Annotated in this window: 113 protein-coding genes, 2 tRNA genes and 1 CRISPR repeat array; of the genes, 74 read left to right on the forward strand and 41 right to left on the reverse strand. The window is 44.5% G+C overall.

Going from position 1 to position 115078, the window contains the following annotated elements; translation table 11 throughout:
- The first annotated feature begins 364 nt into the window (after positions 1–364).
- From AC5JL3_RS33035 to AC5JL3_RS33050, 4 genes are all read left to right on the forward strand, one after another.
- Positions 365–631 carry a UPF0367 protein family gene (locus tag AC5JL3_RS33035; protein ID WP_496078488.1) on the forward strand — a complete coding sequence of 89 codons (267 nt, stop codon included), beginning with the start codon at positions 365–367 and terminating at the stop codon, positions 629–631.
- Complete coding sequence (locus AC5JL3_RS33040) at positions 628–1329, forward strand: energy-coupling factor ABC transporter ATP-binding protein (RefSeq protein WP_496078489.1); 702 nt, start codon at positions 628–630, stop codon at positions 1327–1329. Before AC5JL3_RS33035 ends, AC5JL3_RS33040 begins: the two co-directional genes overlap by 4 nt.
- A gap of 305 nt (positions 1330–1634) precedes the next feature.
- Positions 1635–2183, forward strand: a complete 549-nt coding sequence (locus AC5JL3_RS33045; protein ID WP_192218154.1) for an NYN domain-containing protein — start codon at positions 1635–1637, stop codon at positions 2181–2183.
- Between the two features lie 89 nt (positions 2184–2272).
- Positions 2273–2345: transfer RNA gene (locus tag AC5JL3_RS33050), tRNA-Glu, on the forward strand.
- A gap of 75 nt (positions 2346–2420) precedes the next feature.
- Positions 2421–3394: direct repeats of the CRISPR family, unit length 37 nt; unit sequence GTTTCAATCCCTGATAGGGATTCAAGGTAATTGAGAG.
- Between the two features lie 313 nt (positions 3395–3707).
- Here the strand turns inward: AC5JL3_RS33050 and obgE are convergent.
- Both obgE and AC5JL3_RS33060 read right to left on the reverse strand, forming a co-directional pair.
- The gene (gene obgE / locus AC5JL3_RS33055; protein ID WP_496078490.1) at positions 3708–4733 is read right to left on the reverse strand and encodes a GTPase ObgE; all 1026 of its coding nucleotides are present in this window, start codon (positions 4731–4733) and stop codon (positions 3708–3710) included.
- 60 nt (positions 4734–4793) lie between these two features.
- The gene (locus tag AC5JL3_RS33060) at positions 4794–5495 is read right to left on the reverse strand and encodes a DUF533 domain-containing protein (RefSeq protein ID WP_496078491.1); all 702 of its coding nucleotides are present in this window, start codon (positions 5493–5495) and stop codon (positions 4794–4796) included.
- A gap of 429 nt (positions 5496–5924) precedes the next feature.
- On the opposite strand from AC5JL3_RS33060, the gene AC5JL3_RS33065 reads away from it, so the two are divergent.
- A complete protein-coding gene (locus AC5JL3_RS33065) occupies positions 5925–6752 on the forward strand; it encodes an MOSC domain-containing protein (protein ID WP_496078492.1) in 828 nt (275 codons plus the stop codon).
- A gap of 167 nt (positions 6753–6919) precedes the next feature.
- Positions 6920–7831: a branched-chain amino acid transaminase gene (locus tag AC5JL3_RS33070; RefSeq protein ID WP_496078493.1), complete on the forward strand. Its 912-nt coding sequence runs from the start codon at positions 6920–6922 to the stop codon at positions 7829–7831.
- 278 nt (positions 7832–8109) lie between these two features.
- Here AC5JL3_RS33070 and AC5JL3_RS33075 read toward each other — a convergent pair whose 3' ends face one another.
- The 3 genes from AC5JL3_RS33075 to AC5JL3_RS33085 form a co-directional block, all read right to left on the reverse strand.
- Positions 8110–8418, reverse strand: coding sequence for a PPC domain-containing DNA-binding protein (locus AC5JL3_RS33075; RefSeq protein WP_496078494.1), 309 nt, complete (start codon positions 8416–8418; stop codon positions 8110–8112).
- A gap of 55 nt (positions 8419–8473) precedes the next feature.
- A complete protein-coding gene (locus tag AC5JL3_RS33080; RefSeq protein ID WP_496078495.1) occupies positions 8474–8827 on the reverse strand; it encodes a hypothetical protein in 354 nt (117 codons plus the stop codon).
- Between the two features lie 446 nt (positions 8828–9273).
- Positions 9274–11103, reverse strand: coding sequence for a serine/threonine protein kinase (locus tag AC5JL3_RS33085; RefSeq protein ID WP_496078496.1), 1830 nt, complete (start codon positions 11101–11103; stop codon positions 9274–9276).
- Positions 11104–11121: 18 nt separating this feature from the next.
- Here AC5JL3_RS33085 and AC5JL3_RS33090 point away from each other — a divergent pair, with 18 nt between their 5' ends.
- Positions 11122–11304, forward strand: a complete 183-nt coding sequence (locus AC5JL3_RS33090) for a hypothetical protein (protein ID WP_496078497.1) — start codon at positions 11122–11124, stop codon at positions 11302–11304.
- A 99-nt stretch (positions 11305–11403) separates the two neighbouring features.
- Here AC5JL3_RS33090 and AC5JL3_RS33095 read toward each other — a convergent pair whose 3' ends face one another.
- A complete protein-coding gene (locus AC5JL3_RS33095) occupies positions 11404–12744 on the reverse strand; it encodes an NAD(P)/FAD-dependent oxidoreductase (RefSeq protein WP_496078498.1) in 1341 nt (446 codons plus the stop codon).
- 336 nt (positions 12745–13080) lie between these two features.
- Between AC5JL3_RS33095 and AC5JL3_RS33100 the strand changes: the two genes are divergently transcribed.
- Both AC5JL3_RS33100 and ureG read left to right on the forward strand, forming a co-directional pair.
- Positions 13081–13779, forward strand: a complete 699-nt coding sequence (locus tag AC5JL3_RS33100; RefSeq protein WP_496078499.1) for an urease accessory protein UreF — start codon at positions 13081–13083, stop codon at positions 13777–13779.
- A gap of 289 nt (positions 13780–14068) precedes the next feature.
- The gene (gene ureG, locus AC5JL3_RS33105) at positions 14069–14704 is read left to right on the forward strand and encodes an urease accessory protein UreG (RefSeq protein WP_496078500.1); all 636 of its coding nucleotides are present in this window, start codon (positions 14069–14071) and stop codon (positions 14702–14704) included.
- On the opposite strand, the gene AC5JL3_RS33110 is transcribed toward ureG, so the two are convergent.
- The gene (locus AC5JL3_RS33110) at positions 14624–16576 is read right to left on the reverse strand and encodes a sensor histidine kinase (RefSeq protein ID WP_496078501.1); all 1953 of its coding nucleotides are present in this window, start codon (positions 16574–16576) and stop codon (positions 14624–14626) included. The genes ureG and AC5JL3_RS33110 overlap by 81 nt on opposite strands.
- A gap of 346 nt (positions 16577–16922) precedes the next feature.
- Between AC5JL3_RS33110 and urtA the strand changes: the two genes are divergently transcribed.
- The 10 genes from urtA to AC5JL3_RS33160 all read left to right on the forward strand — a co-directional run bounded on the left by urtA (position 16923) and on the right by AC5JL3_RS33160 (position 26926).
- On the forward strand, positions 16923–18239 hold the full coding sequence (gene urtA, locus AC5JL3_RS33115; RefSeq protein ID WP_496078502.1) for an urea ABC transporter substrate-binding protein: 1317 nt from the start codon (positions 16923–16925) through the stop codon (positions 18237–18239).
- 130 nt (positions 18240–18369) lie between these two features.
- Positions 18370–19530 carry an urea ABC transporter permease subunit UrtB gene (gene urtB / locus AC5JL3_RS33120; protein ID WP_496078503.1) on the forward strand — a complete coding sequence of 387 codons (1161 nt, stop codon included), beginning with the start codon at positions 18370–18372 and terminating at the stop codon, positions 19528–19530.
- A gap of 74 nt (positions 19531–19604) precedes the next feature.
- Positions 19605–20786, forward strand: coding sequence for an urea ABC transporter permease subunit UrtC (gene urtC / locus AC5JL3_RS33125; RefSeq protein ID WP_496078504.1), 1182 nt, complete (start codon positions 19605–19607; stop codon positions 20784–20786).
- 86 nt (positions 20787–20872) lie between these two features.
- Entirely contained in the window at positions 20873–21631 is a 759-nt protein-coding gene (gene urtD / locus AC5JL3_RS33130; RefSeq protein WP_496078505.1) for an urea ABC transporter ATP-binding protein UrtD, read from the forward strand.
- Between the two features lie 82 nt (positions 21632–21713).
- The gene (gene urtE / locus AC5JL3_RS33135; RefSeq protein WP_496078626.1) at positions 21714–22415 is read left to right on the forward strand and encodes an urea ABC transporter ATP-binding subunit UrtE; all 702 of its coding nucleotides are present in this window, start codon (positions 21714–21716) and stop codon (positions 22413–22415) included.
- A gap of 188 nt (positions 22416–22603) precedes the next feature.
- On the forward strand, positions 22604–24298 hold the full coding sequence (locus AC5JL3_RS33140) for a sensor histidine kinase (protein WP_496078506.1): 1695 nt from the start codon (positions 22604–22606) through the stop codon (positions 24296–24298).
- A gap of 36 nt (positions 24299–24334) precedes the next feature.
- Positions 24335–25237 (forward strand): CPBP family glutamic-type intramembrane protease, encoded by a 903-nt coding sequence (locus AC5JL3_RS33145; RefSeq protein ID WP_496078507.1) that lies wholly within the window; start codon positions 24335–24337, stop codon positions 25235–25237.
- Positions 25238–25347: 110 nt separating this feature from the next.
- Entirely contained in the window at positions 25348–25488 is a 141-nt protein-coding gene (locus tag AC5JL3_RS33150; RefSeq protein ID WP_496078508.1) for a hypothetical protein, read from the forward strand.
- A 462-nt stretch (positions 25489–25950) separates the two neighbouring features.
- Entirely contained in the window at positions 25951–26223 is a 273-nt protein-coding gene (locus AC5JL3_RS33155; RefSeq protein WP_496078509.1) for a hypothetical protein, read from the forward strand.
- 166 nt (positions 26224–26389) lie between these two features.
- Positions 26390–26926 carry a hypothetical protein gene (locus tag AC5JL3_RS33160; protein WP_192218176.1) on the forward strand — a complete coding sequence of 179 codons (537 nt, stop codon included), beginning with the start codon at positions 26390–26392 and terminating at the stop codon, positions 26924–26926.
- A 115-nt stretch (positions 26927–27041) separates the two neighbouring features.
- Here AC5JL3_RS33160 and AC5JL3_RS33165 read toward each other — a convergent pair whose 3' ends face one another.
- The gene (locus AC5JL3_RS33165) at positions 27042–27254 is read right to left on the reverse strand and encodes a hypothetical protein (RefSeq protein WP_496078510.1); all 213 of its coding nucleotides are present in this window, start codon (positions 27252–27254) and stop codon (positions 27042–27044) included.
- Between the two features lie 278 nt (positions 27255–27532).
- Between AC5JL3_RS33165 and AC5JL3_RS33170 the strand changes: the two genes are divergently transcribed.
- Positions 27533–28561, forward strand: coding sequence for a 1-acyl-sn-glycerol-3-phosphate acyltransferase (locus AC5JL3_RS33170; RefSeq protein ID WP_496078511.1), 1029 nt, complete (start codon positions 27533–27535; stop codon positions 28559–28561).
- A 582-nt stretch (positions 28562–29143) separates the two neighbouring features.
- Positions 29144–29737: an L-threonylcarbamoyladenylate synthase gene (locus tag AC5JL3_RS33175; protein ID WP_496078512.1), complete on the forward strand. Its 594-nt coding sequence runs from the start codon at positions 29144–29146 to the stop codon at positions 29735–29737.
- Positions 29738–29848: 111 nt separating this feature from the next.
- Here the strand turns inward: AC5JL3_RS33175 and AC5JL3_RS33180 are convergent, their stop codons facing one another.
- Entirely contained in the window at positions 29849–30988 is a 1140-nt protein-coding gene (locus AC5JL3_RS33180; RefSeq protein ID WP_496078513.1) for a WD40 repeat domain-containing protein, read from the reverse strand.
- Positions 30989–31208: 220 nt separating this feature from the next.
- Between AC5JL3_RS33180 and AC5JL3_RS33185 the strand changes: the two genes are divergently transcribed.
- Positions 31209–32249, forward strand: a complete 1041-nt coding sequence (locus AC5JL3_RS33185) for a sensor histidine kinase (protein ID WP_496078514.1) — start codon at positions 31209–31211, stop codon at positions 32247–32249.
- On the opposite strand, the gene AC5JL3_RS33190 is transcribed toward AC5JL3_RS33185, so the two are convergent.
- Positions 32203–32673 (reverse strand): GNAT family N-acetyltransferase, encoded by a 471-nt coding sequence (locus tag AC5JL3_RS33190; RefSeq protein ID WP_496078515.1) that lies wholly within the window; start codon positions 32671–32673, stop codon positions 32203–32205. The genes AC5JL3_RS33185 and AC5JL3_RS33190 overlap by 47 nt on opposite strands.
- Before the next feature lie 374 nt (positions 32674–33047).
- Here AC5JL3_RS33190 and AC5JL3_RS33195 point away from each other — a divergent pair, with 374 nt between their 5' ends.
- Complete coding sequence (locus tag AC5JL3_RS33195; protein WP_496078516.1) at positions 33048–33485, forward strand: DoxX family protein; 438 nt, start codon at positions 33048–33050, stop codon at positions 33483–33485.
- 76 nt (positions 33486–33561) lie between these two features.
- Here AC5JL3_RS33195 and AC5JL3_RS33200 read toward each other — a convergent pair whose 3' ends face one another.
- Genes AC5JL3_RS33200 through AC5JL3_RS33210 form a run of 3 tightly spaced genes read right to left on the reverse strand, consistent with a single transcriptional unit; the run spans position 33562 to position 36371 of the window.
- Complete coding sequence (locus AC5JL3_RS33200) at positions 33562–33981, reverse strand: response regulator (protein ID WP_496078517.1); 420 nt, start codon at positions 33979–33981, stop codon at positions 33562–33564.
- A 15-nt stretch (positions 33982–33996) separates the two neighbouring features.
- Positions 33997–34446 (reverse strand): response regulator, encoded by a 450-nt coding sequence (locus tag AC5JL3_RS33205; protein WP_496078518.1) that lies wholly within the window; start codon positions 34444–34446, stop codon positions 33997–33999.
- A complete protein-coding gene (locus tag AC5JL3_RS33210; protein ID WP_496078519.1) occupies positions 34443–36371 on the reverse strand; it encodes a CHASE3 domain-containing protein in 1929 nt (642 codons plus the stop codon). Before AC5JL3_RS33210 ends, AC5JL3_RS33205 begins: the two co-directional genes overlap by 4 nt.
- A gap of 172 nt (positions 36372–36543) precedes the next feature.
- On the opposite strand from AC5JL3_RS33210, the gene AC5JL3_RS33215 reads away from it, so the two are divergent.
- A complete protein-coding gene (locus AC5JL3_RS33215; protein ID WP_496078520.1) occupies positions 36544–36681 on the forward strand; it encodes a hypothetical protein in 138 nt (45 codons plus the stop codon).
- A gap of 17 nt (positions 36682–36698) precedes the next feature.
- Here AC5JL3_RS33215 and AC5JL3_RS33220 read toward each other — a convergent pair whose 3' ends face one another.
- The 8 genes from AC5JL3_RS33220 to AC5JL3_RS33255 all read right to left on the reverse strand — a co-directional run bounded on the left by AC5JL3_RS33220 (position 36699) and on the right by AC5JL3_RS33255 (position 45990).
- Positions 36699–39356, reverse strand: coding sequence for a DEAD/DEAH box helicase (locus AC5JL3_RS33220; protein ID WP_496078521.1), 2658 nt, complete (start codon positions 39354–39356; stop codon positions 36699–36701).
- A gap of 5 nt (positions 39357–39361) precedes the next feature.
- A complete protein-coding gene (locus tag AC5JL3_RS33225) occupies positions 39362–39907 on the reverse strand; it encodes a hypothetical protein (RefSeq protein ID WP_496078522.1) in 546 nt (181 codons plus the stop codon).
- A gap of 472 nt (positions 39908–40379) precedes the next feature.
- Positions 40380–41384, reverse strand: coding sequence for a porphobilinogen synthase (gene hemB, locus AC5JL3_RS33230; protein ID WP_496078523.1), 1005 nt, complete (start codon positions 41382–41384; stop codon positions 40380–40382).
- Positions 41385–41768: 384 nt separating this feature from the next.
- Complete coding sequence (gene rpmA / locus AC5JL3_RS33235) at positions 41769–42068, reverse strand: 50S ribosomal protein L27 (protein ID WP_192216864.1); 300 nt, start codon at positions 42066–42068, stop codon at positions 41769–41771.
- Between the two features lie 29 nt (positions 42069–42097).
- Positions 42098–42520, reverse strand: coding sequence for a 50S ribosomal protein L21 (rplU, locus tag AC5JL3_RS33240; protein WP_496078524.1), 423 nt, complete (start codon positions 42518–42520; stop codon positions 42098–42100).
- 179 nt (positions 42521–42699) lie between these two features.
- The gene (locus tag AC5JL3_RS33245; protein WP_496078525.1) at positions 42700–43293 is read right to left on the reverse strand and encodes a MarC family protein; all 594 of its coding nucleotides are present in this window, start codon (positions 43291–43293) and stop codon (positions 42700–42702) included.
- Between the two features lie 142 nt (positions 43294–43435).
- Positions 43436–43675, reverse strand: a complete 240-nt coding sequence (locus tag AC5JL3_RS33250; RefSeq protein ID WP_192216867.1) for a hypothetical protein — start codon at positions 43673–43675, stop codon at positions 43436–43438.
- A 695-nt stretch (positions 43676–44370) separates the two neighbouring features.
- On the reverse strand, positions 44371–45990 hold the full coding sequence (locus AC5JL3_RS33255) for an Hsp70 family protein (RefSeq protein WP_496078526.1): 1620 nt from the start codon (positions 45988–45990) through the stop codon (positions 44371–44373).
- 302 nt (positions 45991–46292) lie between these two features.
- Here AC5JL3_RS33255 and AC5JL3_RS33260 point away from each other — a divergent pair, with 302 nt between their 5' ends.
- The gene (locus tag AC5JL3_RS33260) at positions 46293–46865 is read left to right on the forward strand and encodes a Uma2 family endonuclease (RefSeq protein ID WP_496078527.1); all 573 of its coding nucleotides are present in this window, start codon (positions 46293–46295) and stop codon (positions 46863–46865) included.
- A gap of 189 nt (positions 46866–47054) precedes the next feature.
- On the opposite strand, the gene AC5JL3_RS33265 is transcribed toward AC5JL3_RS33260, so the two are convergent.
- On the reverse strand, positions 47055–48116 hold the full coding sequence (locus tag AC5JL3_RS33265; protein ID WP_496078528.1) for a S1C family serine protease: 1062 nt from the start codon (positions 48114–48116) through the stop codon (positions 47055–47057).
- Positions 48117–48152: 36 nt separating this feature from the next.
- Between AC5JL3_RS33265 and AC5JL3_RS33270 the strand changes: the two genes are divergently transcribed.
- On the forward strand, positions 48153–48614 hold the full coding sequence (locus tag AC5JL3_RS33270; protein ID WP_496078529.1) for a winged helix-turn-helix transcriptional regulator: 462 nt from the start codon (positions 48153–48155) through the stop codon (positions 48612–48614).
- A gap of 52 nt (positions 48615–48666) precedes the next feature.
- On the forward strand, positions 48667–49317 hold the full coding sequence (locus AC5JL3_RS33275; RefSeq protein ID WP_496078530.1) for a Uma2 family endonuclease: 651 nt from the start codon (positions 48667–48669) through the stop codon (positions 49315–49317).
- Between the two features lie 100 nt (positions 49318–49417).
- Here AC5JL3_RS33275 and AC5JL3_RS33280 read toward each other — a convergent pair whose 3' ends face one another.
- The 3 genes from AC5JL3_RS33280 to AC5JL3_RS33290 all read right to left on the reverse strand — a co-directional run bounded on the left by AC5JL3_RS33280 (position 49418) and on the right by AC5JL3_RS33290 (position 50685).
- Positions 49418–49624, reverse strand: coding sequence for a hypothetical protein (locus AC5JL3_RS33280; protein WP_496078531.1), 207 nt, complete (start codon positions 49622–49624; stop codon positions 49418–49420).
- Between the two features lie 65 nt (positions 49625–49689).
- On the reverse strand, positions 49690–49914 hold the full coding sequence (locus AC5JL3_RS33285; protein WP_496078532.1) for a hypothetical protein: 225 nt from the start codon (positions 49912–49914) through the stop codon (positions 49690–49692).
- Positions 49915–50070: 156 nt separating this feature from the next.
- Positions 50071–50685, reverse strand: coding sequence for a superoxide dismutase (locus AC5JL3_RS33290; RefSeq protein WP_496078533.1), 615 nt, complete (start codon positions 50683–50685; stop codon positions 50071–50073).
- Between the two features lie 315 nt (positions 50686–51000).
- Between AC5JL3_RS33290 and AC5JL3_RS33295 the strand changes: the two genes are divergently transcribed.
- The 3 genes from AC5JL3_RS33295 (at position 51001) to AC5JL3_RS33305 (ending at position 53394) form a co-directional block, all read left to right on the forward strand.
- Positions 51001–51249 carry a hypothetical protein gene (locus AC5JL3_RS33295; RefSeq protein WP_496078534.1) on the forward strand — a complete coding sequence of 83 codons (249 nt, stop codon included), beginning with the start codon at positions 51001–51003 and terminating at the stop codon, positions 51247–51249.
- A gap of 307 nt (positions 51250–51556) precedes the next feature.
- Positions 51557–52435, forward strand: coding sequence for an SGNH/GDSL hydrolase family protein (locus AC5JL3_RS33300; RefSeq protein WP_496078535.1), 879 nt, complete (start codon positions 51557–51559; stop codon positions 52433–52435).
- Positions 52436–52680: 245 nt separating this feature from the next.
- Positions 52681–53394, forward strand: coding sequence for a Crp/Fnr family transcriptional regulator (locus tag AC5JL3_RS33305; RefSeq protein ID WP_496078536.1), 714 nt, complete (start codon positions 52681–52683; stop codon positions 53392–53394).
- Positions 53395–53430: 36 nt separating this feature from the next.
- Here the strand turns inward: AC5JL3_RS33305 and hpsU are convergent, their stop codons facing one another.
- From hpsU to AC5JL3_RS33325, 4 genes are all read right to left on the reverse strand, one after another.
- Positions 53431–54066, reverse strand: coding sequence for a hormogonium polysaccharide biosynthesis acetyltransferase HpsU (gene hpsU, locus AC5JL3_RS33310; protein WP_496078537.1), 636 nt, complete (start codon positions 54064–54066; stop codon positions 53431–53433).
- 48 nt (positions 54067–54114) lie between these two features.
- Positions 54115–55056 carry a glycosyltransferase family 2 protein gene (locus AC5JL3_RS33315; protein WP_496078538.1) on the reverse strand — a complete coding sequence of 314 codons (942 nt, stop codon included), beginning with the start codon at positions 55054–55056 and terminating at the stop codon, positions 54115–54117.
- Between the two features lie 95 nt (positions 55057–55151).
- Positions 55152–56111 (reverse strand): glycosyltransferase family 2 protein, encoded by a 960-nt coding sequence (locus tag AC5JL3_RS33320; RefSeq protein ID WP_496078539.1) that lies wholly within the window; start codon positions 56109–56111, stop codon positions 55152–55154.
- A gap of 434 nt (positions 56112–56545) precedes the next feature.
- On the reverse strand, positions 56546–57274 hold the full coding sequence (locus AC5JL3_RS33325) for a hypothetical protein (protein WP_496078540.1): 729 nt from the start codon (positions 57272–57274) through the stop codon (positions 56546–56548).
- A gap of 287 nt (positions 57275–57561) precedes the next feature.
- Here AC5JL3_RS33325 and cobU point away from each other — a divergent pair, with 287 nt between their 5' ends.
- The 6 genes from cobU to AC5JL3_RS33355 all read left to right on the forward strand — a co-directional run bounded on the left by cobU (position 57562) and on the right by AC5JL3_RS33355 (position 64014).
- Positions 57562–58128: a bifunctional adenosylcobinamide kinase/adenosylcobinamide-phosphate guanylyltransferase gene (gene cobU / locus AC5JL3_RS33330; RefSeq protein WP_496078541.1), complete on the forward strand. Its 567-nt coding sequence runs from the start codon at positions 57562–57564 to the stop codon at positions 58126–58128.
- A gap of 93 nt (positions 58129–58221) precedes the next feature.
- Positions 58222–58644 carry a hypothetical protein gene (locus tag AC5JL3_RS33335; RefSeq protein ID WP_496078627.1) on the forward strand — a complete coding sequence of 141 codons (423 nt, stop codon included), beginning with the start codon at positions 58222–58224 and terminating at the stop codon, positions 58642–58644.
- A 262-nt stretch (positions 58645–58906) separates the two neighbouring features.
- Complete coding sequence (locus AC5JL3_RS33340; protein WP_496078542.1) at positions 58907–59581, forward strand: response regulator transcription factor; 675 nt, start codon at positions 58907–58909, stop codon at positions 59579–59581.
- Positions 59582–59781: 200 nt separating this feature from the next.
- Complete coding sequence (locus AC5JL3_RS33345) at positions 59782–61029, forward strand: sensor histidine kinase (RefSeq protein ID WP_496078543.1); 1248 nt, start codon at positions 59782–59784, stop codon at positions 61027–61029.
- Positions 61030–61253: 224 nt separating this feature from the next.
- Positions 61254–62225: a M48 family metallopeptidase gene (locus AC5JL3_RS33350; protein WP_496078544.1), complete on the forward strand. Its 972-nt coding sequence runs from the start codon at positions 61254–61256 to the stop codon at positions 62223–62225.
- 391 nt (positions 62226–62616) lie between these two features.
- On the forward strand, positions 62617–64014 hold the full coding sequence (locus AC5JL3_RS33355; protein ID WP_496078545.1) for a Sll1247 family protein: 1398 nt from the start codon (positions 62617–62619) through the stop codon (positions 64012–64014).
- Between the two features lie 24 nt (positions 64015–64038).
- Here the strand turns inward: AC5JL3_RS33355 and AC5JL3_RS33360 are convergent, their stop codons facing one another.
- A complete protein-coding gene (locus tag AC5JL3_RS33360) occupies positions 64039–64968 on the reverse strand; it encodes a lysylphosphatidylglycerol synthase domain-containing protein (RefSeq protein WP_496078546.1) in 930 nt (309 codons plus the stop codon).
- A 685-nt stretch (positions 64969–65653) separates the two neighbouring features.
- On the opposite strand from AC5JL3_RS33360, the gene AC5JL3_RS33365 reads away from it, so the two are divergent.
- The 3 genes from AC5JL3_RS33365 (at position 65654) to AC5JL3_RS33375 (ending at position 67551) form a co-directional block, all read left to right on the forward strand.
- Entirely contained in the window at positions 65654–66199 is a 546-nt protein-coding gene (locus tag AC5JL3_RS33365; RefSeq protein ID WP_496078547.1) for a DUF6658 family protein, read from the forward strand.
- Positions 66200–66348: 149 nt separating this feature from the next.
- Positions 66349–66747 (forward strand): DUF6658 family protein, encoded by a 399-nt coding sequence (locus AC5JL3_RS33370; protein WP_496078548.1) that lies wholly within the window; start codon positions 66349–66351, stop codon positions 66745–66747.
- Between the two features lie 159 nt (positions 66748–66906).
- Entirely contained in the window at positions 66907–67551 is a 645-nt protein-coding gene (locus AC5JL3_RS33375) for a DUF6658 family protein (RefSeq protein WP_496078549.1), read from the forward strand.
- A gap of 203 nt (positions 67552–67754) precedes the next feature.
- On the opposite strand, the gene larC is transcribed toward AC5JL3_RS33375, so the two are convergent.
- Positions 67755–69131 (reverse strand): nickel pincer cofactor biosynthesis protein LarC, encoded by a 1377-nt coding sequence (larC, locus tag AC5JL3_RS33380; protein ID WP_496078550.1) that lies wholly within the window; start codon positions 69129–69131, stop codon positions 67755–67757.
- 74 nt (positions 69132–69205) lie between these two features.
- Between larC and AC5JL3_RS33385 the strand changes: the two genes are divergently transcribed.
- The 3 genes from AC5JL3_RS33385 (at position 69206) to AC5JL3_RS33395 (ending at position 72694) form a co-directional block, all read left to right on the forward strand.
- Complete coding sequence (locus tag AC5JL3_RS33385) at positions 69206–69871, forward strand: L-threonylcarbamoyladenylate synthase (RefSeq protein ID WP_496078551.1); 666 nt, start codon at positions 69206–69208, stop codon at positions 69869–69871.
- Between the two features lie 420 nt (positions 69872–70291).
- Positions 70292–71512, forward strand: a complete 1221-nt coding sequence (locus tag AC5JL3_RS33390; RefSeq protein WP_496078552.1) for a HetZ-related protein — start codon at positions 70292–70294, stop codon at positions 71510–71512.
- Positions 71513–71983: 471 nt separating this feature from the next.
- Positions 71984–72694 (forward strand): PHP domain-containing protein, encoded by a 711-nt coding sequence (locus AC5JL3_RS33395; protein WP_496078553.1) that lies wholly within the window; start codon positions 71984–71986, stop codon positions 72692–72694.
- 71 nt (positions 72695–72765) lie between these two features.
- Here AC5JL3_RS33395 and murG read toward each other — a convergent pair whose 3' ends face one another.
- Positions 72766–73854, reverse strand: coding sequence for an undecaprenyldiphospho-muramoylpentapeptide beta-N-acetylglucosaminyltransferase (gene murG / locus AC5JL3_RS33400; protein WP_496078554.1), 1089 nt, complete (start codon positions 73852–73854; stop codon positions 72766–72768).
- Positions 73855–74190: 336 nt separating this feature from the next.
- On the opposite strand from murG, the gene AC5JL3_RS33405 reads away from it, so the two are divergent.
- The 3 genes from AC5JL3_RS33405 (at position 74191) to lepB (ending at position 77089) form a co-directional block, all read left to right on the forward strand.
- Positions 74191–75051 carry a DUF8623 domain-containing protein gene (locus AC5JL3_RS33405; RefSeq protein WP_496078555.1) on the forward strand — a complete coding sequence of 287 codons (861 nt, stop codon included), beginning with the start codon at positions 74191–74193 and terminating at the stop codon, positions 75049–75051.
- Between the two features lie 106 nt (positions 75052–75157).
- On the forward strand, positions 75158–75931 hold the full coding sequence (locus tag AC5JL3_RS33410) for an SDR family oxidoreductase (RefSeq protein WP_496078556.1): 774 nt from the start codon (positions 75158–75160) through the stop codon (positions 75929–75931).
- An 81-nt stretch (positions 75932–76012) separates the two neighbouring features.
- A complete protein-coding gene (lepB, locus tag AC5JL3_RS33415) occupies positions 76013–77089 on the forward strand; it encodes a signal peptidase I (RefSeq protein ID WP_496078557.1) in 1077 nt (358 codons plus the stop codon).
- Positions 77090–77116: 27 nt separating this feature from the next.
- Here the strand turns inward: lepB and AC5JL3_RS33420 are convergent, their stop codons facing one another.
- Complete coding sequence (locus AC5JL3_RS33420) at positions 77117–77899, reverse strand: DUF1206 domain-containing protein (RefSeq protein ID WP_496078558.1); 783 nt, start codon at positions 77897–77899, stop codon at positions 77117–77119.
- A gap of 290 nt (positions 77900–78189) precedes the next feature.
- On the opposite strand from AC5JL3_RS33420, the gene AC5JL3_RS33425 reads away from it, so the two are divergent.
- Positions 78190–78324 carry a hypothetical protein gene (locus AC5JL3_RS33425; RefSeq protein ID WP_277927485.1) on the forward strand — a complete coding sequence of 45 codons (135 nt, stop codon included), beginning with the start codon at positions 78190–78192 and terminating at the stop codon, positions 78322–78324.
- Between the two features lie 311 nt (positions 78325–78635).
- Here AC5JL3_RS33425 and AC5JL3_RS33430 read toward each other — a convergent pair whose 3' ends face one another.
- Complete coding sequence (locus AC5JL3_RS33430) at positions 78636–78782, reverse strand: hypothetical protein (protein ID WP_496078559.1); 147 nt, start codon at positions 78780–78782, stop codon at positions 78636–78638.
- 11 nt (positions 78783–78793) lie between these two features.
- On the opposite strand from AC5JL3_RS33430, the gene AC5JL3_RS33435 reads away from it, so the two are divergent.
- From AC5JL3_RS33435 to AC5JL3_RS33515, 17 genes are all read left to right on the forward strand, one after another.
- Entirely contained in the window at positions 78794–79717 is a 924-nt protein-coding gene (locus AC5JL3_RS33435; protein WP_496078560.1) for a glycosyltransferase family 2 protein, read from the forward strand.
- The gene (locus tag AC5JL3_RS33440) at positions 79714–80283 is read left to right on the forward strand and encodes an acyltransferase (protein WP_496078561.1); all 570 of its coding nucleotides are present in this window, start codon (positions 79714–79716) and stop codon (positions 80281–80283) included. The genes AC5JL3_RS33435 and AC5JL3_RS33440 overlap by 4 nt, the downstream gene beginning before the upstream one ends.
- 44 nt (positions 80284–80327) lie before the next feature.
- Positions 80328–81425, forward strand: coding sequence for a hypothetical protein (locus AC5JL3_RS33445; RefSeq protein WP_496078562.1), 1098 nt, complete (start codon positions 80328–80330; stop codon positions 81423–81425).
- 218 nt (positions 81426–81643) lie between these two features.
- Positions 81644–82735: an FG-GAP repeat domain-containing protein gene (locus AC5JL3_RS33450; RefSeq protein ID WP_496078563.1), complete on the forward strand. Its 1092-nt coding sequence runs from the start codon at positions 81644–81646 to the stop codon at positions 82733–82735.
- Positions 82736–82843: 108 nt separating this feature from the next.
- The gene (locus AC5JL3_RS33455) at positions 82844–83533 is read left to right on the forward strand and encodes a class I SAM-dependent methyltransferase (protein ID WP_496078564.1); all 690 of its coding nucleotides are present in this window, start codon (positions 82844–82846) and stop codon (positions 83531–83533) included.
- 65 nt (positions 83534–83598) lie between these two features.
- Positions 83599–84528, forward strand: a complete 930-nt coding sequence (locus tag AC5JL3_RS33460; protein WP_496078565.1) for an FkbM family methyltransferase — start codon at positions 83599–83601, stop codon at positions 84526–84528.
- Between the two features lie 48 nt (positions 84529–84576).
- Positions 84577–85587: a glycosyltransferase family 4 protein gene (locus AC5JL3_RS33465; protein WP_496078566.1), complete on the forward strand. Its 1011-nt coding sequence runs from the start codon at positions 84577–84579 to the stop codon at positions 85585–85587.
- The gene (locus AC5JL3_RS33470; protein WP_496078567.1) at positions 85584–86987 is read left to right on the forward strand and encodes a hypothetical protein; all 1404 of its coding nucleotides are present in this window, start codon (positions 85584–85586) and stop codon (positions 86985–86987) included. The genes AC5JL3_RS33465 and AC5JL3_RS33470 overlap by 4 nt, the downstream gene beginning before the upstream one ends.
- Positions 86947–88203 (forward strand): glycosyltransferase family 4 protein, encoded by a 1257-nt coding sequence (locus AC5JL3_RS33475; protein ID WP_496078568.1) that lies wholly within the window; start codon positions 86947–86949, stop codon positions 88201–88203. The genes AC5JL3_RS33470 and AC5JL3_RS33475 overlap by 41 nt, the downstream gene beginning before the upstream one ends.
- A gap of 350 nt (positions 88204–88553) precedes the next feature.
- Entirely contained in the window at positions 88554–89405 is an 852-nt protein-coding gene (locus AC5JL3_RS33480; protein WP_496078569.1) for an FkbM family methyltransferase, read from the forward strand.
- Entirely contained in the window at positions 89395–90555 is a 1161-nt protein-coding gene (locus AC5JL3_RS33485; RefSeq protein WP_496078570.1) for a glycosyltransferase, read from the forward strand. The genes AC5JL3_RS33480 and AC5JL3_RS33485 overlap by 11 nt, the downstream gene beginning before the upstream one ends.
- Positions 90556–90631: 76 nt before the next feature.
- Entirely contained in the window at positions 90632–91837 is a 1206-nt protein-coding gene (locus tag AC5JL3_RS33490; RefSeq protein ID WP_496078571.1) for a glycosyltransferase, read from the forward strand.
- A 215-nt stretch (positions 91838–92052) separates the two neighbouring features.
- The gene (locus AC5JL3_RS33495; protein ID WP_496078572.1) at positions 92053–92751 is read left to right on the forward strand and encodes a class I SAM-dependent methyltransferase; all 699 of its coding nucleotides are present in this window, start codon (positions 92053–92055) and stop codon (positions 92749–92751) included.
- Between the two features lie 184 nt (positions 92752–92935).
- Positions 92936–93661 (forward strand): class I SAM-dependent methyltransferase, encoded by a 726-nt coding sequence (locus AC5JL3_RS33500; protein ID WP_496078573.1) that lies wholly within the window; start codon positions 92936–92938, stop codon positions 93659–93661.
- A gap of 42 nt (positions 93662–93703) precedes the next feature.
- Positions 93704–94867, forward strand: a complete 1164-nt coding sequence (locus tag AC5JL3_RS33505) for a glycosyltransferase (RefSeq protein ID WP_496078574.1) — start codon at positions 93704–93706, stop codon at positions 94865–94867.
- Positions 94868–94962: 95 nt separating this feature from the next.
- Positions 94963–95922, forward strand: coding sequence for a class I SAM-dependent methyltransferase (locus AC5JL3_RS33510; protein WP_496078575.1), 960 nt, complete (start codon positions 94963–94965; stop codon positions 95920–95922).
- Complete coding sequence (locus AC5JL3_RS33515) at positions 95922–96878, forward strand: glycosyltransferase family 2 protein (RefSeq protein WP_496078576.1); 957 nt, start codon at positions 95922–95924, stop codon at positions 96876–96878. The genes AC5JL3_RS33510 and AC5JL3_RS33515 overlap by 1 nt, the downstream gene beginning before the upstream one ends.
- A gap of 184 nt (positions 96879–97062) precedes the next feature.
- Here the strand turns inward: AC5JL3_RS33515 and AC5JL3_RS33520 are convergent, their stop codons facing one another.
- Complete coding sequence (locus AC5JL3_RS33520) at positions 97063–97470, reverse strand: hypothetical protein (protein ID WP_496078577.1); 408 nt, start codon at positions 97468–97470, stop codon at positions 97063–97065.
- A 612-nt stretch (positions 97471–98082) separates the two neighbouring features.
- Between AC5JL3_RS33520 and AC5JL3_RS33525 the strand changes: the two genes are divergently transcribed.
- Both AC5JL3_RS33525 and AC5JL3_RS33530 read left to right on the forward strand, forming a co-directional pair.
- Positions 98083–98358 (forward strand): hypothetical protein, encoded by a 276-nt coding sequence (locus tag AC5JL3_RS33525; RefSeq protein WP_496078578.1) that lies wholly within the window; start codon positions 98083–98085, stop codon positions 98356–98358.
- Positions 98359–98446: 88 nt separating this feature from the next.
- Entirely contained in the window at positions 98447–99640 is a 1194-nt protein-coding gene (locus AC5JL3_RS33530) for a murein hydrolase activator EnvC family protein (RefSeq protein WP_496078579.1), read from the forward strand.
- Positions 99641–99805: 165 nt separating this feature from the next.
- Here AC5JL3_RS33530 and AC5JL3_RS33535 read toward each other — a convergent pair whose 3' ends face one another.
- Positions 99806–100549, reverse strand: a complete 744-nt coding sequence (locus AC5JL3_RS33535) for a hypothetical protein (RefSeq protein WP_496078580.1) — start codon at positions 100547–100549, stop codon at positions 99806–99808.
- 461 nt (positions 100550–101010) lie between these two features.
- On the opposite strand from AC5JL3_RS33535, the gene AC5JL3_RS33540 reads away from it, so the two are divergent.
- Positions 101011–101083: transfer RNA gene (locus AC5JL3_RS33540), tRNA-Arg, on the forward strand.
- A gap of 97 nt (positions 101084–101180) precedes the next feature.
- Here AC5JL3_RS33540 and AC5JL3_RS33545 read toward each other — a convergent pair.
- Complete coding sequence (locus tag AC5JL3_RS33545; RefSeq protein ID WP_496078581.1) at positions 101181–101426, reverse strand: hypothetical protein; 246 nt, start codon at positions 101424–101426, stop codon at positions 101181–101183.
- A 465-nt stretch (positions 101427–101891) separates the two neighbouring features.
- Between AC5JL3_RS33545 and AC5JL3_RS33550 the strand changes: the two genes are divergently transcribed.
- Complete coding sequence (locus tag AC5JL3_RS33550; protein WP_496078582.1) at positions 101892–102137, forward strand: hypothetical protein; 246 nt, start codon at positions 101892–101894, stop codon at positions 102135–102137.
- 225 nt (positions 102138–102362) lie between these two features.
- Here AC5JL3_RS33550 and AC5JL3_RS33555 read toward each other — a convergent pair whose 3' ends face one another.
- Entirely contained in the window at positions 102363–103265 is a 903-nt protein-coding gene (locus AC5JL3_RS33555; protein WP_496078583.1) for an isoaspartyl peptidase/L-asparaginase family protein, read from the reverse strand.
- A gap of 375 nt (positions 103266–103640) precedes the next feature.
- Here AC5JL3_RS33555 and AC5JL3_RS33560 point away from each other — a divergent pair, with 375 nt between their 5' ends.
- From AC5JL3_RS33560 to AC5JL3_RS33570, 3 genes are all read left to right on the forward strand, one after another.
- On the forward strand, positions 103641–105032 hold the full coding sequence (locus AC5JL3_RS33560; protein WP_496078584.1) for a sensor histidine kinase: 1392 nt from the start codon (positions 103641–103643) through the stop codon (positions 105030–105032).
- Between the two features lie 272 nt (positions 105033–105304).
- Positions 105305–106159: a DUF2267 domain-containing protein gene (locus AC5JL3_RS33565; protein WP_496078585.1), complete on the forward strand. Its 855-nt coding sequence runs from the start codon at positions 105305–105307 to the stop codon at positions 106157–106159.
- A 137-nt stretch (positions 106160–106296) separates the two neighbouring features.
- Positions 106297–106857, forward strand: a complete 561-nt coding sequence (locus tag AC5JL3_RS33570) for a hypothetical protein (protein WP_496078586.1) — start codon at positions 106297–106299, stop codon at positions 106855–106857.
- A gap of 3 nt (positions 106858–106860) precedes the next feature.
- On the opposite strand, the gene AC5JL3_RS33575 is transcribed toward AC5JL3_RS33570, so the two are convergent.
- Positions 106861–109812: a diguanylate cyclase domain-containing protein gene (locus AC5JL3_RS33575; RefSeq protein WP_496078587.1), complete on the reverse strand. Its 2952-nt coding sequence runs from the start codon at positions 109810–109812 to the stop codon at positions 106861–106863.
- A 701-nt stretch (positions 109813–110513) separates the two neighbouring features.
- On the opposite strand from AC5JL3_RS33575, the gene AC5JL3_RS33580 reads away from it, so the two are divergent.
- Complete coding sequence (locus AC5JL3_RS33580) at positions 110514–111968, forward strand: ATP-binding protein (protein ID WP_496078588.1); 1455 nt, start codon at positions 110514–110516, stop codon at positions 111966–111968.
- A gap of 76 nt (positions 111969–112044) precedes the next feature.
- Here AC5JL3_RS33580 and AC5JL3_RS33585 read toward each other — a convergent pair whose 3' ends face one another.
- Positions 112045–112521, reverse strand: a complete 477-nt coding sequence (locus AC5JL3_RS33585) for a CRR6 family NdhI maturation factor (protein ID WP_496078628.1) — start codon at positions 112519–112521, stop codon at positions 112045–112047.
- A 296-nt stretch (positions 112522–112817) separates the two neighbouring features.
- Here AC5JL3_RS33585 and AC5JL3_RS33590 point away from each other — a divergent pair, with 296 nt between their 5' ends.
- From AC5JL3_RS33590 to AC5JL3_RS33600, 3 genes are read left to right on the forward strand one after another with little or no spacing between them, the layout of a single operon-like run.
- On the forward strand, positions 112818–112964 hold the full coding sequence (locus AC5JL3_RS33590) for a hypothetical protein (RefSeq protein WP_496078589.1): 147 nt from the start codon (positions 112818–112820) through the stop codon (positions 112962–112964).
- A 23-nt stretch (positions 112965–112987) separates the two neighbouring features.
- Complete coding sequence (locus tag AC5JL3_RS33595; protein WP_496078590.1) at positions 112988–113506, forward strand: SRPBCC family protein; 519 nt, start codon at positions 112988–112990, stop codon at positions 113504–113506.
- A gap of 33 nt (positions 113507–113539) precedes the next feature.
- Positions 113540–114799 carry a glycosyltransferase gene (locus tag AC5JL3_RS33600; protein WP_496078591.1) on the forward strand — a complete coding sequence of 420 codons (1260 nt, stop codon included), beginning with the start codon at positions 113540–113542 and terminating at the stop codon, positions 114797–114799.
- Positions 114800–114825: 26 nt separating this feature from the next.
- On the opposite strand, the gene AC5JL3_RS33605 is transcribed toward AC5JL3_RS33600, so the two are convergent.
- Complete coding sequence (locus AC5JL3_RS33605; protein ID WP_496078592.1) at positions 114826–115017, reverse strand: DUF2949 domain-containing protein; 192 nt, start codon at positions 115015–115017, stop codon at positions 114826–114828.
- Positions 115018–115078 lie beyond the last annotated feature (61 nt).

A 115078-nucleotide genomic window follows, 5' to 3' on the forward strand; every position in this document is an offset into this window, starting at 1 on the left:
GACGACGTCAAACCATCCTCGACTACTTGGCGCACGTCCGACTGCGATTGTCATAACGAAGATCTCCAAGAATTTATGAGTACCAAAGAAAAGCTCTTAACCTACATATAACGCTGCTTTGATTAAGCAGATTATGGCTCGGTTATGAGTAAAATTTACTTTTCTTTACTGTACTCAATATCTTATGTGAAAGTCTCTAAGATTTCCACTCTATTTAGATGAGCTATGTTAAAAAGCCTACCTGTGATGACTTCCAAGTGCTATGTAGTAAGCCGTACTGCCTTCCCGCTCTCATAATTGTGTTGGCGCGTGTCTAAGATAATAAAGAAAGTATATGTACGGAATATTTGCCGCTTGACACCGCATGTTCACTATTGACCTGACTTTAAAGTACACACCTATGCCGCTGTCTGTGCAACGCAAGTCAGCAGAAGAGGCAGAAGCAACTTACCAGGAAATTATCAAAGCGATGCGCTCTGATAGTCCTCAGCTTTTGGAACTCAAATGTGATCACCAACCGGAAAAGAAAGTTGGTGTTCTTAGCGATCAAATTACTGCCGTCGTAATTTCTCAGAAATCTGGGGCCGCTGGAGCAGGGCGTACTCCAGGATTCTTTGCTCTGGCTGAATGAATACAACAGCAACTAACGCCATGAGCCAAGCGGCAATTCATGTGCGAGATCTTTGCTTCAGTTGGCCTCAAGGAGCGGCTGTTTTACAATCTTGCTCTTTGGATGTTCCCAAAGGCGAGTTTTGGATGCTCCTGGGTACCAATGGAAGTGGAAAATCAACGTTACTGAGGTTGCTAGCAGGGCTATTGCAGCCTCAGTCCGGTGAAATTCAGATTTCGTCAGGAGTAGGCTTTGTCTTTCAAAATCCCGATCATCAGCTAGTCATGCCTACAGTCGGTGCAGATGTGGCTTTTGGTCTGGTGGAGGAAAAGCTTTCTATTGCTCAGGTGAATGCGCGGGTGAGAGAGGCGCTAGCGGCAGTCAAGTTGCTAGATTTGCAGCGACGCCCGATTTATGCCCTAAGTGGTGGGCAGAAGCAGCGAATTGCGATCGCAGGCGCGATCGCACGTCAGTGCGAGGTCATACTTTTAGATGAACCCACAGCTTTGCTTGATCCAGATACTCAACTGGATTTAGTCGCGCAAGTGCGAAACCTTGTCAAAAGTCGTGAGTTGACAGCGTTATGGGTCACGCACCGCTTGGATGAACTGAATTATTGTGACGGTGCTTTTCTGTTGGAACAAGGTCAAGTTGTTGATCAGGGTGACCCGGAACGCCTCAAGCAACGACTGATGCAAGAAGCAAATGTTGCAATTTGAGTAGTTTCTGATTGAACGTTATTCGATGGGGATTGGAGAAGACGTACCTCCAGTCTCCTTTTTTTTGTACAGCTTTCGTCAACTAGGGCTTGGGTTCTTATCGCAGAAGGCAGAAGGTTTATTCCCTTTATGGGTTGACTGTTAACGCTTAACAGTTAACCATGAACAGATCCATCATCGTTTTAAAGTCATACTTCCGATTGGGAAGGAGATTTCAACACTGATTGCTCTAAACTGATTTCTGTAAACTATTGTTAATATTAGGTTACTGATAAAATCCTACAGCAACATATTGGCCTTGAAGAATGCCCCGTTCCTCACCACAGGCTGTTTTACTAGTTGATGGCTATAACGTCATCGGAGCTTGGTCTTGTTTGAAAAAGACCCGTGATTGCGATGGCTTGGAAGCAGCTCGCCAAGAGTTAGTTGAAGCTTTAATCAATTACAGTGCCTTTCAAGGCTATAAAACTCAGGTTGTTTTTGATGCTCATGCTCAAAATACACCCATTTACTCGGAAGTCTTAACAACTCATTTATCAATTTGCTATACAGATTTTGGACAGACGGCAGACACCTACATCGAGAAGTTCTGTGCTTCCTTCCGATTCAATATTAGTCGGCTAACCCAGCGATTAATCGTTGCGACTTCAGATCGAGCGCAGCAACTTACGGTGGTAGGGTACGGGGCAGAATGGATGTCGTCTCAGCAGTTGGCAAGTGATGTTGAATTTACGGCGCGTCGAACTCGTCGCCGACAGCGACCCCAGAAACAGTCTCAGGGTCGTTTTTTATTCAATTCCTTAGATGCCGAGGCTCAACAACGGTTAGCCCAATGGCGTAAGGGGATTAAGTGAGTTGTGGAAAGTGCGGGTGCTAAGTTGAGTTCAGCAGGTAGTTGACAGATACTGAAATACCTACTAATCTTATAAAGGTGTGAAAACAAGCCCCCATCGTCTAGAGGCCTAGGACACCTCCCTTTCACGGAGGCGACAGGGATTCGAATTCCCTTGGGGGTATCAAAAATTAACTAAATTGAATCATCTGGGGTTGGATGCTAGTACTTCGCAGTAAGAGAAGCTTCCTAACCCCTATTTTATGTACCTGATAGGGATTCAAGGTAATTGAGAGAATTTCCAGCTTGTCTATGCGCTCATCATTTTCCTTGTTTCAATCCCTGATAGGGATTCAAGGTAATTGAGAGATCCTACAGTTCGGAACTTCATCACTTTAGAAAGTTTCAATCCCTGATAGGGATTCAAGGTAATTGAGAGCAATACTGATTCAGTCTCAGGCGTAAGGGTGCGGTTTCAATCCCTGATAGGGATTCAAGGTAATTGAGAGTTTGCTATTTGTGGATTAGATTTTGGTTCAATCAAGTTTCAATCCCTGATAGGGATTCAAGGTAATTGAGAGAGGAGCGAAACGATCGCTGCAATTATCAAGGCTGGTTTCAATCCCTGATAGGGATTCAAGGTAATTGAGAGTCCTGAAGGGCGTGCGATCGACATGAAAGCCCATGTTTCAATCCCTGATAGGGATTCAAGGTAATTGAGAGCAGACTGTAATTGATGCTCAAGCCGATACCGAGCAAGTTTCAATCCCTGATAGGGATTCAAGGTAATTGAGAGTTGATGGAGAAAGTCAGGAAACTTAAGGTAGAAGTTTCAATCCCTGATAGGGATTCAAGGTAATTGAGAGTTGAGAGCGGTAGGTGCCGCTTTTTTTTGTAGGTAGTTCACGTTTCAATCCCTGATAGGGATTCAAGGTAATTGAGAGGCAAGGTAGTACAAATGTTCGCTCTTAGAATTACGTTTCAATCCCTGATAGGGATTCAAGGTAATTGAGAGGATCGCTGTTAGTGCTGACGAATGTCCACCGCTATAGCAGTTTCAATCCCTGATAGGGATTCAAGGTAATTGAGAGGATGTTCGTCTGCTGGTCGCTGGGTAAAGTATCCGTTTCAATCCCTGATAGGGATTCAAGGTAATTGAGAGTCTGATGCGGTAACTTTAGGGCTTGGTACAGCAGGTTTCAATCCCTGATAGGGATTCAAGGTAATTGAGAGAGCGGCAACCTGAAAGGCTGACTGTATGAAGTTTTCAAGGTTCGTTTGCGCGGATGTTCCAATCATCTCCAAAAACCTGCTTCTTGTCAAGAATCAAAATTGCTGAAACCCTTACCTGCTATGGTGCGCGAATCCCTCTGTGCGGGTGATAGCTTCAAACCATTGTCTCATCAAGAATCCAGTCGATTCTTAGAGCAAATTCTCAAAAACACCTACCCCTTCGCGCATTCAGCAAGATAAACACCTACGAGCAATTGTCCAAACAAATCAGGAAAATTGCTTTTCCTCACACCCTATTCCAATCTAGAGAATGTCAAAGTCCAGTTAGAGTCGGCACTTCAATAGGGGCTAGCTGGTCGAGAGATTGCCAGATTTTTTGTAAGAGTGGGTCTAATCCAAGGCGAGTAGCCGCTGAAATCTGAAATACTGGCACCTGAGTTAGCTGGCTTAGTTGAGTTGCAATAGCATCTACAGTTTCTTTGTCAACAGCATCCACCTTGTTGAGAGCAAGAATTTGAGGACGTTCTGGTAACCCACGCCCATAAGCGTGTAACTCCTCTTGAATAATTTGATAATTAGCGATCGCATCATCAGCCGTCGCATCAATCAGGTGTAGCAACAAGCGTGTGCGCTCAATATGACGCAGAAAATCGTGACCCAAACCTGTCCCCTGATGCGCCCCAGCGATTAGTCCAGGAATATCCGCAAAAACTGTACCGTCACCATTTGGCTTACGCACAACACCCAAATTTGGAATCAGTGTTGTAAAGGGATAGTCGGCTACCTTTGGTCGGGCAGCAGAAAGAGACGAAATCAAGGTAGATTTACCAGCATTCGGTAAACCAATAATCCCCACTTCTGCCAGTAGCTTCAACTCCATGCGTAAAGTGCGTTTCTCGCCTTCAAGTCCCGGTAAAGCATACTCTGGCGCCCGATTGCGATTACTCAGGAAGTACTTGTTTCCCAAACCTCCCTTTCCACCTTTGGCGACACAAAGCCTTTGCCCCGGTTCCACCAAATCGCCCACGATTTCATCCGTATGAGCATCATAGATGACCGTACCACAAGGAACTTCAATAATGCGATCGCCTCCATCTGCACCTGTCCGATTATTCGGCCCTCCGCGCCCACCGTTCTCACCCTGGAAGTGATGGGCGTATCTGAAGTCCAGTAAGGTTTGTAGGTTTTGGTCAGCGACTAAGATAACATCACCACCACGTCCCCCATTACCACCCGCAGGCCCACCCGCAGGCACATACTTCTCCCTCCGGAATGCGACAATGCCATCGCCACCCTTGCCTGCTTCTACTTCAATTTCCGCTTGGTCAATAAATTGCATTGTTTAGTTGTTAGTTGTTGGTTATTGGTAGTTAGTTGTCAGCGACTAACCACTGATTACCTAACAATAGTCTGAGATATCCTCACCCTTCTCATCTGCCAGATAGGATAAAGCCCTAAAACGCAAGCCGACTAACTGCTCATAGAGGGGATTAATCTTGCACAGTGGGGGGATGTGGACGATTTTGTGTCCAAATAGCTTGACATCCCGCTCGAAAGGGCATTGAGCTGGAATCAATTTGCACATAAATCGTGCTAACCGTGGGTCATGAATTTCCATGCCATCTAGCCACTCCCGTACTGGGTGCAGAACATCGGAATGGGGGTGAGGAGACGTTCCTGGTTCCTGAGCTAATTCAGCTATTGGGTTAGCTGCCGTAGTGGCTTTGCTGTCATAAAGCGTCAGCCGCAGTGATTCTAGCGCCTCCACCTTCAACCCCAGTGCTTCACAGAACTCATGTAGAACATCTGCTTCCGTGGTTGAGTACACACCGTCTGCTAGCGCTACCATCACAGCCGTTCTCAAGAAATTCTCTGCCCTTGCCGAGTCATTACCCAAAGCCGCCGCAAGTTCCTCCGCCGAGATGGGTTCATCAAGCGAGGACAAATCCTTTGAAGGAGCTAGTTCTTCTTGCGCGATTTGGGTAAGTATCTCTTGTTCTTCTGGGTCAAAATGACCGTCTGCCCAAGCAACCGTGAATAAACCCCGCAGCCATGCGGTTATTTGTTCTTCTGCGTAAGGAGATTGAATTACACTCGTCATAACTCGCTTTCATTAAATCTACGGACGCTGTTTTAAGAGCTATTTTTGGCTCTGTCTCTCCTAGTTGTAACGTAGGAGACTAGACAACTTGCACACCTAATCGTTTCGTGACTTCATCGAAGTTCGGGCTGTTCCTCTTTGTGATTTTAACGAGTGCTGGCAAAAAATTCTGCTCAAAGCTGGGGTGCTACCCCTACTGGCTACAGCTATAAGGTTGTGAAACAGCGCTACTACTCAGGAAAACAACAAAGCTGATGCCTGATAGCTGACGGTTTTCTGCTATAGCCGTTCTAAATGATTCATGAAGGCGAGAATCTGAACCTCATTCTCATAACTGTTTTAGTTAAACTTACTCAAGTTGTATCAGGTCGCAACTGAAGGAATCCTTTATATTAATTAAGACTAATCGTATTTAATTTTTTGCTTAACATGGCTCAAATCAAATTGAGTGGAATATACATTTACCCCATTAAATCGGCGGGGGGCATTTCCTTACAAACGGCTCAGGTTGAGAACCGTGGCTTTCAATACGATAGACGCTGGATGTTAGTTGATGAAACGGGAAAGTTCATGACACAGCGTAAGTTTCCTCGTATGGCGTTGATTGGTGTACGCCTAGAAGGAAATCAGTTAATTGTTGAGGCTCCTAATCATGGAAGTATTGCTATCCCAACATCCCTTGATAGTGGCGATACCATCTTTGTCCAAGTGTGGAATGATTTCTGTGAGGCAATCTCTCTGACAGCAGAAGTTAATCAGTGGTTTAGTGAGTTTCTAGGAACCTCCTGTCAGTTGGTGTTCATGCCAGAACGCTCGCACCGACTAGTCAGTTCTCATTATTCGATGCAAAATGAGCTAGTGAGTTTTGCTGATGCGTTTCCATTTTTACTAACGTCTGAAGCATCGCTCCAAGATTTAAATGAGCGATTGGATGAGCCTGTCCCAATGAATCGCTTCCGTCCCAATTTGGTCGTTTCTGGTTGTGAGGCGTTTGCTGAAGATACTTGGCGACAAATCCGCATTGGTTCGATTCTATTTCATGTCGTTAAGGGATGCGATCGCTGTGTGGTTACCACAATTGATCAAACGCAAGGAATTCGAGGAAAAGAGCCATTAGTCACGCTAGCTAAATATCGCCTCTGGGATAGAAAAGTTTGGTTTGGGCAAAACTTAGTTCCAGCACAACTCGGAACACTCCAGGTAGGAGATTCAGTAGAAATTCAAAGCTTGAACACAGAATCATTATTAATCTCATAATTCTCGACTTAATCCTCACCAAACCTTTCTGTAGCAGTCGTATCCTGCCAATTTCATCTTTGGCACTGTTCTAGTAAAACTGGATAAAGTTGTACTAGCTCTTTAATCTGGGTAATCCCTTATACTCATAAGGCTAAACCTATTCAATTTATTAGTTCATTTCGATAATGCATAATTTCCTACCCGTTGCTTATTTTCAAAATAAATTTTTACCTTTTGCAGAAGCGAATGTTTCTATTGCAACCCACGCCTTACACTACGGGACAGGAGCGCTTGGGGGATTACGTGGTATCCCCAACCCTGAGAATTCTCAGCAAGTCCTACTATTTAGATTAGAGCGACATTGCCAACGATTAAGTAATAGTGCTAAATTTCTTCACTACGATTTACCAGCCGATAAAATTAAGCAAATTATCATTCAATTTGTAGAGCAAAATAAGCCAACAGCGTCGTTCTATATTAGACCGTTTATTTATACCTCAGGTTTAGGAATTTCCCCTAGACTCCATAACATTGAAAAAGACTTTTTTGTTTACGGCTTAGAAATTGGCGATTATCTACCTCCAGAAGGAATTAGTTGCCGGATTAGTTCTTGGTATCGGCAAGAAGACCGGAGTTTGCCCCTCAGAGCGAAAATCAGCGCTGCTTATATTACTTCTTCTTTAGCAAAAACTGAAGCGTTTGAATCTGGTTTCGACGAAGCGATTTTACTCAATTCTCAAGGTAAAGTCAGTGAAGCTTCTGGCATGAATATATTCATAGTCAGAAACGGAGAACTAATTACTCCGGGTTTTGACCAGGATATTCTAGAAGGCATTACTAGGGATAGCGTGATTACTGTTGCGAGAAATTTAGGAATTAAAACCCTAGAACGACCTGTTGATAAATCTGAGCTATTTATCGCTGACGAAGTTTTCTTGAGTGGGACAGCGGCTAAGGTTACTCCTGTTAAAAAAGTTGAGAACTATGAACTTCCCAAAACTAGACCAATAACTGAATCAATTCGAGAAAAGATTACAGCAATTACCGAAAATAGAGATTCTCAATATAGTGATTGGGTAGATGTAATATCTATTTAAAGCTTCTCTTTCGCGTTTCTTTGTAGAGAAGGAGGTTAGGGTGTTAACCTATCTTTGATTTATTCAAGTCCAGGTATAGCAACGGACAGGCAGCTTAGGACAATGATCAACTCACACAATAAGCTACTGTAGGCGGCTATCACGAAATTGTCCTAACAGCTTTGGCGACTGCTATATTTATCAGGATGGTTCAATTTTAGGTTGAATTTCTAGCTCCTTGTAGCCAGTAACAGTATCTCCTGTTCTCAGAAATGTGAAATTTTCAGTAGTGCCGACAATTATCCTGCGGTTGTATAGATAATGCAACCATCTACGAGATGTCCGCCAATAGTTTTACCATTTTTATCAGATAGGGAAATATGTAGATGAAGTCCGTGAGTGGAAAGCGTACCAACCAGGGAAACTATCTCAAATCTTTCCTCAAATACTTGAGTTTCGTCTTGACTCGCAAAGCGTAGGGTTGCTTGTTTGAGGCTACCAACAGTAGTAAGGATAAAGCCTGATTGGATATTATTTTGTTCTACGAACGTTTTCAGGCTGGCTTTTAAATCTTGTTCAGGTTTTAATCGAATTGGAAAAATCTTCATAGACAATCCTTACTCCAACTCTGACTTATCAATCTGTTGGAACAAATATTCTGTACTACATAGTGCTACTGAGGTAAAATAACTCACCAGTTATATAGCAGTTCTCCTTTGGATGAGGTAAAAGGTTCTGGGTTTTCGGGAATTGGGAATGGGGAATTGGGTGACGCTGGCATCCGGAGGGAACCTCCGGATGAGGAAGCGCACCCGAAGGGAATAGGCAAGAAAGTAAGATGTACCTCACTGATACGAGAATCGCCATAAATGGGCAAGAGGTAAGAGAGGTTGTTATAGCAGTAGCCACGAATGTTAGGACATTAAGGGGAGAAGAGCGTTTCTTAACTAGAGCCGCTTTGACCGAAAGCTGACCGCCCAAAGCTGACTGCTGATGGCTATATGACTGGAAAGACATAGGTGGTTGGGTAAAGCGATCGCGTTTCCGAAGGATAGATAACCCAACGCATAGCTCTTGTAGCGTTTGATTTCGTTACCTCATCGCAATCTACCTGGTTTAGGGCTGTTGTCTTTACAGCGATGTTACAGATCTGCCTTAAAGTTGCCTGATAGACCACAACTTAATCTGAATACAGATATTATTATCGGAAGAGCAGCTATAGCTCATTGGTAAGAAGTGGAAATGTCAAGAAACCAGCGGCTAGAGAACCAAGATAAGATTATCGACAAGCTCCAGAGCAGAATACTTGAGACTTTAAATAAAGAGAACATGGAAGCCAGTGATTTTCAGAAGCTTCAATTCCTCAGCCTCAGTCTAAGAGCAGTCTCAGAAGCTACTAGACATCTAAACACTTTGCCCTAATTAAAATAAGGTGGGCAATCTTGCCCACCCTACTAAACTAATTACGGCTTAATTAAATGCCCTTCCAACTTCCGGTAATTAGCAATTCGCCTTGCACGCTCTAGGGGGGGATAAAGAAGCATTGCTGCTAAGGGAAAGCTGGTTCCTAACACAGCAGACATGACTGGTAGATTATTGAAAAATCCTAATTTAAACCCAATCCCTAAACTAATTCCTAAAGCTCCTGACAATATAGACACTCCGCAAGCCAATGTTTTACTAAATCCTCGATTTAAGCAACTTGCCGCAACGCCTTCGCCCTCAAAGGCTGCCATAAACACCACAGCATCAACAGCAGCAAAGGCAGCGATCGCAGCATTTGTGGCTCGAAATTTCGCCCCGAACCCTGTAACCATCATTGCGGCTACTCCGGCAAAAAATACCGCTGCTACAGTATCCAGCGCTTTTAGCGGTAGCCCAAATCTGGATCTAATCTTCGCGACAACATTAGAGATAAAGTTAGAAGTGACGGCTGCCATTACTCCCAACAAGGCAACAAAGGCGGACACAAAAATTGCGATCGCCATTCCCAATGTCCCACTTTTGTTGACAATCCCCTCCCAAGCTGAGGTTTCAACCCAAGTTGCCACCGCTGCAAAAAACACCAGTAAAGCCAGGGAAAAATAAGGCATTTTTTTTGTAGCGATTGGCACTGGAGCTGTATTGACTTTGATGTTGACAATCTGAGTTTCTGGCTGAGAATTGCTGTGAATTAAAAGCTCTCGCTCAAAGGTCTTGTTTGCCATCAGCCGACTGGTGTCAACCGTGATTTTGCACAGCGCATTATTATCGATAAACTCAGACTGTTCCAGCCAAATCCATCTGTGGAAGTCAGGAGTATGCGGTGGGTCACTTAAATGCGAGGCAACTTCCAAGCGACTTTCCAGAACCGTATCCGGAACCGAGTTAGTAATGGTAATCGTTTGACTTAACTTTTCACCGAGTTTTTTGGCGGTAAATTCCAAATTCGTTTGATTGAGCTTAACTTCTGGGACACGGATAACGTAGATAGGTTTGAGAGCTTCCAGTGCCGTTGCTGCATCAGGAAAACGGTCTTTTGGTTTGAGTTCAACCATCTTTTGCAGCCACTCAATCCAACGCAGACTCAGCTTCGGAACAAGATGCTTGAAGTTGATTCGGTAGTCGTCATCAATTAAGTTGCTAATCGCTGTAGATGGCGTACCAGTTAGCAAGCAAATTAGGGTTGCCCCTAAACCATAGAGGTCGGATGCCTCACTCAACTGCCGATTAAATAGCTGTTCGGGTGCCATAAACCCAATTGTGCCTTTGGCGACGCTGCTTACAGCCACTTCACTATCACCAATCCTCGCCAAGCCGAAATCTACGAGGAAAACATTGATCTTGTCATCCACCAAGATATTCTCCGGTTTGAGATCTCGATGACTAATGGCAGGAATGCGATTTTGCAGGTAAACCAAAATGGAAAGCAAAGAAACTGCAATTTGCTTAATTTCATCTGGGTCAAAACTGCGGGGTACGACGAGAGAGGGTGCCCTTTTATATTCCTGCACTAGGCAAAAGCCTTGTGAGGTTTGAAAAGACCCTAAGTAGCGAGGGATACCGGGATGATTTAGTCCTCGCAAAACTTGGATTTCGCGCTCGATGGTATCGTAGTCTGACCAATTAGTGCCACGTTTTGCAAATTGAAATTGCTTAATAACAATGGGTTGCCCCCCCATTTTCCCCTTAGCCAGGGAGGAGGCTGAAGGCAGAGGAATAGCAAGATAGGTCACTCTCCCACCAGCGCGATTGTGACCTAACTCTCTAACGACCCTGAAACCGTGGCTGGATAAATCTGGAAAATTGCTCATGAGTGTGAGGAGGAAGGCATGTCTTCGGCGAATTGCCCTATTCTTCAGGAAATTCTACCGCTTCTCCAGAAGACTTGGCTCGGAGAACGGGAACGGACACAAGATGTGCGATCGCGCATTGTATCGCACAGCCATGTGTTGCATTTATCCACGATACCGCTTTCCTCAAAAGATGAGGGCGATCGCTTATCAATTGGTTAATACCCGTTGAATTCTGTTGTACCAGGACGATTCGGGCAAGGCAAAGCCGAAAAGGAGCAATTTATTCCTTTCCTTCTAACCGAATTAGCCCAATCTCGGCTACACCTCAACGGGTGTTCGATAATCACTCTCTTCTTCAACACTCAGAGGTGGGGTATCTTGATTCGTAATCAAACGCGCCCCACGTTTACGGGTGAAGTAGTTCCAGCCCCACTGAATCAGCACGAGCAGTTTGTTGTCAAACTCAATCAAATAGAAGATGTGGATAAAAATCCAGGCAAGCCAAGCTGGGAAGCCAGCAAACTTGATAAAGCCTAAGTCTACAACTGCCGCATTGCGCCCAATTACCGCTAAGCTGCCGTAGTCGTTGTAGTGGAATTCCGGTAATGTCTTTCCTTTGAAGCGTTGCTTGATAAGACGAGCAACATACTGTCCTTCTTGCATCGCAACGGGTGCAACACCCGGTAAGGGTTTGTCATTTTGGTGAGGGAAGTTCGCTAAGTCACCAATGACAAAAATATTTGGATGGTTCGGTACACTGAGGTTTGGTTCTACTATCACTCGCCCTGCGCGATCGAGTTGGGCCCCCGTTGCTTTGGCAATAACCTCACCCATTCCAGAAGCTTTCATTCCAGCCGCCCACAAGACAGTCCGCGCCGCAATTTGTTCAGTCTCATCACCTTTACGGATAGTCACAACATCATCTTCAATGTTGGTAACCATAGCCTTGGTTTGAATCGTCACTCCCAAACGCTCTAGTGAGGCTTGAGCTTTTGCCGACAACTCAGGTGGATAAGGCGGCAAAACTCGATCCATGCCTTCTATCAGTAGAATTTTGGCTTCCGATGTGTCGATGTTGCGGAAGTCGTTCTTCAAGGTGGTGTAGGCAAGTTCTGCCATCGCCCCAGCTAATTCGACTCCTGTTGGGCCACCTCCCACTAAGACAAAAGTTAACCAAGCACGGCGCTTTTCTAGGTCTGTTTCTTTTTCTGCGGCTTCAAACGCAACAAAGATACGACGCCGCATTTCTAGCGCATCTTCTACTGTTTTCAAGCCTGGAGCTTTGGGTGCCCATTGCTCGTTGCCAAAGTAGTGGTGGCTAACGCCTGTCGCAACGATGAGGCTGTCGTAATTGAGTTCTCGGTTTTGTACTTTGACGGTTTGCTGCTGAGGGTCTATTTTCGTCACTTCCCCCATCAGCACTTCTGTATTTTTCTGACGGCTTAAGACGGCTCGCAAGGGAGAGGAAATATCACCAGCCGATAAGCCACCTGTCGCCACCTGATAAAGCAATGGCTGAAACAGGTGAAAATTTCGTTTATCAATTAGCGTGACCTTTACAGGTGCCTTTGAGAGAGCCTTTGCGGCATAAAGCCCACCAAATCCGCCACCAACGATGACAACATGATGAGGAGACTGGTCTTTGGCTTCGGTTAGCATAAAGGTTCTTTCCCTATGGATTTAACGGCTTAGACAATTAATTGAGAAGAAGTTAATTATCTTAAGGCTCTTACAAACACTAATCTAAATAAATTTATATTAAAAGTCACTAAGTATAAGTATCAATGTATACGGGCTAATTTATAATTTATAATTTCTTGTGTCTGTATAAAATCACTGGTACAACAAGGTGCGATCGCAGACAGAGTGAAAATGCGACTCTAGCTCATCACTAGGAGAGGTTAGTGGCAGTAGGCGATCGCTGCTAATCAATCACATCCATAACAGCCGTTGCCAAAAATCAAAACTTAACACTATTTGTGATAAGTAGAAGAGATGCTGAACGATTTATCTCTTCTACGTCTCTTACAACTAGCTAGTCCGGCGTTGCCAGTGGGTGCTTATAGCTATTCCGATGGATTGGAAGCCTTAGTTGAGGCTGGTGTGATTCACAACCCAAAAAGCTTATGGTACTGGCTAGAGCAAGAACTGCGTTATGGTGCAATTCGATTGGAAGCAGCAGTGATGGTGCGAGCTTATCGTAGTGTTATCAGTGGTGATGTTGAGGCTTTAGAGTATTGGAATGCTTGGGTAAGTGCTGCAAAGGAAACGGCTGAGTTGCGATCGCAAAGTTGGCAGATGGGGAACTCTCTAATGCGATTGCTTCGGGATTTACCACCACCCAAGACACAATTGCCTATCTCTCTAGCAGATTTGGCAGCAGCAGCAGGTACACCTTGTAATTATGCGATCGCATTTGGCATTGCCTCAGCCTATTGGCAAATAGATCTTACCGCTTCTGTGCTTGGCTACTTGCATAGTTGGGCATCTAATCTGATTGGTGCAGGTGTCAAACTGATTCCTCTGGGTCAAACAGCAGGTCAACAGTTACTACTTGAACTTGCTAGTAGCCTCTCTTTGGCTAGCCAAGACATTTTAGCCTTAAAGGATGAGCAATTAAGTAGTTGTGGCTGGGGATTAGCGCTTGCCAGTATGGCGCATGAAACTCAATACACGCGGTTATTTCAGAGTTGATGGAGAGCTGTCAGCGGTCAGCGCTCAAAGGGTTTGATGCTTTTGCCAAAGATAATGTAACTATAGCGGTTCTCGGTTGGATGCGGTACACTTTGACCTCTCTCCTACAAGGAGAGAGGCTTTGATTCTTACTCCCCTTCCAGCTAAAAACATTATTCCTTTTCCCTCTCCTTTTAGGAGAGGGCTAGGGAGAGGTGGGAAGGGGTTGGGGGTTAGGTTTTTCTGCTGTACACGCGCATAACAGAGAAATGCTATATATTTTTCACTACTATTCAAAGCTCAAAATGCTATGAGTGCTTTTCGTGTTGGGATTGCGGGTCCCGTGGGTTCAGGGAAAACGGCTTTATTAGATGCTTTGTGTAAGGCGATGCGGGTATCGAGCCAAATCGCTGTAGTGACCAATGATATTTATACCCAAGAAGATGCTCAGTTTTTGGTGCGTTCTCAGGCATTAGAGAGCGATCGCATTTTGGGTGTTGAAACGGGGGGTTGCCCTCACACGGCTATCCGTGAGGATGCCTCAATGAACCTAGCCGCTATTGAACAGCTAGAACAGCGATTTACTGACTTAGACTTGGTGTTTTTAGAAAGTGGTGGTGATAATCTAGCTGCAACCTTTAGCCCAGAACTTGTTGATTTGACCATCTATGTTATTGATGTAGCGGCTGGTGACAAAATTCCCCGGAAAGGAGGCCCCGGAATTACGAAATCTGACCTTTTAGTAATCAATAAAATCGACCTCGCCCCTCAAGTGGGAGCTGATTTAGGTGTCATGGAACGCGACGCTAAAAAAATGCGAGGTGATAAACCGTTTGTTTTTACAAATTTGAAGACTCAGGAAGGATTAGGAGTTGTGATTGACTTCGTTAAACTGCACATGGGAGAGCAGAGTATGATTGGTGGAACGGGTACTGTGCGTAGTTGATGCCCGCACTGGTAAAGTAATGACGAACTCTGTCCCTTGATTCGATGCTGAATGTACCTGAATATTGCCGTGATGTTGAGTAATAATTTGGTAGCTAATCGCTAAACCTAAGCCTGTGCCTTTACCTGGCTCTTTTGTTGTGAAAAATGGGTCAAATATTCGCTCTTTGATTGCGGATGGAATCCCAGAACCATTATCAGAGATTGAGATTGCTACCCAGTTTTGATCGAGTACTTTGGTACAAATCTGAATTGTAGGAATTGGGGGTTGGGAGGAAGATGCAGGGAGTTTTGTAGACATATCCCCGTATTTTCTTTCCTTCTCGCCTACTTCCAAGGCATCAATAGCGTTGCTCAGGATATTCATAAATACCTGATTCAGTTGCGCGGGAGAACATTCTACTAGTGGTAATTCCCCATAGTGTTTTATAACTTCAACTCTTTGCTTGAGGCGGTTATTAAGAAGGATTAGCGTGCTATCAATTCCTTCATGGAGATTGACTGCCTTCATTTCAGCTTCGTCTAGGCGGGAGAAGTTTCTGAGGGATAGAACAATCTCACGGATACGCTCAGCACCTCCTTTCATGGAGGAGAGGATTTTGGGTAAGTCTTCGGCAAGAAAGTCAAGCTCAATTGCTTCAATCTGCTCTTGAATTACGGGTAGTGGTTCAGGGTATTGTTGCTGATAGAGACGCACTAATGAAAGTAAGTCCTGAATGTATTCAGTGGTGTAGTCCAGGTTGCCATAGATAAAGTTGACAGGATTGTTGATTTCGTGAGCCACACCAGCAACCATTGCACCTAAGCTGGACATTTTTTCGGTTTGAATGAGTTGCGCTTCGGCTAGCTTGAGTTCCTTTGTGTAGACAGCAATGCGTTGTATGAGTTGATTAAGAGAGGTTGCGAGGACACCGACTTCATCGTTGGTTGTCACAGGTACCCGAAGTTCAAAGTTAGACTCTTCTGTTACTTGTTGAGCAACTTTAGTGACGGTTTTGATCGGTTGGGCGATCGCATTACTGGTGTATAAAGCGAGTGCCACAGCAAGCGCTGCTGATAGCACCATACTGGACACAATAACTTGCACTCGCAATGCACCTGCCCGCTTTAGGGTAATAGCTGCTTGCTTGTCTTGATCTTTTGCTGTCTCAATAAGCTGGTTTAACTGCTCAAAAAGCTGATCTAACGCGATCGCCACTTCGCCACTGCTGTTTCTTAATAGTTCCTGTTGTGCTGGCAGAATTTCATCTTGTCTCAAGTTCCAAGCATTGATTTGCCGTAAGAGGGACTGTGTAACGCTTCTGTAACCCTCTACGGTGATATCGGCTCTGTGTAATATAGTTTGTAACGTCTCGGTATCTGCTTTGGCGAGGTTGTCGGAATTGTTGATAAAGCGTTCTGTTTCTAAAATCGCTTGTTTGGCTTGTTCAATGCTTTGAATAAACTCCTCATTTTCGTATCGTAGCCAGACAGGATTTCCCAAGACGACAGGAAAGCGGGAAGCGTGCGATCGCGCTTGCAATACGGCTGTTTGTAATTCTTTAAGCAGATGTTCTTGCTGATGGGCGCGGGTTAATTGAACAATTGCCCGATTTTGATAATGCTCTCCAATCGCTAACCCAGCAATCGTTCCTGAAATTGCAATTCCTACAGCAAGCGCGTACCCAGCACCAATTTTTTGTCGGATACTTGCACTTAAGAGCCTGAAGCGTAGTTGGCGCATCGTGTATGGCTTGATCCAAGGTGACACCAAAGCGCTCTTTACCCCGTGCCCTTTTCCCACTTCATCTGCACGGACAGATTGATGTTCTTGAAGCTGCACCGATGGCAGTAGGTTAAAAACGGCTGGGTACTTATGCCCAGTAGGATGCATTGGTGCCTTGCACCTCAGCCACGAAAGGAATCGCAGCATCTGTCTAGTTATATAAAAATCATTTATAGCAGCTATAAACAGTTCAAATTAAACAACTTTATGAAATTCTTAATAAGTTTTCTCGTGGACTTGTCGAGAATCCGTGAGAATTTCTTAGCTAGCCCTGATCCTGAATTTACGGCCCAGAAGACGGCTGATCCCACTAGTTCCGCTTTCTAACTCTGAAATAATCAAGTTTTTGTATCGTAGACAACAATTGATCGGGTAACCTCGCTCTAATATCACAGCTTGAATGTGTGTCTCTATATCAACAGGCTGAAATTTTAAGAGAGGGGTAGATCACGGCATGGCAAGGCGATTCGGACGGCGGAAATTTTTGGTCTACGGCTCCGCGACTTTGGGAACAAGCCTTCTATTGAAAGCTTGTGGTGGCAGTCAAACAACAACAGCAGAAAGCCCAACAGATTCGGCATCCCCAGCAGCATCTACCAGTAGTGGTGACACGATTAAAGTCGGGATTCTCCACTCCCTCAGTGGCACGATGGCGATTAGTGAAAAGAGTGTCGTGGATGCTGAACAGCTAGCGATTAAGGAAATTAACGCAGCGGGTGGTGTCTTAGGCAAACAGATAGAAGCAATTGTTGAAGATGGTGCTTCGGACTGGCCGACCTTTGCAGAGAAAGCAAGAAAGCTCATTGATCAGGATAAAGTTCCTGTTGTCTTCGGCTGCTGGACTTCTGCCAGTCGTAAGGCAGTACTGCCAGTATTTGAAGAGAAGAAACACATGCTCTGGTACCCCGTGCAGTACGAGGGTCAGGAGTGTTCTAACAACATTTTCTATACAGGTGCGGCTCCAAACCAGCAAATTGAACCTTCTGTTGATTGGTTATTAGAAAACAAGGGCAAAGAATTTTTCTTAGTGGGTTCTGACTACGTTTTCCCACGCACTGCCAACACAATTATCAAAGCGCAATTAGCAGCCAAAGGTGGCAAAACCGTTGGGGAAGATTACCTGCCTTTGGGTAATACAGAAGTTACGGCGATTATTACTAAAATCCGGGCGGCTTTACCGAACGGTGGGGTGATTTACAACACCCTGAATGGAGATAGTAATGTTGCCTTCTTTAAGCAAATGCAAGGTGCAGGTTTAGGCCCAGATAAGTACCCTGTCATGTCGGTGAGCGTTGCTGAAGAAGAAGTTAAGGCAATTGGTGTCGAGTACCTCAAAGGTCATTATGCCGCTTGGAATTACTTCCAAACCGTAGAGACACCTGCCAATCAAAAGTTTGTCGCGGCGTTTAAGAAAGAGTACGGTGACGACCGAGTGACGAACGACCCAATGGAAGCGGCTTACATTGCTGTTTATCTGTGGAAGCAGGCGGTTGAAAAGGCAAAAACAGTTGATGATTTAGAGGCTGTGCGTAAGGCAGCATATGGTCAGACGCTTGAGGCTCCCGAAGGCACTGTAACGATGGAAGCCAATCATCACATTGCGAAAGTGGTGCGGATTGGGGAGGTTCAGGATGACGGTTTATTTAAAATCGTCTATTCCACCGATAAAGCCGTTGTGCCAATTCCTTGGAATCAATTTGTTACTGAAACCAAGGGATTTGCTTGTGATTGGTCTGACCCAAGCAAGGGTGGGAAGTTCAAGACGACTTAAGACGTTATTAGTGGTTGGTTGTTAGTTGTTAGCAGTAGAGGCGACTGGCTGATGATTGACAGGTTGTTCAAAATCCAACTAACAACTAACAGTTAACAACTGACAACTAACAACTAATTGGAGAAAAGGTGTGCTAGCAGGACTGTTAGATGGTCTATTTAGCGGTATTAGTATTGGTGCTGTTTTACTAATTGCAGCGCTGGGGCTAGCTATTGTTTTTGGGCTGATGGGTGTCATCAACTTAGCTCACGGTGAGTTGATGATGCTGGGAGCTTACACGACGTTTGTTGTACAAAATGGCTTCAAAAAGCTCGGTGAGCCTTGGTTTGAAGCTTATATTTTCTTTGCCCTGATTCTGGCTTTCTTAGTCGCCGCAGCGGTGGGACTGGCTTTGGAACGGGGGGTAATTCGCTATCTTTATGGACGCCCTTTGGAGACATTGCTAGCAACTTGGGGCGTTAGCCTAATTTTGCAGCAATTTGTCCGTAGCGTGAACTGGGTTATTGTTGTTGGTCTGGTGGTGTTTTGTCTACTATTTTTTGGGGCATTGTGGATTGTCTCTCGACGCTCGGATATAGATCGAATTAGAAACTGGGTAGTGGCAGTGATGTTACCGCTATCGGCAGGAATTGCGATCGCGGTTGGGTCGTTTTTGAGTAAGACTTACAAGCTTGCCGCAACCAAGCCTTGGTTTGGGGCACAGAATGTGGATGTCACAGCCCCTAAGTGGTTACGGGGTGGCTTACCTTTGGGGGCTTTTCAACTCCCTTATGCAAGGCTATTTATTATTGGGCTGACAATTCTTTGTGTTGCGGCGATTTACCTATTCTTGCAGCGTTCGGCTTGGGGCTTACGGATTCGAGCAGTGACCCAAAATCGCAGTATGAGTTCTTGCTTGGGGATTCCGACCCAAAAAGTAGATGCTTTAACATTTGCTCTCGGTTCAGGATTGGCAGGGGTTGCGGGTTGTGCGATTAGTTTACTGGGTTCTGTGGGACCGAATACAGGTCAGAACTATGTGGTCGATACGTTCATGGTGGTGGTTGTGGGTGGTGTCGGCAAGTTGGTGGGGAGTATCGTTGCCGCGCTTGTAATCGGTACCGTGAACTACCTCATCGGTTCAGGAACTCTCGCTTTACTGTTTCTCCCTGTGAAGCCGTTGGCGGAATTCTTTACCTTCTTTGCAACAACCAGCATGGCAAAGGTGATGGTATTTGCTCTGATTATTGCTTTCCTTCAGGTGCGACCGGGTGGAATTTTCCCCCAAAAAGGGCGTTCTGTTGATGCTTAAGCCTCTAGCGTTCAGTGTTCAGCTATTTTGAGTTGCCGACAAGCTTATACCGTAAATTTCCATACCTTACTTCTATGACATCTGATTCGGTAGTTGCAATCCCAGGACGTGAACGACGGCAGCAACGCCGTCAATCGCTTTTTATTGAGGTGGGTGTTGTTGCCCTTGCCGCGCTTATCCTCATCTTCTTGATGCCAGTTGTTCTTTCTGGCTTTCGCCTCAGCCTGTTGGGGCGATTTTTGGCGTTAGCGATCGCAGCCCTTGGCATTGATTTAATTTGGGGTTATACGGGGATGCTGAGTCTAGGTCACGGCATCTTCTTTGCTATTGGTGGTTATGCCCTAGCGATGCACTTGCAATTAGCGCCTGTGGATGCGGGTACCCTACCAGAATTCATGAATCTCTACGGGGTGACTGAACTCCCTTGGTTCTGGAAGCCATTTGATTCGTTCGGTTTTGCGGCTATTGGTGTTATTTTAGTTCCCTCCTTGCTTGGGGCGTTGTTGGGCTATCTTGTCTTTCGGAATCGGATTCGGGGTGTGTACTTCTCCATCCTTACCCAAGCCGCAACAATTGTTTTTTTCAACTTCTTCAACGGTCAGCAAAAACTCTTTAACGGTACGAATGGTCTGACGAACTACAAAACTCTGCTAGGGGCGAATGTGAATGCACCGCAGACACAGTTTGTCTTCTACACGCTGACTGTATTATTCCTTGTGGGGTCTTATGCGCTCTCACGTTGGCTGACTAAAGGGCGCTTCGGAAACTTGCTGATTGCGATTCGTGATGATGAGAGTCGTGTGCGCTTTACGGGCTATAACCCTACAGGTTTTAAGGTTTTAGTATTTGGAATTTCTGCGGGTTTGGCGGGTTTAGCTGGGGCGCTTTTTACGCTTCAAACTGGCATCATCTCACCGAAGGCGATGGATATTGCGTTTTCGATTGAGATGGTGATTTGGGTGGCGGTGGGTGGTCGCGCAACCTTGGTGGGAGCGATATTAGGGGCGCTGGTGGTTAATTTTGCTAAGAGTCTTTTGAGTGAGAAGTTCCCTGATATTTGGTTGTTTTTCCAGGGGGCACTGTTTTTGATTGTGGTGACGGTGCTACCGGATGGCTTGGTTGGTTGGTGGCGTTCTCATGGGGTGGAACGGATGCGATCGCTTTTTGGATTACGCAAGCGGGTTATAACGTATCCAAGTCTGGAAGAAGATCCAGAGGTGCAGCGGGAACGAGAGAATTTGGGGGCAAGGGATTAGTTATTTAGTTATTGAGTTATTTGCTCCCCCCTTGCCAAGGGGGTTGGGGGGTCGATGCAGTTGACTATTATTAGGGGCAACAGAGCATGAACAGGAAAATCCTGGAAACGGAGAATGTGACGGTTAGTTTTGATGGCTTTAAGGCACTCAACAACCTGAACTTCAGTATGGATGCTGGGGAGTTGCGGGTGGTGATTGGGCCGAATGGTGCTGGGAAGACGACGTTTTTGGATGTGATTACGGGGAAGGTACAGCCGACGGAAGGACGGGTGATGTTTAAGGGGCGGAATGTGCGCCGTTTGCCAGAGGAGCAAATTGCGCTTTTGGGAATTGGACGTAAGTTTCAGACGCCGCGTGTCTACCTAAATTTAACGCCTCGTGAGAATTTGGAGCTTGCCTGTAATCGTAATAAGAATGTCTTTTCTACTTTGTTTGGGCAGCCTTCGTCATCTGAACGGACTACGGTTAAGGGTTTGCTGGAAACAATTGGGTTGACGCTTAAAGCGGATTTAGCCTCGGCGTTGCTGTCTCATGGGGAAAAGCAGCGCTTAGAAATTGGAATGTTGGTGGCACAGTCGCCAGATTTGTTGTTGGTGGATGAACCTGTTGCGGGTTTGACGGATGAGGAGACAGAAAATGTCGGAGATTTACTTTTAGCTTTGGCAGAAAGCCACTCTATCTTAGTAATTGAGCATGATATGGAGTTTGTTCGTCAAATTGCTCGTAAGGTAACGGTACTACACCAAGGCTCAGTTTTATGTGAGGGGACGATTGATGAAGTCCAAAATGACCCCCAAGTGATTGAGGTGTATCTTGGAGAACCAATGACGACGGCTGAACACTAGGAACTCACAAAATTACATCTTACTTATATCGATAATGAATCAAGTAACAGCCGATTTACCCCTCCCCTCACCAACTCAGCTAATGTTGCAAGCTAGTGGTTTGAATGTTTACTACGGAGAGAGTCACATTCTTCGGGATGTGGATTTGAGTGTACCAGCCGGACAGATGGTTTGTTTAATTGGCCGGAACGGTGTTGGTAAGACGACGTTACTCAAGACGATTATGGGGTTGCTGAAACCTCGCACTGGAACGATTACCTTAGCTGGAGAATCGATTACCAGTAAGTCACCGGATAAACGGGCGAAGTTGGGGATTGGTTATGTTCCTCAAGGACGGGAGATTATTCCTCGTTTGACGGTGAAGGAAAATCTTTTGCTGGGGTTGGAGGCACGTCCGAGTGGGAGGAAGGGTAATGAGGAAGTTCCAGAGGAAATTTTTGCGTTGTTTCCTGTTTTAAAATCGATGTTGTCCCGGATGGGGGGTGACTTAAGTGGGGGACAACAACAGCAACTTGCGATCGCACGCGCTTTAATGGGAAAACCTAAATTACTCGTATTAGACGAACCGACTGAAGGTATTCAGCCTTCGATCATCTTAGAAATTGAAGCGGCTGTTCGTCGTATCGTGCAATCTACAGGGATTTCTGTGCTGCTAGTGGAGCAACATTTACATTTTGTTCGGCAAGCGGATAGATATTATGCCATGCAAAAAGGTGGTATTGTTGCATCTGGTGTAACTAGCGAACTCAGCAATGAGGTCATTCAGAAATTTTTAGCGGTATAGCGCAAAAGAGAGATGAGGTGGGTAGAGAGATTTCTGCCTCAAGGCTGAATTCGTTAGGATGAGGAGCAAACTCGGCAATAGTTTAGATTACAGTCATACTCGCCGTGTCTTTATCTATGCATCCTCTTAATTCTTGCCTCCTCCCCAAGAAAAAGACTAAAGCTGTTCAACCTCAGTCAATTCACAGATTGAGGAGTGTCTCCACTCCTGAGATCTGGATTAATCGCATCACCCGCCACTGGAGTATCCACAAAAAAATTGGCTTTGGTTACTTTTTAGCGATTAGCGTTGCGGTTTTGGGTACGGGAATCGGGCTAATTGTAGGAGAGCATTATGAAGATCAAGCAATTGATAAATTCAGAGGTATCCAGGAAAGATATGAACGGATGGATAAGCTTGAAAAATCAATTTTAGAGGTCAATCTTTATCAGCAACAACTAACGCTTGAACCTGAGAATCCGGCGCGTCAGCAAGAAGACATCAGTGAATTGCTTGCCAGTGTAGATGAAGCTAGAAAATTCATTGCAGAACTTAAGTCTGATTTAAGAAATGACGACTGGATTCCTAAAGAATATGCTTCTAAATTCAAAACATTATTGCAGACTTACGACACGGAGTTGGAAGCGTACACTTTATTAGTACAGTATTTATCGCAAAAAGTCGAAGTTGATTCTTTAACTCTGGCAGAAATTCAGTCCGAAAAACAACGGTTGGGGATGACAAACAAGGGAGAACTTATCCCTAAGTTTAAAAAGCTTTCTAGAACTTTAGAAGAACTAGTTAGGTCGAATTCTGCACGACGAGAGCAGGCAAGGAAGACGATGAGATCTGCTAAGCTTTGGCGCGTGACAATCATCGTTGCCAGTATGGCGCTGTCAATGGCGATTGCAGTGGCTTTAGCTTACTATACAAGTCGTGCGATCGCGCGTCGGATTAGAACTGTAACCAAGGTAGCAAAGCAGGCTACTCAAGAAGGCAATTTCGATTTACAAGCTCCTGTACTAAGTGATGATGAAATTGGTGTCTTAGCCACGTCTCTCAATCAACTTATCCAACAGGTAGCCACTCAAATCCGGGAATTGCAGCAAGCTCAAGGACAACTCATTCAGAGTGAAAAGATGTCAAGTTTGGGGCAAACGGTAGCAGGAATTGCTCATGAAATCAATAATCCTGTTAACTTTATCTACGCCAATCTTGATTACGCCAATAACTACACACAAGACTTACTAGAATTAATTGCTCTCTATCAGCAGCATTATCCTCAGCCCATACCGGAAGTTCAGACAAAAGTTGACGAAGTTGACCTCACTTTCCTGAGAGAAGACTTACCAAAGATTCTAGCCTCAATGCATGTTGGAGCCGAACGTATTCGTAAAATTATTCTCTCTCTACGGAACTTCTGTCATCTTGACGAATCGGAGCTGAAGCGAGTGGATATTCACGCAGGAATTGAGGATACTTTGTTGATTTTGAAACATCGATTAAATCAGGGTATTAAAGTTATAAAATACTATGATTCTCTACCCTTGATTGAGTGCTATCCAGCTCAGCTCAATCAAGTGTTTATGAATATCCTCAGCAATGCGCTTGATGAACTACTAGACCATCAGGAATTATCAAGTCGGGAGATTGTAATCCAAACAAAGGTTATCGGAGCCAATCAAATAGAGCTAAGAATTCGAGATAATGGGTCTGGAATTCCCCCAGAACTAAAAGATAAGATATTTGACCCCTTCTTCACAACCAAACCTGTTGGTAAAGGAACAGGGATGGGATTGGCAATTTCTTATCAAATAGTGCAGCAACACGACGGAAATATTGAAGTTTTTTCCAAGCCAGGTCAGGGAGCAGAATTTGTATTGAATTTGCCAGTTTCTAAGTAAAACTAGGTGGAGTAACTTCCCTTTTTATCACAGGTCATGATAGATAAATTTCTTGCGATCGCACAAACCGGGAAGAATGAATGGTGGCGTTATCTTTTAGGCATTCTCCTCACTTTCTTTTCTTGGCAAGTAGTTGGTGTTGTTCCTTTCATTCTTTTGGCAGTTTTTATCCAATCTGATTCAAGCGCTGAAAGTAAATTTAATCCTCAGACTTCCAAGTTTGAAGGAGTTGAGCCAATCTTTCCCTATATAGGGCTTAATTTAGCTTTTGTATGTTTTTTGATTGGTTTATATATCGCCGTTCGCTTCATCCACCAGCGTCGTTTTATAACCTTAGTCACTCCAAGCAACAAAATTAACTGGAGTAGGATTCTCCAAGGTATTGGGGTTTGGTGGATTCTTGCTACTTTGATAAGTGTAATTGAGTCGATTATTAGTCCAGAAAATTACCAATTAACCTTTAATCTCGGCAGCTTCTTGATTTTTGTTCCAATCGCTTTAGTGCTAACGTCTCTTCAAGCTAGCACTGAGGAGCTTTTCTTTCGGGGCTACTTAATGCAGGGAATTGGTCTAACCACAAGAAAGGCAATCATTCCAATAGTTGGTACTTCTATTTTATTCATGCTTCCTCATCTTTTGAATCCAGAGGTGAAAGCTGGTTTTTATCTTTTAGCGACTTACTACTTGCTTCTGGCATTGTTCCTCGCCTTTATTACCGTCAAGGACAATAGTTTAGAGCTAGCTTTAGCCGCTCATATAGGAAACAACTTATTTGCTGTGTTATTTGTTAACTATACTGATTCTGCTTTACCATCACCTTCAGTTTTCACAATACAGAAGATTGACCCAGTCTACAATTTAGTCAGTAGTCTTGTGGTTTTTGCAGGGTTCTATTGGTTCTTTTTTATCAGGAAAACTAGCGAGAGAAGGTCTAATTAAACGGTTACTCAATCCCTATACTCGTTTGGTTGTGCGTTCTGCTGATATTCGTTTAGCAGAAGGCGATCGCACGAGTTGCTGGATGTAATCTCAGTGAGGCAAGAGACTTGATGAAGAATTTGCCGGGGATATTGCGATCGCCTTTATACAAACACCAAGCACAACGCCTTGTACGAGAACTTAGCAAAGCTCAGGTTAAAGCTCACATGGTTCCGATTGCAAGCAACACCAATCAATCAGGCTTAATTTAACTCCTCTTTAATGTGAATTGTAGTCAAAGTGGACTTTACACAATTCATTTTTTTCTAGTGAATCGGCTACTTCATTTCTCTTGTTATATCAAATACCTTAATGTTTGCTACAGATACTTGATCCCCCCTAGCCCCCCTAAAAAAGGGGGGAGCAAAATTGAGTTTTAAGTCCCCCTTAAAAATGGGGATTTAGGGGGTTCCATCCGTAGTATTCTTTTTTCTATTTGATATTAATGACTCACCATCCACGGTCGTCCTTGCCGTTGTTGGCTATACCGTGATGTTGCAGCTTCCTGATCTTGAGAACGCTTAATTGCCGCTTAACAAACTGTAATTCTCAATGCAGATAGAATAATTATCTTAAATTATCGATTATCAAAATTACGTTTTTCCGTAAATTTACGGTTACATCTCAAGAGGTAAGCATTTTATAATACTCAAGTCGTTGTAAGGAATAAATCTATGTATGAGAACGATTTAGTTCCAGTGAATGCTCAAGCAAACAGCGTCGAGACTATTTTGCAAGCCGCGAAAAAGCTCCCTGTAGACCAAAGAGCTGAACTGGTGGAGACGCTTTTAGGTGAAGAATCAGGTGTTGTAGTGCTATCTGCAAATAGTCATCTAGTTGATTATGTTATTGCACAGATGAACCTTTTGTCTTCAGAAGGTTTAGCTTATGTCTTAAAAGCGATCGCATCACGAATTGCTGCTGATGGTCACTGTTCTAAAGTCTGATTCGGCTCAAGAAAAACCCCGCCTGCATCGTTATAGCGGGGTTCCGGTCATCTAGTGAGTGTGTATTTCATAAGAACTAATTTTTTGATAAAGGTACTAATTCTTTGTACTTACAGATGTATTTCAGATTTTGTTAAGATATCTGAATTCAATTAGGTTTTCTATTGTGACTCAACTTGACTTGATTCAATCACTAGTAAAATCAAGTATTGGCATAGTTATACTCAGCAGTATTTCACTTCTTTCTCACCCGAAATTTACCTCGGCGCAACCTAAGATTAGTGTTTGTTACGCAGCTCATGTTCAAAATCGAGGATGGCAGCCTGAAGTTTGTAATGGTGCTGTAGCTGGAACGACTGGACAAAGCCTTCAAATAGAAGCGATTAAAGTTCGGCTGACACCTGTTTCCCCCAATCAATTTATCTGCTATCAAGTTTATGTTCAGGACATTGGTTGGCTCTCCAAAAACGCTTGTAATGGTGAAATAGCGGGAACAACGGGGCAAAGCCGTCGTATAGAGGCGATTAAAATTTGGGTAGGCGGGATTGAATATCCAGGTGTTTGTTATCAAGCGCATATTCAGGAGATTGGCTGGCAACCTCATCCACATTGCAATGAAGCGATCACGGGAATACCTGGACAAAGTCGTCGCCTAGAAGCTATACAAATCTTTCTTTCGGAATTCCCTCCGCCCAGACCTTAACTTAGAGACATCTAGCAATTTTGTATCAACAACATCAAAAAACCCCGCCGACAATGACAACGGGGAGAAAAAATCTGGGTAGAACGATTAAACAGATTTTTTGAGTCAATGATTGTTACGCACTTGGCTTAATCGCTTTTAGACGACGCTCATCTATTTTCTTACCAGGAATGAGGTTCAAGATTTTCATAGCTTCCAGGAGCGTCTTCGTCGTGAAGTTTAGCTTGAAGTAGAAAGGCTCTACACGGTTGCGGTTACGGGGAGCTGGCTCCCAGATGCTCAGGCGGTATCCTTGAGTGAGTGGCTCAATTTTGTAGTAAATCATCATAGTAGTGCACCGATTGAAGTAGATGTTGAGATGGACTCCTAAAACTAATGTGCTACAAGAGCAAGCAACAGTCCATAGCTACATGCTCTAAATAGTTCATCAGTTAGAGCGGTGAGTCAATCTCTAGAACAAAGCGATCGCGCTCTTAACGCTTTTGTACCCTCTTCCCTAGGGAAGTACATCAGCTTTAGGCAGAGAAATTGGTTCCTCTAGGTAGAGGCGTTAGGTTCCAGTTCAAAATAAATATAGAACCGGTTCTTCAGCAATATTGCCACTGAATGCAGCAAGATTCTGTCCATTCCTATCGATTTAGCTGGTTTGATTGGTTTTGTCTTTGGTATCCTCCAGGTTGGCTGATTTTATTCAACCGCCACTGGCAACGCTACCAACCCAATCCTGAGGGCTGGAATTGGCTGGAATATATCTTGTTCCTAATTCCAGGAGGATTTTATCTGGCGCTCTTGCTTCGCTGGCTACGTCTTGGTTGCCGCTTCCCTCGTCAAGAAGTTGGGCAGTTTAACCCCAACTATCAACAAGCCTTTCGAGATGAAGTCCTTGCGCCAATTGTGAGGCATTACTTTCGGGCTGAATTGCACCACGTTGAAAATCTTCCCCAAACTGAGCCATTGATTGTGGCAATGAACCATGCAGGAATGTGTTTTCCTTGGGATTTTTTAGGATTAGCCTATCTCTTGAGCGAGACACGGGGATGGGTTGTGCAACCGCTAGCTGATATCTCCTTATTTGAGCACCCATGGGTAATTTGGTGGCTTCCACCAGGATGGTCACAAGTTTTGGGTGGTGTTCCGGCCCAACTCAATGAGTTTGAAGCAGCGGTTGCTCACGAAACAGTTCTGCTCTATCCTCCAGAGGGTTTACGTGGCCCTGCTAAAGGTTGGTTAAAGCGCTACCAACTTGAGACTTTCCATCCTAGCTTTATTCGGTTAAGCGATCGCTACCACATCCCAATTCTGCCAGTAGCTTGCATTGGTAATGAGTTCTTACATCCTTGGACATTTAATCTCAAAAAACTGGCAAAGCGATTTTACTTGCCCTTCTTGCCCCTCTCGCTTTTGATGGTTGTCTTCTTACTGTTCCCTTCAATGGGTGTCTGGGCAATGAGAACAAAGCTACGCTATTACCTTCAACCCCTCTATCAACCTTGGACAGAAGTAGAACCAGTGCAACAGCAACAGACTCACTCAGGAGAAGTGCGCTCAATCACTTACCAAGGGGCGCAACGATTACGCGAGAAGCTGCAAATTACTATTAATCAGCTTATAAGCCGCAAGCTAGATAATTCGTAACCTACAAAATGTCGGCGTTATTTGTGTGAATTGCAACTCAGCTAATGCTTAAAACTTAAAGCTGAAAAAAGGTAGGTCATGGTCATTGTGGGTCACTAACAACAAGGTAAATACCAAAACCGTACTGATAATCGTAAACGACAGGGCAATTGGTCCTTTTCGACTCAAAAAGCCAATTATGAGTACAAAGCCAAAAAAAAGAATCGCTGAGAAAATTAAGTCTAATCTTCTCATATTCCAAGCTATTAAAGGGTCTTCAAGATTTGTAAACATAATATAACGTAGTTGATTTTCGTCAATATTTGTAGATTAACAACAGACATAACCTCTTTATGTAACACATCTTACCGTCCTTTATCTTGACACTTCATTTATTACTAAAGGAGTAGGAAGACAAAGGACACAGTAAGGGCAGGTGTTGGACAACATGGAGATAAGAAGAGGCACAAGGGAGATAATACAGAGAGTTGATAAAATTGGAGACTTGAGAGCCTGTAGAGTAGATGTACCAGTTTTCTCCAAAATCTCACTTTCTCTTTCTGCGATATTTGCCCAAGCTTGGTGTGAGGCAGTAGGGTACAAATGACTCAAGTTTCAATGTCCACTCTGATTGCTGGGGCACGTTCAGGTCAGCTTGTGAGCTTTCCAACCGATACGGTGCCAGCCTTAGCTGTGCGTCCAGATTGCTCAGAATTGGTGTTTGCCGCTAAGCAACGGAATCAAGCAAAACCATTGATTTTGATGGGAGACTCCGCTGAGTCTCTTTTGCCGTATATATCTGGCACAGTTCAGGAATTGGAGATTTGGCAGCGAGTCGCAAAGCAGTATTGGCCTGGGGCACTGACGTTGGTGTTACCTGCATCTGCTAAAGTTCCGGCGGCGATGAACCCAACTGACTCGACGACGATTGGAATACGAGTGCCAAACTCGGAAATTGCGATCGCTATTCTATCTGAGACTGGCCCTTTAGCGACAACTAGCGCCAATCGTTCTGGTGAACCGCCTTTGCAAACAATCGCGGAAATTGAGGAGCAGTTTCCTGAGGTTCTCACACTCCAGACTACTGAATTAGAAGCGGCCAAACTAGTAACTACGGGTGTCCCTTCTACAGTTGCTAAATGGACACAGGGTCGTTGGGAAATCTTGCGCCAAGGAGCTGTCCAAGTGGATAGCTAAACCTTTTAGATTATCACATTTTAGTATGTACATCCTGATGTGTAGAAAATAGGGGGATCGCGTTCAAGGATAGGTTTCTACTATGTGCCATCAATAAGGGGAGTTGGTTGGTCACCGTCCTCCAAACCCTTTACCCTGGTTAGATTTCGACCAAATCAGCAATTCGCCATTTTGACCGCCAGCAGCAAGTTGATGTCCTTGGGGATGCCAAGCCAGACAGGAAAAACCGTCAGGTGAGCCTTCCAAAACTTGTGCAACTTTTTTGGCTTTGTGCCAAAGACAAATTTGACCGTCGTCAGCGGCTGATGATAAAAGAAAGGTGTCAGGTTGAAAGGCTAAAGCCTGTACCATGCCGTCATGAGCCTCCAGCACTCGACCGTCCCAACCGCCTAACTCGTCAGCCTGCTTTTCCCAAATCACAACACCCTCCACGCTAGAGAGGGCTAATACGGGCGCACCTACTGATGTCACTGGCTTCGACCACACCAGATTGCGGATTTTACCGGGAAAGCCGCGCATGACCCAAGGGTCGAGGTAGCCCCATTCCCAAACCGTTAGGGTGTTGTCCAGATTGCCAGCCGCCAAGTAGTTGCCATCAGGCGACCAAGCGATCGCGACACTAGCGGTAGGCAGAGCAAAGAAACAGGGGTCATCATTCCAATCAGCAGCATTCCAAACCTTAACTCCTTTGTCGCCACAGACGGCTAGATGCTGTCCCGATGGATGCCAGGACATCCCCAGTACCGACGACTCCTCAAAATTGAGTGTCGCTACCACTTCACCTGCATCGGCATCCCACACTTGGACGTGACGCTTCAAACAAAAGGCAAGCTGGTTGCTTGTGGAACTCCAACTGAGCTTGTCAACCCAAGCTGGGGCATTTTCTAGGGTGTGCAAGGGTCTACATCTGTATACTCCTGCATCTGGATGCAAACGCCAAATTTTCACCCGTCCATCCTGTCCACTAGCCGCGAGAAATTCTCCATCCTTTGAGAAAGCAAGGCAGTCTATCGACTGACCCTCACCGAATTCTATGGGAATAAAAGACCACTTAATCTCGCTTGGACTGGGTAAATTTTGCCAAAGTATTACCTCCCCTGAAGCAGAACCGATAGCTAAAGTTTTCCCATTCGGTGACCAGGCGATCGCGGTCACATATTCCGAAAGTGTCTCCGAAAAGTGTCGGTCAAACAATTTCTTGCCAGTAGCACCTAAGCGATACACACTAAAAAGTCCTCTCCTCGTTTTCATAATGATAATCATTATCAAAGAAAGAAAGAAGAGTCTCACCTCATAAATTTCAGGAATTCGTCAAGTTGTTAATTGCTGCTTCGGAGTAGCAATTAACAACTTGTTCTCTATCCTTTAGCCTCTCATGCCGCCTCTATTTCCTCTACAAGCTTAATACCCAGCCGATTAGCCGCCATAGGTTACCTTAAAAAAAACGGCTATGCTTGAGAAGATTTAATTTTTGAGCAGCACAGCACAGATTTTAGATTTAATTTTGGTTAAAGGCATGGGCGAAATGGATTTGATCTATTTGGTAGTTGGCATTGGGTTGGGAGTTGTCGGGAGCCGTATTGCTCGTTCCAGTAAGGAGCCAGCGGTTTCTCAAGTGTCTGTCCCCCAAGCAATCCCTCCAGAAATCCCCCAGCCTCTTGAGGAGGTTAAGGAAGAATCCTTGTCTCTTAACGATGAACTGCAACCGCTGAAAGAGCAATTGAAGCAAACCCAGTTGGCTTACCAAATGGCTCATGAAATGAGTCAGTTTAAATCAGGATTTTTAGCGCGGACTTCTCACGAGTTGCGATCGCCTTTAAGCAGTATGATTGGCTTGCATCAGCTAATTTTGTCTGATCTATGCGATTCTCCAGAGGAAGAACGAGAATTTGTTGCTCAAGCTAATGCTTCGGCATTAAAACTGGTGAAACTGCTAGATGATGTGGTTAAGGTGTCGAAAACTGAACACGGCACAAACCAATTGGAGCTGCGCTCCTTGTCGTTGACAAAGGTTTTTGAGGATGTCCATCGTCTAACCTATATGCAAGCAGCAAATCGCAATCTCCGACTGGAGGTAATTCCCCCTGACCCTGAAATCTACGTTTTAACAGACGCACAGCGTTTTCAGCAGGTGGTGATGGGTATTGTGGACTCCGCTATTGCTCAGATGGAAGAAGGCAGCATTCGAGTGTCTGCCGCTTGCTCCCCAGAGTCTAAAGAGGTTCAAATCTTGTTTGATATCCAATGTCCAACTGAACTTTGGAGTGAGTCGATAGATTTACTGTCAACAACACCTGAGGTACAAAAGCAAGCTAGTGAAGTCACAAAAGGTTCACCAGGGCTAAATTTGTTGATCGCTCAGAGCCTTCTCGAAGTAATGCAGGGAAGACTAGAAGTGCTGTCAGCGTCCGGCGAAGAACCCAGTAGTGATTCTCCTAACCAGAAGATTACCGGAATTCAGTTTTTTATGCCCCTAGGGACTCTTGAGACTGTAGAGCAGGTGTCGGCATAGAGTTATGGATTGGCTGATTATACAACACCATCGTGGTGCTGGAGTTACACTCAAAACCAATGCGTTCGTAAAAACTTTGTTGATGGGTGGTCATTAGGTAGACGCGCTCTACACGGTTCATCCGAGGGTGGCTAAGTACAGTTTCTACCAACTTGCGCCCTAATCCTGCACCACGATAGTCAGGGTGGACGACGACATCCCAAATTGTTGCCCGATAAATACCGTCTGATGTGGCTCTTGAAAATCCAATCAGCCGCTCACCATCCCAAACAGTGATTACGGGTTCACTATTTGCGATCGCAATTTCCCAGTCTTCAAGTTTTCGGTCTTTTGCCCAAAAGGCTCCCAGGCGGAACAGTTCCTGAAGTTGGTGGTAATCGATTCGAGACTTGCGATCGCAAAATTGAATGCTGCGGCAATCCATTGACCAAAATTCCTTCTGAATTTTTTTTTCAAGATTGACCTGATTAGTGATGCCAGCTCATCAGTATTTAGGCTGAAGAGTTGCCTGAATTGCTTGATTCAGATCAACCACAAATGACTATGGTAACGATTTCTTACAACTTTACAACCTTGAAGCCATTTTTTGTTAAGAGTTCCTGACATTAAGAGTGAGCGAATGTCACGGTGAAGCAATTATGGCTTGGATTAAGAAAGAACTAAAGGTGCTTACTTTAGCATCATTTGCTACCTAGACAAAACCACTCAGCCGTAAAGCTTGTCAAGAACTAGCCGTAGATAGAAGTAGACCTCAACCGTAGATTGATAAGGTATGGATGAGTTCTCCTGATACACGTTATGACCTCAAACCACACTCCATCCCCTCGCCTCAAGGAAATTTTTCGAGTCATTCTTTCGGTAGCCATCATTTTTGTGGGAATTACACACTTTGTCAAACCGGAAGAATACGCCAAAATCGTTCCACCCCAACTTGGGGATAAATTAGCAATGGTTTATGTCAGTGGCTTCTTTGAGATTTTGGGTGGTATTGGCTTACTGATTCCGTTTGTAAGTGTTGCGGCGGCTTGGGGGCTGATTGCACTGTTCATTGCAGTATTTCCAGCAAATATCTACCAAGCGATTCATAGCATTCCAATTGAAGGCATCCCCCATCATCCTTTGCTGTATTGGTTTAGGCTTCCGTTTCAAGCTGTTTTCATTGCTTGGGCATGGTGGTATACCCGAAAGCCAGAGGAACAACCTGGAGCATCTGGCGTTGCATCTCAAGCAGAGTAATCTTTTAATCGTTAGAGAACGAGTCTAGAGAGTTGTCCTTTACAAATTGACCGATGTTGTAATTGGTGGAACTTCTTTATCCATCGTACAAATTAAGCGCTTGCAACACTTCAGCCAACGAGTTAACTTCTGCTGGCTTGAGTAGGTAGAAGTCCAGTCCTAATTCATAAGCACGAGGTAAATTGCGATTGCCCTGTGCTGTTAAAGCAATGACTGGTAATTCTTTGAATAGTGGTTGTTGGCGTATCCACTTGAGCAGATCTAAACCGGACATTCCCGGTAGCCTCAGATCCAGGGAGATCAAGGCAGGTAAGGGGTATTGAGTGCGATCGCTATAAGGTTCCTTTCCCTCAAGATAGCGAATTGCATCCTCTCCAGTTTCGACAACTTGAAGGACAAACCCTGCCTTCAGTTGCCGAAAAGCTCGTTCCAAGGAAAAAAGGTCAGCTCGCTCATCTTCAACCACTAAAACTGTCTTTTGCTGTACTCCTGTCATCTCTACTATTCCCTGTCACTCCTGTCCGAGTGAATGGTTGAAAGAGAGCCAGTAGAGTTCAACGACTCGTACCATCTCTAGTAGAGCATTAGGAGCAGGGGGCTTAGTCAAGTAAGAATTGGCTCCTAGTGCGTAGGCACGCTCAATATCAACCTTTTGATCAGAAGAGGTTAGAACCACGACTGGTAGATATTTGAGATTAGACTCATTCCTCAGCCAGCTAAGAACTTCAAAGCCAGAGCGTCGCGGGAGTTTGAGATCGAGCAACATTAAACTTGGCAGTGGATAGCGATCGCGATCTTGATAGGGTTCTTGTCCACTTAGGTAATAAATTGCTTTTTCTCCATCGGTGACGACTTCCAGAGAACTGACTAGGTTTGTTTTGCGGAATGCCCGTTGAATTCTAAATACATCTCCCGGATCATCCTCCACCAGCAAAATTGTAGAACTGTATGAATTGTTCATCTCACGGTTTGCAACTCTACCCAAAATCGACTTCCTTGAGTGGGAACTGACTCTACACCAGCCTGTCCACCCAAACGCTCCGCACCTTTGCGTACAATTGCCAAACCAATTCCTGTACCTGGATAAGTCTCTCTACCATGTAGCCGCTCGAAGACACCAAAGATTTGCTCTTGATATTTTGGTTCAATACCAATACCGTTGTCTTGGACCCACAGACGCACCCAGTTATCCTGCTCTTGTGCCCAAACTTTAATTTGCGGTTGGACTCCTGGAGCAACAAATTTCACAGCATTCGATAGCAGGTTAGCAAAAATTTGCACCAATGTAGGACGATGCCCCATCGCATTGGGCAAGTCTTCTGCAACGATGATTTCAGCATTGCGATCGCGTAACTCTGACTCTAGTTGTGTCTGGGCTTCTGCGACAACTTGTGCTAAACGAACAGGTGTAAGCTTAATCTCTTCTCGGCTGAGGCGACTGTAGGCTAGCAGATCTTGAACGAGATTGTTCATGCGATCGGTGCCATCAAAAACCTGCTGAATATAGTCGTGGGCAGTTTCGTCTAGCTCGTCACCATAATCTTCTAGTAAGGCTTGAGCGAACCCTTGAATCCCTCGTAAGGGGGCACGCAGATCGTGAGCAACTGTGTAAGAGAAGGCTTCCAATTGCTCGTTGGCTTCTTGGAGTTGGACAGTACGCTTTACAACTCGCTGCTCTAGCTCAGTAGCATAGTCCTGAAGTTGCTTGCGTAACCTAGATTGTTGAATAGCGATCGCTAATTGACTGGTCACTTCATGGGCAGTTTCCTGAGCCTTAGGATTGAAAGCATCAGCCTGAGTCGCTAGCAAATTAAGACTACCAATCAAGTTATCCTCAACCATAATCGGCACAACAAGAAAGCTGTGATAGTTCTCAGTTAATAACCTTTCTAGCGCAGGCGGACGCTCAATGAGGGCTGCAATGTCTTTGATGTAACAAATAGGCTTACACTGATCGAGCAGGTCTAAGGGAATTTGCTTTGTAATTGGTACTACTGCTCCAGCCGTATCTTCAGTAACTTGCCCTGCTAAGATTTTGCCTTCATTAGTCTCAAAGTTAAATAGAATCACTGCACCCTGTTCAAAAGCAAAAATGTCTTTCAACTTCAAAAGCATCTCATGAGCTAGTGATTCAATCGGTTGGACTGCCAAAATCGCTTGGTCAATCTCATGCAAAGCGGCAAGGCGTTGAGCTGAGTACTGTGTAGCTTCTGTCTGTTCCTTAGCAATGCTCAGGGCTTGCTCATAGTTGCGAGATACGGAGTGGATTTGATGCCAGATAAAATAAGCAAGAATGATTCCGAGTAAAGTCGCCAGAGCAACACTACTGCCGATGACAACTTGAGTAGTACCTCGAACTCTTTGACTTCGAGCATCCCGCAACCGCTCTTCAGTTTGAATGAACTCACTCATTTCACGGCGGATTACATTCATCAACTGATTACGATTCTTTATGATCGCTGTTGGTGGTACCTCACCCTTCTGTTTGGGGGCAATCAGTAAAGGATTAGATTTGCTCCACTCCTGATATCGCGACCTCATCTGAAGTAGGCGTTGAACTTGAGGAGGATTGTCTGAAACCAGAGTAATTAAGGCTTGAAAAGAAGGTTCGACAAGTCTGTCAGCTTGTTGATAGGGAGCCAGAAATTCCGAGTCATCCGTTAGCCGGTATCCACGAATACCGGATTCTACCTCGGTAACCAGCCTTTGCGTTCGATTCGCTTGAGCAATGACCTGATCTGTATGCTCAACCCATTCCATTGCCAGCAAGAGGCGACTGATTTGCCAGATAGACACACCCGCCAAGAGTAGCATCAGTAATAAGGGCAGGGTGATAACGCTGATTAATTGACGCCTAAATAAAACTTGGGGAGGCGTGAATACCATATTGCTAGGCTACTCATTGGCTTTAATAAACTGAACTGTACAAATGATAAGAGATAGCCGAACGATAAATATGCAAGGATTTTAGCTACCAATGCCCTATTTCAGTAAGTTCAGCCGCTGACCATCTTAGCGCCATGCGATCGCGAAGTGCTGCTTTCAGCAGATTGCAAAGGTGACATCACAAAAGCAATCTAACGACAAGCCTCACCATCGGCAAGTCACACTCAAACGAAGCCAGAAGTCTTTGAGCCGTCTGGTGTATGCGGTTGTTAGACGGCTCAGCGCAACGAGCATCTTTCAAGATTCCTAGGGGTACTGCCAACCTGATCACTTTTTCGCTAGAGCCTTGTACCACTTAGTAAAGGTCGGTAGATGGGTACGGCAAAAGTTCTCGGTGTCAATTTCTACCTCGTAGCCCAAGCTCACAAACGGTGGAAACATTGACATTGCACCCTTTAGCTTAGCGGCAGCAGGTGTACCCGGTTTGCTCACTTCAATGTAGATCTTCTGCAAAAGCTGAAGTAATTCATCAGGATACTGCCTGCTGGTTTGCAGTTGCCCGACTTGCTCTACGAGTTCTGCCACCACAATTTCCGCCTCTGGCTCAGCAATTTCAACTTGGGTCGAGCGTGTCGCTAAAAGCTGCCAGTATTCTTCCTCAAAAGGACGCATCTGCTTACGTAGCTCCTGAATGCCTAACTCTATGCGAGTATGCTCCTCAAAGGGAGCTAAAATCTTAGCTTTCTCTTTACCTGCTATTTGCTGGCGAAGAAGTTCCAGATGCTCTTCAACTGTACAAAGACGATCGTTTGACATTTGGTTAGATTCTATAGTTGCTTTAATAAACTGATTAGATGTTGACTTAGGTCGCTTAACCGAGGTTGGCTTAGGTTGTGCTTTTCTCTCTGCGGGTACTTCAGGCTGAGGTATAGACGCTGGTTTTGCTTTAACCTGAACTGTTCTTGCCACAGGCTTAATTCCAAAGATATCTAGCCAATCTTCAGTAGAAAGGCTATTCTCTATAGCTTCTACTGCTAACTCATCAACTGTGTTTTCAACTAATAAGCGTTTGTCAATCAGTTTTTTCTTAATCCGCTCTTCAACTGTTCCCTTCATCCAAAAGCTGTAAACGGTTACACTAGATTTCTGACCAATTCGATGAGTTCGATCCTCTGCATTCTGCATCTTTGCTGGATTCCACGGATGATCGAAATGGATAACGTAAGTCGCTTCAGTCAGCGTTATGCCATAACCCGCAGTATCAATGGTTGCCAAAAATACTGTGATATCTGGATTACAGCGAAAATCCCTTACTGCTTGATTTTTCTGTTGATTAGAAATCTTACCTGTGTAAATAACATATTTGATTCCTTTATCATCCAGTAGTCTGGCAATTTTATCCGTTCCTTCTTTCCGGTACTGTGAGAAAATTAAAACTTGGTTCTTGTTAGCAGCAATTGTTTCCAGATATTCCAGCAATAATTCTGTTTTCGGACTTTCCGAGCGCTCCTTTGCAAAATTACAAATCTGCTTCAATTCCCCCAGCAGTGCAAAAATATGTTGTCGAACCTGAATAGTTTGTTCTACACCTAAAGATGTCTCAATTTTTTGCCGACCTGCCTGTAGTGTTCGGTTATAGTCTGCCTTCTGATACTCATCCAACTCTAGCCAATCTTCCTGCCGCACCTTATCTGGAAGCTCTTGCAAAACATCCTGCTTCAATCGGCGCAACATATAGGGGTCGATTGCTGCTTTCACAGCTTCAGGAGAATCTTCAACGCTACCTCTAAATGTAGCTGGACGGATAAAAGCAAACAGTGACTTCACATCATCCAGGCTATTTTCGATCGGTGTACCTGTCAGCGCCCAACGATATTCTGACTGTAAACATCGAATAGCTTGCGAAGTCTTAGTCTCTCTATTTTTAATTTTTTGTGCCTCATCCAAGATGATGCAATCAAACTTGTTCCAGTCAGTCAGAACTTGGTTCCGTATATCTGTACGCAGCGTGTCATAGGTTGTAATGTAAACGTGAAAAGGGCGTTCCCAAGCAAGCTTCCGCTGCTCTTGATTACCACCGCGAATAACTGCAACTTCTAGCTCTGAAGCCCAATGATAAAAGTGTCCACTCCATCCCTCTGAACTGCCAGTTTCAATAGTCAAGTCAACACTACCAATCACAGCAGGTGGGCACACAATTAACACTGACCGGATTTTTCCTTGACGAAAAAGTAAACGCAAAGCATTCACAGCCTGAACCGTTTTACCAGTACCCATTTCATCTGCCAACAGAGCTGATGGTTGATCTACCAGCCAACGAATTCCCTCCTGCTGATACCCGCGCAGTTCATGATAAAAATCTAACTCCTTGGGAAACTCTAGCGAGAGTGGAGGCAATAGAACTGGTAGCAAAAGCTCCCACTGGCTTGGAGAGCGGGTCAGTATTTTGTCTCTACTCGGCTTGCGTCCTACGGCTTGCTTGTCTTCACCGTCTGAATTACTTTGTTTCTGCTGAACTTGACCAAAATACTGCCCAAAAATATCAGGTTCACCCAACGCACAAAACAAGTTTTCAGATACCTGAGGAGCAGGAGTAAGAACTTTCTCATATTTGAAAGTCTTAGTGGGTGTGAGCAGATCCAGATAATTCTGTGAGCATGTTACTCCTTCAAGGAACCAGTCAGTTAAGTCATAAACTTCTGGTTGTGGAATGCTGATGCCAGCACTACTCTGAATCTTAGGAACAAATAGAGGTTGTTGAATCTCATAAACTTTTGGTGTTTCTAGTAGGAGATCACCGGATGGGCTACTCCTTGTCATCACCAAGCAGAGATTATCAGAGGTGAAGATGGCTGGAAACTGAAAACTGTGTCGATAAACAACAGCAGATTCCATCATCCAACCTGATAGCAAGTAGATTTCTGGAGATCTAACACCCGATGCAATACGAGTAATCTGCCTTGCAATTCCACTAATTAGGAACATAGGTGTTAGCTGTCGCCCACTTTACGACTATGCGCGTCTGTACATGCCTCAGTGAGACGAACGAACGGCTCCATTAAGTCCCTGCTGCAAAAGATTGATTGCAACTGCTGTGAAATCTCTGTCAACTTTGGCTCGAATTGACCAGAAGTATGAAATTTAACTGGAGGATGACCAGAATCTGGTGAATTGAGTGGTTGGGTCGAAGCCCGTGTATTGAGGAGATGTTTATCTTCTTTCAGCATGAGAATTGTCGGAATCTCTTGCTTAGCATTCATGCCCAGAAACAAGATATCTTGGACGATAATCAGGTTAGGCTTTTGCTGGAGAGCATTCAGAAGAGGTAAGCCAATCAGTTCTACAGACATATGCTCATCCAAAAGCTCACCATAGAGTATCTTTTGGAGCTTATCAGGACGAATAGGCGCTGTTACTCGAAATTCTAGAGGCTTCGTTTCTCTATCAGTTACCAACACTGCTCCACGGATAGCAGCACCATTCTCAAAGCGATGTATTCCGAGGAAGCTGATCGTGCTGATCGTGGCAAATTCCATAGCACTTCAAACGTAGACAGCAAAAACCAGGTAAGCATATTAGGAAATACACAGCCTGGGTATTATTCTACGGAATTTTTTTAGGCTGTACGAGAAGAACCATTCCATGAGATCAGTTTTTATGTAAGGGGGGGGAGCAATCAAAGAATACGTGCGACGCTACATAATAAAATTCTCTCAAACCTATTTTCTGAATTGCTAAAGCGACAAATTGAGCAATTTAACGTTGAAATTAACCTGAACTCAAACAGCATAAGTTCTAATCCAGAATTCCAACTTCTGGTTAAACGTGATCTGTGAGCGTGCCTACCACGAGGTGTAATAGACTTTTTGCTCCAAGTACGGGGAAAGGGGAAAGGAATCTGTCATCCCTTTCCCCTTTTCTCTAGCTTTTGCAAGCAGTCTAATCTGTAGCTGCTTAGAACAAGAATCAGAAATGATTTTTTACTCGATACTAAGCAGTACTATACTTCTACGCTTTCAGCCAACGGGCGGCATCTTTGGCGTGATAGGTGAGAATCAAGTCAGCACCAGCACGCTTGAAGCCGAGTAATGTCTCCATTACAACACGCTCTTCATCAATCCAGCCGTTGAGGGCAGCGGCTTTCACCATGGCATACTCACCAGAGACGTTGTAGGCGGCAACGGGTAGATTAGTTGCTTCCTTAACACGGCAGATAACATCCATGTATGCCAAGGCGGGTTTGACCATCAGCATATCAGCCCCTTCGGCAATATCGAGTTCAATTTCCTTGATGGCTTCACGCACGTTGGCAGGGTCCATTTGGTAGGTGCGGCGATCGCCAAATTGAGGTGTAGAATCAGCAGCATCTCGGAAGGGTCCATAGTAGGCAGAGGCATACTTGGCGGCATAGGAAAGGATGGGTGTATCCTCAAACCCCGCCTCATCTAAGCCTTCCCGAATCGCTTGCACAAAACCATCCATCATGCCCGATGGTGCAATAATATCTGCACCTGCCTTAACTTGAGAGACGGCTGTTTTTTTCAGTAATTCTAGCGTTGGGTCATTGAGGACGCGACCTGTTAAATCACCAACTTCCAAATAACCGCAGTGACCATGACTTGTATATTCACACAAACAGGTATCGGCGATGACCACCAACTCCGGGACGGCTTCTTTCACTGCCGTAGCCGCTTTCTGGACAATGCCGCAATCATGCCATGCGCCTGTTGCGTCTACATCTTTATCTTCAGGAATGCCAAACAAAATTATTGAGGGGATGCCAAGATCGTAGACTTGCTTGGCTTCTTCAACAATTTTGTCTACCGATAGTTGGTAGACTCCTGGCATTGATTTAACTTCTTGAGCAAACCCTTTGCCTGGTACAGCAAACAGAGGGTAGATTAAATCATTGGTCGTCAGAACATTCTCGCGCACCATCTGGCGCAGTGGAGTGGTTCTGCGGAGGCGGCGAGGACGGTGAGTTAGCTGAGTGCGATTTGAGACTGGAGGCATTGATCGGTTGGGAGAGACACAGGGAGCATATATTTCGCCTTCTTTAGTTTCTATGCTTCTCATATCGAACTCAGACTGGTTTGGGAGCATGGCTAATGTTAAAAAACTAATTTACTTGTAAACAGGAAACAAAAAGACTATCTCCACTATGGAGGCGTGTTAACAGTTTAAAGCCTAGTTTTCTCCCCTTACTCTCAGAATAGGTAACGTTCTGTTAAATATGATTTGGATTGGGGATTAGTGACTGGGGTTGGGAAGGAGAAAATTTCATCCTTATCGTTGTGCCCTAGCCTAAGCGCGGAGGATTCCCTTAAAAAAAGAAAGCACCCACATAGGGTGCTTCTAGAGTTACCAGCAAACGGTTTAGTGCTGATGCCAAGAGAGTTAAGCCTCAGTAGCAACGAGTTCGGGTTCAGCGATTACTTCCGCTTCTCTGGCGTAAACACTTACCTTCTTACGGGTTTTTCCTTTTCTCTCGAACGTGACAATGCCATCGATTAGGGCAAAGAGAGTGTAGTCACTGCCAACACCCACGTTGTTGCCGGGATGAAATTTAGTCCCGCGCTGACGGACTAGAATATTGCCAGCTCTTACAACCTGACCACCGAAGCGCTTAACGCCTAGGCGTTGGGCATTCGAGTCACGACCGTTGCGAGTACTACCAGTTCCTTTCTTATGAGCCATAGTGTCCTCTTGACGTATCTTTATATTTACTATTCTGAAGCAGCTTCGGCTGTTTCTTCAGTTGTAGGCGCTTCGGTCGTTTCGTAGGCGGTTGGTGTCTCGTCTTGTTGTGCCGCCGCAGAAGCCAAAGTAGAACCATTCATACTGATGGAGTTAATCATCAGACGAGTAATTTCCTGGCGGTGTCCACGCTTCTTACGAGTCTTTTTCTTCGGCTTCATCTTGTAGACGATGACTTTGCGACCGCGAAAGTGGCGCATCACCGTACCTTCGACTGTTGCCCCTTCAACGAAGGGTTGACCAATTGTTACTTCACCGTCGTGCTGAACGAACAAAACACTTTCGAGTGTTATGCTCTCCTCGGCTTCGACTGGCAGCAGCTCAATGTCATAAAAGCGACCGGGTTCGACTCGCACTTGCTTGCCACCCGTTTCGATAATTGCGTAGCTCATTGGGATTGTCCTATAAATTGCCGTACAGGTAGCTGGTTAAGGTCTCAAATACAAGTTATTGAGCAACTTTGCCAGCGTTTGCTATGTCTCCACCTGATCCGAGCAGGTAATAGCGCACAATCTACTATTATCTTAGATTTAGTAAAAACATGTCAATCTATTTTGCTTAATTATGGGCATCAGCTAAGAAATAGCTCACGAATCCCAGCACTACCAATTTCCACCGCCAATGCCGCTAAGAGAAAACCTAGAAGCTTAGTAATAATGACCGCGCCTTCTGGTCCAAGCCAAGGATCGATGCGACCTGCCTGACGCACAATTACCCAGGTCACAAACATCGCCGATACAATACCAACCACCACACTGATATGAGCATTAGGAGCTTCAGACATCAATAGCATGACTGTCGTCAGTGTTCCAGGACCGGCTAGCAGTGGTAAGGCGAGTGGGGTTATTGCCACATCACGTCCTTGCTCAACAACTGGCGTATCGAGTTCTCCCTCTAGCATCCGTAAGGCAATGATGAGCAAAAGCAGTCCTCCAGCTATTCGCAAAGATCCCATGCTGATGTCCAAGTACTGCAAAACCCATTTACCCGCAAACGCAAATCCTAGTAGTACCAGAGTCGCCACAATAGTAGCTCGATCCACGACATTGTTCCTTTGCTCCGGCTCCATGCCTTTAGTCAGAACCAATAAAATCGGTATATTACCTAAAGCATCTGCTAAGACAAAGACAGCCACAAAGGTTTTGATAAAGATAGAGGTATCCACAGCTAGCGTTTAGAAGAGGAGGATTCATTAAAGGCTACCTTCAATGCCATCCAGTTTCCCACATTCCGTAGGTTGATCTACTCTATTCCTCAGTTGGTCAGAAGTGGTGATTTAAGACTACTAACGCGGCTTCACTTTTTGCTTAAGAAGCGATCGCTACTTCATCCTTAAAACTCCCGCAGGGAATTCGCCTAGACTTGAGCAATTCACGGGACTCTTGCCTAACTCGACCTTCCATCGCCTCGTGCTGCAATATAATAAACGCTCTAAAATCTTCCCAATCATATTTTGTTAATAAAAGCTGACGCAGTTGGTCTTCTGCCTCCACTGTTAGGTAACCAGTCATCAAAGCTTGTTGAACAATTTCACGGATTAAATGCATCGTACATTTCCCCTCTTGCTTGCTAGATAAAGGTAATTCAAGACCTCTGAGCAAACGCAATCTACAGTTTTCTGAGCCACCTTTCTCGTGTACTGGCAAATTTTTGATTGGCTTTAGCTGGTTCTTGTTTGTTCAGTAAATTCATGAACCCCTGCACCGACACCTCCTATCATTCAATAAATGTCAGCGGCTTTGTTAACGGTTATCAGCTAAGCCATTCATCTTGCTAAGTTGAACTGACAAGAGATGACCTGAAGATTGCTTTTTCTGCCAGAGCGCACTGATGCCAAAGCACTTTTGTTATTAGTAAGGACGCACCCACTTAAGCTTTGTTTCACACTTCCGGATTCACAAAGAAGTTGCCTGTAGTTGTTACATTTGTTTGTATTACAGGCTGACAAAATCGTCACACTACTATGGATACATGTGAAGTTTACAGAATCATTGAGAACAACAGTCTCTTCCCAAAGTAGGATTAAGATTTTGACAAAACATGGTTTTAACCTATTCATAAGGCTTGTTCTGGTGCCGTACAAGCGTCATACAAACGTTATACAGATAGATAAAGCAAGTTTTACAAAGGGTTTGGGCAACTAGCCTTGATTGGACATTGCAATATCATCCTTTTAGGTAAAAGGTCAAGACCTAGCTTTCTGCTCTAAAAGCCCTAATGACTTTAACTATCGACCAGACTACTAGCTAAGTTGGGCAACGATCTGATTTTGTAACAGGGTTTGGTTGGTCAACAGGTCTTCAACCGTGAGACGCAGGGAGCGTTGGGCATCAACCGAAAACTGGATTTTAATGCGATCGCGTCCTGGATTTCCAGGGGGGGTAAGTTGGGCAATATTTCTTGCCCCGTCACGGTCATTAAGAGGTTGCACAGCGGTTTGACCATTGCCCAACTGACGAGTAATTAAGCGATCCCCATCAAAGTACACTTCAGTAGCACCCGTTTGCGCCCCCAACTCTCCGACAATGAGTTCAATGCTTGGTTGGTTATCTACGGATGCCCCTAAAACAAGTTCCACGGATTCACTCATCGGGTAAGCTTGTCCGGCTTTGATGATGGAATGCCAGTTGTGACAATTGTTACGTCTATCCCAGTAGCGGATGCCGTAGCTGTGGTATAAGAAGTCCTGAACTTCAATGCCTTGACTAAGCTGAAGTGCGCCTTGCGCGATCGCTTCAAACGGCTTTTCGCTCCGAATTTTGCTAGCGTCGAAGTATTGCTTGACCCAATTTTGAACGGCTGGAATTTGGGCAGTGCCGCCGACTAACAAAACAGCATCAATATCTGACACTTCTATTCCGGAGCGTCGCCCTTGTTGCAACAGTTGTGCCATCCTATCGTCTAAAATCTCAAAAAACTGGTGTTCTTTGAGGATGGCTTCAAAACCATCTTGGTCAAGTTTCAGCTCATAACTCTCAAACGTTTCATCATTGAAATAAACTTCCGTTGCCGATCGCTTCGCGGAGAGTTGAATCTTCAAGCGTTCTGCAAGCCGGGTTGTAAGAGGCGATCGCGTTAACCCTTGAGTCTCAACAAAATAATCCACCAGCCAGTTATCAATATCCGACCCTCCCAAATTTTGCCCAGCTTTTGCCAATACACGAGCAATCCTGGTTTTTTGGCGATCGCTTTCACCCAGCAACTTCTCACCCCACTTCAAGATAAAACCCAATGGCTTTTTACCCGCTTGAGCCTCCTGATTTAATTGCACTAGAGATAAATCCAAAGTGCCGCCGCCAAAATCAACAACCAGTAAGGTGTCACCCTCGGCAACCCCATATCCTAATGCCGCCGCTGTTGGTTCATCCAATATTCGCACTTGCTCAACGGGCAAAACTTGGCAGACTCCACTCAACCAATGACGGTAGGCTTCAAAGCTATCAACAGGCACAGTCAGAATTAGGGATTCGATCAACGTTTCGGGTGACGGTTCCAGTTGTTCAATAATTTGTGTGAGGAACCATTGCCCAACTTGTTCAAAGCTGATAATTTTTCCATCCAGTTCTGGTAAAAATCCCTGAATCTCTGCCCCAATCCCACGTTTGAAGCTGCGGAAGAAGCGGGGATTTTTAGTGAGGTCAAGACCTTTATCACGTACTGCCTGCCCGACAATCACCTTCCCCTGACTTGCCTGTTCTACATAGAGCAAACTGGGAACTAAAGGCGGATTCTGACTCAGTTGTAGTGATAAACCTGGCAAGCTTAAGGTTTCAGGCTGTCCTGTTGCTGAATTCCAACGAGTGATTACTGTGTTGCTTGTGCCAAAATCAATTGCGTAGGACGCAGTCTTTGTCGTAGACATCGCCATTTACTTAACGTTCTTTTTCATCCAAATTCAGTTTCCCAGTAATTCGGGTGATTTGGCGAACTACACAAGATACTACACTAGCAAATCAGTTGTTGTTACTGGCTTTGTGCCATAAGATTACCTACGGAAAATCTTCTCCCAATCCCAGTTAGCAATCCATAATCTCAGGACTTACGCTTCCAGCCTGGTCAAACGCGACGAGATGCCCGTGTTCATTGGCACTTACAAGGTTGGCAAAGACCTGCTTAATTAACTATTTTCTGCATAATTTTCCCAAGACCAAGGAGCTAAGTCAAATGACTATTAGTAAAAGCTATCCTCACTTTACCCCAGAAGAGTATTTGGAAATTGAAGAAAGTAGCACCATTAAGCATGAATATATTCAAGGTCACATTTATGCAATGGCAGGAGCAAGTAAAGCTCATGTCATTCTCACAGGAAATTTGGTGACATTGCTCAATAACCATCTGCGGAGAACTGGCTGTATTGTCTACTCAACCGATATGAAAGTCAGAATTGAAGCAGCAAACACGTTTTACTATCCTGATGTTGCTGTTACTTGTGATGAACGCGACAGAACATCCTCAGAAGATTTTATTCGCTATCCACGCCTCATTATTGAAGTGCTATCTCGCAAGACAGAAGCATTTGACAGAGGAGATAAATTTGCTGATTACAAAACTCTAGAAACTCTAGAAGAATATATCCTTGTCAATCAATATCAGATGAGTGTAGAGCGTTTCCAACGCAATGCTGAAGGCTTCTGGGTGCCATTTGCCTACAGGGAAAGTGATAATGTATCGTTCGCTAGCGTTAATTTTCATAACGCGATCGCTGAACTCTATGAAAACGTGGCATTACTCACATAATTGAGGAAGAGAGCAAGTACTCACATCCACTAATACTACCGAGATTTTATTTTAGAACTGCGATCGCACCCCTCAGTCAAAGCGCGATCACTTTAGAACGAACTCCTAACGAGTGATTCGCCAACCTTTAATTAGTACGAGTTCGCCTGGGTTTAGAACTTATCCTCAGACGAACTGTACCTGTAGGCGTTACTCGATAGCTGTAGCTTTTGATTCTTCAGAAACGATATCGAGAACCAGTTGTTCAGAACGTCGGAGGATAGCTAAACGCGATCGCACTCCTACTCGTTCGTGGGTCAAGACTTTATGCAAATCATCAATGTTGGCAATTGGTTGTTCATCAAACCCGATGATCACATCGCGTTCCAGCAATCCAGCTTTTTGGGCAGGACTGTTTTCCTCAATCGAGATAACCAAAATCCCACTCTCAACTGGCAAATTATGGAAGTTAATCACCCGACGTGGAAGGGGAACCGTTTGTCCGCCTACACCGATGTAACTCCGCCGAATTTTGCCATCTTTCATCAGTGGGCCAACAACAAACTTCGCAGTATTAACGGGAATTGCAAGGCAGATACCTTGAGCGCGGAGAATGATTGCAGTATTGACACCAATCACTTCTCCACGAGAGGAAACCAAGGGTCCACCAGAGTTACCTGGGTTCAACGCGGCATCAGTCTGGATGATGTTGTCAATCAACCGACCAGAGTTTGAGCGGAATGAACGACCAACCGCGCTAATCACTCCGGCTGTTACAGTACATTGAAACCCGTAGGGATTGCCGATCGCGATCGCAACCTGACCCGCTTTTAGCGATTGTGAATCCCCTAACTTTGCCGCAACCAAGTTCGGTGCATTGATTCTAATAACTGCTAAATCCGTATCCGGGTCATCTCCTACAAGTTCCGCCTGATACCGACGACCATCAGAAAGCGTTACCTCAATTTTGGTCGCGTCATGCACAACATGGCTATTAGTCAGGATGTAACCATCGGGTGTGAAGATAAATCCCGAACCATTACCGCGCATTTCTTCAGGCATACGCTGATAATTTGACCGTCTACCCCTAACCTGTCCAACAACGTCAATATTGACGACAGAGGGGCTTACCTTCTCTACGGCATTTGTGACTGCCCGTGAATAAGCATCGAGAAGTTGTTCATCTGCTGTTGGGACAGGCTCGATTATTTGCCGATTCTCATTTGCAAAACTATCGTTTGCGTTTGCTACCAGTCGTAAAGCTCGTCCCATGACCGTTGCTCCTGTCTTTGTTGTAGCAAGAAGGCGATGATTGCACTCCTTATATGTATGATGGCGAGAGTACAGCGGTTTCAGCAACTAGGCACCAAAAAGTGCCGTACATACCTAATGGTGCGTAACTCTTCCGAACCTGAAGTTTTCAATGCTGAGTGCCCTAGCCAACGGGTACTCGAAACAATTGCCGATAAATGGAGTGTGATTGTAATTTATGCACTTTCAACAACAGAAACGAGCCGCTACAGCGAACTTCAACGTCTAATTAGTGGAGTCTCGCAAAAGATGTTGACGCAAACGTTGCGTAAGTTAGAGCGTGATGGATTAGTGGAACGTCAAGTTTACCCCGTTGTGCCACCAAAGGTTGAGTATTCGTTGACACCGTTGGGTAAAACGTTGACTGAACTCTTGAAGGCAATGTGCAAATGGGCGGAAAGCCATTTTGATGAGGTTGAGGCGGCGCGTCTTCGTTATGACGAGAAAAGCGATCGCTAACACACCGTCATAACGGATACCCTAGGATGTACTAAATGTGCTTTATCAAGCGATGAGCAACTTACAGCTCCAGTTTCCCACCGATACCTGGGTAAAAGCGACTTGGGATGAATATCTGCAAGCCATTGAAGACCCACGATTAGAAAAAGCCAAGTGCTACTATCACAACGGACAACTCCGAATTGAAATGCCTCCCATTGGTCACGATCACGCCTGCGATCACACAATAATTATGCTGGCTGTTAGTCTATTTTGTATTCTCAAGGGTATTGATTTCAAAGGGATGGATAACTGCACCTACCGGAAAAAAGAGGTTGGTGAAGCTCAACCCGATGCCTCTTACTATTTCGGAGAAGATGCTGATGCAATCACTTATGGCACCTCAATTATCGACTTAGATCGCTACCCGCCGCCTGATTTGGTGATCGAAGTTGCTAACACTTCACCTTCTGATGACAAAGGTGAAAAACGGATTTTGTATGAGGCGTTAGATGTTTCTGAATACTGGATTCTTGATGTGAAAAATGTTCAGGTTATTGCATTTGCTGTTGCTGATGGAGGTAGCAAGCGAATTAGTGAATCTCAAGTTTTGCCAGGGCTGACAATTTCTCTACTCAATCAAGCTTTCCGAGGCACTCGCCAAATGAATCAACGTCTAGTTGGAGCTTGGTTAATGGAGCAGTTTCAGAAAGCGAATGAATAATTCATCGTCATTAACCATTTCGGCACAAAGCGATCGCAATAAACCTAAAATGGCATAGGCTGTCTTTGAATTGAGATTGGCAAATGGACAACTCCGAAACTTAAAAAACTTTATCTTCAATACCATTCCACCACTCTCCAAGTTTCATTAAGTCTTCATGAATATCAGCGAGTTCATGAGCGTAGGCATCAGGTGAAAGAGTTGCTCGATGCTCTTGTAGTTTCTTCAATCGTAGTTGCACTAGCAGCCAAGGTTTAGAAATACTATCTGTTGCTTCGAGGTATTGTGCTAAATCTTTACTATCCATATCCACAAATGTAAAGCTCTTTGGTATTTGAGCAACTAAAATTCTCTTGTTAGTCAAAAGAATGTTTATTCGCTTTGCCAGTCTGGTAATGCAGTCGGCAGCGCATCTTGATATCCAGCCTCATTCAGGGCGTGTTTGGCTAAATCTAGATCAAAGATACCTTGAGAGTCATTCATCCGAAGGTACTCAACAGCTTTAACTAAATGGGCGATCGCATCTAGGGATGCTTCCAGTCTTGCTTCTAGTTCTTGGACTTTAGTAATGAGATCTTGTTGCGTTTGTTCGCTCATACGCTTTGTTCTCTCAAGAATTTTAGCAATTATTGAAGTTGAGGACGGTTTCTGTAGGCAGTGACAAAAAAGGGCGACGATACTTCAACCGTGCGCCCACAAGTTTTATCAAGCTAATAGTAGTTCTCGCCTACTATGATGTTTGCCTGTGATTACTTAGCTATTCGCCATCTGGAACCGCTCATTAACGGCATCCCAGTTAACTACATTCCACCACTGCTTCAGGTACTCAGGGCGCTTGTTTTGGTACTTGAGGTAGTAAGCGTGTTCCCAAACATCATTGCCCATTATTGGAAATTTACCATCACTCAGGGGGCTATCCTGATTGGGTGTACTGGCGATTTCCAGCTTGCCATCACTGGTGCGAACCAGCCAAGCCCAGCCACTGCCAAATTGATTAGCGCCAGCATCGTTGAACCGTGTCTTGAAGCTTTCAAAGTCTCCAAACGTGTCAGAAATCGCAGAAGCGATCGCACCTGTTGGATCACCACCAGCATTTGGGCCCATCAGTGTCCAGAACATGGTGTGATTGACATGACCGCCACCATTGTTGCGTACTGCGGTCTTGATGTCTGACGGCAGACTATTGAGATCAAGTATCAACTCTTCTGGACTTTTGCTTTGCAGCTCAGGATACTTCTCTAGGGCGGCATTCAACTTGCTGACGTAAGCCTGGTGGTGCAGATCGTGATGAATCTGCATCGTCTGTGCGTCAATGTATGGCTCTAGAGCGTCGAAGCTATACGGTAATGGCGGTAGTTCGTGTGCCATAAATAAGTCCTTTGTTACGACTTGCGAGTAGCAAAGCTGGTATAGAGGCTCTGGCACTCCAGATGTCTGCTCTTACCAGCCCACCATTCACAAATCTTAAGTCTATATGGGAAGTGCGAATATAGGCAAATATACGCAAATTTCCGAAAGTGTAATCTTAAAGCTACGAATTTTGGCTTCTAGCCAACGCATATAGTCTCTCTAAATCACTGTTGCTTAGGGATGCAGCCTTTTTCCAGGAATAGATCCTTATGTTGATAGACGTATGCAGAACAAAGAAGGGGTAGGCTGAGAGCGATGAAGAGGAGGCAGACGATGGAGCGAGAGGTTAAGGATACTGACGGGATTACTTGGACATGTGTTCAGGCATATACAGGTCTTTCTGATGGAGTACAAGACCAGAATGCCGCTCAGGTAAAGGGGACAGAGGATACATACTGGGTTGTCTGCACTCCTTCGGGCGGAGCGAAGTCGGTGCGGCTCAAACTACAAGGTGAATGGGAAACATCCTATTCCGACGAGGCGTTGCTTAGCGAGATTGAAGCGCAGCGGCAGCAGGATTAAAGCTCTTGGGCAAGCTGATGTGCATTTAAATTTTATTGTTGGAATTGAGAAGGGCTTGGCGGTTGAAACTGAAGCTACATAAACAAAACCTGCCTGGAGCAGGTTCAAAAACCTTTCAGAAGGGGTGTAACCTCTCCTGCTGAGTGCGGTTTCGCCCCACCTCTAACAACCCTGAGATTCGCTATCGTAAAAGGGTATCGAGGGAAGCCCCAATAGCGGCAACAGCTAATCTCCCTGTGTTCTCTTCCTTAAGCGGAGGAGGGCTTTTGATTGCGTGATTGAGGGTTGGTAAGTTCCTCTTGAAACGGTGAGAAGAATTTTTTTTGCGATCGCTCTTATAGTTCTGGCTTTTATGACATCACTTGTATTTTCAGCTCAACAACCTGAACCGATCAATGAACTCTATGTGTTTGGGGACAGTCTTTCGGATGTGGGTACGGTGTTCCGAGCCACAGGGGGAATGTATCCACCCAATCCGACCTACTTTCAGGGGCGTTACTCGAATGGTCGGGTTTGGGTTGAGTATCTTGCCGATAAGCTGCACCTCTCCTCTAAACAAACCAACAATTTTGCTTGCGGAGGAGCAACCACGGGAAGCGGAGGCAATAGTCTTGTACCAGGCTTGTTAACACAGGTTCAGTCATTTACACAGACGCATCAACAGACCAATCCCCATGCGCTATATGTACTGTGGGCAGGAGCAAATGACTATTTGCAGGGGGTCAGCCGTGCAACTGTTCCTGTTGAAAATGTAACAGAAGCGATCGCCTCTCTCGTTGGTGTGGGTGCTAAAAAGATTCTGGTGGCAAATTTGCCAGATTTGGGGCAGTTACCCTCTACACGAACCAGTACTAATTCTGCAAATCTCAGCACCATAACACAATCCCATAATCAGGGCTTGCGACGAGCGATAAAGCAGTTGAATCAACAGTATCCTGACCTCCAGATTGCCAGTTTGGATGCCAACGCGCTTTATCGAGAAGCCATCACTAATCCAGCGGCGTTTGGCTTTACCAATGTCATCAGTTCCTGTCTATCTGGTCGCGCTTGTAGTAATCCACACCAGTTTTTGTTCTGGGATGGCATTCATCCGACAACAGCAGCTCACCGTATCTTAGGAGAGGCTGGCTTTTCAGCGATTCAAGACGGAGGAATGGTCGATTCCCGCCCAATGCTGCTGAAGTAAACGGCTCTTTTACGACAGAGTGATTTGAACTTGGTTGGGTACCCCAAATCAGCTCATATTTTAGGCATTCAGAAGTTACGCAGTTAATCGTAAAACCTAACCCGCCTACGCGGGTTAGGTTTATGTAGCTGCGGTTTCAACCGCTAAGCTGACTTCATTGCCGCCTCAATTACTAGTTGAGAAATATATGCTAAGAACGGTCAACATTAAAGTACTATCATGGCGGCAGACAAGGGAGGTATTTGATGTCCACTCACCAAGAGGCACATCCTCACTCGCTAAATCGGTTGCTTGCCAGCTTACCGAGTCAAGAGCTAACAGCATTGCTTCCTCATCTGGAACAGGTATCACTCTCACATGGGCAGCCCATCATATTGCCTGATGAGCCTATCCCATTTGTCTATTTCCCCCTCAACTCATTGCTTTCTTTGGTGACGGTGCTGGAGGACGGCTCAACGGTAGAAGCTGGCTCGATTGGGCGTGAAGGGATGGCAGGTTTGCCAATTCTTTTGGATGCGGGCACGACACCGATGCAAACTTTTACGCAAATCCCCGGTCAAGCCGTGCGTGTCAAAGCGGAGATAATCAAACAGGCGTTCGACGCAGGTGGAGCGTTGCGTCATATTCTCCACCGATACATACATACAACCATTGTTCTCGGTTCACAAACTGCTGCCTGCAATCGTTTTCATCGTGTAGAAGCAAGGCTTTGCCGTTGGTTGTTAATGAGCAGTGACGGTATAGGGAAGGAAGACCTTTTCCTGACGCATGACTTCCTAGCCACAATGCTCGGTGTAAGGCGTGCCGGAGTTAGTGAAGCAGCTAGTCAACTCCAGAGCCAAGGTTTAATTCGTTACCAGCGCGGACGCATCCAGATTGTTGACAGGAAGGGATTGGAAACATCTGCCTGTGAATGTTACGAGGCGGTCAAGGCAGAATATGTTCGCTTATTTGGCTAAAGCTTTTGGTCAGCCATCGATTACCGAGCCTTTACTTCAACTCTTGCGTATTTCCCGTTGATAACGAGGGCGTGCTGGTGTACCCCAACATACTTGCTGTGCGGGGATATTGCTGAAAACACTGCTACGCGCACCAACGACAGCATTAGCACCAATCTGGACACCTGGAGCAATGAAGCAATCTGTAGCAATCCAGACACCGTTGCCAATGGTAATTGGAGAGGTTATCAGAGTAAAGGCTGGGTCTTGAATATCATGGCTACCCGTGCAGAGGTAGGATTTTTGAGAGATAACACAATGACAGCCAATCCGAATCGGCTCAAGGCTGTACAAAACAACATCATCCCCAATCCAACTGTAGTCACCAATTTCTACTTTCCAAGGATAGGTGAAACGAGCAGTTGGTCGAATAACAACACCTGTACCAATTTTTGCCCCAAATAGCCGCAAGAGCGATTGGCGAAAGCGATTGAAGGTATGGGGACTCAAGGGAAATGCGATCGCTTGTACTAACCACCAGAGTAGGACAACCCAGCCAGGGCGACCTCGGTCATACCCAGCTTGGCTATATTGACGTAAATCAACCAGAGGGGCAGTAGTGGTGATGGGGAGGTGGGGGAGTGGCGAGATAGGGAGGTGGGGAGGGGGGGAAGGAGAATTACTACTCGTCATAGTTACTAGGGTGGACGGCTAGGGAAATCAGGCGCAAATTTAAAACTCTCAGTGAGTTTCTGACACAATTGGCGAGGGTGGTGCGGCTGGTGGTGTGGCAGTAACATTTAGCTGTCCGCCAAACTGCCGTAACTCATAAAGTTTCACACCAATTTGATACTCATACTGACTCAGTAAACGTCCATAAATATAACCAGCTTTTCCATCTAGAAAGCCCAGTCGGATGAAGTAAAACAAAATAAACCGTAGTGTGGGTTTAAAGGGTAGCCGCACCCAAAGAGTTTTAAGAAAACGCTTCCGCTGCACAGCGTCTCCAAAAAGATTTGCGCCAATTGTACCGGAATCGTCTTTGCCATTTAGTAAATTGAGATAAACGCGAGCTTCCCAATTAGAGTAACGATTATGCCGCTCTAGCCAGTGATAGAGGTCACGAAAATCTATATGCAGCATGTCATTTTTTAAGTAGCCAACTTTACCGTCCAAGATGACATGTTCGTGAACTTCGTTATCACCTGTATTGCGAATTTCTTCTGTACTAAGGTTCTCATAGCGACCTTTTTTATGCTTGAACAGACGTAAATTCCAGTCGGGATATTTTCCACCGTAACGAATCCATTTACCCAAAAAGAATACCTTGCGATTGAGGTAGTAACCCTCATAGTCTGACGTTTGAATTGCAAGAGCAATTTCATCCCAAAGTTCTGGGGTAATCCGCTCATCACAATCAACAATGAGTACCCATTCATTACGGAATGGTAAATTATCTAAGCTCCAATTTTTCTTTTTCGGCCAACGACCATTGAAATGAAATTGCACTACGTTAGCATCGTATATTTTAGCAATTTCAACAGAGCGATCGCTACTTTGAGAATCGACAACAAAGACTTCATCAGCTCTATTTAGACTCTCTAAACAAGCGGGGAGATTAGTTTCTTCGTTTTTGGCAGGAATCAGAACGGAGACCGGGATTTTGTTTGTGGTAAATGCCATGCCTAAAAGTCTGCTACTTGAATTTGTTTACCAAAATATCTGGATGTTTTTTCATCGTAACAGTCAACATTTTTTAACAAGTATTATTTAACTAATTATTTCCCTGTAGTAGAATTACTCAGTGGTAAATCTGATTTTGGTCTTTTTAGGAAGCCTTTAACCGCTGCACTTAAATAACCCATTTGACCGTAAGCGTATACTAAGTTATCAAAGCGCAATGCCGGGTCACGGAAGTGTTTAACTGATTTGTAGAGTCCTCGCGCCATGCGTTCACCGCCTCGCAAAAGCTGACGGGAACCAGCACGACCGGAGAGTTGTTCACGATAGCATTCGCTAATGCCTTGCCACCAACCTCGATTTAAAAACCAGATTCGCTCAAGTCGCTCTAGAGCAACGTTATGAGCGACTTGTGCATCTGGCAAATAGGCAACCTGCCACCCTCCCTGAAGGGCTAATTCGGTCATATGCAATTCTTCATTGGATAACAAATTTGTGCCGATACGACCCAACTTGGTATTGAAACCACCGACTTGTTCGAGAAAACTTCGTCGAAGTGAATAGTTTACCCCTCGTGGAGTCAAATCAGGATTATTGATATAAACAATTTCTTCACCCAAATCGTAAGCTCCTAAATTTCCGGCTAATTCGGCTGATAACCACTTAGGAGGTGTGAAACCATCTGGCCATAGAAGGGTAACCTTACCACCTGCGATCGCAAGCTTTTTGTTACTTTGATAGGCGTGATAAATTCCCTTCAGCCAGAGGGGGCTAGCAACGGCATCATCATCAAGATAAGCAAGAATTGGGGAACGGGCTTCTTTCGCACCTGTATTGCGAGCAACGGATAGACCAAGAATCGGTTCATAAACATAATTGAGTCGTGGGTTGGACAGTCGCTCGCCAACAATTTCACGAGTGCGATCGCTCGACGCATTATCCACTACAATCACTTCATAACTGTAAAAATCCTGCTGGAGCAAGCTATCAATAGCAGCGCTCAAATATTCCTCACGATTGTAGGTGCAGATGATCGCAGAAATTTGAGGGTCTGACATATAAAAAGATTGGGAGGATTTATTTGCAGGTTCTCAAGAAGCGTCTGATAGGGGGAATTGGGAATTGGGAATTGGGAATTGGTGATTGAGAGAAAGAGACTTTCAGGTGGAAAGTTATGTAGGGAAGTTCATAGAGTCTCTTGCATCTAAGAAGCCCCATTTTTAGGATGATTAATGCGCTTGTTTATCTAGAGTTTTCTTAGTTTTTGGTTAGCGCAGTAATATTTACGAGTAACAAAGCCAAGTAAGTGTTACTGGATGCCTAAAGGATGGGTGCTTGTACTTCTAGCGTTCTAACCTGTTAACCTACTAACTTGCCAGCTTTAGTAAAGGGGTAATGAGCAGAAGCTAACCAAAAAACCCTGTTGTTCCTCTTTGAGTTTGGGGAAACAGGGGTATTTGTTTTGTGTTTTTTCAGGGTTGCCGTTCATTCCTCACTCCTTACTCAGATGACTGTGCATCACGATAAGAGTTTCCGACAACTGACTCAGACGAACTTCCAAATCTTGTTTGCGGCTCAAAAGTTGCTTCAGCTTTTGATGACGTGCGATCGCTAAACTGACACTAGGAACTTGGTCGGGTGGGCAAGGTCGTGCCCAAAACTGACCATCTTCATTCAGTCCACAGAGGCGGTAACCTGTTCGAGGGGATTCATAAGTGACTTGGGCATCGGGTTGATTCAAGAGTTCTTCTTTTACATAGTCCATCAATCGGTCAACATCCGCATGGCGTACTGCCCCACCCTCGTCTTTGGCTTCACGGGCATGAGACTCTAGCCAGCCATCAACAATTGGCCCTTCCATATAGATGTCTTGTATTTGCCGCACGATGGTTTGCAATTCTTTTTGCCAGCCACCAACAATTTCCTGGATTTCTTGCAGCAGGTTCATTGCCAATGCCGGATTAGCTGCATGACGATGATTGCTGAAGGTAGGAGATTTCAATTTGGGTAGCGTCGGCGCTTTGCCCTGATTCTTGCGGGCAGGAAAAGGCTGTACAGCCATCGAGAACGAAGGTTCGCCCGCATCTCGATGAGGGACAGATTGAGTACTATCAGCATCAGTTGGGTGTGTCACAGTTGCAGAGCTTGTTTTACTATCAGTTTGTCGCGGTTGTTCCAACTGATGGAGTGCTGTCTCGATCCGTTGCAGTTCTGGTTTCATGGTTCTCTCATACCACTGTGTCAAAATCACTAATGCCTTAATTCCAGCACAATTCCTAAGCGTGAGGTTAGCTTACCTGCTGAAGAATTTGTCAACTTGCTCAATTTTGTCTTTTTTCGGTCATCTTAACCGCATTGCTTAGCAAAAATGGAAATTTTGGCTAAAGCCTGATTTCTTAAAATAAACCAGTGTGCGTTAAATCCCACGCACTTCCTACGAAAATGGGCAAGGACACAGAGAAGAAATTTGTCCCCTGCTTCCCCTATTCCCCTACTCTCTTAACACTTGTGAACTCTGATTCTCAACCCTCTACCAGTCAGATAATCTTAGTAACAGGGCCATCACGTTCTGGCAAAAGTGAGTGGGCAGAAGCATTAGCCCTACAAACAGGGAAGCAAGTCATTTATGTGGCAACTGCCGAGACTAATCCAGATGACGTTGAGTGGCTGGCGCGGATTGAGAAGCATCAGCAACGGCGGCCAGAGGAGTGGACTACTCTGTTGGTACCAGTGGAGTTATCCACAACGATTCGAGCGTATTCTAATAGCCGTTGCTGCCTGTTGGTTGACTCTTTAGGAACTTGGGTCGCTAATCTGCTCGATCAAGAGGCAGAGGTTTGGCATAGAACGCTACAAGACTTATTAGACAGCTTAGGTCAGATAAAAGGTACTGTCATTTTTGTTGCAGAGGAAACAGGCTGGGGCGTTGTTCCTGCCTATCCTGTTGGGAGACTATTTCGCGATCGCCTTGGCGAATTAGTTCGCCAACTTGGTATGCTGGCAAAGCCAACTTACTTAGTTACAGGCGGTCACGTTCTCAATCTCAGTACTCTCGGTTCACCCTTGCAGAAGTAACGTCCCTCGTTACTATGGAGGAAAAGAGAGCAAACTGGGGATTGGGTCGGAAGAATACACCTGATACCCAATACGGAAGACATGACATATTCCATGGCATCGGAACAAGAAGTTAAACGCTATCTGGCTTACTGGTTTCAGTTAGGCAAAAAAGTTGTGATTCGTAACGGTGAGTCCGCACTGCTGCCGCAACCCATATTCACAGGCGATCGCTATAGTGATGAGTTTGAACATATCTGGAAGCAAGTTGTGTCACCCGCTAGTGGTGATTGTTACTTAGAAGGCACCGAGCAAACCATTGCCGAACTCCTGACACCCCAGTGGACAGTATCACCTTGTGTTCGCTGTGATATGCCTGTACCTGTTAAAACGGTCGGGATGCCACCAGAACTTTGCCCCTGTAATGATTTACCCAGTTGGCCAAATTCAGAACTTCCAGCACCACGATTTTCTGTCTGTACTCAAGATCGTCTGAGTGCGATTCGCGATCGCTTATCTAAAGCTAGCCCTTATTAAGATTAGGCCTTATGCAGATACTCTACAAGTAGGTGGGCATTGCCCACCTAACTCATACATCAGCTAAGCAATTTTTCTCTCTTGACAAATAATTTTAGACTGTCTTAACTTGTCTAAAGTAGGGTTGACTCAGTCTGTATAGTTGATTGCTTGACCTCGAAACTAATACTTCTTCAAACACGTCAAGGATTCAGGTCTAATCAAGTACCTTCAGGCTAGGCTTGGATAGAAACTCCAACTAGGAGTAAAAAGTGACGCTGATATGAGAATCTTGTTAGTCGAGGATGATGATCGAATTGCCAAGCCTCTGGCTGAAGATCTGAGGCATCAGTATCATATTGTAGACATCGCCGAGGATGGCCTCCTTGGCTGGGAATACTCTCAAGTTACACCGTATGATCTAATTTTGTTAGATCTGATGTTGCCCCGCTTAGATGGAATCACGTTGTGCAAGCGTTTGCGATCGGCTGGTTGGACTTCCCCGATTTTAATGTTGACATCGCGAGACACCACTACAGACAAAGTCGTTGGACTAGATGCTGGTGCGGACGATTATTTAGTCAAACCTTTTGATACAGAAGAGCTAGCAGCACGCATTAGAGCATTATCACGTCGAAGTGCAGAAAGCCGACCACCGATCTTGAGTTGTGGTGACTTACAGCTTGATCCAAGTACCTATAGCGTGAGTTATGGGGAAAAGGATTTATCATTAACCCCTAAAGAGTACATGATTTTGGAATTGCTTTTGAGAAATCCCACTCGTGTGTTCAGTCGCGCCTCACTCCTCCAAAAGCTCTGGGAGTTTGATCAGCTACCTGGCGAGGAAACCATCAAAACTCACATTACAAGCTTACGACGTAAGCTCAAGGAAGCAGGAAGCTCAGAAGATTTTATTGAAACTGTATATGGACTCGGTTATCGCCTTCGCGCTAATTGAGCTACCACTGTTTTGAGCGATCGCACCTTGAATTTGGCATATTAAACGTATTGGAAAAAGGAGGAAAGGAAATTCTATACTTCCCTTTTACCTTTCCACTTTCAACTAAAACCAGTTAATTTAATAGGCAATGCCAAACGTAGAACAGCTTCCGAGTCTGCGACGTTTGCCAGTCCCTTACGCCAGTGTGAGGAATGCTTGTGTTTCAGAAAATTCAGCGCCGCCTGCTGCTATCTTACTTAGTTGTCCTTATCTCCATACTGTTAAGTTTTGCGATCGCAGTTCGTATTGTGTTTACTCGCGTACTCAGCGATCGCTCTGTAGAAAACCTTAAGGAACTAGCAAAAGATGCGGCGAGTGACATGTATTTTGTTGACAACCAGTTAAAAATTCACGAAGAAATTTCTCTGGAACAACTAAATCCTGACCATCAAGCTTTGCAGTGGTTTGATGTTGAGGGCAATCTTGTTGAGTCAAGAGGTTTACCTGAAAATTTATTAGATCCGCCTTTTCCTCGTCAAATAAACTGGGACAAAGTCATGACGGATAAGAACCGCCGTCAATGGTACATCTTACCCGTTAAGAATTATGACTTTACTCAAACAATTGGCTACGTCATAGCAAGTCAATCTCAGGACTACGTTAATTCAACACTTAAAAAATTAGATTTAGGCTTAGGCGGCAGCATTACTATTGCTCTAATTTTTAGTGGCATCAGTGGGATTTTCCTGACTCGGCAGGCAATGCAGCCAATTGAAGAAAGTTTTCGACGACTTCGACAGTTTACGGCTGATGCTTCCCATGAACTGCGCGGACCTCTAATGGCTGTTAAAAGTAACGTAGACGTAGCGCTGAAATATCCGGAAGGTATGCGATCCAGCGATGCAGAAAAGCTTAAAGCAGTTACTAGCGCTGTTAAGCAGATGACTCACCTTACAGAAGATTTATTGTTTTTGGCTCGCACAGAACAAACTCCCAGAGAAGAGCGTAAACCTGTTGATCTAGAGGAACTTCTAGATGGCTTAGTTCAGTTGTATACCCCCCAAGCGAAAGAAAGACGTATCAACTTGAAAGTTTATTTGACTAAGCGTCTTTATCTGCTTGGTGAGCCAATTCAACTTAATCGGTTATTTTCCAATTTGATTGAAAACGCACTGAAGTACACAGTGGAGGGAGGCAAAGTCGAAATCCGAACTAGCCGTGAAGGTTACTATCTTCGGGTGCATGTGCGCGATACAGGCATCGGGATTGCACCGGAACACATCAAGTATATCTTCGACCGCTTTTGGCGGGCTGACGAGGCTCGTGCGTATCGGACTGGTGGTTCGGGCTTAGGGCTAGCAATCGCTCAAGTGATTGCTAGAAATCACGGTGGCTCAATTAGTGTTACGAGCCAAGTTGGGGTTGGTAGTTGCTTTACAGTCCGCTTGCCAGCTTGTGGACGCTAGTGCTGTTGAGCAAAAATAACTCAGCAGTTGGAAAAAAAATGTCTAATCAGCCAGCAGAAATGCGATCGCCTTCCTATAATGAATACTTTCCAGCTACGGTGACACCCTAGGAATCACTTCACCTTGTCCAAACCTGATCATTGCTCTCCCCAAGCGTGTGAGTTTTATCATAAATGAAGTGCCGCTGATGCCTTATTCCTAGTTGCCTATATCAACTATTCCCTATGCCTACATACCCTGGAATTTCTAGCGAAGCATTCAAACATCCCCTCGATCAACAAGCCGAGCAAGCCTTGCGTAGTGTTCCTGGATTTGATCTGGTTGCCCGCAAGTTTGTGGAATTTCTCTACGAACGGCCTCAGTTAGTCTATCTGATGGGCAACTGCATTCAAGTTGGGCCACGGCAATATTCGACTCTTTATCAGATGTTCCGTGAATGTATTCGAGATTTAGATATCTACCCAGAACCAACTCTGTTTGTCGATCAAAACCCCGAAGTCAACAGCCATGCCTTGGGACAAGAACATCCTTACGTAGTCATCAACACAGGCTTATTAGATTTACTGAGTGAAGCAGAAATTCGCACCGTTCTAGCTCATGAGTTAGGACACATTAAATGTGGTCACACTATCTTAATCCAGATGGGAATTTGGGTAACAAATGCTGCCTCAATGTTGGGTGAAATGACATTTGGCTTGGGCAATCTCGTCAGCAGTGGCTTAGTTTATGCCTTTTACGAATGGCGTCGCAAAGCCGAACTCTCCTCAGATCGAGCCGCATTACTAGTCATGGATGATCTCGATATCGTAATCCAGACCATGATGAAAATTGCAGGTGGTAGTGCCAAGTACTCTCACGAGTGCGATCTCAATGAATTTATCCGTCAATCTGAACGTTATCAAGAACTTGATCAAGACGGTCTCAACCAAGTCTACAAATTTTTACTCTATAACGGTGGCAACGGTACGCTCTTAAGCCATCCCTTTCCAGTTGAGCGTTTACGCTACCTCCGAGAATGGGCAAGTTCAGAAGACTATCGCCAAATTCGTCAAGGTAATTATCGACGAGCGACAGCAGAAGGAGCAGTTAATGTTTCCTCAGAACCCTCAGTCAATGAAGTGGAAACACTACAGCGTCAGATTGAGGAACTTCAAAAAGAAATTAACCGTATCAAATCCCCACCCCATAATCCCTAGCCAGGGTGTTCTCTACTTTAGAAACCTAGAGGTAGCTACCGCTTCCAGCAGATTTTTTCAGAAAATAAATCGAAATCTCGCACCCTCCTATTGTAGAGATTTTGTGGCACTCCCAGACTGTAACTGAATCATGGTAATCAACAGCAAGCCTAATAGAATCCACTGCTACAAGTTGTAGCACCTCCCTAATCAAATGAAGGAAAATGTCAGCTACTAACCGATGAGTCCTGTATATTTCATAGAAAATCTATATGATCAGGGTATGCTATCTTCAAAAAATATTTAGGTGGTCAAGCCTACAACAAGAACAATCACTAGTATTGACGCAGAGTGCCATCAGCTTTCTCGTGTTCTACCTTCAGCAGGAACGTAAGCGTCCTGAGATAGTTTCATGATCAGGGATGTTTTCTCACTCTCAGAAGGTCACCAAACTGAGCCTCGCCCCAAGCTAAGCAAGCTAGGGTTCGATACTCGTCATGCTCAGGAAATAATCTATCAATTTTTGTTGGAACTTGTTAGAAAACAGCCCCCAGCAAAAGTTTTACTGGAATTTAAACAATTATTTATTGATTATGATTCTTCCTCTGGAAATGTAGAGGTTATAAAAGCCATATCCAATCTCATTTTCTCGAACAATGAGAATGACTTCCTGCATACGCTAAAGCGGTCTTGTTATATTCTGATCAATAACTGGGATACATCAAGAAACTATAGCTCTATCAAAGCGCTAGTTGACTTGTTTTCCGATCTGAAAATTAATAAGAGAACGCTTTCCCCGGCTCTTAGCCGCTTACGGGCTTGGCTTGCAAATTTCATTCAAAGCCAAGATTATTACGAGCTTAAGTTGTTTCTGGCGAAATACGGCTATTCAGACAAGGCTCATTGGAGTAGTCGTTATACCTCATATTTATTAGTTCCTCAATATACTAATCTTAATAACCCTGTAGAACAACGAGAGGCAGCAAGAGCGCTTTCAAAAAAGCTGAAAGACCAGTTTAAATTTGATTTGGCAATGTACACAGCTCGCTCTCAGTCACCCATACATCATAAAGATAAAACACATAAAAATCCGACAGGTCTGGGTGATGACGTTCTACGGTTTATTAAAATGATTGTCGTGAAACGCGGCACATTTAGTTATGTGAATTTAGCGAATATTTTTCTTGAGCAAACACGAAATATTAAGTATCAAGACTTCAAATATTCTTTGCAAAAATATTTAGTATTTTCTGTAGGCAATAAAGATTTTGTAGAGGTATTAAATAGACAGCTTTCAGAAAAATCAGAAGTGCTATATGAGAGTTATCATGAACAAAGAGTTAATGAAGCATTAATATTGAGAACCTCTAATAAAATTATTGATTATTTAACAACAGAAGATCAGCAAGAACCTTCAGCGTTATTTATTTTGTTACTTTCTCAAGGAAATCACCTTACCTTAGTGATCGTCCTTCTCAAGATTATTTTGATTTGTCCGAATTCGCGTACCCATCTAGAAACTTGTATTGCCAAGTTAATTAAATATTATGCGGATTATTCTGAAGACGAATGCCAGTGGGTTGTTAACTTTTTTGAAGTTTTCAACATAACATTTGCTATTCATGCTGATAACGTCCAATACAACTTGATTAAAATGAGTACAACTAGCCCAGATGATCAGTCAGAAGCTGCCCTGGAAACCTATCGAGTTTTTTCCCAGCTTCGGGAATGTGTCAGCGTAGATACAGAGGAAGAGGGCTTGCCTCAAGTTGACGAAGGCAGAGGGCAGGAGGCAGAAGGCAGAAGGTAGTCTTCAGGGCGCCATACTTATGCATTAGTGAGGCTTTGCGTAGGAGTCGAACAAAATACCTATCCCTGCACCAACAACTTCTGCCAGAATACTGACTAAACGAAACAAGGCAACAACGCTGAGAATTATAGCGATAGGAAAGTAAGGCTTAAGTAATGCGATCGCTGTTGTCTCAAATACTCCTAAACCTCCCGGTGTCGGGATAACCAAACCCAACACCCACGACAGACTAAATGCACTAAATAGCAGTAGGAATTGGCTAGGATTTACAGTTGTAAGGGCGCTAAAGCTGAGTAAGAAGCCAGTACCCCGGAGTATTAAGAAGCCTAGTTCTCCCAATAACGGCAAAACGGGATACCCCTCAAGCTGAAATACCTCCGTGCCAGCCGCTTTTCCCTTTAAACGACTCACTAGCTGAAGCACTGGGTTGAGAACTTTGGGATGAACCGCCAGTAAGACAACGCCCAAACCGAAAATTTGAAATCCCCAACTCCAAGCATTCCCTTGGGCATCCAACCAACCTAGCTGACTAGCCGTTGAGGCAACCAGTAATGCTGCCGCCGCCATCAACAACGGTTCTAGCAAGACGCTAATTGTCGCTGCCCCCAAAGAACCACCTGCATTAGTCACTGCCCACACGCGCCCATAGTAGTGCCAAACATTGCCAGGTATATACTTCGCCACATTAGTCTTCAGGTAAACCGGAAGCACCCAATGGTACTGAACGGGTTGTTTGAACGATCGCAAAATCCAGCCCCAGACTAAGCCTGCCCAGATATGAGCAAGTAAGGTGATAGAGAATGCGATCGCCAAAATTGTCCAGCTAGCTGCATCAATCCGAATTGCCGCAACTTCTCGCCAGTGATCTTTAAATGCCTTTACCAAAAAAAACAGCGTTCCACCCAGAATTAACCACCGGAGGTAGGGCTTCAGCGATGACCAGATTTTCTTCATGACAGAACGGCTTAAAGTCTATATCCGGACTATTAGAGTTGAGCAATAGAACATGATGATTGAGAAGCACTTCGACAGGATGGGGGATTAAACGATTGATAACTTATGATTATCCCTTCTTAAAAAGCAGAGGTACAGGAATCGAAACAGAAGTTACCCAGCATTAGCTGCCTCTAATTCCCTTAAATTCAGAGTTCTAAAGTTGCAGATCGCATGGATTAGAAACCATTGTTTTGGTAAGCATTCCCTATCATCAATCCCAAAATGATAAATTGTCTTTAATTGAGCCTACCTGTTCAAAATAAAGATCGCTAGCCAATGATTTTATCGACTTATTATTTAATCTCGGTTTAACCAGAAATAACAACAGGTGCAATAGGCGCACTGTGTCACTCTCTCTTCAGTTAGAGAATAGCGGTTTTTTAGAGGGAGTCAGAATGTCTCCTTTGCTAGAGGGAGGACTCGCCGTTTTCTTGATATTCTCTATAAGCGTGATTGAAGGATGACCGCTATCACTCCCAAAGCATAAAAGATAACTTGCGATCGGTAGCTTTAGTTCAACTACAGCACTCTACCTTTTTTTAACGGGAGCATTGCAAGCTGCCGTAATTCTGGTGTTTGGGGATATAGCTGTCAGCTTTCATGAAGAGACAATCAGCTTAACTGAAGCTGAAAGGAGTATTTTATGAAAAAATTAACGGCTTTCCTCAAACAGCTACAACTCAGGCAATTATTGACAGTTCTTTTAGCAACAGCAGTACTGTTTGTTAGTACAGCTTGTAACAACGGTAACGAGACTGGGGCACGCCCAAACAACCTTCCTGTTCAGATGGGAGGTTCTAACAATCCCTATAAGAGTGGTGGAGATACTAACACCAACTTTAATCTTTCTCCTGACCCGAAGGTGAACGGCGAAAAAGCCAAGGCTACTGGTAAGCAAGCCAGTATGCCAACCCTATCCAACCCGTTGATTGCTGCGGTTGAGACGCTTTATCCCGGTGCTGAATCACCTGCAAATAGACCCGATGTGGAGAAAGCCTTACCGAAGAAAACCCTGCAAGATTATGAGACATCTGAGCCAGGTGGACTAAACCAACGGAAATCAAGCCTTAGCGATCGCGTTCAAGACCGCTTAGCGGAAGTTAAAGAGACCTTTGATGAGGCTTCTGATTTTATTGGTGAAGACGCACAAGAAGCCTTACAAAGACATGAAGAACCAGGCTTGCGCTAACTGAAAACAGGCTTGTCCCTAAGGCAATACGTTTGATAGTAATTGATTTGTAATTAATAAAGTCTTTTGATTCGTCAAACAAAACGTGCCCTAGGCAAACGTGTAACTTGGTTAAACTATTCGCTTACAACACTTCGGAGGAAGAGATTATGAACAAAGTAGTAGCTTGGTTGAAAAGTAGTAAGTTCAAGCAAATATTAACAGTATTTTTGGCAGGTATCTTACTCTTTGTTAGCACAGCTTGTAATGGTGCGGTATCAGCAAAGAATGCCGAGCAAGTCAAAAAGGTTAAGGAAATCTACCCAGGTGCAGAACAACCAGCACAGAGACCAAATGTAGAGAGGCGTCTACCTAAGATAAGCCAACAAGATTTTGAAAAATCTGAACCGGGTGGACAAATTCAACGGGATTCAGATTTAGATGATCGTGTTGAAAATCGCCTAACGACGGTGAAAAAGACTTTTGATAAGGCTTCGGAATTTATCAAAGAGGATGCAAAGGAAGCTCTAGAGAGACACGAAGATGTACGCAAGCCCGGTTTGCGTTAACTGAGAGTGGGATTGTATCCTAAATAATCTATTGTTATGGCTGGAATTGATTTGCTAGATTTATATGCTTTTCAATTCATCAAACAAGAAAATTGATTGTTGTTTGAAGCCATAAGTCCCTTAACCTTTCACTCAAAACAAAATTGGAGGAATTACTCAATGAACAAAGTAATCAATTGGTTAAAAGATATCCGGCTGGATCGAATCCTAACAATTTGTCTAGTTGGTCTCTTAGTTGTTGTAACTACTGCTTGTAGTGGTGGCGCATCAGCAAAGACTGCCGACAAAATCAGAGAAGAAGTTCCAGGAAGCGCTCTCACAAATGAATACAAAGGTGGGATAAATAGCTACAGTGATGTCGATCCTAGACAGAATACTACAGGCGCAGAAGCGAAGGCTAAAGCTCTGGTAGACAATGCCCAGAGAAACATCGACGAGAAGGGTATTGATAGTACTGAGCAATATGTTGAAAACTACCGGAGTGGTACACCCCTTGGCGAGAGAACACGCCGGATTGGTGAAGATGTAGGCGAGGCAGCTAAGAACGTTGGCGAAGATGTCTCTAAGGGCGCTCAAAAGAACGCTCAACAAACCAAGGCAACGGCTCAAGATGCGGCTATAAATACCAAGCAGGCGGCTGACAAGACTTCTAGAACTGCTCAAAGCAAAGTCAACGAGGGCGTTAAGGGTGCTCAGCGAAGCGTAGATAATGCGGCTGATGCTGGTGACAGCTTGGGCGATAAAATCAAGCAAGCTGCTGAAAATGCTGCTGATGCTATTAATCCAAACGTCAACAGCAAATAAACCACAACGAGGTTTAGGTGATGCGGCTGAAGCAAACGACTAAAATTAGCTAAGTCTAAACCTAAAAATAAAACTTACAAGAACCAGTCAGATGGGAGTACCCAGTGGCTGGTTTTTCAGTCTCACAACATGGGTTAAAGCTGGCAAAACGTCTAACGCTACGCTGTACCGAAGGCTGATGCGAGCATTGGCTATAAAAGAATCTAAGTTGATTGCCCGTATTCGCGATACCAAGCTTCTAACGCCAAGTGATGCACCTCTCGCCAAGAGCGGTTATTGGTTCTTGCTAGCGTTGCACAATCTTCGTATTCTGGCTGGACGTTAGTGATGATTCTGTCAGTTGAATCATTACTCCAAGCCACCTTCACCCGTACCTCACCATACTGAGTCTGTACGCTTTGGATTTCCCGTGGCAAAATTGCTCGTTGTTGAGTCAGACGCCGCACTCCCAAAGTAGTTGTTTCACGGAATAAAACCGCTTCACAAGCCTCGATATCCTGAGGATGGCAAATTACGGTGAGTAAGATACCTGGTCGAGACTTCTTCATCCCAATCGGCTGAGTGAAAACATCCACTGCACCCGCATTAAATAGCGTCTCAAACACATAGCCGATCGCTTGAGGACTCAAGTCATCAATTTGGGTTTCTAGTACCGAAATTGTTTCTAGGGAAGAGTTTGTTGTTTGTTGTTCATTGTCCGATCCCCCCAACCCCCCCTTACTAACGGGGGGCAAAGGAGGGTTAACCATCGACGACTGACCAATCCACAGCCGCAAAATATTGGGAATCGGCAACTTGATCGAACCTGCACCATTGCCAACCCGTTGAATCGTCATTGCTGGAGGCGCACCAAAACCAGTGGCAAGCGTAACTGCGATCGCAGCTCCCGTTGGTGTCACCAATTCCCGCTCAATCCCGTTGCTGTAAACTGGCACCTGGCGCAATTCCCATAATTTCAGCACGGCTGGTACTGGCACCGAGAGCCGACCATGTGCCGCTCGTACTGTCCCACCACCAGTAGGGAGAGCCGAACAGTAGAGTTGGTCAATCCCCAGCCAATCCAGCCCCAAGCACGTACCCACAATGTCTACAATGGCATCAGTAGCCCCGACTTCATGGAAATGAACCTTCTGGGGTGCAATGCCATGTACTGCTCCTTCTGCCTCAGCGAGTTTGCGGAAGACAGCAAGGCTCCACTCTTGAACTCGTGGTGGTAACTCTGCTGTTGTAATTAAGTGCTCAATTTCTGGCAGGTGCCGTGTCGGAGCATGAACAGAGGTTTTGTCTTCAGTCTCTGAGGTAAGACTTGCTGAGTGATCATGGTCATGAGGGTGATGTCCATGTCCATTGCTCGTGCTGTGAGGATGTTGTTCTTTGGTTTGTAAATCTACATGGACTTTCGTTGCGACTTGACCATTGTGGTGAACGTTTTCGGCTCGTAACTGGTACTCCTGCTCAATCCCCAGTTTGGCAAGTTTTTCAGTTAAGTACTCCAAAGGCACACCTGCCGCCACGAGTGCCCCCAGACACATATCACCAGCAATTCCTGTCTGGCAATCCAGGTACGCAAGCTTTGTCATACAGTTTTGACTATTGAGTTTTGAGTGAATGTATCATTCATGACTCGTACTTTTAGAAAGAAGAATAAATTTTGATGGCGACAATTTACACTGTCCATCCGGAAACTCCCCAAATCCGTCGAATAGAGGAAATTAGAAACGAACTGCAAGATGGTGCAGTAATGCTATATCCGACTGATACCGTTTATGCAATTGGTTGCGATTTGAATGTGAAGTCCGCCGTAGAACGTGTAAGGCGTCTGAAGCAATTATCTAATGATAAGCCTCTGACGTTTCTATGTTCCTCTCTATCCAATATCGCTGAGTATGCCTTAGTGAGTGACTCTGCTTACCGCTTGATGAGGAGCCTAATTCCAGGACCTTACACATTCTTGCTACCAGCAACGAAGTTAGTGCCCCGGTTGGTGATGAGTCCCAAACGTAAAACTAGCGGTATCCGTGTTCCTGATCATCCAGTCTGTCAAGCGCTGCTGAAAGCCTTGGGAAATCCCGTTATTTCCACCTCCGCACATTTGGCAGATGAGGAGGGCAAAATCCCGACACTGGGACTGGAACGAGCGAAACTGTTTGACGAGTTTGATGGCTTGGTAGACATCATTGTGGACGATGGCTCGGAACCGGGTACTCAAGTATCAACCATCGTAGATATGACAGGTGAGGAACCTGTCATGGTGCGAAAAGGTCTGGGATGGGAAGCGGCGATGGCTTGGGCATCACCAGTTAGCCAAAACTGGGAGTAGAGGCGTTTGTAGCGGCTTGCCCAGTTCTCGGTTTATCCATCGAACCAGACACTACAAGCGACTGGTTGGGGATTACGGAGGAAGAGTTTGCTCTCAATCCACTTTCTGTACTGGTCTACAGATACCAGCTTCTCTTGGCTCTTACAATCCTAGGGCATAAATTGCTCAAATGCTTTTACGGCAAGGATTACAAGCCCTGAGGCAGGGCTGTCAGCGAAAAGCCGTCCAAGCGGTCAACCAGTGAGCGCGTAGGTAATCTTAGGTAGTGTCCTAAGAATGCCTGAATGACTCAGGGTAGCAATCTACAGTCGAATTGTGGACAGCAAGAGAGGGACAGAGGATGGATGACAACCCAGCCAAACATCCCTCGCTGAGGAAAGTTGTCGCACTTCGTCATAATGAGTCTAGCGGGGCAATACCATGAACGTTAAAACAGCCAATCTCAATCAAATTTCCGACAGTGAACTGTACGCTCCGGAAAATGTCAAAGAAACTGACACTCAAGGTTTAACAGAAATGCTGCTGGAAGAAATTCGTTCGCAGCTAAAAACATCACCCAGCCGTGCAGATGCAGTAGCGAACCGGATTGCCTTAGAGGTAGAACGGATTTGCCACAAAAGCGATCGCATCCAAACCAGTGGTGAAATCGGCTCTTGGCAATTTACCTTGGCACGCCATCGGTTGAATAAGTGCCTGTCGTACTATCAACTCGGTTCCAAGCAAGGTCGTGTCGAACTGCACAGCAACCTCAGCGTCATGATTTATCGTCATGTCGCGCCGTCTCACGCTCAGTTAACCTTTGCGGCTCGCTACAACTTGATTGAGGACTTTTTGCAAGACTTTTATGCGGAGTCTCTCAAAGCCTTCCGGCGGGAAAATGAAGTGGATGCTAACTACTCCCCACGTACCCAGTTTGAGCTAGCAGAGTACATGGCGTTTACTGAGCAATATGCTAAGCGGCGCATCCAATTGCCCAGTCGCAATAGTCAGCAGCTAATTGTCCTGAGGGCACAAAGCTTTGCTAGGCGTCAACCTAGCGAAACCGCGCTGGATATTGAGCAGGCAGTTGAGTTTAAAGGCGATGAAGCCTCAGACCAAAGCCGTTCTCCTGCGATGCAGCAAGTGCGGTTGCGTCTGGTTGCCCAAGCGACTGACCCCAGTGAAGCCGTTTTGCGCGATCGCGTTGTTTCTGAGCTGGTACAGTACCTAGAGTCTCAAGGTCACTCCGATTGCGCGGATTACCTAATCTTAAAGCTGCAAGACCTCGCGGCTCCTGATATTGATGCCATCCTTGGTCTAACGCCTAGAGAGCGTGACTACCTGCAACAGCGCTTTAAGTACCATGTCGAAAAATTCTCTCGGTCTTCACACTGGAAACTTGTTCACCAGTGGCTAGGTGCAGACCTAGACCAGAAGCTAGGAATGTCATCTGAGCAATGGGAAATCTTTGTGGCACAGCTTGAGCTGCAACAGCAACAGCTATTGCAGCTCAAACAAGCTCACAAGAATGACCAAGAGATTGCCAAAGCCTTGAAATGCACACCCAAACAGGTACAAAAGCGCTGGACTGGGTTGTTGGAACTTGCTTGGAAGACTCGCAACTCTACTGTAGACCAGGCTATTAGTGAGAATGAACAGTAAGGAGTGGGACGTGAGCAAGGAATGTTGGCAGTTGAGAGTAGCCACTTAAATTAGGTGGGTTTCACTCTCAGCTCTTGCTAGTCCCACTCTACGGTCATCAGGAATGTTTTTGCTTGGTAAAAATTAATTCTGTTGAGGGTTGCCACGAAAACCACCTGAGCTGGCTGCATTACCGTTCATTCGCCAAGATTGGTTACAGCCACAGCTAAACTTTAAACCTAATCCAACGGCAACTTGAGCCTAATTACCGAGCTGATATTGTCTATTTACTAGGTAGAGAAAATGTATAACTTGCAACCTATAAATCTTTTTATTAATCACACTATCCCAGGTCAATTGTGTCTAACTTTTGCTACCGTAGGGTTAACAAATTGAAACGATAATTGAGTACTCGATCTAGGCATACAACCTCTGGCAATCAACGGTAGTATCTCATCCATCTAGACATACAATTCACAGCAAGAAGTAGTTATGGCGGTCAACATTGCTCAAGCTTCTGATTCACCCCAGATAGCAGCACAACTTCAGCAGCAAGCACTCAAGCAGGTTTGGGAGAACATTCAGCCCGATAGTTGCCCGTATTCCTACAACTTCCATATGCACACCATCCACTCGGATGGTCAACTAAAGCCAAAAGACTTGATCGATCAGGCGATCGCGATCGGACTCAAAGGACTTGCGATTACCGATCACCATACAATCAGTGGCTACCAAATTGCTCAAAGCTGGCTGGAACACTGCCAGCAGGAATCACCTTCTACTCCAGTTCCCGGCCTCTGGACTGGTGTTGAAATCACCGCTGACCTTCTCGGTACTGAGGTTCACATCCTAGGCTATGCCTTTGATCCAGAACATCCCAGCTTACAGTCTTATCTACAAGGCAAAGCCCCAAAACAAAGCGAAGCGCAAGCCGCCGCTGTAATTGTTGCACTTCATCAAGCGGGTGGCTTGGCAGTCTTGGCTCACCCACAACGTTATCGACGCTCAGCAGACGAACTTATTCCCGTAGCCGCGCAGTTAGGGATTGATGGTGTTGAAACTTACTACGCCTACAATAATCCTGAACCTTGGCAACCTAGCCCTAATCAAACCAAGCAAGTCAAGCGGCTGAGCGCAACCTTTAATCTATTCAATACTTGCGGTACAGATACCCACGGCTTAAACTTGCTACGGCGTATCTAGTTTTGGGGCTAGCGCTAGAGAATTCAAAAAGTGGTGGCTTCGGCGGCGGTAGTAGTGGCGGAAGTTTTTAACTACCTCAAGTTGGCAATGCCTTGATCAAGTTTGAGCTGTTGACTAATCAAAGCCGCAAGACGTTCCGCACTATCTGGAATGGCAAGGGAAGCTGCGTTTTGTGCCATTTGTTGCAAAGCTTGCGGTGACTGCAATAAATTCATTACCTTACTTTGGAGCAATTCGGGTGTCAGTTCTGCCTGACGAAATACCAAAGCTGCACCCGCATCAGCAAAGCTAGCGGCGTTGAAGGATTGGTGGTCTTCGGCAGCGTAGGGGTAAGGGATTAAAATGGCGGGTGTCTTAGTAATTGCGAGTTCCGTTAATGTTCCTGCACCAGCACGGCTAACGGCTAGATTTGCTCGTTGGAGTAGTCCTGCCATGTTTTCATAAAATGGCATTTGCAAGTATTGAGGGTGCTTTAAGCTAGCTGCGTCTGGGTCTTTTTCACCCGTTAAATGAACAACCCAGGCACCTGCTTCAAACCAAGTAGGCGCACATTGACGTACCAGTTCGTTTACTGCGATCGCACCTTGGGAACCTCCCACTACAACAATTAACGGCACATCGTCAGGAATGGGTAGTTCCAGCTTCTGGATGCTACGAAAATTAGAGCGCACAGGTGTCCCGACATGAACAGTTTTTGCTCTCGGTAGGTACTGGGTAGTCGATTCAAACCCTAGAGCCACAAGACTACACAACGGGCTAAAAAAGCGAGTGACTTTGCCAGGAATGGCATTCGATTCATGTAGAATCACTGGCACCCCCTGCCAACGTGCGGCAATTATTGCAGGACTTGCAATATAGCCGCCTGTCGTAAAGACACAATCAAATTTATTGGTTTTGATCAGTTGCCGCACCTGACGCACGGAACTGGCAAGTCGCCCTAAGATTCGTAAGGTACCCAGACCCAAACGCTGTTGAAAGCCTTCTACAGGAATCATGTGGAGGGGATACTGCGCGGGGACTAGTTCTCGTTCGAGTCGGTCAGGAACACCTAGCCACTCGATTTTATAATCGGGTAACTGTTGGGCGAGTGCGATCGCAGGAAATAAGTGTCCCCCAGTGCCACTGGCGGCAATCAGCAATCGAATCGGTGCGGTAGCCAAAGTGTCTTTTTCTCCTAGAGGCGACAGTACTTTGAAGAAGGCAGAGGGCAGGAGGCAGACGGCAAAAGGGAACCAATTAGAAGGGGATTGAGACTCCCCAATTGGGAGCAACCCAATCAACAAGGATTGGAGGGGCTTGTACCAAGTGCTCCCTTTCGGTCGAAGGCAGATGGCAATTGGGTATAAAAGCAAGCATAAAAGCCCTCTGCCCTCTGCCTCCTGCCTTTCTTGGTCAGCTAAAATCAACAATCAGGTGTAAATTGGCGAGTATAGCATCTAAGCTTTGATGATTAAACGCCTATCCTTTGATTAAACTATTCCCTACCCCATCTCTCAATGTACAATCCGGCAATTTCACTCGGTCAGCTATCCCAATCCCTGACTGCCAAAGCCAAATCTCGCTCCTTGGGCTGGTCAGCGTTTCTTCTGTTAACACTAGGTTTCACAGCAGGATGGTCAGGAAATGCCCAAGCTGAAAGTCCTGAAACGGCCCCACCTCAGCTAAAAGATGCTCTCTCTCAAATTGATGCGGCTGCTAATAGCCGTAATCTACAGGCTGTGATGCAGTTTTATGGCGCTGATTTCAAACATTCCGATGGTTTAACTCGTGCTTCGATGGAGCAAGCTCTAACTCAGTTATGGGAACGCTACCCTGAGTTAACGTATCGTACAGAACTTCAGGATTGGACGCGAGAGGGTGATGAGATTATTGCGGAAACGGTGACGTACATTACAGGTAGCCAGCCTAGTGAAAGCATGGCGATGAAACTGGAAGCAACTTTGCGATCGCGTCAGCACTTTGAGAACCAAACAATTGTTCAGCAGGACATCTTAGCCGAACGCACTCAGCTAACCTCAGGAGTCAATCCTCCTACAGTGGATGTGCAGTTACCCAATGAAGTGCGTGTAGGTCAGGAGTACAACTTTGATGTCATTGTCAAAGAACCACTAGGAGATGACTTTCTCTTGGGAACAGCGTTGGAAGAACCTGTAAAGTCAGAACGCTACACCACCCCAGCCGATTTTGCTCTAGAGTTATTGCCTGCTGGTGGAATTTTTAAAGTGGGTAAAGCCCCTTCGACCGATGAAGACCGTTGGATTTCGGCGGTATTGATTCGGGGAGATGGGATGACGATGATTACGCAGCGCTTGCCAGTTGTGGGTAGTTCCTCTGCTTCAAAGAAGCCTTCGACTTAATATACAGCTAAGGGCGCACAGCCGTGCGCCCCTACAAGACTTACCTTTCACCTCTTACAACCAACTAAATGTGTAATCGCTTACCCAGTTGGATACAGAAATTTCTATGGTTGCAGTAAAAGATCAAATCGTTTTGATTACGGGTGCTAGCAGTGGTATTGGTGAAGCGTGTGCCAGGGTATTTGCTCAAGCTGGGGCGAAACTTATCCTTACAGCACGGCGTCAGGAACGTTTAGAACAGCTAGCTGACCAACTTAGTAAGACGTATGCTTGTGAACTGCATCTGCTGCCATTGGATGTAAGCGATCGCACTCAAGTTCAAACTACACTTGAGAGTCTACCCGCATCTTGGCAAGAGGTGGACATCTTGATCAACAATGCTGGTCTTAGTCGGGGGCTAGATAAGGTTCATGAAGCCAGTATCCAAGACTGGGAAGAGATGATTGATACCAATATCAAAGGATTACTTTACATGACGCGATCGCTGCTACCAGGAATGGTCAGTCGTGGCAGAGGTCATGTGATTAATATTGGCTCAATTGCGGGTCATCAAACCTATCCGGGTGGCAGCGTCTACTGTGCGACAAAAGCGGCTGTTAAATCCATTTCTGAGGGGTTAAAGCAAGACCTTTTGGGTACACCTGTGCGAGTTAGTTCCGTAGACCCCGGCATGGTGGAAACTGATTTTAGTAATGTTCGATTTCGGGGTGACACTGAGCGTGCTAAGAAGGTTTACCAAGGGGTGACACCGTTAACGCCAGATGATGTTGCTGATGTGATTTTCTTCTGTGCAACGCGATCGCCCCATGTCAACATTAACGAAGTTATCCTTATGCCAACGGCTCAAGCCAGTGCTACGCAAGTCAGTCGTCAAACTTGAAGTGTGGTAATTTGCTACGTTTGAACGACAATTTCAGACAAAGTTTACAAAATACCATTTGCTCACTCATCACTTAGAGTTATGCCTTTGAGCGCAGCATCAGGTCAAAGCTCAAAATCTCCTCCTGAACCCTGGTTAGCTGTTAATCTCTCGATGTTTTTCCCTGGTATTGGACAACTTTATGCCGGGGAAAAATTGAAGGGATTGGGATTTATCGCTAGTGAGGTATTGCTAATTGCGATCGCCTTTTGGTCTATATTCAGTCCTACTGGAAATACAGCTACAGGACTTATCTGTTTACTTTTTGCTGTTGCTGTCTATATCTGGAGTCTCTTCGATGCCTTCGCCTGCGCCAATAAGCAGTCGGAAGCAAACGCAACTGAGAAAATTCCTAGAAGTGTCAAAAGTCCCTGGTTTGCCGTTTTCCTCTCCCGCATCTTACCTGGTCTTGGTCAGTTGTACGTTGAAAAGGCAGCTCTGGGAGCCTTTTTTTTATCATTAATAATTATTTGCTCTCTTACTACCAGTATCTTTCCTAACTTACTCTTAATTGTTCCAATTATTTCAGCCGTAGCTTCCTACCATGCCTTTATTGCATTGCCAAAACATCAAAGGCAAAGGCAAAATCTGATTATTGTTATTACTATCCTCGTTTTAGCTACTGGAATTATTGCTAGCTACCTACCAACTTGGATTAGACAAGAAGTTGATTTTTTTGAAATTCCAAGCAAATCAATGTTACCAACGTTGGACGTGGGAGATAGAGTCTTTGTCCGTAAGTCTCGTAATTATTCACCTCAGCAAGGTGATGTAATAGTCTTCAAAATACCTGATGCAGCCAAGCTACTAGAGTCTGAGACGAACAACAACAAGGAACGATATTTTATTAAGCGGGTAATCGGTGAGCCAGGACAAGCTGTGAGTGTTAGTGATGGAGTGGTTTATATTAATGACCAACGTTTACAAGAACCCTATATTGCAGCTCCACCTACCTATGAATGGGAGTCCGAATCAGTTCCACCTAACTCTTATGTTGTAATGGGTGATAATCGCGATAATAGCTTTGATTCTCATGTTTGGGGATTCTTGCAAAAGCATTATATTGTTGGTCGAGCCTATAAGATTTATTGGCCCCCCTCAAGAAACAAGTCACTGTAATTTCCTGTCAATGCGTAAGTCCTAAATTCAACTAGGAATGCGGATATATCGCGCCTGTACCGCCATGTGAATGCCATAGGCAACAAGACCGAGTGCGACAATCCCCAAAAGCCAAGGGCCATAGGGCTGTTGTGCCAAGGATTGTAGCGCTCCATCCAGCCCTCTTACTTCGCTAGCGTCAGACTGACGTGCTGCCTGAAGTAGGAAGAAGCCAATTATGCAAAAAACAACCCCCCGTGCCCCTAGACCAAATCTACCGATACGTGTTGCCCAAGTTTCCTCGGTAGGACTCATCTCCTGCAACTTCATCTTTTTACGGAATTTAGCTTGATAAGCTTTGTACAGTTGGTAGAAGCCAAAGCCGATGACCAACGCTCCGATAAGACCAACTAACCATTGCCCAAAGGGTTGTGCAAGCAAGCGGGCTGTCCAGTCTTGCTTTGAATTGCCACCGCCGCCACCACCCGAACCCCTAATCAGCCCGATCGCGGTGAAGGCTAAACTCGCATAAATTAAGCCACTACCTGCATAACCCAGGCGAGTCGCCCAACCTTTGGCATCATCACCTTTGTGTTCAGGGTCTTGAACAGCTTGTACAAAACGCCAAACCACATATCCAATCAGACCAACTGTTAACAACGCTAATAAAAACTTTCCAAAGGGTTGTGCTGCGATCGCACTAAGCGCACCTTTTGTATCAGTTGTTTGACCGCCTGAGCCGACTGCCGCTTGCACTGCTAGCACGCCCACAATTGCATAAACGATGCCCTTGGCAAGATAACCAATTCGTGCCAGTCTTTCCACCCACATAAATTACCTCCCTAGATGCTTCGTAGCAACTTAGTAAATTACTTAAATCTAAAGAAAAAGTAACTCTTCGCCTAAATTACCTATTCTGCATTGCACTTGATGTTATCAGTGCACATTACCTAGTTGTCAGAAAAATGCACATCTATCTGAGTACTTAATTTCTTTTAGAGACTTTGTTAAAACAAAATAAGATTAAGTGACAGTAGTAAGAAAATAAGCATATAGGGGGAAGTATTTACTCCTATGTTTTGGTTCTCTTGAAAAAAGACGAGCATCAGGAGAATTTTGAGGTGAAGCAAGAAGCTCTGATTGCTGCAATTATTAGTGCGGCTTTGGTTCTCGGTTTACTAGCGGGTTTACCATTGGGCTACATAGCTCGTAATTTTCACGCTATCCCGTCTGGCTCAAACACGACTTCGCCCTAGTGATTTGGTGGTGGTTTGTTACATCGTTCAGCTAGAAAGTAAAATCTGCGCGTAAAATTTTGCTTCCTGCTTTTGGTTTGCTCGGCAAGAATCTAGGCAAGTTAAGCCAATTTCATCTTTGATTACGACAGATGAACTGGTAGCGGTGAACAGCGCTTGTTCCTAGATCCAATTCATAGGTTGCAAAGATGTTAGAAATAGCATTAAGTCAAATGCTTGGGCTGGCTCAATTTTCTCTTAAGCAACAGCAAAACCTTCCTGATATTGAGGTTAAATTTCCTTTTCAACCAGCAACTAGGCTTGATGTGAAATCAGCTAGCTATGGCTTGAGTTGTATCGTCAGGTGTTGCACAATACACAATAAAGGGCGATAGTTCAGCCTTGATATTGATTGAACTGACAAGGATTGGGTCAGGTCGCATACGCGATCGCATTTTGGCAATCCTCTTTTGAGTCACACGCTTAACTAATGACTACAGCTTTAACACTTAAAGATTTACCACCCCCTCCACCTGGCAAATCAGGATGGCCTTGGACAGTATCCAGCAAAGTGATACCTGAAACCATGCCTGATGGGTCAGAATTGCCTCGTCTTACTATTGTTACTCCCAGTTACAATCAAGGGAAATTTCTAGAGGCAACAATTCGTTCTGTCCTCTTACAGGGTTATCCGAATCTTGAATACATTATTATTGATGGCGGGAGTACCGATTGCTCTATTGAAGTGATTAAAAGGTACGAAAAATATTTATTTTATTGGCATTCCAAGAAAGATAAAGGTCAAGCGGATGCTATCAATCAAGGGTTAAACAAAAGTAGTGGTAAAATTCTTGGTTGGATAAATAGTGATGATGTTTATGTGAAAGGAACATTTTACAAAATCATTAAAGCATTTCAGGCTCATCCTAATTGTGTTGTTGTTCACGGGAACAGAATTTTAATTAATGAAATAGGGGAAGTAACGGGCTGGGTTTCTCTGCCTTCATTTGACCCCGAAACAGGTATTTATAATGTTTGTTCAGAAACGGCATTCTGGCAGCGTTCTGCAATGAATGAAGTGGGTTTGCTTAATGCTAATTTACAGTTTGCTATTGATTTAGAATTCTTCAGTCGTCTTTACAAGCAAGGTAAATTTCTGAAGCTTGATGACTATTTGGGTTATTTCCGTTGTTATTCTGAAAGCAAGAGTTCCACAATCGCTCATATTGGTAGAGAGGAAGCGGTAAGAGAATGGAAGCAACTATTTGGTTCTGAGAATCGAGATGGAGATTTGACCCAAAGGAAAAGCTTCTTACAATTCCTCAGACTCAGCGCAGAGCTGATTAAACAGCCTCGCTTAATTGGGTTGCCCTATTTGTCATATCGCCTTTTACAACTCAACCGCAACTCATGATTCTACTAAAAGACAATTACTTGATTAATAAATTTAAGCAAATAGTTGGGGAAGGGCTTCTATATTTCACTAATCGTATTGTCAATCATATTCCCTTCCATTTTGTACGCTTAGGGTTTTATCGGAGCTTCCTAAAGTTTGATATAGGTTTAGATAGTGCAGTTTTTATGGGAACATGGTTTGATACAAAAAGCAACTTTAAGCTGGGCAACAATAGTGTCATTAATCAAAATTGTCGATTAGATAATCGTGGAGGTATTATTATTGGAGATAATGTTTCGATTTCTGCTGAGGTATGTATCTTGACAGCAGACCATGACTTACAAAGTGCTGATTTTGCAGGTCGTACTCGTCCGGTAACAATTGAGGATTATGTTTTTCTTGGGACACGAGCCATGATTTTACCGGGAGTCACTTTAGGTAAAGGTTCTGCTGTAGCAGCGGGTGCAGTTGTAACGAAGAATGTTCCCCCTTTTACTATTGTTGCTGGGGTGCCAGCTAAGCCAATAGGAATTCGGCAAGCTGATTTGCAGTATCACATCAGTTACCGTCGATTATTTTGGTAGTTTTTAATCGTAATCTCAGTAATTAAAGCTAGTTCAGTAAGACATTGATAGTTGTCACCCAAGTTGTCACAGGGCTTCCTCCTGCTGTTGATGGCATTGGAGATTATTCCCTAAATTTAGCTCGTGAACTCCGTAAGGAGTTTGGTATAGAAACGCAGTTTATTGTCGGCAATCCTAACTGGATTGGAGCAAAAGATATTGAAGGATTTCCTGTCAATAAAGTGACAGTGCATTCTACGGCTAGCCTGTTATCCTTACTGCCTAATGAGGCTCAAACTCGAACGATTGTCTTGCTGCATTATGTTGGTTATGGCTACGCGAAGAGAGGTTGTCCGTTTTGGTTAGTGGAAGGCTTAGAGTGTTGGAAGCGTAATTCTGCTAGCACACATTTGGTAACGATGTTTCATGAAGTGTATGCGTCGGGGCCACTTTGGACAAGTGCTTTCTGGTTATCCAGCGTACAACGACATTTGGCTGTCCGTCTTGTTCAAATAAGCGATCGCTACCTCACCAGTAAACAAGGCTACGGTAGAATCTTACAAGAACTGGCTCAGAGCAAACAGACCCAACTGCTGACGTTACCTGTCTTTTCCACGATTGGGGAACCCAAGCAAGTACCTCCATTAGCACAACGGTATCGGCGTTTAGTCGTGTTTGGTGGATGCAGTAATCGAATCCGGGTTTATCAAAAGTCTGGGTTAGAACTGAGTGAGACTTGTCAGCGCTTGAAAATTGAGGAAATCTGGGATATTGGCCCCCCGACTGGACTGGGGTTATCAACCATTGACGGCATACCTGTAGTAGAGATGGGTTCTCAGTCAGCCTCGAACGTTAGTGATATACTCTCAAACTCACTAGCCGCTTTCTTCAACTACCACCTTAACTATCTAGCCAAATCCACTATATTTGCTGCATACTGCGCTCATGGCATCTTACCTGTCAGTCCGCGATCGCATAAATTGTCTATAGATGGAATAATCGCTGGACGACACTACTGGAGTCCTGTTGACAATACACAACGCTTCCATAATTTAGAGGAGTTGCAGGCGATCGCAAATAATGCCTATGCCTGGTATCAAACTCATAACCTTTCAGTACAAGCGAAAGCCTTTGCCGCTTTGCTAGCCGACACAAGTAAGTAGGTATAAACTTATAGTTTGCAGTCTTCAAGGGGAAGTAGACTATCACTTGCCCAATTTTAAATCCTATAACAATTTTCGTTAAACCTACCTAAATAGACTAGATAGCTTTTAGGATAGTAGTTAAAAAATTAACTCTAGAACATAGCAAAATCATGAGACCGCAACCATCTACCAAGAATCGGAAGCTAGCAGTTTACAAAAGCGGTTTAAAAAGAGTTATGTCTTTTTTGGATTCTCAAATAAGCGGCAAAAGACCAAAAACCTTTTTTCCTTTTTCAAAGCAAATTCGTTTTATTGTTCAGTTCTCACGCATAGCAAGTACGGCTTTAATAGTTTCACTCTTAGCCAATCCATCCTTAGCTGCATCTGAAATTCCCAACAGCGATTTTAATGGGGATGGCAAATCAGATATTCTTTGGCGTCACTCTACCAATGGAACTAATCGAATCTGGATTATGAACGGTTCGACTGTTCTGACTGACCCAGTTATTAATGTTGACCCAAACTTAAATTGGAAAGTTGTCGGCACAGGTGACTTTAATGGGGATGGCAAATCAGATATCCTTTGGCGGAATCCGCTCAACGGACTTAACAGACTCTGGTTAATGAACACGGCGAATATCGTATCAAGCTCTCGTCTTCTTAATGTTCTTGATATCAATTGGGAAGTCGTTGGGGTTGGTGATTTTAATGGAGATGGCAAATCGGATATTTTTTGGCGTCATGCTACTAATGGGACTAATCGCATCTGGATTATGAACGGTTCCACTGTCCTGACTGACCCGGTTATTAATGTTATCCCAAACCTCAATAGGAAAGTCATTGGTACAGGTGACTTTAATGGAGATGGTAAATCGGATATTCTTTGGCGTAATCTGACAACTGGTGAGAACAGAGTTTGGTTGATGAACACGGCAGCTATAATCTCAAACGCTCAGCTTCCTGTGGTTAATGATATCAACTGGCAAATAGCAGGAATTGGTGACTTTAACGCGGATAACAAGTCAGATATTCTTTGGCGTCATTCTACTAATGGGACTAATCGAATCTGGATTATGAATGGTTCCACTGTCTTAACTGACCCAGTTATTAATGTTGACCCAAACTTAAATTGGAGAGTCGTTGGTACGGGTGACTATAACGGAGATGGCAGAGCAGATATTCTTTGGCGTAATGCTACCAATGGTCTCAACCGACTCTGGTTAATGAACACAGCAACTATCACATCAAGCTCTCGTCTTGTTGATGTTACTGACATCAATTGGAAAGTAGTGGGTAATGGCACTCAATATTTATATCCGCCGTTCTAAGTGTTGGTGAAGGAAACTAATCTTGCTTCTCGATTCCTAATGTGCGGCATTGAAGACAACAATCTCACCGTTCTACTTAGCACAGACCAGACTTAGGAGAAAATGTAATTGAGTATCAATCAAACGCTCAAACTCCAGCGTCAACTCGCCTCAGTTGCCAGTAGTGGTATTAGCGGCGAACCAATCTATACAGCGTTTGAGCAAGTATTGAAACAGTTTGACCTCAAGGGTGATATTCTCGATTTCGGTGCTGGCACGGGATATCTAACTAGGCAACTTCAGGCATTAGGTCGCTTTACATCCCTTACTGCGATTGATATGATGCCGCGTCCCGTTAGCCTTGACGAATCTGTGAGTTGGCTTAGCTGGGATTTGAACGAGGCAGTTGACATCCCCGATCGCACCTTCGATGTGATTGTATCAGCAGAAGTAATCGAGCATCTAGAAAATCCTAGAGCAGTTGCGCGGGAATGGTTTCGTTTACTTCGTCCTGGTGGAACACTGATTTTTAGCACGCCTAATAATGAAAGCTGGCGTTCTTTATTTGCTCTTTTATTACAAGGGCATTTTGTTGCCTTCAGTGATAGCTGCTATCCTGCCCATATCACGGCACTTCTGCGTAAAGATATGGAACGTATTCTCACGGAAGCTGGTTTTTCTGTACCCACGTTTGTCTTTAGCAATGTTGGTGGTATTCCCAAATTCCCTGCGCTACACTGGCAAACGGTTTCTGCCGGGTTATTGAAGGGGGTTCGTTATAGCGATAATGTCCTTGCGATCGCAAAGCGAAATTCCTAGGTTTCGTAGAGATTGCTCGCTAGACTCAGTAAGCAACAGGGTTACAATCCAGGGTTTTGGACACTATGCAACTCATCAATTATTTAAATAGACCTGAATATATTTTCAGACCGCTTCAGATCTATCGACGGCTTTTGCGATCGCGTAACCCAGACAACAAACTCTTTAAAAATGTCCTGCTTCCTTGGGGAGTTAACCTAAAAATTTCTCTAGCGCCAGGTGAAGTCGTTGGGCATTCCGTCTGGGCAATGGGAATATATGACTTGATTGTCACTGAAGTTTTATGGCGCTTGATTGACCCTGGCGAAACGGTTATAGATGTTGGGGTCAATATTGGTTATATGGCAACAATTATGGCAAAACGAGTTGGAGAAACGGGTCATGTTTGGTGCTTTGAACCCAACCCAGAAGTCTATCAAGAGTTATCTGAGAATATCAAAAACTGGCAGACAACACTTGGCTGGAATCATATTTATGCCCAAAAGATAGCTCTTTCCAATCACTCTGGCGAGGCAGTCTTAAGTGTTCCTATGAGAAATCGTGAAGAAGCTTTCATTATTTCACCTAAAGATGTTATATCAACACAGGCTAACGATGACAACTTTAAAGCTTATACAGTATCCTTGGAAAAATTAGATAATGTCTTAAAAACTAGGAACCACATAGGTCTTGTAAAAATTGATGTTGAAGGGCACGAACTTGAAGTTATACAAGGAGCAATAAACCTAATTACTGCTCAGCAAATTCGCGACATCATTTTTGAAGATCATAATGGGTACCCTAGCTCAGTCAGTCAATTTTTGGAAGACCAGGGGTATACTATTTTCCGCATCTGGAAAGGGTTTTGGAAACCACTACTTGAATCCCCAACTAAAAAGCTGATGCACCCGTGGGAGCCACCTAGTTATCTAGCTACCAAAGACTCGTCACGCGCTAGAGAGCGCCTAAAAAAGCGAGGTTGGAATTCACTACAATCACAAAATCAGAAAACTTGATAACCCTATGCTTATAAAGGTTAAAAATTAGTTTGATTAACGGGTAATGTGAAAATTTTAATTTACTCCCCTTTATTTTATCCCAGTATTGGAGGAATAGAAACTACGCTTTCTATTCTCGCTCATGAGTTTGTTAATCAAGGACATCAGGTCAAAGTCGTAACCCAAGTCGCTGCGAAAGATTCAACGTCTTTTCCTTTTGAAGTTATCCGAAAACCGAATTGGCAAAACCTTTTAAAACTTACCCGTTGGTGCGATATTTATTTTCAAGGCTGCGTTAACCTAAAAGGAATTTGGCCCTTGTTCATTAGTCCTAGACCTTGGGTCGTGACGCATCAAACGTGGTATCGTCGCTTGGATGGACGTGTTGGCTTTCAGGATTATTTGAAGCGCTATCTAACACTGTTTGCCAGTAATGTTTCAGCAAGCTCGGCTTTAGCTGAACATATAAAAGGGCTATCTACTGTAGTGCCTAATCCTTATCGGGAAGAAATCTTTTACGAAAGGCAAGAGATTTCTCGTGATAAAGACCTTGTATTTTTAGGGCGATTGGTTTCTGATAAGGGAGTTAACTTACTGCTAGATGCCTTGGCTAATCTCAAACAGCTAGACTTAAGCCCTTCCCTGACAATTATTGGTAGTGGGCCAGAAGAACCTAACCTACGCCAACAGGTGAAGCAATTAAGCCTTGTTGAGCAAGTAAATTTCGCTGGGGTAAAAGTTGAAACTGATTTAGCCCAATTACTGAATGCTCATAAAATTTTGGTCGTGCCATCGGTTTGGGAGGAACCCTTTGGGATTGTAGCACTAGAGGGTATTGCCTGCGGTTGTGTCGTCGTCGGCTCTGAGGCGGGAGGACTAAAAGATGCTATTGGTGCTTGTGGTGTGACTTTTCCGAATGGAGATGTTAATCCTCTAACTCAAGCTCTCTTTGATTTATTGATTAATCCTGATAAATTAGCAGCTTACCGAGAAAAAGCTGAATCACATTTGTCGCGTCACACAAAAGCGGCAGTGGCAAAAGCTTACTTACAAGTTTTGGAGAAAGTTATTCAGTGAAGTTAATTATTAGTCTACTTGCTGCTGTAATTATCTTTTATGGCTCAGCCTTGAAGTGGCGTCGTGGGGTGAAAGCCGTATTTCTGCTTCTTGTTTTAGAGGGGGCACTGCGGAAATGGCTATTACCTCAAGCAAACGAGATGATTTATTTCCTCAAAGATATTGTGCTGCTCGGAGCTTATTTTAATTTTTATTGTTTTTCAGATTCAGATAAAAAGTTTCTTTCTAGAGTCAGCCTTATAAATATTATTATCTTTATTACTATAGGGTGGTGTTTATTTCAGGTATTTAATCCGAGTTTGGGTTCTCCATTGTTGGGGCTTTTTGGACTTAGAGGATATCTTTTGTATCTTCCCTTAATTTGGATGGTTCCGTCGTTGTTCCAAACAGAGGAAGAAGTTTACAAATTTTTGCGATCGCACCTTTTGCTCACGATTCCAGTTGGACTGATTGGCATTGCCCAGTTTTTCAGTCCTGCGTCAAGTTTTATTAATGCCTATTCCAACGAAGAAGCGCAAGCAGTCGTTACATTCGGAATCAACTCTGCGGTTAGAATTACTGGGACTTTTCCCTACATTAGTGGCTATGGAGTTTACTTAATCATCTGCTTCGGGCTACTGATATTTATGCTTTCAGTTAAGCAGCCACCGAGATGGCAAGTTGTCACTCTCGTTGAACTCCTTTTGGTTAGTGTTAACTCGTTTATGACTGGCTCTCGTGGTACGATTTTTGCTGAAGTTTTATTCTTGGTTGGTTATCTAGGGGCAAAAGGACTAGCTACACCAGTAAGCAGCCTGCGTTTGATTAGGAAGTTAATCCTACCGATCTTAGTTATTGCCATTGCTGCCTCGATCTGGTTTCGTCCAGCTATTAATGCGTTTTGGCAGCGTGCTACTCATTATCGAGATATACCTGAGCGGATTTCACTGAGTTTCACAGAGCCGCTTGACTTTGTCCGCGTCAAAGAACTTGATAGCTATGGCATCGGTGCAACACACCAAGCCGCCCCAATCCTTCGCAGAGCCTTGGATTTACCTGCTGGTGAAACGATTCGCGTTCCTAATGAAGGAGAAATGGGTAGAATTGTCCTGGAATTAGGGCCAATTGGTTTTATTTTTTGGTATGGTTTGAGGCTGAGCATTTTGATTCTGCTCATACACACTTTCTTGAAATTGAAACGACCCTTTCTTCGCCAGTTAGCACTTACGGCTTTTCTCCTTCAGGCAATCCAAATTAATAGTTTTCTGGTTTTCCTCAATACCTATGCAGTCTACTACTGGTTTTTCAGTGGTCTAATCTTTTTGCTGCCTCAACTGGAGCAGACAGAGAACTGGCAACGAGAACAACAATTCCAGCAAGATGTCCTATCCTCGTATTTCCCTGATTCATCCTACAGGTAATCCATTTTCCCGTCAGGCTGCGATCGCTTTTGCGGAAGTCGGTTTACTTCAGGAGGTGATAACCACAATCGCCTACGATCCAGAAGGCTCTTGGTCACGCACCTTAAATCTACTACCCAAAGCCATTAGAAACCGTGTTACTCAGGAACTAGAACGCCGAACTTGGGTTCCCCCGACAGGTGTGCAGATACAGACATACCCCCGACCTGAAATCATACGACTGGCGTTAGTGAAAACAAGTTTGTATCGTCGTTTAGGCTTAAGTTATCAAGGGCTAGCCGATCGCGTCTATGCTTCCCTAGACCGTCATGTCGCCTCACAGCATCTTCAGGGGATTGATGCCGTCTATGCCTATGAAGATGGCGCAGCTACTACATTTCAAGCCGCTAAACAGCAAGGTATCCTTTGCCTATACGACTTACCAATTGTCTTCTATCCCACTAGTCGTGATATCCAGGTGGAAGAAGCGAAGCGATTTCCAAAGCTAGCACCAGCATTAGATGCGACTCAAGAACCAGCTTGGAAGCTTGAGCGGAAAGACCAGGAAATACAACTAGCCGATCACATTTTTGTCCCTTCTTCCTTCGTCCAAAATTCATTGCTAGAGGCTGGCGCAAAACCAGAAAAAATTAGTGTCATTCCCTTCGGCGCACCGATTGACTATTTCCATCCCCAAACTAAACCCGACAAACTTTTTCGTACCTTATTTGTCGGTCGTGTAGGGCCGCGTAAAGGCGTTCACTACCTATTACAAGCGTGGCAGGAATTGAGCTTGCCAGAGGCAGAATTATTATTGGTCGGGATTAACGAGTTTCCCGAAGACTGGCTAGACCAATACACTAAGGGGATTCGCCATATTCCATCCGTTCCCCACGCCTCATTAAACCGCTACTACAGTAGTGCCAATGTTTTAGTCCTGCCTTCTCTCGTTGAAGGACTTGCCTTGGTGCAGTTAGAAGCAATGGCTTGTGGAATTCCTCTAATTACTACGCCTAATGCAGGTGGCTCTGATATTGTTACAGATGGTGTGGAGGGCTTTATCATACCCGTTCGTGATGTTGAAGCGCTTAAGGAAAAACTGGAGTGGTGCTACACTCATCCCGAAGAGTTAGCTCACATGGGACAAGCGGCTCGTCATAAAGCCGAACAGCTAACCTGGCAGCAATATCGACAGCAATTAGCTAGTAAAGTACAGGAGATTTTGAAAGAGTATTAGGGGGAATGGCACTGACTTAAGCGAAAAGTAATCGTTCGTTGGAAAAACCCGGATTGGGGGACGTTGCCCCCCAAACCCCCTCCTCACTAAAGCTCCGGTGGGGGCAGAGTGCCGCCCCCAGTCCCCCTACACAAGGTGTTATCGGTACTGATGAGAGTGCAGTTTATCCGTGTTGTTGAATAAAGCACAACTTTTATCGAGAAATTTTTTGGACTGCTGGACTCGCTCATTTCCCTTAAGTCAGTGCCATTCGTATTAAGGTAGCCATTACCAAGTATAAAATTCTCAAAAATGTAAAATTTTCCTTGCCTATAACTCCTTGATTATTAAATGTTCAATGCTAAAAATTTATGGAGACTGTTACTCTACCCTTACCTTTAACTTGGTTACAACCCTTTGACTTTCCTCACAAACTGGGAATTTGCGAACGACTTTTTGGTAAGGTACTGGCTCAACAAGGAATTTGCTGGGTTGATACTGCTGTTGGCATTACTTGGAAACTTGACCTGAGTTTAATTCCTCATCGCTGGATTGTCTATGGCAAATATGAAGGTGCGCCATTTCTTAACTGGGCGCGTAAGTTTCTGCCACCTAATGGTGTCGTTGTAGATTCAGGAGCAAATATTGGTCAAATGCTGTTGTATTTGGCTCAGTGGGTACCACAAGGAAAAGTACTTGCGTTTGAACCTGGAACACAACAAATTGATTGGTTGAAGGAATGTTTGGTGGCTCATCCCACTCTACCCGTAGAACTCATCCAGCGAGGACTTGGCGCATCGGCTACTCAATTACGCCTGGATAGCTGGGGTTCTGGTTCTATGCACGGCTGTTGGGCGAGAGTATCTGATACTGAGGGTGAACCTATCGAGATTGTACGATTAGAAGACGAATTAGCATTGCGTTGTATTGAGAAAGTCGATTTATGGAAACTCGATGTCGAAGGCTATGAGATTGCAGCGCTGCAAGGAGCGGAGACTTGGCTAAAAGAGCAACGGATTAGAGCCATCTATGCAGAGTTAACGTCGTCAAATGGTCAGGGGCAAGCTGTTATTGATTACCTGAAGCAATTTGGCTATCAATGTTATTTTTTCGAGGAAAATGGTAAACTTTATGACCCACTAAAACAAGCAGATTTCCAAATTCCTGAGTGGGCAAATGGTTTGTTCTTGCCAATTGACAAGAATGTGAATAATGAAGAATAAAGGTTCATTAATCCATCTTTGGTTTCCTGATATTTTTGAATTCAAGGGAGGAATTCAAGTTTATTCAACCTTCCTCTTAAAGGCTCTACAGAATTTATCTCCCAAAAGCCAGTATGAGGTGTTCCTCAAGCACGATACTCATGCCTTTCCTTATTTTTTGAATCAGACTCAGTTCCATTTTTCTGGGACTTTCCCCTTGGCTTTACGAACTCCTATCTTTGCCGCGCAACTAGTTGGACATGGACTTTGGCAAAAACCTAACGTTGTTATCTCGACGCATGTCAATTTCATACCAGCCGCCTGCTGGCTCAAGCAAGTCGCTGGAATTCCCTATTGGGTGGTTGCTCATGGTACGGAAGCTTGGAGTATCAAGCGCCAAGGCTTGCAGAAGGCGTTGCACAATGCCGATCGCATTCTCGCTGTCAGTGGTTACACTCGCGATCGCCTTCTCAAAGAACAAAACCTAAATCCTGATAAAATTTCTCTTTTACCCTGTACGTTTGATGTAAGTCGCTTCCAAATCGCCCCAAAGCCGCAACATTTACTGAGTCGTTATCACCTGACAGCAGAACAACCCATTATTCTTACCGTTGGCAGACTCGACAGTAGCGATCGCTATAAAGGGTACGACAAAATCCTGCAAGCCTTACCTGAGATTCGCCGCCAGATTCCGAATGTTCATTACATTCTAGTGGGTCAAGGAAGCGATCGCCCTCGCATTGAACAATTAATCACCCAACTGAACCTGCAACACTGTGTAACTTTAGCTGGGTTTATTCCAGATGAGGAAATGTGCGATCATTACAATCTTTGTGATGTGTTTGCGATGCCCAGTAAAGGAGAAGGCTTTGGGATTGTGTACCTAGAAGCGTTAGCGTGTGGCAAACCTACCCTAGGGGGGAATCAAGATGGTGCAATTGATGCCCTTTGCCAGGGAGAACTCGGTGCTTTAGTTGAACCTGATGATTTAGATGCGATCGCCAAAACACTTATTCAAATTTTGCAAAACACTTATAATCATCCTATCCTCTATCAACCTGAGCTTTTACGAAAAAAAGTGATTGAAATGTTTGGGTTTGAGTGCTTCCAACAAAGGTTAGCTGAACTCATGGAAACCTCTCAGCTAGAGACAGGAATTAAACCGCAGTAGAGGTAAATTACAAGTTATTTCACTACTCATACAGGTTATTACGCATCTTTCGCTCATTACTAACTAGCCATCTACCATGAAAGTTTTGCACGTCATTCCTTCACTTGCCAAAGTTAAAGGTGGGCCGACTCAAATCACTCTAGAAATGGTTAAAGCCTTACGTGCGCGTGGGGTTGATGCAGAAATTGCTACGACTGATGATAACGGTTTAGAACGACTCGACGTGCCACTGCGCCAATGTATTGAATATGAGCAAGTTCCTGTCTGGTTTCTCCCCCGCTTCTCACCACCGTTGAGAGACTATATCTTTTCACCAGACTTAGCTCACTGGCTGTGGCAAAATTCCAAGAATTATGACATTTTACACACTCATTATTTATTCTCCTTTGCTCCCACTTGTGCCGCAGCGATCGCAAGACAGCAAGGAATTCCCTACATCGCTACTCCCTACGGGATGCTAACACCTTGGGCACTGGCGCATCAAAAGCTCAAAAAGCAAATTTATTCAAAAATTGAACGTCATAATCTCAAGTCAGCCATAGCAATTCACTGTTCTACTCTGGAAGAATCACAGAATGTGCAGGATTTTCAGGTTTCAACGCCCAGCTTTGTCGTCCCTTATGGTGTGCATTTACCTACCCTGCAACCGCAAGCTAAGGCGCATCTTCATCGTATGTATGGAATACCTGAGACAACACCAATTATTTTATTTCTCTCCCGCCTCCATCCCAAAAAGCGTCCCGACTTACTAATCGAAGCTCTCAACAAGCTAGCTTTAAAAAACAAAAAATTTCATCTGATTTTAGCAGGTTCAGGAGACTCAGGCTATCTAAGTTATCTGACTAACTTAGTATCGTCTTTAGGACTAGCCTCACAAACATCAATCACTGGCTTCGTAACGGGTGAAAAAAAGGCCTTACTGTTGCAGGGTTCAGATATTTTCGTCTTGCCATCCTATACAGAAAACTTTGGAATTGCAGTGGCGGAAGCGATGGCGGCTGGCTTACCAGTGATTATCACTCCAGATGTCCAAATTGCTCCAGATATTGCTGCCGAGTCGGCAGGTTTAATTGTCAAAGGAGAGATTGAGGCAGTGCAAAATGCGATCGCGCAATTACTCACCAACCCAGAGTTACGGCAGAAGTTAGGCGAGAATGGCAAGCGCTTAGTAAGGTGCCGCTATTCCTGGAGTGCGATCGCTTCTAGCCTTAGCCATACTTATTACTCTCTTCTAGAGCAGCAACCAATTCCTCAAGCTCTAGCTTCTGACTACTTGAAATAGATATAGCGGTTCTCATGTGGATGAGGTACAAATTTTAGCGTTTTCGAGAATTTGGAATTGGAAATGGGCAAAAAACTTAGATGGACCTCACTGAAACAAGAATTGCTATAAACCAATGATTGATTCAAATCATAATCTATTTTTCTATTACACTCGTCTCTATTTTATATTCCTCATGAACGGCGTATTGAGGCTACAGTAAGAGAGAAACAAGTATGGATAGTTATAAACAGCAGGTAATAGAACTCTACAATAGTAGAACTGCCTATGATCAGGAGGAAGGAACTCGCCATCCGCGTGACGCTAATTTCCTACTTGAATCTGTCCCAATTGAGAAAGGACAGAAAATTCTTGATATAGCAACTGGAACAGGTTTAGTTGCGATTCCTGCTGCTCAAAAAGTGGGTTCAGAGGGCTATGTTATTGGTGTAGATATGTCCGTTGGAATGCTCCATCAAGCAAGACTGAAAGTTGAAGCCACAGGAGTAAAAAACATTGAGTTGATTGAGGCAGATGCAAATTACCTCAACTTTAGCGAGAGTAGTTTTGATGCCATCTTTTGCTGTGAAGCAATTATGTTTCTAAGTAATATTCCTGCAAGTTTGCAAACATGGTATCGTTTCCTTAAACCAGGAGGGTTTGTTGCATTTACCTGTCCTCCCGAAACAGCTTATATGGCACCTGTTTACAAAAGTATCTGCACGAAAGTGTTGGGCATATCAATACCACACATCCACGAACCCTATGGTACTACCGAAAAGTGCCACAATCTACTAGAACAGGCGGGTTTTAGAAATATCGAAGTCAAAATTGAGCCATCAGGACGGTATCGTAAGCTAAGGGGTGACGGAGCATCTTGGAAGTGGATTAATTTAAACTTTAAAGGCAATCCGTTGTTAGCAAAACTATCATAGGAACAATTAGATCAGTTACAAGTTGAGTACAGAGCAGAAATTGAGAAAGTAACAACTGATCAAGGAGTGTGGGAAGATACCACAATCTTCTTTGTCCGTGCTCAAAAATGAGTTGATTGAGAACTGCTACATATCATTAACCAACAACTGCTTCTTAAATCTCTAACTGTGGACTAATCACCCCATGTCTTATTCTCAACGCATACTTCAGCAGGGTAATCACCTAACTCGTCTGGCGCATCGCTCCCGCTTCGGCACTATTCTGGAGGCAATTGGTAGCACTCAATATACTCAGGCATTAGACTATGGCTGCGGCGACGGTTGGCTATTGAAAATGGCTTATGAACAGAACTTGGTTAAGCAAGGAGTTGGCGTTGACATCGATTGGGACATGCTATCAGCTTGCAAGGATTTGTTTGCGGATATACCGGGATTTCAATTCTGTCAGCCTCACGAACTATCAGAGAAAATTTCCCCTAAGAGTTGCGATTTAATTATTTGCACCGAAACGCTGGAACACGTTGGAGAACCGGACAAGGTTTTAGAGCAGATGTTGCGCTACAGCAAACCAGGGGCAAAAATAGTGATTTCTGTCCCGATTGAAATTGGTCCATCACTCTTTTTTAAGCAAGTCGGACGCTACATTGCTAATCGAAAAGGAAACTATGGCTATGAGCGCTACCAGTTAGGTGAGTTATTTGCTGCCTCAGTTCTCTGGGATACCAACAGCTTTCCCTCGTCTCATTCATTAAATAAACCGCTCAGGAGCCACAAGGGGTTTGACTATAGAAAAATCCAGAAATTGCTACAGCAAAAAGTAACCATTGAGCGGAGGATTTTAACGCCTTTGCCCTGGTTCGGTAGTTTGCTAAATAGCACGATTATTTGGATTTGTTCGGTTAAAAATTAATGAAGAAAATCAAGAAAATTGTTCTTGTTTTTCAAATAGTCAATGAATGATTTAAAAATTTTACTGATCTCTTCTGCTGTGCCGCGAGATACTACGGCTGGCGAGGTAATTCTTTACAGGCATTTTTCAGAGATGCCTGAACTGAAGCTAGCGATCGCAACCGATGATTTAGACGGTATCCTTACTGAAAATTTTTTAGAAATTAAACCGAATCGACTTCTTAATCGCCTAACACAAACAAGGCTTTCAAGCTGGATTCATGATATCTATCAGTGCTTCCATCCTTTTTTTAACTATAAAATTATTCGGAAATATATAAAAAATGCTCAACCTAACTTGATTATTACGGTTGCTGAGGGTATCCATTGGATAGCTGCCCAGAAGATGTCTAAAGAGTTTAATATACCATTGGTCACGATTTTTCATGATTGGTGGCCAAACTTAGCTTCCATACATCCTTGGGCAAAGAAATCTGTAGAATGGCGGTTTAAGAAGCTATACCAGCAAAGTGCGATCGCTTTTTGTGTGAGTGAGGAAATGCAACAACTATTAGGTAATCACCAAAATGCACAAACCCTGTACCCTATTCCTGATCGATTGACAATTGCAGAAAAACCCATAATCCTCGCCGATGAAAAGTCATTTAACCTAGTTTATGCAGGTAGCCTTTCGGGGATTTATGCGCCAATGCTGCAAGCTTTGTCTGCGGCATTACAAGACATTCAAGAAGTACAGTTAAAATTATTCGGTCGTCCTCCAAATTGGTCAGAGTCTCAACTACAGCAGCTTAATGAACAAGGCATATATCGTGGACTGGTTTCGAGAGATTTATTGAGGCATGAGTTAAAAACAGCTAGTGCTTTACTCGTTACAATATCTTTTGACCCAAAAAATCGCCGTTGGGCAGAAACGAGTTTTCCCTCTAAGTTAGTTGAATATTGTCAATACACTAGGCCTGTTATTATTTGGGGGCCTGAATACTGTTCAGCCGTTCGTTGGGGACGCAAGTACCAATCAGCATTGGTTGTAACATCTTCATTGGTGCAGGATTTAGTGAAAGCTATCCAAGAATTGGCAACTCAACCGGAGGAGCAAACACACCTTGCCAACAAAGCTTTAGTAATGGCACAAGGAATGTTCAATCCAGGAAAAATTCAACAGCAATTTGTTGATGGTCTTTATCAAGTATGCAAAGAGTATAAATAAGATTAATGATGTAACTATAATAGTCTAGTCTAGCGCTGTACTACTATTATCTCTAACCTACCTACTCGCTAGCTGAAAATAAAAAGTATTCAAGTATGTTACCTAAATCCGTAAATAATATTCTAGATGATTTATTTTTAGCAATTCTGAAGCTATTGCCTTTTCGGGTAGTTAATCGATTTCTTTGGTTGTTCCAGAGAAATCCGACTCTTGCAGATAAGTGGGAGTACTCCATTCGTAAATTTCACTACTACGAACCGTTACCAGAATTTGCAAAAATCACCCCTGAGCAGGTTCTCCAAAGACGTTCTTATAATTGTATAGATTGGCATCTAGATGCTCAAGTTTACCTTATTAAAGAATTAAGTATTTACAGTACAGAAATTCAGGAACTAGCTGATGAGCAAGCCTCTGATGCAAAGTTCGATTTCTTTAATGAGTTTTATTTTGAATTAGATGCAGCTATTTACTATGCACTCTTAAGGAAAGTCAACCCCTCAAAGATTATAGAAATTGGGTGTGGATATTCAACTCAAATTGCAGCCAAAGCGATCGCCAAAAATCAACAAGAGGGAAAGGCAGGTAAAATTATATGTATCGAACCCTATCCTGAGCCACAACTAACTGAAGCAAATCTCGAAATTCAACTTATTTCTGAACGAGTTGAAACTATCGACCTGAAAGTTTTTGAGCAGTTAGGGGTAGACGATATTCTTTTTATTGATTCAACTCATACTGTTAAGTTTGGGAGTGATGTTTGTCGGGAAATCCTAGATATTCTCCCTATCATTTCTAGCGGCGTTTGGATTCACTTTCATGACATCTTCTTTCCCTACGACTACCCACCAAAATGGCTCATTGAGCAACGTAGAGCTTGGAATGAGCAATATATGCTGGAAGCGTTTCTCGCCTACAATCATAAATTTGAGGTTGTTTTAGCCAATCACTGGTTGTCTGTAGACTATCCCCAAGACGTTGCTAGATTGTGGTCTGGAGTGTTGGACTGGAAAGAGCCTTATCATCATTGTGGTAGCTTATGGCTCCGTAAAAAGTAATGCCCACTGTCTCTATCATTACTCCCTTGTATAACAAGGCTCCCTACATCGCCAACACGATTACGTCGATGCTCTCCCAAACCTACCCGGACTGGGAGATGCTGATAGTAGATAATGGTTCAACTGATGGTAGTTGGGAAAAAGCGCAGCAATTTCAAGATTCGCGTATCCACTTATTGCAGTCGCCAAAACAAGGGCCAGGGGCTGCTCGTAATTATGGACTCACATTAGCTCAAGGAGAATGGATTCAGTTTCTAGATGCTGATGATTTGTTAGCACCTGACCATTTAGAACAACAGTTAATAGCAGCAAAGGCTCATCCGGAAGCTGAGATTGTTGCCTGTCACTGGCAGGAATTTACTGATGCTAATCCAACTGAGAGGATACTTAAGGCACCAATCGGAATTGGACAACCCAATCAGATTTTGCGAGATAAAGCGATCGCATTTGCTCCTTGGGCTGTTCATGCGGCTTTAGTTAAGCGTTCAGTTTTATCGCCTGATTGTTATTGGCCAGAACAACTTGATCAATATTTAGCAGAAGATATTGCTTTCTGGTTTAAGTTAGTTAGCCAATCTACTGTTGTTTATGGGACAAGCAAGGGAGCTTTGTATCGAATGGAAACTCCCCAGTGCCGTAACCAAAGTTTTAATCTTGAAAAATGGTTTCAAGGCATTCACGCTGCAATTGAACTCAATCAGCAATACATACTGGATACAAATCAGTCCTATACACCAGCCCAATGTGAGAATTTAATGATTCTTTACTCAGGTATTTACCTATTGGCACACAAGGAAAATTCACTCAGTATAGGCTTACAAGCGCTATCAATAGCATCTGAGTGGTTAAAGAACTATTTTTCTGTAGCTAAAAAGCCTAAACTAGCAATGCTCATTCGTCGTTTAATCGGGCTTAAGTTCTATTTGAATTTAACTCAAAGCACTGTAAATAATTAGAAAATATTTAGCTAAAGTGGATTACACCCTTACATGAAATTAAATCAATTTCAAAGAGAACAGCTACTCAGATATAGTGGTTTCCTGGAGAGATGAGGTACAGCAGGAGGTGTGAACTTTAGAGACAGCAAGAAAAACAAAAAAGCTGATAGCTGATAGCTGACGGCTTTGGAGCTATAAAACCTCACTTCTTTTGAAGAGGAGGTGGGTTAACAATCCGAACGGCTACATCTGTGTCAGCAATTGCCTTTTGCCAAATGGCTTGTAACACTGAGTCTTTCTCTAATCCAGCACTAATATAAGATACCTTTTCCCCAGCAACGGCGGCATTAGCTTGTGCTGCAATATCTGGATATTTAACGAATACACGTTTAAGTACTTTGTCTCGACATTGGTAGAGTGCTTCATATCCATCAACGCGATCGCATCGCCAGAACTGTAGTGCGAGTTGGTGTCCTGCAACGGCTGATTTGGTGGCGGCTAAGGCTTTGGGATCGCCAGTAGCATTCTTAGTAATATCCGCTAAATCTACAAGATCTTCCCCATATTCTTTAAAACTAATTCCTTCTGGCTCCTCAATTTTAATTTTCATTACTCTCAGTTCCTCTATTGCCGCTTTGAGAGAATTAGAAATTAGTGGAGGGGGATGGGAAGCTGAAGTATCTTCTGAGCGAGCTAATGGAATTGGGAATTGAGAGGTACAGCTAAGCAATAATGTTGCCGTAGTGAACGTGAGCGCTAGTTTTAGTAAGTACATCTGAGGTAATCAATTAGTCTAGCGATTAGTATTTTAAACACCCTCACAATCGGGAAACGAGAGGGTGTAAAATTCAAAACCTTATTTATATCCCAATCTTACTCAGCCAGTGTGAATAGTTTGTGAATATTTCGGATTGATTATATACTTAAATATAAGCAAAGATTAAACAAGATAAATAAAGTAATTAACCAACTAAAAAATCCTAACAACTATGGACAAGAAACTGAAAAAAAAGGAAGTGTTTTTTATACAAGCCTCGAATAATCATTGCACTCTTAGCCTACCTTTTAACAAGCTGAAAAAGTTTTGTCAAAAAATAGGAAAACCCTCTCGCGTACCTCTCGCGTGAGAGGGTTTGTAATCGAACTTGTTTCGCTTGAGAGCATACCGAGCTAGAAAGAGGCTTGTAAAGAAGGGCATCACTCCTCACCCCAAACCTATTTGATGTATTCAGTGATGACACGAGTGACGGTTGCGAGGATGACGACGGCAAGGCTAGAACATCTACTGTATGCCCTATGGAGTGGGGCTACCCCACCTCACCTCGATTCTGTAAATCCGAGATGTAATATAGCCAAGTTTGTTTGGGTAGACACTATGCTTATTAGATGGTTGATGCCAATATTAGCGTCCCTTGCCTTTTCAACAATAGCCGTTTTAATTGCCCATCAACAACAGTCTTTTGATCTTCAGCCGCTACCCGCTTATCAGTTGCCCTAATTTCCCCTAGGCTGTCATTAAGTGTGTATTTTGCTGAAAATCGGGCATAATCATGATTTGAGGAGCTGGCGGTTTTGAGCCTGAGGGGATGGGAGCGACACTTTTTGGTTTTTTGACTCAGCTAGTGAGAGGGCTGAGACTGTTTCTACTCTGTTGGCTTTTGGCATTCACCCTTGTACTCCCAGTTCAGGCTGAACCGACCTCAACAGATGGCTCAATTAAGAACCTGCGGCAGATACAGGAACAAATTGAGCAGCAGCGATCGACTGTTGAAAAAGAACGCGATCGCCTTTCAACCGCGACAAAAGCCGCCCAAGAGCAACTGAGTGGCATACAACAGGATATCCAGTCGGCTGACACGGCATACAAGGATTACGCTTCTCAAATCGAACAGGCAAACAAGCGCCTCAAAACGTTGCAAATTGATATTGCGAAAGCTGAACAAGGCTATTACCAAAAACAGGCAGCAGCGATTGCTCGCTTGCGTTTCCTTCAACGTCAACGAGTGACGGGATTTGGTTGGGATATCCTACTCAAGAGCCAAAACCTGAACGAATTTATTGACCAACGGCGGCGAGTCAAGTTGGTGTATCAAGCTGACCAACAAAGCTTGCTAAGTTTAAAAAGCCAAGCCGATCACATTAACCAGCAAAAAAAGGAAATAGAGCAACAGAAAAACCAAATTGCTCTACTGACTCAGCAACTCCTCGCCCAGAAGGCACAGTTTGAGGCACAGCTTGCCTCACAGCAGGAATTGGTTAAGCGCTTAAATAGCGATCGCCTAGCTCTAGAGGCTGCTCAAGAGCAGTTAGAAGCAGATTCCAAGGGTATTGGTATTTTGATTCAAAGAATTGTCGCTGCTGGTAAAGCAAGGCTTCGCACTCCGGTAATTTTGGGTACAGGACAGCTTACTTACCCCAGCGATGCTTCAATTACCAGCAGTTTTGGTTGGCGGCGTCACCCAATTCTCGGCTACAGTCGCTTCCATTCTGGTATTGATTTTGGTGCTAGCTATGGCAGTACGATCCGAGCAGCAGATAGGGGTACTGTAATTTTTGCAGGTTGGTATGGTGGTTATGGCTATACGGTAGTAATTGACCATGGCGGCAGCATCAGTACACTTTATGGTCATTCCAGTAAGCTGTATGTGAGCGAAGGACAATCTGTGCAGCGAGGACAAGCAATCGCAGCAGTCGGTTCAACAGGGTTATCGACGGGTCCCCACCTCCACTTTGAAGTTCGTAAAGACGGTGCCCCAGTAGACCCCAGCAGTTACTTGTAGTCTTGTACTCGCCTACTTTGCCTACCGCACAGCTAATGTGCTTTGAAAGGAGTTCAGAATGCCTCTGTTGATGAGATTGTGACCCCACTAACAGAGGAAATCACTCTCAAGGATTTCACTGGGGGGGTTAGGATTGCCATCTAAAGTCTCATTAGCGTCTAAAAGCTACTGCCCTTGAAGCGGAATATTCGCAGTTACCATCTTAGGATTGGAAGTGTTCGCTTGGTTTCCACCAGATCTGTCATTGGTTGTTAGTGTCAGCGATGATGCTGACGGAGGGATTTGACCCAAAAACACAAACTCTCCATCCAGAGTGGTACCGGGTTGAACTACTAATTCTGGATTCTCTGGCGCTGGTACAAGGTTGTATTGATTACCCAAATCATCCCTGAGTACCATATCCTGGTTATCATTTAGCTTAATTGGATTTCTTGAATTATTAGTAACTGCCAGTTCTACTGTACTGCTATCTTCCGCAAAGGTTATTCCTCTAAGTTGCATCACAGAACCGTTAGGATGGTTGACTTGGAGATTAAGAGTCTGTGGTGCTGGAAGGGGAGTTGCAGTTGTCTGAGCGGCAGAAGGATTAATCGCAGTTAGGTCACCTGAGTTTTCTAAATCATCAGTTGCTGCATCCGTTGATTGAGAGGTGTTATCCCCTACTGGATTGAGCGCTTGTCCAGTAGCGGCTTGATTTTGTTGATAGAGAAAGTATAGATAACCAAGCCCTAAACCCAATAGCGCTGAAATAGCTAAACCCACTATAAAAGTCCCGTAACCTTTACTGGTAGGGTTATCGCTTTTTGGTTTCGGGTAAGGGTCATGAGTAGCCATTTGACCGTTAGTAAAACGATTTTTAGCAGCTTCTCCCGTTTTGTCATTATTATTGCGATTTTGTAGAGTAGGCATTTTTATTAATAGAACTCATTAAAAAATGATTAACAGAAACCTTAAACCCTGTATTTCAGTAGTTATCCAATGACAACCGTACCCTATTGACTAGGCTTGCTAATTATAAACTTGATTTTCTTCCTCTTAACACTCACAATAACGTCTAGAAAAATCTAAGCTTTCCGCCGGAAGTCATACTTAACTGTTCCGTCGAAAGCAAGATTTTTAAGTTTTTAAGTAAGTTACGTTATGTGTAGCTGTTATATACAACGTCTCTACAGGGAAAATAACTGTATGGGAATTTGTCTCCGGATGTACTAGCTCCGGTTTACGCCTCTTCTTAAAAAAAACACGCCTTTAGAGATAGACAAGACGAAAGCTTATTGAAACGTAAAATTTTTTAGTGATTCTAGTCGCCTGACCAGATTCAAGCTATACTGTAGATTGTGATAGCGTGTTATCAAAGCCGCTAAACGCAAGGGCACGTAGCTCAGTGGATAGAGCATCAGATTCCGGTTCTGAGGGTCGGGGGTTCAAATCCCTCCGTGCTCGTTTTGTTGTATGTTCGCAAATTATATGTCGCGATTCGCAGATAAACGTCGTTTTTTGCACAATTATGTCGTTTTTCGCAAATTAGCGTCGTTGACCATCAGTAATTATATATTCGCAAATTAATGACGCCGGGAAGCAGTTGTTTGGGGCTTGGGCGATCGGGTATTGAGTCTTGAACGTTAAAAAATATTCTTTCTAGGTAGTCAAGCCAGTCATAGCTGTAAGACCCAATCTTTAGCTGGTATAACCACCGAAATAGAATTTGCGCTGGGGCACTCACATCTATAGCTCGGAAATACGCTTCGTCACTACTATCGATGTAGCTGTCACACGGGAACGACATCAACCTTTTTTCAGGTGTAGAACCCCATGTATACGCAATGCCTCGTTCCCTGTTTACGGTTGCAATTAGTCAGTTAAACGCCTCGTAATTCTTAGGCGATCGCATTTCCTCTAGCGAGGGCAGTAGTCTGACTCAACATTAGTTTTCCTCTTAAAGCTAAGCTACGAGGCTAGATGTACGATTGCTAGTTCTTATGGATTCTATCTCAGGTTTTACAGTTACTACTATCACTTTCTAGCTACTCTATCTATGGAAAGAGTCGATTTCAAAGATTACAGTATTGTTAAATACAAAAATTGATAGCTAAGTATCTATTCTTACAAAAGATTCTAAAATGATATCCTACTTTAGTCAGTCAGCGAATGATTCTAAAGAAGGTTAATGAACGCTATTTCTAAGCATAGTATAGAGTTATAAGCCAAAACATTCTGTTTTCTTTTAAAAAATAAAGGACTTATAACAGCTATGGAACTCCAACAGAACCTCGCTCCTACTAATAGTTGCTTGACCCAGATATTAGGTGGATATGAAGTAATTCCAGCCAACTTTGGGTGGCACATCCACAAAGGAGAAACCTATTTCGGACTCCTGCAATATCAAGAAACGAGAGGATGGCATGGCAGTGCCTTTAGTGAGCTTCCTCTTGACGTGCAAGAGCAACTCCAAAAGATCGCGCAATTGGATTCTTCTGTACTCGATCTTGCAGCTTAGGCTGAAGTGGGTTTTAAGAAAATACCTACTTTAGTTCTGAGATGCCAACGGTTCAGAACCCCGATTTTTTAGAGACATCGGGATTCTTTGCTTCACGAATCACTAATAATAGACTTCAGGATTTAGGCATCAGCCCCCTAACACTCCTCGATTTGGGGGAATAAGCTCCAGCTTTCCCTGAATTAGAGGTTGGCGGCAAAATAATGAATGATGCGTAAGTCCTAACTAGTCCTTTTGTGAATAAGGTTTTGATTCTTTCCGAGTAAACACCTCTGGCTTGTCCATTTCTGTAGTCATATAGGCGACTGCCATACCCTGCGAGTTATGTGCCCATCCAACTCGTCCCTGAGGGTCTATGAGGATGCACCCCGCCTCTCCGGTAACTTTCTGCTTGAGAGTCTCGATCGCCATTTGTGCTGCCTCGTCTGGATGTCTGTCTTGAGCCAGCAAATCGACAGCCGTCTTAGCAAGGACGACTGGGATAATCGACTCACCATCACCCGTCGTTGAGCAAGCGCCCACTTTACCGTCAGCGTACAAGCCACAACCGACTATCGCTGAGTCACCGACGCGACCAGGTGGCTGATTGGCAACGCCTCCCGTCGAGGTTCCAGCAACCAGGGTGCCACTATCATCCAGGGCGACACAGCCAACTGTGGCAGGGCGATCCAAAACTGCCTCTTCCTTCTCCCAGTGCTGCCGTTGCTCCAAAGTGATCAGGTTGCTAGGTTTACACATCTCGAAGCCATGCTCACGGGCGTAGCGTTCTGCGCCCTCCGAGGCTAGCAGTCTGGGTTTGTCATCCATAATCTTTCGCGCCACAGAGATGGGATGAGACACGCCTTGAACTGCTACGACTCCCCCCCAGCCTAAGTTAGAGCCATCCATCATCGCCGCGTCAAGGTACACCTCGCCGTCGGTGTCGAGAGTCGCGCCCATGCTGGCGTTAAAGGTTGGGTCATCTTCAAGAACGCGGATAGCTGCCTCAACTGCATCTTTGGCGCTGCCGCCACGCTGGAGTATCGCCCAACCCGCTTCTAATGCTGCTGTGCAGCCATCAATATTGGCTTTAGCCTTGTCGTTTGAGATGGTTTTGGCTCCACCGTGAACAATTATGGCTACTGTCATCTATGGTTCCTTCTAAATAATTGTGAGATTTTGTAGATACTGGAAGTGAAACGGCGATAGTCAATCAGTTACACCAATTGCTGTCGTAGCGTATTTAAGCCCAAGCGCTCACTAGCTCAAATCAGCACTACTTAGGGAAAGTCTTGCTCGACTAAGCTAGGGTTTTGTTATTTACCTGACTAACTATTGCTGTGCCTAGCGAATGAGACAGTTCTCTATCGGTGAACTCCCCGACCAGCAGGCATTTAACACTTCTCTTATATTCAAGCGCAACCAAAAAATTAGCGCTTCATCCTTGGAGGTGTCTTACCTGCACTGAAGGAAGGGTTGTATATTAAGCCAATTTGTTGTTTTAGATACAAAACCAGCCCTAGAATGTTCCAAGCTACTCGCCGACGCCTTGCTCTTTGGTACACAACAGTAACAGCAGTGCTACTATTGCTGTTTGCGACAGGTGTCTACCTCTATGTCCGCAGCACGTTGATTGAGCGCGTTGATGACACTCTCAAACACGTTGTAGAAGTAGTAGAGCGATCGCTTGTTATTGAATCCGTACAAGCCTCTGACATTCCCTACCGCATTAACGTTGAAGCGAGTTTCCGAGACAATGCTGAGGCTGTAGAAGATGACCACATTGACTTAGAGTGGTTTAGCCCTACCGGGGAGCTATTGTGGTCAACGTTATGGGAGCCACTCGATATTCCCGTACACCCTAGCTACACTGGTGAAACGGTTTATTTAGTAGACACAGATCACCTGCTGCGGCAGGTAACAAAACGAGTGCAAATCGGGCGTCATGTCCTTGGCTATCTGCGCGTGAGTCATCCCTGGTTTGAGGTGACTAAGCCGATTCGCCAGTTGATTTTCGATCTCACTCTAGGCACCGCTGTAATGATCATGTCTACGGCGGCGATCGGTTGGTTACTTTCTGGCATCGCCATCAAGCCAGTGCGGGACTCCTACCAACGCCTCAAACAGTTTACGGCGGATGCCTCCCACGAACTGAGAAACCCGATCGCGATGATTCAAACCAATGTGCAGGTTGCCCTTGCCGATCCAGATTGGGAACCTCAGCTACAACGCCAGCAGTTGATGGTAATAGAACGCTTGACTCAGCGATTAGGACGTTTAGTCAATGACTTGCTGTTTTTAGCTCGTGCGGATAGTGGAATGCTACAACCCCAATGGCAACCCGTCCCCCTTGATGCTTTGCTCATGGAGGTTATCGAAGAACAGCAGATAATCGCGGCTGAAAAGGGTGTTTGCCTATCACTACATTTTGTTGAAACACCCTCTGTTGCCATCACAGAAGAAAATTCGTCTGAGTTTCCGACAGAGGATGCTTTTACAGTTCAGGGGGACTGGGATCAACTTGCCCGTTTATTTACAAATTTGGTGAGTAACGCCTTACAATACACCTCTGCTTCTACCGAGATGCCGAGTGAGGCATCTGTACAAGTGGAATTACAACAGATAGAACGTCCTAACAATGTCGGAGCGCGAAATACACAATCTCTCCTAAGGGTACAAGTGCGTGATACTGGCACTGGCATCTCAGAATCAGCTTTACCTCATATTTTTGACCGCTTCTATCGAGTAGACCCTGCTAGAACCCATGAAGCCGCCGCAGGTTCAGGATTAGGTTTAGCGATCGCACAAGCAATTGTCGAAAATCACCACGGTCACATCCAGGTCGAAAGCGTTCTCAATCAAGGTACAACCTTTACTGTCACCTTACCTGCCTCTAAACCCGAAATTCTTACTTAGCCATTACGACTAACGAACGGCAAAATACATCAAAAAGTGTCGCCAACTATACCTTTGATCTGCCTCCTGTGACAGATGTAGAGGTAGGCGATTGTACTTAAGGTACTAGTAAGAGGCTGGAACAAGAGAGCGACATCCAGCTACAAGCTGAAGTGAAAGTTGGTCACTGATGCAGCCGTAGCCTACGCGGGTCAATTGCGAGATAACCGTAGTCACCACTGCTCCAGCCGTAATTACTGTATCGCGAAATTGAACCTGTTTAGGAGAAGATTATGCCGATTGGTCTAAGAGAAGATGTCGCTTACATAATGTTAAAAAAAATTCATGAAGGTGACGGACAAGGGAAGCATCCAGTTGGTTTTACAGAAACAGACTTTGCGGGTCGTGACCTTTCAATATCTGACATCTTGGGACACCTTGATTATTTAGCTCAAAAGCAGTTTATCGATGCGGAGTTCACTGGTAATGCCTATGCTAACCAGGAAGATGTTCCTAGCGTCGTTGACTCAGACGAGGTAGACTTTCGCATTGCCAATAGCTTTGGTGCACCAGATGGGCCTCTGCCCCACTTAATTACCTTCAAACGCGCCCAGCTAACTGAAAAAGGTCTCAAAATGCTGGAAAAGATGGAGGCAAATCCTCCCAAAGCGCTTGAGGAAGGGCCAGTTGTTCCAATTGCGACGAAAGACATGCCTTTCCTAGAGAAAGTGATGTTGAAGGGAGATTTAGAAGATATCTTTGATGCCAGAGACATTGCAGAGGTTGTTTTCCGTACCATGCGCGACATGATGACGAACGAAGCGTCTGACCGAGTTGCAGATGAACTGCACACAGAAGCCGAACCTACGGAAGATAAAGCCCTACAAAACGAAATTTCAGACCTTTGGACAGATACAAATCCAATTGTTAGTTTCTTGAGCCGAGTACGACCACCTCTAATCATCAAATCAGACACCTTCCTATTCCGGATTCGTCAGGAGTCGGGTTTACCAAAAGACGTAGAACCCGAAACGGTTATTAAAGCTGTTTTTGCAGCAACGAAAGATGAACTGTCGGAGGAACGGATTCAGGAAATTGCTGGATTCTTACCCGACAAAATTCTAGAATTGTGGCAACAAGCTAAGTAAGCGAGCGCGTATTGAATTTACGCCATAGCTTATTTGTAAAAGGTCAAGGAGAAAAGCTTTTCCTTTGACCTTTTCCTTTATCTTTAACCGCTTCCTTCCTCTAAATCAGTTAGTAAATAAACCATTTGTTTTACCAAATGTCTATGAATAAGGCTGAATCGATTACGAAGAACTTCGGACCGTTCGGAGTAATCTTTGGAAGTTTACTGGTTGGTATATCGGCAATTCCCCTCAGTAGCCAAGCAATACCCGTTCCGAATGTGAATGCTTGTCTTAGTCTCTCCCCTGAAGCTCTAGCTAATCAAGGCAGGGCTAATATAGCTAGAGAAAACTGTACAGTGGTTGCACAGGCGGCACCACCACTACCAGAGGAGTTACAGCCTCCTAGCGCAACAGTTGTACTTGTAAACGGTACAGTTAATGTTACGTTGGTAAACCAAACGTATACAGACATCACTTATCAAGTCGTTGGTGACACCGAACCCCGGCCACTTTCAGGACGTGATGATGTCACGCTAAGGACTCTGAGAGCGCCAGTAACTCTTACGTTCCAACGCCCAGATCGCGGTTTGCTGTTGGTGAGTCCACAGGCTTCAGAAGCAGGAAGTTTAGAAGTCACTCTAACAGAAACTACTGATTTAGATGTAGATAAAAGTGCAATGACAATTCAAGAAACAGGTGAAGTTTTCTTGAATTAAGGATTAAGCTGTATGAGCGATCGCACAATCGCGTCCCTCAGCTTTTGCCTGATACAAGGCTTTGTCTGCCGCCACAATCAACTGAGCAGGTGTTTCCTCTAAACTTGGCACAATACTCGCAACTCCTAAGCTCAGCGTAACGTACTGACTGACAGGTGATTTCGCATGACTAATTGCTAACCGTCGGACGTTCGCTCGAATCGCTTCAGCAACCAGAAGTGCGTCCTTCGTATCCATATTGGGTAGAATCACCGTAAATTCCTCTCCCCCATAACGAGCCACCAAATCAGCAGGACGCTTCAACGCCTGACGGAGAGTACGTGCAACCTGTTGCAAGCAAAAGTCACCAGCAAGATGACCATAGGTATCGTTGTAAACCTTGAAATAATCAAGGTCACACAAAATCAGCGATAGTGGTTTTTGCAGTTGTGCTTTCTCATGCCACTCTGCCTTTAGATACTCATCAAACCGTCGTCTATTTGCGACTTGGGTTAAGCCATCAACAGAAGCAAGGCGCTGTAATTCATGATTTGCCTCTTCTAGCTGTTCAAACAACGTTGATTGCTGAATTGCGATCGCTACCTGAGTCGCTAGTGATTTAAGCAAAGCGATTTCCAAAGGTTGCCATTGTCGCGGTTCACTACAGTGATGAGCAATCAACAATCCCCACAAAGCAGGCGAGGGGGCAGTTGAGTGAGAGTGGGATTGATGCAGAGTAGCATTCCGTTGTAGCAAATTAGTTGAAATAGCACTGGGAACTGGGTAAGTAGACAAAACACCTCCCTCTACTCCCCCTGCCTCCTCTACTTCCCTTACCTCCCAACTGCTTACTCTTTCCTGACGGCTCACTCCTTGCAAAATTGGTACAACTAAATTCGCTCTAACTTGTAACTGAGCCAAAAACTCAATATGGCAAGGTGTTAATCCTGCTGTATAAATATCCCTTACAGCTTGGATGCGTCCCCCCTGGTAGGGCTGGACATAGCCTTCACCAAAACAAGGGTCATGCCTCACCATGCCTAAGGTTTTCATATACTCAGAAGCTACAGATTCGACGACAACAGTACCCCTCCAATTTGGCTCAAAACGGTAAATCAGAACTCGGTCAGTCTGGAGAAACTGCCGTACCTCCTCTGCTGTTGTGTTGAGGATATCCTCAAGGTTGAGTGACTGACGGATGCGATCGCACATCACCGCAACGAGTTGTTCTTGCCGGAGGTGTTGGCGCAATGCCTCTTCCGCTCGCGCTCTTTCAGTAATGTCACGAAAGCTCCACACACGACCAATAATTTGTTCACCACTGCGTTGAGGATAAGTAAAGCGCTCAAAGATTCGACCATCTTGTAATTCCATCCGGTCATATCCCTCAGCATCAAGTTGAGCATACAGTTGCTTAACTCTTGCCAAAAAAACGTCTGGTTCTTTCAACTGTGCCTGGAAATATTTGTGTCGCTGCTCGAAATTAGCTGACCTGAGAATTTCCTCAGGAATACCCCACATTTCAAGGAATTTTTGGTTAAAGGTGACAACGACTCCGACTGTATTAACGGCAACAATGCCGTCAGTAGTGGAATTGAGTGTTGCCTCCAACAACGAGACAGAGGTCTTAAGTTCCTCTTGAGCTTGACTTCGTTTAGTGATGTCTCGGATGGCTGTCACTCTAAGTAAGCGTCCTTGGTAAGGAATAGCTTTGCTACGAACTTCAGCAGGGAAAGTTGTCCCGTCGTTTTTCAGACAGATACTTTCGTACATCAGTTCGCTACCCAACTCAATCATTTGCCGGACATAAGAGCGAGATTCTGGAGCAACAAATTCTAGAAAACTCATCCCAACCACTTCTGCTGGTTTGTAACCAAACAACCGAGCAAAATTACGGTTTATCTGACGTACTTTCCCTTGCTCATTAATTGAGATTGCCTCGAATGTTGCTTCCGCTAGACAGCGAAATTGCTCCTCACTTTCCCGTAGTGCCTTTTGAGCAAGCTTATGATTGGTAATCTCTTGTTGTAGCTGTTCGTTTGTGCTAATGATTTCTCTAGTACGCTCTTCTACTAATTCTTCAAGGTGGTGCTGGTACTTAATTAATTGAGCTTCTACGGAGGAACGCCCGTTAATTTCCTGTTGCAGTTGTTCATTGGCTTTAGTCAATTCTGCTGTGCGTTCTTCCACCAAACGCTCAAGCTCGTCATGATATTCACTTAATAAGTATTGGTGGTGCTGTCTCAACTGTTTTTGAGCGATCACACGATGGCACGCTTCAATGGTGTGGGCAACCAAAGTTGCGATCGCAGCGACAAAATTCACTTCGATAGAAGTCCACTGGCGTGGTAAATCTGTGTGTTCATGACAGACTATACCCACCATCTGACCATTCAGCCAAATTGGTGCATCCAACATTGATGTGATACCGTTTGGGATCAGATAAGGCTGGGCAAATTCTTGCGTTCTAGGGTCAGTATAGGCATCATGTGCTGCAATAGTACATTCAACTGCTAGCGCACGAAAATAATTCGGATAGTCAGTTGCCACCAGTTCCATTCCGGACGTATGACACCCTCGGCTTTGCTCGTACAAATCCAAGCATTTCATGCTTGAATGAGCTAAACTTAACTGTATTACTGTATTATCTGCGGTGTTAGTTACCTCTTGGGCATTGCTAACGTCTAAAGACAACCAAAACGGTATTGTTTGGGAAAAAGAATTGTTGGGGTACAGCCAAATGCTGACTCGCTCGACTTCAAGGACATCAGAGACAACTTCGGTAATTTCCCTCAAGGCGGCATTCAAATCACCTTGGTCAATTGTTTTGCTTCTTGCTAGTGTTACCAATGCCTGAGTTTGCCGACGCAGAGGTTGTTCAACCTTCAGGCAATCAACCACATCCTCCCTGTTTAGGAAAGTTACTGATGCAATATCAGAAGGTAAAGGGCAAGAGATATTCTCTGTATTACTCACTTTTGTATCCTCACTTCTTTTTGGAAGCGGGGCGAAAAGCCAACGTTTGACTCCTTCTTCCTTCTCAAGAAAGTTATGCCCCTCCTGTTGTCCTAGGCTCAATCAAGTACTTTACGAGCTGTGCTTCCAGTAGAAGCAGACTTTTGCCGGAATAGTCTGTAAGACTCCTTGGCTTTTTCCTGTGTAGATGCTCTGTTCTCAGGGAAAGCACACAATAATCGACTATTCTACAAAATTTTGCTCTAGATCTGTATTCACGGACTCTGTTTATCGTGATCATCCTCCCACATTTCACTAGAGCATGGAGCAGCAGATAAGTAATTAAAGTAACGTTAAGTTGAGTAAACCATACTCAAATCTTTGTAATTTTAAAATTTTTGATAGCTCAAAATTACTGGTTTTTATGTAAAGAGAAATATAATTGTTGAAACGCTTGTTTACTTAACTTGATGATAGAAAATTATTTAGGGAAATAAAATAATTGTTTGTATTGATAAAAACAAGAAAGTTTGCAATCGCATTTCCAAAAAGCTATGTAGATGATGGATTAGAATATCCTCTAAACCAAGCAGAACTCAGCTTTTAACCTACAACTCCCAATCCCAGAAAAATTATTTAATAATTCTGCACTGCCTTAAGGCGGATGGCACATCTAGAAAGGTTGCGATAGATTGTTAGTCTATTGATTTGTGATCTACAGCATGGTAGAGCTGGATTTGAACTCCCCTTCCTTACCAAATGGTGAGTTTGCTAGGGTGGAAGCGCTTCAGCGCTACAAAATTCTCGATACTCCTCCTGAAATAGCGTTTGATGATTTAACAGCTCTGGCAGCCTCCTTTTGCAACACTCCAATCGCCCTAGTGAGCCTAGTCGATACACATCGGCAGTGGTTCAAATCAAAAGTTGGTTTAACGGCAACAGAGACACCGAGGGAAATAGCGTTCTGCGCCCACGCGATTCAGCAACCTGACACTTTGCTCGTTGTACCTAATGCACTAGAGGATGAACGGTTTGCCAGCAATCCCCTGGTAACCTCTGAACCCCACATTCGGTTTTATGCTGGGGCTGTTCTTGTTACACCTGATGGCTTTCCCCTGGGTACACTGTGCGTCATTGATCGGGTTCCTCGCTATCTCAGTCTAGAACAGAGACAATCCCTACAAGCTCTAAGCCGTCAAGTCATCTCACAACTAGAGCTACGGATTAACCTTACTCGCGTCAAGCGAACAACTATTCAGCTTAAAGGTGTCGCAAAAGCCCTACATCGCAGTAATCAGCATCTTAGTCAAACGTTATGTGAGTTGAAGCATACCCAATCCCAACTGATTCAGACTGAGAAAATGTCTGGTTTGGGTCAATTGATTGCTGGTATAGCTCATCAAATTAATAATCCCATCACCTTCATTCACGGTAATATCCCCCACATTCAAAGCTACATCCAAGACTTGTTGGAACTGCTGTCACTCTATCAACAGCACCATCCCAAACCTCATCCAAAAATCCAACAGAAAGCTGAAGAGATCGACCTCAACTTTCTCATTAAAGACTTACCTAAAGTTTTCTCTTCTGTAGAGGTTGGCACAACACGTATCCATCAACTAGTGCGATCGCTACAGAATTTTTCTCGGAAAGATCAAGGGAAAAAGGAACCTGCTGACATCCACAAAGCGATCGACGATACTTTATTAATCTTGGAACACCGACTGCAAGCAAGAGCCGAGCAGCCAGGTATCAGAGTCGTAAAAGAGTACGGCAACTTACCGATTGTTGAGTGCTACGCCGGATCGCTCAACCAGGTTTTCATGAATATTTTGAGTAATGCAGTTGATGCTCTAGAACAAGCGACTAAGATGCGCTCTTCTTCAAAACTTGAACAGCATTGTAATACCATTACCATCCGGACAGAGTTACAACAGCCAGCAAAAAGTAAGAAAGGCTCAATTTTAATTCGTATTTCTGACAATGGCTTAGGTATTCCAAAAGCAATTGTTGGACGAATCTTCGATCCATTTTTTACAACAAAGCCTGTTGGTAAGGGAACAGGCTTAGGGCTGTCGATTAGCTATGCAATTGTGGTTGAGAAGCACGGCGGGAGACTCAATTGCTTCTCTGAACCTGGAAGAGGAACAGGGTTTTGGATTGAAATTCCCCTGTAGGCAAACTAACGTGGTCTCTTGAATTCTCCATTCGACCTGCAAAAGAAAGTGGGGAATGGGGATTGGGAGAAAAAGTCTACTGGATTAAGTCAAAAAAAGCTTCATCCAGTTCGTAGCCAAATAGTTGTGCCATCGACTTCAGCCGTGATTGGCTACTAATTCCCTGCTGCTGCATCCAGTTAGTCAGAATAAAAATTTTGTGCATCACGAAGATTTCTAATGCTTCAGGATTGTACTGAATGCCTTCTGTGCGATTAAATTGGTGCGGTACCAGCATGGCGGTGTAGCGGGAGAGTTCACCAGATTTCCAGTCGAGCAAAAAGGGTAACCAGGGATATTGGGCATCTAGCCGAATAAACCAGAGTCGCACTTCTGGGATTTCTGAGAGTTCCCGTGGGTCATCGGCTTCGCGAGGATAGTCAAACTCAAAGCGCAGTTGCTGTTCATGGGAGGTTATGGCTTGCTCTTGAAGCAACTTTTCAATTACCGATTGAGCTGCTGATACATCCAAGTTGTTGATGCAGTCAGTATTAAGAGTGATTGTAAGGGTCATTGCGTCGTCAAAATCTGAGCTTGTGATCAATTGTCTCAAAGGAGCGATCGCCTTTGGGCAGTGTTGCAGGTAATCGTGAAGAAGCATTAGTTATTAGACCTATCCGGAAAATATTTAGCACACCTATATGTAGGAGGTTGATTGGCTAATTGAGGCGATAAGACTCTATGTATAGTATCGTCTGCTAATTTGTGGATAAGTCTATTGAAAAGCCACTCAAGCAGCTCTTTATCGAATAGCTCTGGCTCTTCAAAGTGAGGCGCATGACTACTCTTCTCAAATACAAGGAGATTTCCATGCTTCATCACATTTTCTGCATCGAGAACCGCTTGATGCTGGAACTGCTGACTCCCGCCATCGCGCCAAAGTATCTCAATGTCTTCAGTCCACAGCAGTTGAAAGAATTGAAGAGTCAGTTAGGGATGGCGGATGCCCGCAGATAGCATTCACACTTACCAGTAACCAGATGAACATCCAAACCAGTGTACAAATCATAATTAATGCAGATGTTGAGCAAGTGTTTGACTATTCAATTGATTGTCAAAACTTGCCAATGTTGTTCACAGGCTACCAATCAATTCCTGCCATTTTGAGTGCAAGCACAACCGATGGTTTACCGCTTCAAGAGGGCAGTATGAGGATTGTGAACAATAGCGATGGTTCTGCGATCGCAGAAATCATCACCACACTACAACGCCCCACTGTTCAAGCCTACAAATTGATTCGAGGATTCAAGCCTCCCTTTGCATGGCTAGTGCATTCTGCTTCTAGCAAGTGGTTGTACAATGATACCCATTCAGGTACACACATCACCTGGACGTTTGAATTTAAGATACAACACCTGCTTGCCTATCTTTTCTTTCTCGCAGTTGTGAAGCGTCCGTTTCAAACAGCTCAAAGAATTTGTCTTGAGAATCTCAAGAGAGCCGTTGAGGAACGCGAGCGTTGTGAGCTATCTGTAAGTCCTGATTTTTCTAAAAAATAGAACTTCTTTTTGCTACGCAAAGAGGAAAAAGTTATGCGAATCACCCTTTTGACCGTTGGTTCTCGCGGAGATGTACAGCCGTTTATCGCCCTAGGATTAGGGTTGCAGCAGGCAGGACATACGGTTCAGTTAGCAACCCATCCGCCCTTTCAAGCAATGGTTCACAGCTATGGGTTGGAATTTGCACCCATTGAAGGGGATGTGCAGGCGCTCATGGCGGGGGAAGCTGGGCAGCAGATGTTAGACGCAGGCAATCCCCTCCAGCTAATTCAGCGATATGTCCAGATGGTGGAACCGTTACTGACACAAGCAATGGCAGACTCCTGGAAAGCGTGTCACAGTAGCGAGGCCATCATCGGAACTGCCTTCACGAGTTGGGGATACGACATCGCTCAGAAGTTGGGCATTCCCTTCTATTTTGCCGCCTTAATGCCGCAGAGTGCCAATCCGGACTTTCCCTTTCCGTCACTGCCGCAAACGCTACCGTTGGGAGGGTTCCTAAACTCACTCACCTATCCGGTACTGCTGGAAGGCTTTGGACTGATGTTCCGCAAGTCCATCAATCAGTTTCGTCAAACCACATTACAACTGCCACCCTTACCAAGATGGACAGGGTTGTATGGGCGACTCGACAAAGCAGGTGTTCCCTACCTCTACGGCTTCAGCCCAACAGTCATACCCAAGCCTACCAACTGGGCGGAGCGGTTGCACGTCACAGGTTATTGGTTTTTGCAACACCCCCAAAACTGGACACCACCTCAAGATTTGCTGGCGTTTCTGAGAGCAGGCTCGCCGCCAGTCTACATCGGCTATGGAAGCATGACGGGACGAGAGCCGGAGCGCATGACCCAGATTGCTCTGGCAGCGTTGGCAAAAACAGGACAGCGAGGCATTTTGCTTACAGGTTGGGGTGGCATCTGTGCGGCTGACTTACCGGAGACTGTCTTTAAGCTAGAGTCTGCACCGCACGACTGGCTGTTTCCTCGGATGGCAGCAATTGTGCATCATGGTGGAGCTGGGACGAGTGCGGCGGCACTGAGAGCTGGCGTGCCATCTGTTGTCGTTCCTTTCTTTGGAGATCAGCCGTTTTGGGCACATCGGCTCCTGCAATTAGGAGTTAGTCCGGCTCCGATTCCCAAGTCCTCTTTGACAGTGGATAAGTTAGCAGAGGCGATCGCGATTGCGGTGAGTGATGAGACAATGCAGCAACGGGTAAGAGCGATCGGCAACCAGATTCGAGCTGAGAATGGTGTTCAGCAGGCGATCGCTGCATTTCATCAGCACCACTTGTAAGTTATAGAGACAATAATTTAACGGTCTTAAGCCGTTTCCAACCAATCGAAAATCTGCTCTAACTGCTGCAGTGTAACCAATCCGTACTGCCAAAGAACCATCGGCAAGAGATTTAGAGCATCGGGTTGATGGCGTACAGCCAAGTCAATTGAAGTGGATGGAATTGCCAAGTCATCCTGTAAAAAACAAATCAACCGTTGCAATCGTTTTGAATTCATTGCTTAATCCCTGCATAAGTAAATTCTTCTAGCTATAAAGACCAACGTACTGACAATTTGT

Source organism: Symplocastrum torsivum, assembly GCF_059505465.1.

Bases quoted from the DNA above. Each gene is read 5' to 3' on its own strand.
- AC5JL3_RS33035 (WP_496078488.1), top strand. From the start codon at position 365: ATGTTCACTATTGACCTGACTTTAAAGTACACACCTATGCCGCTGTCT.
- AC5JL3_RS33040 (WP_496078489.1), top strand. From the start codon at position 628: ATGAATACAACAGCAACTAACGCCATGAGCCAAGCGGCAATTCATGTG.
- AC5JL3_RS33045 (WP_192218154.1), top strand. From the start codon at position 1,635: ATGCCCCGTTCCTCACCACAGGCTGTTTTACTAGTTGATGGCTATAAC.
- obgE (WP_496078490.1), bottom strand. From the start codon at position 4,733: ATGCAATTTATTGACCAAGCGGAAATTGAAGTAGAAGCAGGCAAGGGT.
- AC5JL3_RS33060 (WP_496078491.1), bottom strand. From the start codon at position 5,495: ATGACGAGTGTAATTCAATCTCCTTACGCAGAAGAACAAATAACCGCA.
- AC5JL3_RS33065 (WP_496078492.1), top strand. From the start codon at position 5,925: ATGGCTCAAATCAAATTGAGTGGAATATACATTTACCCCATTAAATCG.
- AC5JL3_RS33070 (WP_496078493.1), top strand. From the start codon at position 6,920: ATGCATAATTTCCTACCCGTTGCTTATTTTCAAAATAAATTTTTACCT.
- AC5JL3_RS33075 (WP_496078494.1), bottom strand. From the start codon at position 8,418: ATGAAGATTTTTCCAATTCGATTAAAACCTGAACAAGATTTAAAAGCC.
- AC5JL3_RS33080 (WP_496078495.1), bottom strand. From the start codon at position 8,827: ATGTCTTTCCAGTCATATAGCCATCAGCAGTCAGCTTTGGGCGGTCAG.
- AC5JL3_RS33085 (WP_496078496.1), bottom strand. From the start codon at position 11,103: ATGAGCAATTTTCCAGATTTATCCAGCCACGGTTTCAGGGTCGTTAGA.
- AC5JL3_RS33090 (WP_496078497.1), top strand. From the start codon at position 11,122: ATGTCTTCGGCGAATTGCCCTATTCTTCAGGAAATTCTACCGCTTCTC.
- AC5JL3_RS33095 (WP_496078498.1), bottom strand. From the start codon at position 12,744: ATGCTAACCGAAGCCAAAGACCAGTCTCCTCATCATGTTGTCATCGTT.
- AC5JL3_RS33100 (WP_496078499.1), top strand. From the start codon at position 13,081: ATGCTGAACGATTTATCTCTTCTACGTCTCTTACAACTAGCTAGTCCG.
- ureG (WP_496078500.1), top strand. From the start codon at position 14,069: ATGAGTGCTTTTCGTGTTGGGATTGCGGGTCCCGTGGGTTCAGGGAAA.
- AC5JL3_RS33110 (WP_496078501.1), bottom strand. From the start codon at position 16,576: ATGCATCCTACTGGGCATAAGTACCCAGCCGTTTTTAACCTACTGCCA.
- urtA (WP_496078502.1), top strand. From the start codon at position 16,923: ATGGCAAGGCGATTCGGACGGCGGAAATTTTTGGTCTACGGCTCCGCG.
- urtC (WP_496078504.1), top strand. From the start codon at position 19,605: ATGACATCTGATTCGGTAGTTGCAATCCCAGGACGTGAACGACGGCAG.
- urtD (WP_496078505.1), top strand. From the start codon at position 20,873: ATGAACAGGAAAATCCTGGAAACGGAGAATGTGACGGTTAGTTTTGAT.
- urtE (WP_496078626.1), top strand. From the start codon at position 21,714: ATGTTGCAAGCTAGTGGTTTGAATGTTTACTACGGAGAGAGTCACATT.
- AC5JL3_RS33145 (WP_496078507.1), top strand. From the start codon at position 24,335: ATGATAGATAAATTTCTTGCGATCGCACAAACCGGGAAGAATGAATGG.
- AC5JL3_RS33150 (WP_496078508.1), top strand. From the start codon at position 25,348: ATGAAGAATTTGCCGGGGATATTGCGATCGCCTTTATACAAACACCAA.
- AC5JL3_RS33155 (WP_496078509.1), top strand. From the start codon at position 25,951: ATGTATGAGAACGATTTAGTTCCAGTGAATGCTCAAGCAAACAGCGTC.
- AC5JL3_RS33165 (WP_496078510.1), bottom strand. From the start codon at position 27,254: ATGATGATTTACTACAAAATTGAGCCACTCACTCAAGGATACCGCCTG.
- AC5JL3_RS33170 (WP_496078511.1), top strand. From the start codon at position 27,533: ATGCAGCAAGATTCTGTCCATTCCTATCGATTTAGCTGGTTTGATTGG.
- AC5JL3_RS33175 (WP_496078512.1), top strand. From the start codon at position 29,144: ATGACTCAAGTTTCAATGTCCACTCTGATTGCTGGGGCACGTTCAGGT.
- AC5JL3_RS33180 (WP_496078513.1), bottom strand. From the start codon at position 30,988: ATGAAAACGAGGAGAGGACTTTTTAGTGTGTATCGCTTAGGTGCTACT.
- AC5JL3_RS33190 (WP_496078515.1), bottom strand. From the start codon at position 32,673: ATGGATTGCCGCAGCATTCAATTTTGCGATCGCAAGTCTCGAATCGAT.
- AC5JL3_RS33195 (WP_496078516.1), top strand. From the start codon at position 33,048: ATGACCTCAAACCACACTCCATCCCCTCGCCTCAAGGAAATTTTTCGA.
- AC5JL3_RS33200 (WP_496078517.1), bottom strand. From the start codon at position 33,981: ATGACAGGAGTACAGCAAAAGACAGTTTTAGTGGTTGAAGATGAGCGA.
- AC5JL3_RS33205 (WP_496078518.1), bottom strand. From the start codon at position 34,446: ATGAACAATTCATACAGTTCTACAATTTTGCTGGTGGAGGATGATCCG.
- AC5JL3_RS33210 (WP_496078519.1), bottom strand. From the start codon at position 36,371: ATGGTATTCACGCCTCCCCAAGTTTTATTTAGGCGTCAATTAATCAGC.
- AC5JL3_RS33220 (WP_496078521.1), bottom strand. From the start codon at position 39,356: ATGTTCCTAATTAGTGGAATTGCAAGGCAGATTACTCGTATTGCATCG.
- AC5JL3_RS33225 (WP_496078522.1), bottom strand. From the start codon at position 39,907: ATGGAATTTGCCACGATCAGCACGATCAGCTTCCTCGGAATACATCGC.
- hemB (WP_496078523.1), bottom strand. From the start codon at position 41,384: ATGCCTCCAGTCTCAAATCGCACTCAGCTAACTCACCGTCCTCGCCGC.
- rpmA (WP_192216864.1), bottom strand. From the start codon at position 42,068: ATGGCTCATAAGAAAGGAACTGGTAGTACTCGCAACGGTCGTGACTCG.
- rplU (WP_496078524.1), bottom strand. From the start codon at position 42,520: ATGAGCTACGCAATTATCGAAACGGGTGGCAAGCAAGTGCGAGTCGAA.
- AC5JL3_RS33250 (WP_192216867.1), bottom strand. From the start codon at position 43,675: ATGCATTTAATCCGTGAAATTGTTCAACAAGCTTTGATGACTGGTTAC.
- AC5JL3_RS33255 (WP_496078526.1), bottom strand. From the start codon at position 45,990: ATGTCTACGACAAAGACTGCGTCCTACGCAATTGATTTTGGCACAAGC.
- AC5JL3_RS33260 (WP_496078527.1), top strand. From the start codon at position 46,293: ATGACTATTAGTAAAAGCTATCCTCACTTTACCCCAGAAGAGTATTTG.
- AC5JL3_RS33265 (WP_496078528.1), bottom strand. From the start codon at position 48,116: ATGGGACGAGCTTTACGACTGGTAGCAAACGCAAACGATAGTTTTGCA.
- AC5JL3_RS33270 (WP_496078529.1), top strand. From the start codon at position 48,153: ATGATTGCACTCCTTATATGTATGATGGCGAGAGTACAGCGGTTTCAG.
- AC5JL3_RS33275 (WP_496078530.1), top strand. From the start codon at position 48,667: ATGAGCAACTTACAGCTCCAGTTTCCCACCGATACCTGGGTAAAAGCG.
- AC5JL3_RS33280 (WP_496078531.1), bottom strand. From the start codon at position 49,624: ATGGATAGTAAAGATTTAGCACAATACCTCGAAGCAACAGATAGTATT.
- AC5JL3_RS33285 (WP_496078532.1), bottom strand. From the start codon at position 49,914: ATGAGCGAACAAACGCAACAAGATCTCATTACTAAAGTCCAAGAACTA.
- AC5JL3_RS33290 (WP_496078533.1), bottom strand. From the start codon at position 50,685: ATGGCACACGAACTACCGCCATTACCGTATAGCTTCGACGCTCTAGAG.
- AC5JL3_RS33295 (WP_496078534.1), top strand. From the start codon at position 51,001: ATGGAGCGAGAGGTTAAGGATACTGACGGGATTACTTGGACATGTGTT.
- AC5JL3_RS33305 (WP_496078536.1), top strand. From the start codon at position 52,681: ATGTCCACTCACCAAGAGGCACATCCTCACTCGCTAAATCGGTTGCTT.
- hpsU (WP_496078537.1), bottom strand. From the start codon at position 54,066: ATGACGAGTAGTAATTCTCCTTCCCCCCCTCCCCACCTCCCTATCTCG.
- AC5JL3_RS33315 (WP_496078538.1), bottom strand. From the start codon at position 55,056: ATGGCATTTACCACAAACAAAATCCCGGTCTCCGTTCTGATTCCTGCC.
- AC5JL3_RS33320 (WP_496078539.1), bottom strand. From the start codon at position 56,111: ATGTCAGACCCTCAAATTTCTGCGATCATCTGCACCTACAATCGTGAG.
- AC5JL3_RS33325 (WP_496078540.1), bottom strand. From the start codon at position 57,274: ATGAAACCAGAACTGCAACGGATCGAGACAGCACTCCATCAGTTGGAA.
- AC5JL3_RS33335 (WP_496078627.1), top strand. From the start codon at position 58,222: ATGGCATCGGAACAAGAAGTTAAACGCTATCTGGCTTACTGGTTTCAG.
- AC5JL3_RS33340 (WP_496078542.1), top strand. From the start codon at position 58,907: ATGAGAATCTTGTTAGTCGAGGATGATGATCGAATTGCCAAGCCTCTG.
- AC5JL3_RS33350 (WP_496078544.1), top strand. From the start codon at position 61,254: ATGCCTACATACCCTGGAATTTCTAGCGAAGCATTCAAACATCCCCTC.
- AC5JL3_RS33355 (WP_496078545.1), top strand. From the start codon at position 62,617: ATGATCAGGGATGTTTTCTCACTCTCAGAAGGTCACCAAACTGAGCCT.
- AC5JL3_RS33360 (WP_496078546.1), bottom strand. From the start codon at position 64,968: ATGAAGAAAATCTGGTCATCGCTGAAGCCCTACCTCCGGTGGTTAATT.
- AC5JL3_RS33365 (WP_496078547.1), top strand. From the start codon at position 65,654: ATGAAAAAATTAACGGCTTTCCTCAAACAGCTACAACTCAGGCAATTA.
- AC5JL3_RS33370 (WP_496078548.1), top strand. From the start codon at position 66,349: ATGAACAAAGTAGTAGCTTGGTTGAAAAGTAGTAAGTTCAAGCAAATA.
- AC5JL3_RS33375 (WP_496078549.1), top strand. From the start codon at position 66,907: ATGAACAAAGTAATCAATTGGTTAAAAGATATCCGGCTGGATCGAATC.
- larC (WP_496078550.1), bottom strand. From the start codon at position 69,131: ATGACAAAGCTTGCGTACCTGGATTGCCAGACAGGAATTGCTGGTGAT.
- AC5JL3_RS33385 (WP_496078551.1), top strand. From the start codon at position 69,206: ATGGCGACAATTTACACTGTCCATCCGGAAACTCCCCAAATCCGTCGA.
- AC5JL3_RS33390 (WP_496078552.1), top strand. From the start codon at position 70,292: ATGAACGTTAAAACAGCCAATCTCAATCAAATTTCCGACAGTGAACTG.
- AC5JL3_RS33395 (WP_496078553.1), top strand. From the start codon at position 71,984: ATGGCGGTCAACATTGCTCAAGCTTCTGATTCACCCCAGATAGCAGCA.
- AC5JL3_RS33405 (WP_496078555.1), top strand. From the start codon at position 74,191: ATGTACAATCCGGCAATTTCACTCGGTCAGCTATCCCAATCCCTGACT.
- AC5JL3_RS33410 (WP_496078556.1), top strand. From the start codon at position 75,158: ATGGTTGCAGTAAAAGATCAAATCGTTTTGATTACGGGTGCTAGCAGT.
- lepB (WP_496078557.1), top strand. From the start codon at position 76,013: ATGCCTTTGAGCGCAGCATCAGGTCAAAGCTCAAAATCTCCTCCTGAA.
- AC5JL3_RS33420 (WP_496078558.1), bottom strand. From the start codon at position 77,899: ATGTGGGTGGAAAGACTGGCACGAATTGGTTATCTTGCCAAGGGCATC.
- AC5JL3_RS33435 (WP_496078560.1), top strand. From the start codon at position 78,794: ATGACTACAGCTTTAACACTTAAAGATTTACCACCCCCTCCACCTGGC.
- AC5JL3_RS33440 (WP_496078561.1), top strand. From the start codon at position 79,714: ATGATTCTACTAAAAGACAATTACTTGATTAATAAATTTAAGCAAATA.
- AC5JL3_RS33450 (WP_496078563.1), top strand. From the start codon at position 81,644: ATGTCTTTTTTGGATTCTCAAATAAGCGGCAAAAGACCAAAAACCTTT.
- AC5JL3_RS33460 (WP_496078565.1), top strand. From the start codon at position 83,599: ATGCAACTCATCAATTATTTAAATAGACCTGAATATATTTTCAGACCG.
- AC5JL3_RS33475 (WP_496078568.1), top strand. From the start codon at position 86,947: ATGTCCTATCCTCGTATTTCCCTGATTCATCCTACAGGTAATCCATTT.
- AC5JL3_RS33480 (WP_496078569.1), top strand. From the start codon at position 88,554: ATGGAGACTGTTACTCTACCCTTACCTTTAACTTGGTTACAACCCTTT.
- AC5JL3_RS33485 (WP_496078570.1), top strand. From the start codon at position 89,395: ATGAAGAATAAAGGTTCATTAATCCATCTTTGGTTTCCTGATATTTTT.
- AC5JL3_RS33490 (WP_496078571.1), top strand. From the start codon at position 90,632: ATGAAAGTTTTGCACGTCATTCCTTCACTTGCCAAAGTTAAAGGTGGG.
- AC5JL3_RS33495 (WP_496078572.1), top strand. From the start codon at position 92,053: ATGGATAGTTATAAACAGCAGGTAATAGAACTCTACAATAGTAGAACT.
- AC5JL3_RS33500 (WP_496078573.1), top strand. From the start codon at position 92,936: ATGTCTTATTCTCAACGCATACTTCAGCAGGGTAATCACCTAACTCGT.
- AC5JL3_RS33505 (WP_496078574.1), top strand. From the start codon at position 93,704: ATGAATGATTTAAAAATTTTACTGATCTCTTCTGCTGTGCCGCGAGAT.
- AC5JL3_RS33510 (WP_496078575.1), top strand. From the start codon at position 94,963: ATGTTACCTAAATCCGTAAATAATATTCTAGATGATTTATTTTTAGCA.
- AC5JL3_RS33515 (WP_496078576.1), top strand. From the start codon at position 95,922: ATGCCCACTGTCTCTATCATTACTCCCTTGTATAACAAGGCTCCCTAC.
- AC5JL3_RS33520 (WP_496078577.1), bottom strand. From the start codon at position 97,470: ATGAAAATTAAAATTGAGGAGCCAGAAGGAATTAGTTTTAAAGAATAT.
- AC5JL3_RS33525 (WP_496078578.1), top strand. From the start codon at position 98,083: ATGTATTCAGTGATGACACGAGTGACGGTTGCGAGGATGACGACGGCA.
- AC5JL3_RS33530 (WP_496078579.1), top strand. From the start codon at position 98,447: ATGGGAGCGACACTTTTTGGTTTTTTGACTCAGCTAGTGAGAGGGCTG.
- AC5JL3_RS33535 (WP_496078580.1), bottom strand. From the start codon at position 100,549: ATGCCTACTCTACAAAATCGCAATAATAATGACAAAACGGGAGAAGCT.
- AC5JL3_RS33545 (WP_496078581.1), bottom strand. From the start codon at position 101,426: ATGTCGTTCCCGTGTGACAGCTACATCGATAGTAGTGACGAAGCGTAT.
- AC5JL3_RS33550 (WP_496078582.1), top strand. From the start codon at position 101,892: ATGGAACTCCAACAGAACCTCGCTCCTACTAATAGTTGCTTGACCCAG.
- AC5JL3_RS33555 (WP_496078583.1), bottom strand. From the start codon at position 103,265: ATGACAGTAGCCATAATTGTTCACGGTGGAGCCAAAACCATCTCAAAC.
- AC5JL3_RS33560 (WP_496078584.1), top strand. From the start codon at position 103,641: ATGTTCCAAGCTACTCGCCGACGCCTTGCTCTTTGGTACACAACAGTA.
- AC5JL3_RS33565 (WP_496078585.1), top strand. From the start codon at position 105,305: ATGCCGATTGGTCTAAGAGAAGATGTCGCTTACATAATGTTAAAAAAA.
- AC5JL3_RS33570 (WP_496078586.1), top strand. From the start codon at position 106,297: ATGTCTATGAATAAGGCTGAATCGATTACGAAGAACTTCGGACCGTTC.
- AC5JL3_RS33580 (WP_496078588.1), top strand. From the start codon at position 110,514: ATGGTAGAGCTGGATTTGAACTCCCCTTCCTTACCAAATGGTGAGTTT.
- AC5JL3_RS33585 (WP_496078628.1), bottom strand. From the start codon at position 112,521: ATGACCCTTACAATCACTCTTAATACTGACTGCATCAACAACTTGGAT.
- AC5JL3_RS33590 (WP_496078589.1), top strand. From the start codon at position 112,818: ATGCTTCATCACATTTTCTGCATCGAGAACCGCTTGATGCTGGAACTG.
- AC5JL3_RS33595 (WP_496078590.1), top strand. From the start codon at position 112,988: ATGAACATCCAAACCAGTGTACAAATCATAATTAATGCAGATGTTGAG.
- AC5JL3_RS33600 (WP_496078591.1), top strand. From the start codon at position 113,540: ATGCGAATCACCCTTTTGACCGTTGGTTCTCGCGGAGATGTACAGCCG.
- AC5JL3_RS33605 (WP_496078592.1), bottom strand. From the start codon at position 115,017: ATGAATTCAAAACGATTGCAACGGTTGATTTGTTTTTTACAGGATGAC.